The organism is Rhodococcus sp. 05-2254-2, from assembly GCF_002259095.1.
Lineage (GTDB): Bacteria > Actinomycetota > Actinomycetes > Mycobacteriales > Mycobacteriaceae > Rhodococcoides.
On sequence record NZ_NOZJ01000001.1, the window covers coordinates 339,695 to 451,567 of the forward strand.

Sequence of the window (111,873 nt, forward strand, 5' to 3'; positions counted from 1 at the left end):
TGGAACTTCGTAGCAGGCTACGAAGTTCCACTCACATGGGTGGTGGTCAGTTGAGGTCGGCGGCCCAGTCGTAGGTCTCCAGGAACGGGTCGGGTGCGATCGCCTCGGGCGACTCCCACACCGTGTAGATCAGTCCGTCGGCACGGATCTCACCGATGCGGGCGGTCTTGGAGATGTGGTGGTTGTCGCCGTCGATGACGACCTCGCCCTCGGGAGCGGCGAAGCTGACTCCGTCGGCCGCGGCCTGAACGTCTGCCACGGCAAAGGAATCGGCCTTCTCGACGGTGTTCTTCCACAGGTAGACCGAGGTGTACGCGGCTTCCATCGGGTCCGAGGTGGGCTTGTCGGCACCGTACTTCGCCTTGTAGTCGGCGACGAACTTGGTGTTCTCGGGGCTGTCGACGGTCTGGTAGTAGTTCCAGGCGGTCAGCTGGCCCTCGATGTTGGCCGCACCGATGCCGGCGACCTCTTCCTCGGCGATGGAGACCGAGATGACCGGCATGTCAGCAGCTTTGAGGCCGGCGTTGGTGTACTCGCGGAAGAACGCGACGTTCGAGTCGCCGTTGAGGGTGTTGAACACCGCGTCCGCGTCGGCCGAGCGAACCTTGTTCACGATGGTGGAGAAGTCCGTCGAGCCGAGCGGGGTGTAATCCTCGCCCTTGATCTCGATGTCGTTCGCGGCCGCGTAGGCCTTGATCTCACGGTTGGCGGTCTGCGGGAAGACGTAGTCGCTACCGACGAGGTACAGCGACTTCACACCCTGTTCCTTGAGGTAGTCCAGTGCCGGAATGATCTGCTGGTTGGTGGTGGCACCGGTGTAGAAGATGTTGTCCGACGCCTCGAGTCCCTCGTACTGCACGGGGTAGTAGAGGAGAGCGTCGTTGTCCTCGAACACGGGCAGCATCGCCTTGCGCGACGACGAGGTCCATCCACCGAAAACCGCTGCGACACAGTCGCTGCTGATGAGCTTCTCGGCCTTCTCGGCGAACACCGTCGGCTCGGACGCACCGTCCTCGGCGACGACCTCGATCTGCTTGCCGTTGACTCCGCCCGCTGCGTTGATCTGCTCGACGGCCAGTGCGATCGAATCACGCACCGTCACTTCGCTGATCGCCATGGTGCCGGACAGGGAGTTGAGCGAGCCGACCTTGATGGTGTCACCGGAGGTGTCGACACACGAGGTGGCAGAACCGCCGCCGCCGTCGGCAGAGGCGGTATCGCTCGCCTTGCTTCCGCAGGCGGTGGCAACGAGGCTCAATGCAGCCAGCGCTGCGGGAACGACCATGACGCGCTTGAAGGACATGCGCTTCGAGACAGCAGGCATCTACGGCCCTTTCGGAGGTTTTGTATACGGGGTTGTATTCGCGATTGCGAACAGTAAAGGGAAGTTATTGCGTCGGTATGTTCTGCGGTCACGAGTCTGTTTCCCGCGTTACGCGGACGTAAATGCCGCAGGATGACAACTCCTCTTGACATTTTATGACAAGCAGAGTTGACTTTCTGGCATGTCCGGAACGAACAACGTTCGCGCACATCGCAAACAGGCACGGATCACCCAGGCCGAACTCGGCAAAATCTGCGGGGTGAGCCGACAGAGCATCGTCTCCGTCGAGGGCGGCGACTATGCGCCGAGCGTCTACCTGGCACTGCGATTGGCCCGTGCACTCGATACGACGGTGGAAACACTGTTCGGAAACGAAGGAGAGGCAGAATCATGAGCGCATTCGTCAGAGCAGCCCGATTCGTCGGGGACCTCGACGACGAGTTCTACGCCGACGAACTCCAACGCGACATCTGGAACGAGGCCTCGGCCGTCGGATTCCAGTCACTGCTGTGGATCGGGCTGATCGCAGGCGCGATCCTGCCCTTCGCGGCAGGCGTGACCGGAGCGTGGGTGGCGTTGGGCATCTACGTCGCGCTGATTGTCGTGGCCTACGTGGTTATCGGATACGCACGCGCGCGGGGGATCGACATGTACACCGTGCAGGAGCTTCGGCGTGCCCGCATAGCCGTTGCCTCGGCGCTCTTCGTCCTCTGTGGAGGCGGAGCCGCAATTCGTCTGCTCGCTCGCTACGGTGACGGCAATCTCGGGTCGCTGTGGATCGGGGTGGCCGTCGGTGCGCCGCTCGGCTTCGCCGCGGCGGTCATTGGAGTCAAGGCGCATCAGCGTCGCCGGCGAGACGCCGAGCTCGCCGCCGAGAAGGCCGAACTACAGGGCTTCGAGGAAACGGACTGACTCTCGTGTCCTTGATCACTCGCGCCGAGTATTACATGGTGCAAGGATACGTAAAGATATCGTTTCGAACAGTCCGCTCGCAGATCGGAGGAGCGAGAGGTATGTTCTGACCGATGACATCGAGATTCCCTGGATGTTCGCGGCTGCGGGTGGGCTGGTCGGAGGCGGGTTCGTAACGCGGACGATTGCGCCCCCGATGTAAAGAGAGGCTCGGGGTCGAGGCCGATGACGACGTGTGAAACCAATCCGTCTTCCATCGCGCCACGAAGCACCAACGAGACCACGTCGGACGTCCACCTTCTGGTGGAGCACGCTAACAGGGAAGTCGAGGCCGTGCGCAGAGACAAGAGTTACCTCAGACTCGTCGGGTCGAGCACGCCGCAGCCCACCATCGAGGTTCTCGGCGGACCGAAAGCCATCACGGTCCATGTCGACAACGTCCTGCCGGGGCAGATGTGCGAGGTTCTGCACAACGGGATGCTGTCGTTGAGTCAGCGCGTGATCGTGGACGAGAACGCCACCAGCATCACCATCACCACGTTCAACCTCAAGCCGGGCGAATACAACGTCTCACTGCGTCTCGACGGACGGCTGGACTGCGTGACCGAATCGCTCACCGTCACCGTCGGCGAGGAGCTCGAGGTTCGTCGCAGCTCGTAGGACCCCACTTCTCACTGGAGATTCCTCGCCGCAGGCTGATGCTGGGTGATGCAGTGGATCCCGCCGCCTCGCTCGAACAGTGGCCTCGCGTCCACGGTCACCACATCCCGGCCCGGGTACGCGTCGCGCAGGATCGCGGCCGCTTCGGCGTCGGACGGGTCGTCGTAACTGCAGGCGATCACGCCGCCGTTGACGACCAGATGATTGATGTAGCTGTAGTCGACGAAACCGTCGGCATCACGCAGTGTCCGCGGAGCCGGCACCTCGACGATGTTCCAGTCCGCACCCGAGCCGTCGTGGGTGGCCCGCAAGGTATCGACGATCAGTGAACTGACCTCGTAGTCGGGGTGAGCCCGGTCGTGTTGCCGATGCACCAGCACTGTTCCCGGTGACGGAATGGCCGCGACGATGTCGACGTGTCCTCGGGTACCGAAACGCATGGAATCGCGCGTCAGTCCGCGCGGCAGCCAGATGACATGCTGCGCACCGATGGTTCGTGCCAGTTCCGCTTCGATGTCGGCTTTCGACAGCCCGGGGTTGCGCCCCGGATCGAGCTGTACGGTCTCGGTCACCAGCACGGTGCCTGTGCCGTCGACCGCGATGCCGCCGCCCTCGTTGACGATTGGCGACGTGATTCGCTGCACAGCAGCCTGATTCGCGACGAACTCGCCGATACGACTGTCCTTGTCCCACTGCGCCCAGTCCTGCGCACCCCAGCCGTTGAAGACCCAGTCGACGGCGGCGACCGAACCGTCCTGTGCATGAACGAATGTCGGACCGATGTCGCGCATCCAGGCGTCGTTCAACCGTGCTTCGACGATGTCGATATCGCGCGAGAGGTATGTCGATGCGACGGCGCGTTCGGCCGGATCGACGACGACGGTCACCGGCTCGAACGCGGCAACAGCGTGTGCTACGGCCGCCCATGTGGAGCGGGCCTCGTGCTTGGCCGCCGGGTCGTCTCCGAGGGAGTAGCCCTCGCACGGGAACGCCATCCACACCTTGTCCTGCGGAGCGGTTTCGGATGGCATCGTGAATGTCGTTGCATTGGTTGTCATTTGATCACCGGAGTCGCGGGATGTCCGTCACCGTAGGGGGCGTCGATGTTCACCGGCTCGGTGAGGCGGCCGTACGTGTCGGGTCTGCGTGTCAGTAGGAACGGAAAGAGCTCCAACCATTCTCGACGCTGATCGAGGTCGAGATCCGCGACGAGGACAGCCGATTCGTCTCGGGGTGCCTGAATCAGGACGCGACCGAACGGATCGGAGATGAACGACGAGCCGTAGAAGGTGATCGCGCCTTCGTTTCCGCAGCGGTTGGGTACCACCATGAACAGGCCGTTCGAGATGCCGTGGCCGACGATGACGTGTTGCCACAGCGGTTGGGTGTCGAAGGCCGGGAACGACGGCTCGGACCCGATGGCCGTCGGATACGCGAGAATCTCTGCGCCGCCGAGCGCGTAACTGCGCGCGACCTCGGGGAACCACTCGTCCCAGCACGTGGGTAGGCCCACTCTCGCTCCGCCGAGTTCCGCGGGGGAGTACACGGGATACGGGTCCTCGGCCGGACCGGCCCGGAAGTAGGTGTCCTCGTAATAGCCGGCCGAGATGGGGATGTGCAGCTTGCGGGTTCTCGCCAACAGTTCTCCCGTCGGCGAGACCATGATGGCGCTGTTGAACCCCAATCCGTCTGCGGCTTCGGACTTCTCGTACAGCGAGGCATGGACGACGATGCCGTTCGCGGCTGCGGCCTCGGCAGCGAGAGTGAACGTGGGCCCGGTCAGCAGATCCTCGGCTTCACTGCCCGGGTTGGCTCCGGCGCGGGTGTCGGCGGGGTAGCGCAACAGGGTGATCTCGGGCAGGAAGACGACCTTCGCTCCGAGGTCCGCGGCAGCGGCGATGGCGTCGAGCAGTTCGGCCTTCAAGCCTGCGGCATCGGGGTTCCAGCGATGCTGCACCAGTCCGACGCGGAGCGGCGCGCGATCGGTTGGGGTGGTGCGGGTCAGAGCCTCGGGAGCCGAGAGATTGGTGAGTGTCAGCATGCTGATCTCCTGTTAAAACGAATGTGATTCGTTAAGTATCGTGGATGTCTGCCTCGAACGCAACAGATACGGGAGAAATGCTGTGGGACGACCGTCGGCACCCCTGCTCGACCTCGATCGCATCACGACGGCGGCCCTGACTCTCGTCGAAGAGTCGGGTGGATTCACCATGCCTCAGCTGGCCAAGAGGCTGAAGGTCAGTCCGTCCTCGCTCTACAACCACGTGGCCGGACGTGACGAGATCATCGAGTTGCTGCGGGGCCGGGCGATGTCCGAGGTGGCGATGCCGGAGGTCGGTGTGCCGTGGCGTGAGGCGCTCGCCTGGATCGCACGCGGCTACCGAAACAGCTACGGACGCTACCCGCGGCTGATTCCACTGCTGACGGCTCAGGCCGTGAACAGCAGCGCTGCGTTCGGGATGTACAACACGCTGGCGCGGGTGCTGACTGACGCCGGCTTCGTGCCGGGCGACGTGCTCCGCATCATCACCGTGCTCGACAGTTACGTGTTGGGTTCGGCGTTGGATCTGGCAGCTCCCGAGGCACCGTGGCTCAGCAGTCGCGACGTGGAACCGGAACTGAGAGCTGCCCTGGACACCGCGGGAGATCTGCGAGAGCGATCCGAGGATGCCTTCGAATACGGACTCCGAGCGCTGCTGGCCGGATTCGATCCCACGCCTGCGGACATGCTCGACGGTTAGGTCTTCGGCAACACCTGCAGGTTCATCTTGACCTTGACGCAACGTCAATGCCGATCATCGAAGCATGAGTCGAATCCGTCTTGCCGTTCCTCTGTACATCGGTGGCGCTTCGTTGTCCCTTTTCGGCAACTCGGCGATCACGATCGTCCTACCCTGGTTGGTGCTGGCCACGACCGGAAGTCTCACGTCGGCAGGTCTGATCGCTGCGGCAGCGGGCATCGCTGCGGTGCCGGCAACATTCGCCGGTGGTCGCCTGATCGACCGATTCGGAGCACGCAACGTGGCCGTCGTCTCCGATCTCGGCAGCGCAACTGCGGTACTCGGCTTGATCGTGGTGAGTGCGACGGTGGGGTTGTCGGTGCCGTGGTTCGTGGTGCTGGGAGTTGCAGGCGCGGTCTTCGATGTTCCGGGGATGACGGCTCGTCAAGCGATGCTCGCCGACGTCGCGTCGATCTCGGGAACGTCGGTCACCACGGTGGCCGGGTTCTTTCAGACCGGGTTTTCACTGGCGTTCCTGGCCGGACCGGCTCTGGCGGGCCTGCTGTTGAGCGTGCTGGATCCGATCGAGGTCGTTGCCGTCACCGCAGCCTCGTCGGCGGCCGCTGCATTGCTGACTGCGATTGTTCCGGTCATGGGGCAGGCGTTCGCGACGGACTCCACGGGTTCTGGCAGTGCCCTGGACCTGATCCGTGCCACGCCCGCGCTGCGAGCAATGCTGATTTTCGCATTCCTGGCGAGCCTGGTCACCCCGCCGATGATCAGCCTGCTCCTGCCCGGTCACTTCAACGAGATCGGCGAACCCGGGCAGCTGGGCCTGGCGATGTCGGCGTTCGCGATCGGTGCGCTGGCGGGGTCGGCACTGTTCGCTGCGTTGGCCGCCCGATCTCGACGGGCCACCTTCGTGACGGGAATGGCCGCGATGACGGCAGGTATCTGGCTGTTCGCACAGTTGCAAGGGTTCTGGATCGTCGCAGCGGGGATGCTGGTCATGGGTCTCGGATCCGGGCTGTTCGGTCCGATCTGGAACGTCTACGTCGCCGAGCGTGTCCCCGCACACGTTCGGGGGCGCGTCCTCGGCTGGCTGAACATGGGCGGGCTCGTGGCGGGTCCGATGGGGTTGGGGCTGATGTCGGTGGTGCTCGTCGGCGGAGATCTCGGTCTCGGGGCTGTCGTCATGGGCGTCGGATGGACCGCTGTCGCCGCCTATGCGGTTCTGAGTCCGGGTGCACGTGAGCTGACCGAACCGCTGCCGCAGTCTGCCCGGGTGGACGATTGATCGGCCAGAATGGTTGCCATGCTGCGCATCGGTGAGCTGGCTTCCTATGTGGGAGTGACAACCCGAACCGTCCGGTTCTATCACCAGCAGGGTCTGTTGGACGAGCCGCAGCGCAATACATCGGGCTACCGCCTCTACGACGGGGAGGCCGTCCTGAGGCTGTCACGCGTCGTTGCTCTTGCCTCCGCCGGTGTGCCACTGGCGCGCGTTCACGAGCTACTCGACGCCTCGCAGGAATCACTCGACCTCGCCTTGGCCGAGATCGACGCCGACCTGAGCAACAGGATCGAACGTCTGGAGAAGGATCGCGACAGACTCCGGCTGTTGCGTGCCGGCGACGCGCTTGTCCTTCCAGATGTGATCGTCGGCCTGATCACGCACCTGCGCAAAGCGGGTATCGACCCCGACGTTGTCGATCACCATCGCGATGCCTGGGTGCTGACGTATGCCGTCTACCGGCCCAGGCTCGATCCCTGGCTGGAATCGGTAGGCGGCACCATGCTCAGGGACCCGGGCTATCTGGCACTCATGGTGCGCTCCTTTCGAGCAGCCGAGCTCGAACCCGAGGACCCACAGATCCAGCAGCTCGCGGACGACACGGTCGAGTGGATGGTGAACGCCTGGGACAGTGACGCCCTCGAGTGGTCGTTCGAGCGCGGTCTCGACGATCCGGCGGCCAACTCGCTGCTCGAGGCGCAGTGGGCCGATCGGCCCGCCTGGGTGCGCGTCACCGAGCTGATCGTGCAAGGGCTGCAGGAGCGCGGCATCGAGCACCCTCGACCCTGACGAGGGCCGAGGGGCGGTCAGTCTTCGACGATCAGCGACGGAGTATCACGGCGGAGAATGTTGCCCTTGAAGAATTCCGGCTTGCGCAGTGCAACCACTGCCATGACGACCATGCCGAGCACGATGATGCCGACGCCGATGAGGAACACCATGCCGATGCCGAACAGTGATGAGCCACTGCCGAATTCGGGGTCCCAAGCGTCGACCGAGGTCTGCACGAACACCACTGCCATGCCGACGCCACCGAGCAGCGGAGCCAAGAACTTGAAGAACACGTTGCGGGTGCTGGTGAACAGCTCTTCGCGGAAGTACCAGACACAGGCGAATGCGGTGATGCCGTAGTAGAAGCAGATCATCAGTCCGAGCGCGGCGATGGTGTCGGTGAGAACGTTGTCGCTCACCACCCGCATCACGGCGTAGAAGCCTGCGGACGCTCCGCCTGCCACCAGCGTCGCGAAGCCCGGGGTGCTGAATCTCGGTGTGATGGAGGCGAATCGCTTCGGTAGGGCCTGGTAGTGGCCCATCGCCAGCAACGTGCGGGCCGGCGAGATGAACGTGGCCTGCAGCGAGCTGGCGGAGCTGCTCAACACGGCCAGGGACAGCAGGATCGCGAACGGACCCATCACCGGCCCCGCGAGGGCGGCGAACACGTTGTCGGTGGTGTCGGGATTCTGCAGTCCGTTTCCGGTGTCACCTGTGCCGGCGAAGAGCAGGGTTGCCACTGCGGTGAGCAAGTACAGAACGATGATGAAGAACACCGTGACCAGCGCAGCGCGTCCGGGAATCTTTGCGCTGCCGGAGGTTTCCTCGTTGACGGTCAGGCAGACGTCCCAACCCCAGTACATGAAGATCGACAGTGACAGGCCGGCAGTGAACGCGGAGAAGCTCGGGATTCCGAACGGGTCGAACCAGTCCAGGCTGAACGAGATGTCCTCGGCCCCGTCGCCTGCACCGACCTTGACGAACGCGGCCACGATGAACCACGCCATGACCAAAAGCTGGAAGCCGAGCATCGTGTACTGGACACGCTTGGTCTCCTGCATGCCGCGATAGCAGAGCCACGCTGCCAATGCCATGAACACCAGGCACGTGACGATGTTGACGAGCTTGTTGCCGGTCAGGTCGGCCAGTGAGTCGTTGCTGGTGACCTGGGCGAGAAAGAGATAGAAGAAGTCGACGGCCACTCCCGCCAGGTTCGAGAGCACGATGATGGTGGCCGCGATCAGGCCCCATCCGCCCATCCAGCCGACGTACGGGCCGAAGGCCTTCGACGCCCACGTGAACGACGTGCCGCTGTCGGGCTCGGCCGCGTTGAGCTCTCGATAACCCAACGCCACCAACAACATCGGAATGAAGCCGACGATGAAGATCGCGGGCAGATGGACCCCGACCTCGGTGACCGTCGGCCCGAGCGAGGCGGTGAGCGCGTACGCGGGTGCAATGGTCGAGATGCCCAGGACCACACTTGCGAGCAACCCGAGCTGGCCGGCGGACAGGCCCTTGGACTCGACGTCCACTACCTTGTGCTCATTCATCGCCGGCCTCTCTCGGAACAACGATCATAGGAACGGGAACGACCCGGAGCATCTTGGCGGCAACCGATCCCAGGAAGAGACGGTGAGGCTGGGCGAGTCGAGACGACCCCACCATCAATACGTCGCCGTCGTGCCAGTCGAGCGAAGAAGCGGCCTTCTCGATGCCGGAGCCCTCCGCCACCTTCAACTGCACGTCCGATCCCGCGGGCAATTCCGCTTGCACGGTGCGCAGCACCTCCTCGGCCTTGGCGAGACCGCCCTGTCCCTGCGCCGATTGCTCGTCCGCGGAAACGAGGGAGAGCAGGCGCAACGGCAACTCTGCGGTGACGGACAGGTCGGTGGCTGCCTCGATGAGCTCCGCTGCCCCCGGACGATTTCCGATGGCGCAGGTGATCTCTCGAATGCGTTGCGGCGGAGAATGTCGATACCCCCGCGGAGCCAGCGCGAGCGGCACATGCGCCACGTGCAGCAGATCGCTGGTGACGGTGCCGATCGAATGGCGTCCGAGCAGACCGTCACCGGCCGCACCGACCACGATCATGTACGCGTCGAACTCTCGGACGGCGTCGAGCAGGCCCTGAGCGAAGGACTCGTCGAACAACAGGTGCGCGCGTGCCTGCACGTCCTCGGGTACGAGGGTGAGTGCCTCGTCGAGCCAGCCGGTGGCCCGATCGATCAGGATGTCGTCGTATCCGGCCTCGACCGGCGCTTTGGACGGCACCGGACGCTCCTGCGGCAGCACCAGACAGATGTCCAGCGACGCCTGCAGCGAACGCGCAAGCGTTGCCCCCAGGGCGATTCCGTCAGCGCCACTCGGTGTTGCCTGGTACCCCACGATCAGACGCATGGAAGGACCTTCCCTGAGGTTGGGCGAGCTAATGGCAGGTGCTACCGGGATCGGTGTGGCACGACTTCGGTTCCGACGGTGCGACGTCGAGCGAGGGGTTGCGATCGAAGAACCCGAACGGCTTGAGCCAGAACGAGACCGTGTCCGCGGGCATCACCGGCCAGTCCTCCGGCCGAGTGATGTGGTGGATGCCGAAGGTGTACCAGACGACGACATCGGTGTTCTCGATGCTGCGATCCTTCTCGGTCCACTCCGGGAGCCCGTGGTCTACGCCGCTCTGGTTGACGAACTCGCCGCTGGGCCAACGCTCGTCGGGTGAATTGGGTGTGACCCAGACGGTGTGACCGATCACCTGGGCACGTTGGAAGATCGGCGACGCGGGATCGAACATCGACGGGATCGCCGCTCCCGGAACCAACTTGTAGGCGGGCCGGGTGCCGAGGCCGTTGGTGACGTTGTCGTTGACGACCTTCCACGCCTTCTGGGTGTTCCAGTCGTAATCCTGCTTGCCCTCGGACTCGGTGGTCAGGGGAGTGTTGACCTGAGTCAGTGCGAGACCGTAAGGATTGTCCGGACCCATCGGAACGCGTTGCGTCTCACTGGCATAGACGGTGTTCTCGGTGCCGTCGATGTCCAGATCGAGTCGGGCCACCAGGAAGTGCTGGTGGTAGGGCGCGTAGGTCCGGTTGTCGACCAGCGTTCCCGACGGGTGCGTGCCGCCCTCGTCGAAGTGGGTGACCACCATGATGCCCGTCGCGCGAACCTCGCACTCGATGTTGCCGTCCTGATAGAACCGCCAGTAGACGAGGTACTCGTAATTCGCCACGGTGGCATGGAAGCTGACCGTGAGCCGACGCATCCGCCGCACCTCGGCTCCGGCGTCGTGATCGACGTGCTTCCACAGCACGGCGTTGTCTTCCTCGTGGATGCAGATCGCGTTGGTGATCGTGTACGGTTCACCCTTGCTGTTGTGCAGTACAGCGTCGAGATAGCGGATCTCGCCGAGGCAGTCGCAGCCCAGCTCGAGCGAGGTGGTCATGAAGCCGAGACCCCACTCGCCGATGTCGAATGCGGTGCGGCGGTAGTGATCCTCGGTGTGGTCGCGATAGGGAACGACCATCTCCGCGAACGACATTCGATTGGCGACGGACCGCACGTTCCCGTTGTCGTTGTAGCTGACGGCGTGCAGCGTCATGCCCTCGCGATAGTTGAAGCCGACTCGCAGCGACCAGTTCTGCCACGTCAACTTGTTGCCGTCGAGCTCGAACGACGGCCCGTCGGACTGAGTGATCTCGAGGGGCTTCAAGGGCGGGCGTGTGCTCGCGTTCCTGATTCGCTCCGGGATATGGCGAGGGACGTACTCGCCCATGATCTCCGGACGCTCGACGAGATAGGTGTCCTCGATCTCGAGCAGTTCCATCGTGTTCACGTCGATCACGCAGTGGAATCCGCCCACCGGTCCGGCGTAGGGATTGGCACCCTCGGCAGCCTTGACCCACGTGTCGGACCAGCCGAGGCGTCGACCCTTGTACTTCTCGGGCGTCACCGCCTCGCCGTAGGTCCAGGTGTCCATGAACACCAGATCCAGATCGGTGATGCCGCGATCGGCAAGGGCGGCAATCACATCGGGGTGGGCGCGGAGGGCCGCGTCGGCCTCCTCCCACTCGTCGACGGTGAAGTTGGGCTGCACATCCGGGATGTGCGTCCACGATTCGGTGGTGCGATCGTCCAACGACACGACGGCCTTGAAGGTCGTGTTCTCGGTGCGGTTCAACACCACCGAGACAGCTCGACGCGCAGGCACTGTTCCGTCTGCGTCGAACGCGGCGATCTCGGACTTCGCGGGTTCGATCATCTCGATCGAGGCGTAACGCCAACCGTCGCCGACGCCGTGATCGCGGCCGAGAACCTCGGCCACGGTGGTGAATTCGTCGCTGGACAGGGGATCGAGGGGATGAAAGGTCATCGAAGGGTCTCCGTCGAGCTCATGACGTGCTTGATGCGGGTGTAGTCCTCGACGCCGTACGCCGAGAGGTCCTTGCCGTAGCCGGAGTACTTGAATCCACCGTGCGGCATCTCCGCCACCAGCGGAATGTGGCAGTTGACCCAGACGGCACCGAAGTCCAGGGCCGCCGAGATGCGCAGTGTGCGTCCGTGATCGGAGGTCCAGACGCTCGATGCGAGCCCGAAATCGACGTCGTTGGCGAGCGCGATGGCCTCCGCCTCGTCGGTGAACCTCTGCACCGTGAGCACTGGGCCGAAGGTCTCCTCCTGCACGATGGGATCGGACTGTTGCACGCCGGTGATGATGGTGGGCTCGAAGAAGAAGCCCTTGTCGCCGATGCGCTTGCCGCCGGTGACGACGGTGGCATGAGCGCCGATGCCGTCGACCTTTGCGCTCACCTGACCGAAGTGGTTGACGTTGTTCAGTGGGCCGAGGAAGGTATCGGGGTCGTCGGGCAGGCCCACCTTCAGCGTCTTCGCCTTGGCGACAAGGGCATCGACGAGGGCGTCGTGTACCGACTCGTGCACCAGTACGCGGGTGACGGCGGTGCAATCCTGGCCGGCGTTGAAGAACGCGGCCTCGGCAATTCCGTCCGCGGCCTTGCTGATGTCGACATCGTCGAACACGATTGCCGGTGCCTTACCGCCCAATTCGAGGTGGGCCCGCTTGAGCTGCTTGGCGGCGGCCACGGCCACCGCGATGCCGGCGCGGACAGATCCGGTGATCGAGACCAGTCCTGGAGTCTTGTGTTCGACGATCGCGGCTCCGGTGCTGCCGTTGCCGAGAACGACGTTGAACACCCCGTCCGGAACAATGCCCTTGGACAGCTTCGCCAGTACCAACGTGCTCTCGGGGGTGGTGTCACTTGGCTTGAGCACGATGGTGTTTCCGGCGGCCAGCGCTGGACCGATCTTCCAGATCGCCATCATGAACGGGTAGTTCCACGGCGTCACCTGGCCGACGACACCGATCGGTTCGCGTCGAACATAGGAGGTGAAGCCGTCCATGTACTCGCCCGCCGACTTGCCCTCGAGCATCCGGGCCGCGCCTGCGAAGAATCGAATCTGATCGGCACCGACGGTGACTTCCTCGGCGGCGATGGTGGCCTTGGGCTGGCCGGTGTTGCGGCTCTGCGCCTCGACGATCTCGTCGCTGTGCGCTTCGATGGCGTCGGCCAGCTTCAGCAGCACCTTCTGCCGTTCGCCCGGCGTCGTCTTGCCCCAGGTCTCGAACGCGCTGGCAGCGGCCGACATCGCGGCCTCCACATCGGCGGCGTCGGACACGGGGGAGTGGGCGACAACCGACTCGTCCACCGGATTCACCACATCGAGCATCTCGGTGCCCGAGGGCGTCACGAATGCCCCGTCGATGTAGTTCTGCAGGACAGGCACCGTCATCACTGAACCCCTAGCGTCGACTGTTTCGGTTCTGCAAAGCCTGCACCTACGGACGAGACTTCGCCACCCGACAAGATGTCCAATACTTCCCTTCGAATCAGGACGAGATGTCGGTCTATCTCGCACGCGAGCGAGCTGCTCACCGGCTAGCCTGTTGCGGTGGCAGACACAGAGGTGGGGTACCGACAGATCGCCGACGACACCTGGGCATTCATGCGGCCGCCCGGAAGCTGGGGCCAGACGAATACCGGATTGATCGTGGGGCCGGGTTCTGCGTCGATGCTGATCGACACGGTGTGGGATGTGAACTGGGCAGGACGCGTCGTTGCCGACACCGCCGAGCTGGTGGCCGACGCGCCGATCACCGAAGTGCTCAACACCCACTCCGACGGTGATCACTGGTGGGGAAACGACACCGTCCCCCCCACGGCTCGCATCACCACCAGTGCCGCTTCACTGCACGCCATGAGGGAGGAAACACCTCCGAAAGGTGTGCAGGCGTTCGCCTCTCTCGGTGCGAAGATCGGCTGGTTGCCGGGACCGGTCGGTGCAATGGGCTCCTACATGAACCGGGTCCGCGGTGACGCCACCTTCCCCGGCGCTCTGCCGCGGCTGCCGGACCACACCTTCGAGACCACCGAGACCATCGATGTGGCAGGACGGTCCGTGCACCTGCGCTACCTGGGCCCGGCGCACACCGAAGGCGACCTCATCGCACACGTACCCGACGTCGGAGTGGTGTTCGCCGGCGACCTGTTGTTCATCGACGCCACCCCGGTGCTCTGGCACGGTCCACTGCAGAACTGGATCGACGCCCTCGACCACCTCCTCGAGCTCGATGCCGCCGTCTACGTCCCGGGCCACGGACCCCTGTGCGGCACCGCCGAAATTCGCGCCCTCCGCAACTACTGGACCTGGGTGTCCGAGGCCGGGCGCAGCTGCTTCGACGCTGGACTCGCGCCCACCGAAGCCGCCCAGAACCTGCTGAAATCAAGCGAATTCGGGCAGTATGCGCACTGGGACTCACCCGAACGACTCATCCTGAGCATGAGCACCCTCTACCGCCTGTGGCGAGGTGAGCCGCCTGCGCCACCCACGCTGACGCGTCGAGCACGGGCGTTCGCGGACGCGGGGAGGTACTTGCGAGAGCACTAGGTGTGCTCACCGCGAGTGCGGCTCCGGCGCACCGAACTGCTGTGTCAACGATGCCGCGTGGGCGAACAGTATGGTCGGATCCGGTTCGGCTGCAGAGGGTTCCAGTACGAGGGTGGTGGCACCGGCATCGATCCAGCGTTGCAGGTTGCTGGCCGCGGCATCGGAGCTTGCGGCAACGTAGACCACCACGTCGTGGTCGGGCCCACCGTCGATGTGCTCGATGGCCGTTCGCACCTGATCCGGTGACGTTTCGCTGGTGAGGATCGTTCCCACAGCGGTGCGGCCGCTCAGGGCGAGAGTCTTCGGCCCCGTCGCACCGACGAGCAGCAGCGGTGGTTGCAGCGGAGGCCAATTCAGCTGCACGTTGTCGAGTGAGACGTACCTGCCCTGCACGGTGACGCTCTCGCCCGCCAAGAGTGCGGTGAGCGCGGTCATCTGCTCGCTCAGCAACGTCAGCGGCGATTGCACACGCGCCCCGATCTGACCCATCCACGACTGCACACCGTGTCCGAGCCCGACGCGCAGCCGTCCTGGGTGGACCCGGGCGACGGTGGCGATCTCCATGGCGGTGGCCGCCACGTTCCGCATCGGAGTGGGTAGCACCCCGATGCCGACGTTCAGGCGTTCGGTGTTCGCGAGAACCAGTGCAGCGGTAGTCAGTCCGCCGGAGTAGAAGCAGTCTTCCCATATCCACACTTCGTCGATGCCTGCCCGGTCGGCTGCACGTGCCGCCTCGACGAGATCCTCCGGCGCAAGTTCGGGTCTGAGTACGACGCCGATTCGTGTCATTGCAGTCTTCCTTCTTCTCAGCGAACGAGGTAGGGGGACACGGAACTTCGGTGCTCGTCGATGTCGAGGTCCTTACCCAATGGCGGGAATGCGCGTTGCGGGCAGTTCGATCGCTCGCACACCCGACAGCCCGCTCCGATCGGCGTCGCCGCTGCCGAACCCTGTACGTCCAGACCGTCCGCGTACACCAGCCGTCCGGCGTGGCGCAGTTCGCAACCGAGGCCGATGGCGAAGGTCTTGCCGGGCTGACCGTATCGTGCGGCGCGTCGCTCCACGGTCCGCGCGATCCACAGGTAACTGCGGCCGTCGGGCATCTCGGCGATCTGCGTCATGATCTTGCCCGGATACGCGAACGTCTCGTACACATTCCACAGCGGGCATGTGCCGCCGCTGGACGAGAAGTGAAAACCTGTGGCGGACTGACGCTTCGACATGTTCCCGGCGCGGTCGACGCGCACGAACGAGAACGGCACACCCCGCAACTCGGGTCTCTGCAAGGTGGACAGGCGATGGCAGATGGTCTCGTAGCTGACCGAGAAGAAGGCCGAGAGCCGCTCGATGTCGTACCGGAAATCCTCGGCCACGTCATGGAACTGGTGATACGGCAACACCGTCGCGGCCGCGAAGTAGTTCGCGAAGCCCAGCACCGCCAACTTCTTCGACGACTCACTGGTGAAATTGCCTTCGTCGGCCATCTTCTGCAGCAGGTCCCCGCATTCGAGATACGCGAGTTCGGCGGCGTACTTGAACACCTTCTGCCCGCCGGAGAGATGCGGTGAAATCTCCAGTACTCGCGTCTGGGGATCGAATCGGTGCAGCACGTTCTCGCCGAGGTCGATCCGATTGACGATCTGCACGTCGTGGACCGTCCGCAGCCGCTTGGCGATCTCGCCACCGATATCAGCGCGATGGAACCGGATCCTCGAGGTCAGAGCCTCTGCCGCAGTGTCCAGTTCGTGCAGATAGTTCTGCCGCTGATAGAAGTAGTCGCGCACTTCCTCGTGCGGCTTGCTGATGGAACCGCTGCCACTGCCGTCCGAGAAACGCTCCTCGGTAGCGGCCAACAGCTGAGCCGTCGTATTGCGGTATCGGCGGTGCATGTTGACCATCGCCCGCGCCAGCTGCGGGTGTGAGCTGACCATCTGCGCGATCTCGTGCGCGTCGGCGTCGATCCCCATGTCCTGATCGAGCGCGACCTCACGGAGTTCGGCAACCAGTCTGGTGTCGTCCTCGGAGGAGAAGAACGACGTGTCGACGCCGAACACCTCGGAGATCCGCAGCAGCACCGGCACCGTCAGTGGACGCACGTCGTGCTCGATCTGGTTGAGATAGCTGGCCGAGATTCCCAGCTTCTGCGCCAGCGACACCTGACTCATGCTGCGTTCGCTGCGGAGCTGCCGAAGCCGCACGCCGACGAAGGTTTTGGACATATCGCCAGGCTACGCCTGCGAAGAATTGCCTTAACAGCATTGGCAATCGGCTGCTGAGTCACAATTCGGCGTTCATCGGGAACATTAGCCGAAGTAAAGGCGTATACCGGTATACGAGCTATTCACCACGCACCACGAGGAGCGGTCATGTCCAACCGTCAACGCACATCGGAAATTTTCAGGGACGTCGTCGTATTCGTCACCGGAGCCGTACTCGTCGCATCGACCGTCTGGCTTCCCGTCCAGGGCGACCAGGAAGTCACCGGAGCCATCCTGGTGCTCGGCATTCTCGCTGCATCGACCGCGCTGTGGGCCATCGGATCGTCGTCGAGGCAAAGCCACTGGACCCACGTCGGCCTCGGCCTGCTGCTCGCGGTCTCGCCCGCGCTGATGGTGTTCCCGTCCGGATTGCTGGCTGCTGACCTGTTCGCCATCGTCGGCGGACTCGTGATCGCCGCGATGGGTGCGCTCGGGGTGCTCTCGTCGCGTCGGACACCGACCACGTCGCGAGTGGTTGCGTCCAGTGACGAGCGCAGCGGCGTCCGGATCTGAGCCTTCTTTGCAACTGGTGCTCCACTCCCGGGGGGCGGACGCGATGAATGTCGTGCACGGCTCCGGGAGTGGAGCATTTTGTGCAGTCATCGCCTCGATTCCCGGCGTCGTCGGATCACCGACGCGATCTCGCCGGCGATGACGTCCGGTGCGGCCAGTACGTCGAATGCCGAGTACCGCAGCACCAGCCAGCGATCGAGCACCAGCGCGTTCTGCCTGCGCCGATCCTTGCTGAATATTCCAGCTGCACTGTGGAATTCGCGTCCGTCCACTTCGATGATCGTTCGGCTGCGACGGTCGACGAGGTCGCAGATGTACGGACCGACTGCCGCATTCATCTCCAGGTACAGCCCGATCCGGTGCAGCGCGCGTCCCAACGCCCGCTCCGGTTCCGAGGCGAACCTGGTCACTGCCAGCCGAACTTGGCGAGCCAACTCTGCGTTGCCGCGTCGACCCGGGAATCGTTCGAGCAGGCGGAGCAACGACGCGGGGTCGAGTCCGAACTTCAGGCGTTCGTCGATCAGCAACTCGGCCTCGGCGCGGGGGAGTACCGCCAGGCAATCGAGAATCGTCTGTGCGGGCGTGGTGCACGGCAGGGTCTCGACCTCGTCGACGAGCCTGGAATCGAGTGTCCGACGGTGCAGCCGAAGCCAGGGCGGTGGCCGCAACCTCGCGGAGCGAGGGACCGTGGCGTCGAGAGTGGTCGGTTCGGTCGTCCAGCCCCGTAGGTATGCGGCCGACCGGTGACTGAGCACGGCGTCCGGTCGCCACAGCGAAACGGCCCGACATCGATCCATCGTCGACGGTTCCCCGCGCATGTGGACCGTCGGCAGAACACGGGTGAAGCGTCGCGAGACGGTGCTGAGGTGGAGTCCGGAGGCCGGGAGCTGCTGAAAGGTGGCGGGGCCGGGAGTGGAGCCTGCGGAATGACCCTGGGGTGCGGGAGTGGAGCCTGCGTCGGGTGTCATGTTTGCAGCGTCGGGGATGGCGCAGATGTCCCCCGAAGCTCGACCTGGGGGAATGGAATGCCCTGTGGATAGCTGCGTGGCTGTGGATGAGTGCACGTTGCGCTCCACTCGGGGGCGTCGGCGGCGTCATTCCCGAGGCAAAGGCGTCGAGTGGAGCACCCCATGCATGTCCACATTTTGAGATCGGAGTACTGTGATGTCGGTCACAGCAGCGTTGGTTTCTGACTCGATTCAGACGGCTGCGCCAAACCGTACAAGCGTCCTGTATGAGTTTTTGTTCATTGCGTTCATCAACTGGGGTTTCATCGCTACTGGCGAGTAACCATGCCGTCCGATCCGAGAGGTTTGCGCCGACCAAAAATTCGCAACATTAGCAAGGTGCTCGGGAAAGCTAGCCAAGATTGGCACTAACAACTGGTAGACGCATGTTTTCGGTTGTGCCATTGTTTTGGAGTACACCAGAAGGGCCTGGCAACGATGTGAAGATTCGTCTCGAGGCAGGCCGAGAAGCAGAAGAGACTGGAGCTGAAGATGTCGACCACCGGCACCCCGAAGACCATCGCCGAGATCCAGCAGGATTGGGACACCAACCCCCGCTGGAAGGGCGTCACCCGTAACTTCACCGCACAGCAGGTCTCCGACCTCCAGGGCACCGTCGTCGAAGAAGCGACCCTCGCTCGCCGCGGCAGCGAGATCCTGTGGGACCTTGTCAACAACGAGGACTACATCAACTCGCTCGGTGCCCTCACCGGCAACCAGGCCGTGCAGCAGATTCGCGCCGGCCTCCAGGCGATCTACCTCTCCGGCTGGCAGGTCGCAGGCGACGCAAACCTCTCGGGCCACACCTACCCGGACCAGAGCCTCTACCCGGCCAACTCGGTCCCCTCGGTCGTCCGTCGCATCAACAATGCACTCCTGCGTGCCGACGAGATCGCCAAGATCGAAGGCGACACGTCCGTCAAGAACTGGGTCGCCCCGATCGTCGCCGACGCCGAAGCCGGCTTCGGTGGCGCACTGAACGCCTACGAGCTGCAGAAGGCCATGATCGTGGCCGGCGCCGCAGGCGTGCACTGGGAGGACCAGCTCGCATCGGAGAAGAAGTGCGGCCACCTCGGCGGCAAGGTTCTGATCCCCACCCAGCAGCACATCCGTACCCTGACCTCGGCACGCCTCGCGTCCGACGTCGCCGACGTCCCGTCGGTCATCATCGCCCGCACCGACGCCGAGGCAGCCACGCTGATCACCTCCGACGTCGACGAGCGTGACCGTGAGTTCCTCGACGGAACCCGCACCGCAGAAGGCTTCTTCGGCGTCAAGAACGGCATCGAGCCCTGCATCGCCCGTGCGAAGGCCTACGCCCCGTACGCAGACCTCATCTGGATGGAGACCGGCGTGCCGGACCTCGAGGTCGCCAAGAAGTTCTCCGAGTCGGTTCGCAGCGAATTCCCGGATCAGCTGCTCGCCTACAACTGCTCGCCTTCGTTCAACTGGAAGGCGCACCTGGACGACGCGACCATCGCCAAGTTCCAGAAGGAACTCGGAGCCATGGGCTTCAAGTTCCAGTTCATCACCCTCGCCGGCTTCCACTCGCTCAACTACGGCATGTTCGACCTGGCACACGGCTACGCCCGCGAAGGCATGACCGCGTTCGTCGACCTGCAGGAGCGCGAGTTCAAGGCTGCCGAAGAGCGCGGCTTCACCGCCATCAAGCACCAGCGTGAGGTCGGTGCCGGCTACTTCGACCGCATCGCCACCACCGTCGACCCCAACACCTCGACGGCAGCACTGAAGGGCTCCACCGAAGAAGGCCAGTTCCACTAGAGGTACCGCCTCTCCTCACCTTCAGCGCACTAGTCAGGCGGTCCGCAACTTCCGTTGCGGGCCGCCTGTTCTGTACAACGAAGGTCTTGGGTGTACCCGGCAAGAGTTACCCCCATCTCACGAGAGATGTTGTAGCGCAACGTTTGTTGAAGGAGTGTCACTGTGGCGGTCGAGAGGGTGGGGATCGTCGGAGCGGGGCAGATGGGGGCAGGAATAGCCGAGGTGTGTGCCCGCGCCCATGTCGACGTGTTGGTCCACGAACAGACCCGCGAACTGACCAGTGCCGGACGCACCCGCATCCTGAGGTCCCTCGACCGCGGAGTGAGCAGCGGCAAGATCACCGAACGCGAGCGAGAACACGCCGCGGCCAGGCTGCGATTCACCTCCGACCTCGCCGACTTCGGCGATCGCCAACTCGTTGTCGAAGCAGTACTCGAAGACGAGAAGATCAAAGCCGACATCTTCGCCGAGCTCGACTCGGTGGTGACCGACCCCGACGCCGTCATCGCCTCGAACACCTCCTCCATTCCCATCGTCAGCCTGGGAGCCGCGACGACGGCACCCGGCCGCGTCGTCGGTCTGCACTTCTTCAACCCGGTCCCGGTACTGCCACTCGTCGAACTCGTCACCACCGACCTGACCGCACCGGCAGTGGCCGACCGCGCCGAGCGCTTCGCAGGCGACGTTCTCGGTAAACAGGTCGTGCGCTCGGCCGATCGCTCGGGCTTCGTCGTCAACGCGTTGCTCGTGCCGTATCTGCTCTCTGCGATTCGCATGGTCGAATCCGGATTCGCCACCAAGGAAGACGTGGACAAGGCGACGGTGCTCGGTCTGGCGCACCCGATGGGGCCGCTCGCACTCGCCGATCTCGTGGGGCTCGACACGGTCAAAGCCATTGCCGACGCCATGTATTCGGAGTTCGGAGAACCTCTCTTCCTGGCACCCCCGCTGCTGCTGCACATGGTCGAATCGGGGCACGTGGGCAAGAAGGCCGGAGCCGGGTTCTACCGCTACGAGAACGGCCGGATCGCAAAGTAGACCCCGCAGCGGGCGGGTTGCCCCGCGACGGTCATCGGAGCGCTATTGTCGGTCTGCGAACGCAGTCACTTCGATCACAGGAGCGTGTCAGTGAGCAAGTCCACGAAGTCGAACGGTGTGGTTCCCAAGGCATTCGGGATCGGGTTGGCCGCGACCGGTGCCGCCCACTTCGTGGTGCCGGAGGCGTTCGAGGGAATCACCAAGCTCCCGTTCCCCAAGGACACTCGAACCTGGATCAGTCGCAACGGAGCCACCGAATTGGCCGTCGGCGCGGCTATCGCATACCCCGGGACGCGTAAGATCGGACTGGTCGGTCTGGGCGCATACGTACTGTGGCTCGGGGCCAATATCGCCAAGAACAGCTGACGTTACTGTTGCGAACGACTCGTTTAGAGCAGGAATAGCCTGGTCGAGGCGGTAGCTGCCTTGCGCTCGCACTGATGCGTAGGTAGCAATATAGATATGACTTCAGCTACCGCTTACCAGGCCACCGCTCCGGACGCCCCGCTCGAGAAGGCGACGATCGAGCGGCGCGCCGTCGGACCGAACGACATCCTCATCGACGTCAAGTTCGCGGGCATCTGCCACTCCGACATCCACACCGCCCGTAACGAGTGGGGCGGCACCACGTACCCCGTCGTTCCCGGGCACGAGATCGCAGGCATCGTGGCCGAGGTCGGCTCCGAGGTGACCACCCGCAAGGTGGGCGACCGCGTCGGCGTCGGCTGCTTCGTCGACTCCTGTGGCGAGTGCGAGGCGTGCAAGGACGGCGACGAGCAGTACTGCACCAAGGGCGTCGTACAGACCTACAACTCGGAGACCTACGAGGGCGAGTTCACCCACGGCGGCTACTCCACCCAGATCGTCGTGACGGAGAAGTTCGTCCTCGGCATCCCGGAAGGCGTCGAGCTCGATGTCGCCGCGCCTCTGCTGTGTGCAGGCATCACGCTGTACTCGCCGCTCAAGCACTGGGGAGCCGGCCCCGACAAGAAGGTCGCCATCATCGGTATGGGCGGCCTTGGACACATCGGCGTCAAGATCGCCCACGCCATGGGTGCCCACGTCACCGTCCTGAGCCAGACCGACGCCAAAGAGGCCGACGGCAAGGCCTACGGTGCCGACGAGTACTACGCAACCAAGGACACCACGGCGCTGAAGGATCTGCAGGGCAAGTTCGACCTGATCCTCAACACCGTCTCGGCGAACCTGCCCATGGGCAAGTACCTCGGACTGCTCGCCCGCAACGGCACCCTCGTCGAGCTCGGCGTTCCCGAGAAGCCGCTCGAGGTGCCCGCCTTCAACCTGCTGGCCAACCGTCGTTCGTTCGCAGGATCCATGGTCGGCGGCATCGCCGAGACCCAGGAAATGCTGGACTTCTGCGCCGAGCACCACATCGGTGCCGAGATCGAGGTCATCCCGGCCGAGAAGATCAACGAGGCCTACGACCGCGTCATCAAGTCCGACGTGCGCTACCGCTTCGTGATCGACGCAGCCACGCTGTAACTGTCACCTTGGACGAGTGAATGGTCCATCGACCTGCCCAGACGGGGGTCGATGGACCATTCACGTCTTCGAAGTGGGTTCAGCTCTCGGCCAGTCGCTTCTTCTCGTGCTCGACGTCGAAATCCGCAGCGGGCCAATCGAGGTCGAGCTTCTCCAACGTGTCGATCAGAATTTCCGTGACGGCCAAGCGGCTGTACCACTTGCGGTCGGCGGGGACGACGTACCAGGGCGCATGATCGAAGTCCGTGCGATCGAGAACCCGCTGATACGCCGCCCGGTACTGCGGTAGAAAACCACGCTCGGTGACGTCGCCCGGGTTGTACTTCCAGTGCTTCTCTGGTCGGTCGAGTCGCTCCTGCAGTCGCTTCTTCTGCTCGTCGGCCGAGACGAACAAGGCCACCTTGACCACGACGGTGTCCTCGTCGACCAATTCCTTCTCGAAGGCGTTGATCTCGTCGAACCGCTTCTCCCACACCTGCCGCGGCACCAGATCGTGAACCGCGACGACGAGAACGTCCTCGTAATGGGACCGGTCGAACACCCCGATCCGGCCGGCCCGCGGAAGTGCTTTGCGGATGCGCCACAGGTAGTGGTGCTGCTTCTCTTCCTGAGTCGGAACCCCGAACGAGGCGAGGTCGACGCCCTGCGGATCGACCATCCCGATGACGTGCTTGACCATGCCGCCCTTGCCCGCGGTGTCCATGCCCTGCAGCACCAGCAGAACCGACTTGGTTCCGCCCGCGCGACCGTGGGCATAGAGCTTCTCCTGCAGCGCTGCCAGCACTGCACCGCGCTGTTCGAGCACGTCGTTGCCGTGCGCCTTCGCGCCGTCGAAACCCGGAGTTGCCGTGAAGTCGATGTCCTCCACACGGGGAGAGGAACTGGCCCGCAGCACATCGACGGGAGAAAGAGTCCACAGTTTCGACTTGTCGGCCATAGCCGAGAAGACTACTTCTCTACCATGGGATTCATGGCCCCTACCATTGCAAAAGCAGAAACCGTGTCGCGTGAGCAACTGCTCGAATTCGTATCTCCGCGGCACCACCACACCCTGATCACCCGTAAGCGCGACGACGGTCTGCAGGTCTCCCCGGTCTCGGCCGGAGTGGACTCGGAAGGCCGCATCGTCATCGCCACGTACCCCGAGCGCGCGAAGGTGCACAACATCCGCCGCAATTCCGCCGTCACGGTGCTGGTGCACAGTGATGACTGGAACGGCGACTACGTCCAGGTCGACGGCACCGCCGAAATCATCGATCTTCCCGACGCCGTCGAGCCGCTGGTTGAGTACTTCCGCAGCATCGCCGGCGAGCACTCGGACTGGGACGAGTACCGCGCGGCGATGGTGAAGCAGGGAAAGTCGTTGATACGCATCGTGATCGACACCTGGGGCCCGATCGCCGCGGGTGGATTTCCCCCGGGAAGAGTGTGACAAGCCCGCCCGGGAGAGTGTGACAAGCCCACCAGGGAGGGTGTAACAAGCCCCCCGGGGAGGGTGTGATCTAGCCCTTCAGTGGTGCCGCGAACAGTGGCACCGCGTTTTCCAGTGCGTATCGGGTGCCTGCGACCGAGGCGGCCGAGAATGCGTTGGACAGGTCGGTGTCACCGAGGACCACGAGGCGTCCGTCCCGTGCCGACGGCAGGCCCTGGATCGACGGGTTGTCGGTGATCACCTCGGGTCCGGTGCCGATGGGGAACATGACGGTGAGGTCGGCGTCGAGTGCGGAGATGTTCTCCTCGGACAGTTCGATGCTGAACGCTCCGGGTTCGGCGCGGTCCTGGACGGCCGGAGTGTTGGTCAGGCCGAGTGATTCGAGGAAGTCGACGCGGGTGTCGCCGCGGACGTAGGCACCGACCTGTCCGCTGTAGAGAGTGCCGACGGCAACGGTCTTGTCGGCGAATTCGGGGTTGGCCGCGATGGTGTTGTCGAACAATGCCCTGGTGTCGTCGACGAGCTGCTTGCCCTCGTCGACCTTGCCCAGTGCCTGCGCGACGATCTCGGTCTGCCCGTCCCAGGTGGTGCCGTAGGCGACGTCGGTTCCCGGAGGTGCCGCGACGGTCGGTGCGATGTCGGACAGGTCGTCGTAGACGGCCTTGTCGTTGGTGCTGCGCGTCCACAGAATCAGGTCCGGTTCCAAAGCCGCCACCGATTCCATGTTCACGTCGAAGGTGCCGACGATCGTGGGGTCGGTGTCGTAGGACTCGTCGACCCATGGACCGAGGCCGTTGCCGCCGACGCCGAGCCAGTCACTGGCTCCGACGGGTTGTACACCGAGGGCGAGCGCAGTTTCGGCATCGGACCAACCGAGTGCGACCACTCGCTGCGGGTTCGCAGGGACTTCGACGTCACCGAACATGTCGGTGACGACGACACCGCCGACCTCGGAGGAATCGGCGCTGTCGCCGTCGCCGGCGTCGGAGCTGCATGCGGTCAGGGTGAGAGCGAGGGCCAGGACTGCCGCAGGCAGGGCCAAAGAACGAGAGATGCGCATAGGGCACGCTAACCTATCAAGCGCTGAAATGCTCCACGATCTTCGCGCAGAAGGCAGGCAGGTCGTCCGGGTTTCGGCTCGAGATCAGATTGCCGTCGACGACCACTTCCTCGTCGACGACCGTGCCACCGGCGTTGCGAATGTCGGTTCGGATGCTCGGGTAGGACGTCAATGTCCGGCCCTTCAGAACGTCGGCTTCGACGAGTGTCCAGGCCCCGTGGCAAATGACGCCGACGGGCTTGCGGGCTTGTACGAACGAGCGGACGAACTCCACGGCATCCGCGTCGACGCGAAGTTGATCGGGGTTGGTGGTTCCGCCGGGCAGGATCAGCGCGTCGAAGTCGTCGGCCGAGACGTCGGCGACGACGCTGTCGACGGTGAAGGTGTCTGCAGCATTGACGTCACCCTCCATGGCTTGGATGTCGCCGTGGTCGAGCGAGACCAATGTGACTGAGGCCCCGGCATTTTCGACTGCTTCGCGGGGCTGCACCAGCTCGACTTGCTCGACGCCGTCGGTGGCGAGAATCGCGATGCGGCGTCCGGTCAATGTTTCGGTGGTCATACCCTCTCGGATGTCCGACCGGGCCTGATCTCAAACTGACGAGCGATGGTACGAATGGAGACATGAGCGACTCACCCATCGAAACCCCGACCCAGGATCGCGTCGAACAGAATCTCCCGATCGCGGACGAGCCGGACGAGCCGAACGCAGATGATCTGCCCATCGAGGCCGACGCCCGCGACGTGCTGGATCAACGAGCAGAAGTGCCCGTGGACGACGACGGGTACGACGAGCGCTAAGGCGTGTTCGGCTCCTCGTCGACCAACGGATGCGGCTGTGACTTGAATTTTGCGGGGGAGCCGTCGGCCATCGCTACCCCGTGGATTCCGCCCCACATCATCATGCAGAGGTAATCGATCAGATCGTCTGCGGACATCGACTTGTTGGAGATCCACCAGTGCGTGGCCAACTGGACCGCGCCGACGATGGCGAAGGCCCACGGCACCGAACCACCGGAATCCATTTCGCGTTGCCGTAGGCGTTCACCGAGCACCGTGGAGAGCAACTCGGCGATCATCCGCTCGGACTCGGCGACGACATCGCGGTTGTTGCCGGCGTTGTTCGCCATGACGTAGAGGTAGACCTCGGGATCGGTGGCCACCGTCTCGACATAGGCGGTCACGACGATGCGGGTGAGCTCGTACTCGTCGAGTTCGTGGGCGATCGCCGAGTAGATGCGCGGAGCAAGCGTGGTCTCGACGTACCGAGACATGGTGGCGCTCGTCAGATCGTTCTTGTCGGTGAAATAGCGGTAGAGCACCGTCTTGGAGATACCGATCTCCGACGCGATCTCGTCCATCCCGATCTCGCGGCCGCGCAACCGGATCGCGGCCAACGTGCCGTCGACGAGCTCTTCGCGGCGGGCGATCTTGTGCTCACGCCACCGACGTTTTCGGCCGTCCGGCTTCTCGACCTTCGGCTTGTCCTCGCTCGGCTCGGACTCGTCCAGCTTTGCCTCCGTCGTATTTCTCGCCACAACCCCACCCTATGCGCCTTGTCCGACACCATTGCAGGCTGCGTCCGGTTGGTCTGCCGAGATTCTGGGCACAATGTCGGTTGTGCAGCTCATGAACTTCGACGACGAGACCAAGCGTCGCGACCTCCGCAAGATGAAAACAGTCGCGACGGGCTTTCTCGTCTTCGCGTCGATCGTCTACCTCTTCTGCCGGTGGCAGGAGTCGACGGGTGCAGGTGCCTGGGTCGGCTACGTTCGCGCTGCGTCGGAAGCGGGCATGGTCGGCGCACTCGCGGACTGGTTCGCGGTGACGGCACTTTTCAAGCACCCGCTCGGTATTCCGATCCCGCACACGGCTCTGATCAAGAAGAAGAAGGACCAGCTGGGCGCGAGCCTGAGCTCGTTCGTCGGTAGCAATTTCCTCGCTCCCGAGGTGGTGTCCGAGAAGGTCGCGTCGGCGCAGGTTCCGTTGCGGCTGGGTACCTGGCTCGCTCAGCCCGACAACGCCGAACGCGTCGCGGCCGAGGCGGCGACCGTGTTGCACGGCGTCGTCGACGTGCTCAACGACGAGGACATCACCGCCGTCATCGACAGCACCATCGTGCGGCGTCTCGCCGATCCGCAGTGGGGCCCGCCCATCGGCCGGATCCTCGACGAGTTGCTCCGCGAGAACCGTCAGCTGCCGTTGATCGACATGCTCGCCGAACGCGCCCACCAATGGGCGCTCGGCAGCCAGGAGATGATCGATCGCGTCGTGGCGCGAGATTCCCCGAACTGGTCGCCGAAGTTCGTCGACACGCTGCTGGGAGAGAAGGTCTACAAGGAACTCGTCGAGTTCACCTGGAAGATCAGGTCCAACCCCGAGCACGACGTGCGTCTGGCCGCCAACAAATTCTTGGTCGACTACGCCAACGATCTGCAACACGACCCGACGACCATCGAGAAGGCGGAGAAGCTCAAGGCGCAGATCATGGGCCGCGAGGAGATCACCGGGCTCGCGGCAGCGACCTGGAAGGTGGCCAAGCGGCTGATCACCGAGTCGGTCGACGATCCGACGAGCACGCTGCGCACCAAGATCAAGGAGAACACCGTCAACCTCGGCGTGCGGCTCCGCGACGACGAGGAGCTGCGCGGCAAGGTCGACGGTTGGCTGCTCGGCGGAGCGAGCTACATCGCCGCGAACTATGCCGACGAGATCACCACGATCATCGGTGACACCGTCGCTCGGTGGGACGCCGAGGAAGCGAGCAAGAAGATCGAACTGCAGGTCGGACGCGATCTGCAGTTCATTCGAATCAACGGAACCGTCGTCGGATCCATCGCCGGACTGGCCATCTACACGGTCTCGGATCTGATCTTCGGACACTAGTGCTAGCAGAGTGCTTGCAATAGTTAGCACCCTTCGGTACCGTCCAGTAGGACACCGAAAACAGGAGGCCGAGATGGCCGATGACGAGGGGGATCTGGTCGCCAAGGCGACCGAGGCGACGCAGGTCGTCGCCGAGGCGGGGGACCTTGTCGCCGCAGTCGTGACGACTGCAGCTCAGGACATCGGAAGCTACATCCGGTCGCAACGGGAAGCCGCGCAGGTATCGATGCGGCAACTCGCCAGCCGAGCCGGAGTGAGCAACCCCTACCTGAGCCAGATCGAACGCGGACTGCGCAACCCGTCCGCAGAAGTGCTAGCGCAGATAGCCAAGGGTCTGCGCGTCTCCTCGGAGGTGCTGTACGTCCGGGCCGGGATCTTGGAAGCGCGTCCCCACGGTCCGGTGCGCGAAGCTCTGCTCGGCGATGAGCACATCACCGAACGGCAGAAGCAAGTGCTGATCGAGATCTACGACTCGTTCTGTCGTGAGAACGAGTCGACGCAGGAGCCCGAACCCGACGAACAGGAGACACCCGATGTCTGATTCCAAGAACTTCGAGAACGTCAAGACCCCCATCTTCGCAGCCGTCGGTGCAGGCGACGCCGTCGTCCAGGCAGTAGCGGACGTCGTCGCTCAGGTGCGTTCACGCGCCGAGAGCCGCACCAGCGAGGTCAACGCCCGCATCGCCGACCTCTCCGAGGACGTCACCGAAGGCGTCGAGAGCCTGCGCGAGCGGCTGGCGAACCTGCCTGCAGAGCTTCCCGACGAGATCGCCGAACTGCGCGAGCGCTTCACCCCCGAAGAGCTCCGCAAGGTTGCCGAGGCATACCTCAAGGTGGCCTCCGACCTCTACACCTCGCTCGCCGAGCGCGGCGAAGAGACCGTCGAGCGCATCCGCCGCACCCCGGCCGTCGAAGAGAGCCTCGAGCGCGCCAACACCGCAGCCAACGACTTCGTCGACCTCACCGAGCAGGCCCTCGGAACCGTTGCCTCGCAGACCCGCGCGGTCGGCGAGCGCGCCGCTGCCCTGGCCGGCCTCGCGTCGGACAAGGTTCGTGAAGGCGCCGAGGAGATCTCCGAGGCCGCCGACGAGCTCGCCGAGAACATCGACGAAGCAGGCGACGAGGCCAAGGACAAGGCCGTCGAGGCTTCGGACAAGGTGAGCGGCGTGGCAGGCAAGGTCGAGGCCAAGACCCGCAGCAGCGCGAACTCGCCGATCAAGAAGACCCCGGCTCCGGCCAAGAAGACGGCTCCGGCACCGGCTGCCAAGAAGACCGCACCGGCTCCGGCCAAGAAGGCTCCGGCGAAGAAGACCACTCGCTAAAGCATTCGTAAAGAAAACGACCCCTGCGCCGCGCGGCGCAGGGGTCGTTTCTCGTACACTGGCGCACGTGAGCATCGCCGGCAGCTTCAGCTACTACATCCTGACCTTTCTCCAGATCCTCGGAGTGGTGGGCGCAGGATTCGCGATCTTCCACGCACTGCGCCAGCGCCCCGACGCCTTCCCGGCAGTGGACAAGCTGACGAAGACCAAATGGCTGGCCATTCTGTTCATCGGTCTACTGCTCATTCTCGTCTCGGGGGTGATCGGCTTCCTGGGCATCATCGGCGTCGTCGCCGTGTGCGTGTATCTCGTCGACGTCCGTCCCAAGGTCGACAGCATCCAGCGCGGACCCCGCTGGTAGGTAAGTCGCATCGACGCCCACTTCTGTGTGGGCGTACCCTCTACCGCACCCGCTCGGGGGGACACAGGTAGAGGGGAATGTCAGTGGTTTCACGCAAGGTAATCGAACGCGCGCTGCTCGGAATAGGCAGCGCGGCCGCGGCGGCCTCCGTCGGAGCTTTCGTCGTTCGGCGGCGTCGCCTGCACTCGTTCACCAAGACGACCGACGTGCAGCCCGACGAGTTGCTCGAGCGTCCCACGTTCGAGCCGCACATCACCGAGGTGGTCACCGACGACGGTGCGCACCTGCACGTCCGTAGCTACGGGGACGCCGATGCCGAACCGATCGTCTTCAGCCACGGGTGGACCTGCTCGGCCGATTACTGGTACCCACAGATCAATGCCCTTGCCGGCCGCTACCGCGTCGTCACCTACGACCAGCGCGGTCACGGTCGAAGCGACGTCGGGACGCGACCGTTGAGCCCCGACGTGCTGGCCGACGACCTCTCCGCGATCCTTTCCGCCACGGTGGCCGAGGACAACAAGGCCGTCATGGTGGGACACAGCATGGGCGGCATGTCCATCATGGCCTGGGCCGGCAACTATCCCGAACAGGTCGACCGACTCGTCAGCGCTGTGCTCCTCGCCAGCACCGCGACCGACTCCCTGATTCGCGAAACCACCGTCATCCCGCTGCCGCAACGCTTTCCACGGGTCCCCACCCCGGTGGGCAAAGCCGTGCTCAGCTCGGCACTTCCGCTGCGGCCGTCACCGGTGGTGCGCCAAGCCATCAAGTACATCTCGATGGCACCAGGAGCGACACCCGCCGAGGTGGCGTTCTGCGAGAAGATCGTCCTCGAATGCGCCCCGCGCACCCGCGGTATCTGGGGTGCAGCGCTCACCGACCTCGACATCCGCGAGGCCCTGGCGAACATGTCCGTCCCCACCAGCGTGCTCGTCGGATCTGCCGATCGCTTGACCCCACCGGTGCACGCCCGCAAACTCGCCCGCGCCCTGGACGATCACGATCACCTGAGCAGACTGATCGTGATTCCCGGCATCGGACACATGAGCTCCGTCGAGGCAATCGACGAATTCAACACCGAAGTGGTTCGGCTCCGGAATCTCTAGATTTCAGCTGAACACCACGGTCTTGCGGCCGTGCACCAGGACACGATCCTCCAGGTGCCACCGCAGACCGCGGGAGAGCACCAGCTTCTCGATGTCGCGGCCCTGACGCACCATGTCGACTACCTCGTCGGAATGATCGACGCGGATGACGTCCTGCTCGATGATCGGACCCGCGTCGAGCTCGGCCGTCACGTAGTGGCACGTCGCACCGATCAGTTTCACGCCCCGCGCGAATGCCTGGTGGTACGGACGAGCGCCGACGAACGACGGCAGGAAGCTGTGATGGATGTTGATGGCCCGGCCTGCCCAGTGCGCGCACAGCGACTCGGGGAGAACCTGCATGAACCGTGCCAGCACCACCGCGTGCGGGTCGTAGGAATCGACCAGCGACCGCACCTCTTCGAAGGCGGGACCGCGCTCGGCCGGATCCTTCGCGAACTCGACGTGATGGAACGGTGTGCCGTGTGCGGCGGCGATCGGCTCGAGTGACTTGTGGTTGCCGATCACCGCGGAGATCTGAGCGGGCAGTTCGCCGCCCGCGGCGCGGCCGAGGAGGTCGTGCAAGCAGTGCGCTTCCTTGCTGACGAGCAGGACCACGCGCTTGGGCTCACCCGAATCATGAAGTGTCCATTCGGTTTCCGGGCCGAGTTCGGCGGCCACCGCGGCGAAACGTGTGCGCAGCTCCTCGATGCTCATGTCCACGGACGACGCGCGTACGGCCTGCCGGGTGAAGAACCACCCGGTGTCGGGATCGGCGTGATAGGCGGCCTCGACGATCCATCCACCGACCTCGGCGAGGAAGGTCGAGATACGGGCGACGATGCCCGTCTTGTCGGGGCAACCGAGCGACAGAACGTAACGGCGATCCTCGGATACTGAAGAACTCATGACGCCGATTGTCTCAGGGCGTCCGCACCCCGGTTGCCACCAGTGTCCCGAGATCGATCGAATCGATTCCACGCTCGGTCAGCAGCGCGGAGAACTCGACACGGATCTGCGTCCGGGTCGCCTCGTCGAACGGTGTCAGTGCGCCCTGCATCGCGCTGCCCAGCACGAGATCCCACACGAACGACTCCGTCGCGGGAACGTGATTGGACAGCTCCACGACCTCGACATCGGTGGTGCCTGCCGCGGTGAGCCATGCGGACAGAAGGTCTACCGTCTCCATCCGCCGGATCGGGTGCTTGTCGTAACCGTCCTGCGCGAGTGGCCCGTCGTGCTCGCTCGGCGGTGAATGCGCGCCGATCACCTCGAAGTACGTGCCCGCGAACGCCTCGATCGCACCCTTGCGCCACACCGTCACCCCGACGCGACCGCCCGGACGAACCAGAGACACCAGACGAGCGAAATCCCCCTCGGGATCGGGCAGAAAGAAGATGCCGTACGAACAGGCCAACGCGTCGTAGCCGGCATCGGGAACCGTCGACGGCGGCTCCCACTCGGTGGCGTCGGCGAGGACGAAGTCGATGTTGCGCAGCGCACGGGCGGTGGCTTTCACCCGGCCCACCTCCAACAGGTCGTCGGCCAGATCGATGGCATGCACGAGACCGTCGGGGCCCACAGCCGCCGCCGCGGGAATCGCCGACGCCCCGGTGCCGGAACAGACGTCGAGAACCGCGTCCCCGGTGGCCAATTCGAGCGCGAAGGCGAGCGACTGCCCGGCCGGGCCCCACACCTGCGGCGTCAGGCCGTCGAACTCCCTGCTGGTGGCGTTGAAGGTGGCGGCGAGCGAGGCTGCGGTCATGACCGAAAATCGTAGACCGACAGGGTTACGAATGGCAGAGCTGTGAAAAGCTGGACCGCATGACACTCACCCGCGCCGCCCTCGCCGGAATGGTCGACCACACGCTGCTCAAGCCCGAAGCCACGCAGGCCGACGTGGCCGCCCTCATCGAGGAAGGTCGCGAACTCGGAGTGCTCGCGGTGTGCGTATCGCCCTCGATGCTGCCGATTCGCGCCGAGGGAATGCTCACCGCCGTCGTCGCGGGTTTCCCGTCGGGCAAGCACCATTCGTTGATCAAGGGATCCGAGGCCAGGCTCGCGGTGCAGCAAGGTGCCGACGAGGTCGACATGGTGATCGACGTCGGCGCGGCCATCGCGGGGGACTACAACGTGGTGCTGGCCGACATCGTCACCGTCCGTGAAGGGATCGCCGGAAGCGCCGTCCTGAAGGTGATCATCGAATCGGCAGCACTGTCCGACGAGGCGATCGTCGAGGTGTGCCGCGCGGCCGAGAAGGCCGGTGCCGACTTCGTCAAGACGTCCACCGGATTCCACCCGGCCGGCGGCGCGAGCGTCGAGGCCGTGCGATTGATGGCAGAGACCGTCGGCGGGCGACTGGGTGTCAAGGCCAGCGGCGGCATCCGCACCACGGACGCCGCCCTGGCCATGATCGAGGCGGGCGCAACACGATTGGGACTGTCGGGAACACGCGCGGTACTGGACGGTCTGGACTAGAGCGACTGCGTCGCATGTGCACGCTGCGCCTTCGGGTTGTTCCGCAGGCTCCACTCCTGCCTCGTAGCAGGCTACGAGTTTCCGCGCACGTGGGTTACGCGACGAGCGAGCAACCCTCGGGAGTCGGCTGGCTCTGATCCTGCTGGGTCACCGGAATCGTGTACTGCCCGCCTTCGAGGGTGAGCTCGATGCCGGAGTCGGTGACGGTCAGCGACGTCGGAGCCATGTCCAACGGGTAGGCCTGCAGGCTGTCGGTCAGCACGCCGACGACCGAGTCGACCAGATCGGTGGGAATGCCGAGGCCCAGGATCGACGCGTCGACGGTCTGGACGTCGACCCTGCCCTCCACGACCTCCGGCTTGACGGTCAGATTCGCCAGAGCGCCGACGGCGAAGTCGAGGGTGCCCGCCGATGCGTCCGAGGTGACGCCGGAGACGATCGCGCCGATGCCCTGGCTCTGCAGGGTGCGGGTGATGCCGTCGGTGGACCACGAGATGTCGGCACTCGAACTGCCGATGGTGCCGCCGGAGTCGGCGGTCTGCGTCAGATTCAGGTCACGTGCCTCGGCCTGGACGACCATGCCCTCGGCGGGTCCGAAGCGTGCGTCGTTGCTGTCGACGGTCACCGAGGAGACCTTCTTGTCGACCAGTGAGAGCAGGACCGGCTTCAAGCCGAGACCGACCTCGACCTGGCTGCCGAGCTCGGATTCGAGCTGACCGGCGAGGCAGGATTTGATCTGCTGACGCACGAACAACTCGCCACCGATGACGGCGACGAGGAGGACGACAACGACGGAGACTGCGATCAGCGGTGCTGTGCTGCGCCTGGCTGTGGATGACATTCCTGGCAGTCTTCCCGATGATTCTGAGCAAGCTCTGTGAAACTCGCCGAACCTGTGTAGCCGGTACCAAAGTTTGTGACCTGTAACACATTGTGACGTACTCTTGCGTCATGGGTACGACAGGACCGAGCGTGCACGAACTGCACTCGTTGGCCACTCGTCAGGACGGCTATTTCACCGCCGAGCAGGCCGGTGAGCTCGGCTTCGATTCTGCGATGGTGCGCGTCAATCTGGCCACGAACACGTGGACTCGCGTCGAGCGCAACCTGTTCCGACTCGGCCAGTGGCCGCACAGTGAACTCGAAGTGTTCGCCATGTGGTGCGCCTGGTTCGGCGGCGAGGCCGTGATCTCGCACCAGAGTGCGGCCGAGCTACACGGATTCGGGCACCTCCACCCGCAATTCGTGCACGTCTGCGCATTCGGCGACCTACGACTGACCGACACCAGGCTGGCAGTTCACCGTCTGCGGCTCGAGCCGCGGGACGTCGAATCGGCTGGCACGTTCAACCTCACCACCCCGGTGCGCACGGTGCTCGACCTCGCCGCAGGTGGCATCTCGCAGATCACCCTCGACGAGGTGGTGTGCGACGCCGTCGCGATCGGTCGCGTCGACCCGCACACGCTGTACACCGAGGCCGGAAACAGCACCGATCGAGTGGCCGAACGCGTCGAACTGGCACTGTCGGCCTGCACGTAGCCGCGAAATCGGGTGCAGTTGACCGCGCTCACCGCGGTCAACTGCACCCGATTCACGGTGCAGGTGCGACCGACGACCACGGGACCGTGAGCACGTTGTCTCGCATTCGTCGGCGGGGGAGTGTGATCGGAAGACCTTGTTCGGCAAGCACTTTCATGGCGGCGCGCCATCGAATTCGAGGCCCGAACGGTGCCAGCGGTGCCGACACCGACCACGCCCTGTCGGCTCGTCGAAGCAGATCGTGCACGAGCTCACCCTCGATGTTGCGATGAATCAACACCTTCGGTAGCCGCTCCGCGATGTCCGACGGCATCTCGACGTCGAACGGATCCCATGCCAGGGTCAGCGAGCGCGGCCCATCGGCGTCGAGCAACACCCAGGCGCAGCGCCGACCGAGCTCGTCGCAGGTGCCGTCGATCAGCAGGCCGCCCGGCGCCAGGCCCGACAGAATGCGTTGCCAGGCAGCAGGTACCGCGTCCTCGGGATACTGCCGCAGTACGTTGAACGCCCGCACCAGGTTGGGGCGCAATCCCGCCAGCTCGAAACCGCCGCGGGCGAATTCCACGCCGTCACTCCCCGGAACGACGCGTGCGGGGTCGATCTCCAGACCGGTGACTCGGAGATCGGGCCGAACGGTGCGCAGCCGTGCGGCCAGCTCGAGGGTCGTGTTCGGCATCGCCCCGTACCCGAGGTCGACGACCAACGGGTTCGGTGATTCGAGCAGAACGCGTCGAACATCGGGGTTGTGCATCAGCCACCGGTCGCTACGACGCAACCGATTGATGCCGGTGGTGCCGCGGGTGATGACGCCTTCGGGGGCAGGAGTGGAGCCTGCGGAACGACCCCTGTTCGGTTTGCTCAGGGCTAGGCGTTCTTTTCGAGCCAGTCGGCGGTTACTTCGCCTTCACCGCGCCACAGGTCGATGAGGTTGACGAGCATGAGCTGCTCGAGTTTGCCGCCGATGAACGGCAGGAAGACCTTGGCCTCGGAGGAGGTGCGCAGCGTCGAACCGCCGTTGGTGGGGAAGAGCGAGGTGGTGCCCTTCAGCGAGCCGGGTCCGGCCGGAATCGACGCGTCGTAGTGGCCCGCGGTGACTTCCTCGTAGGCGTCGAAGTGCACGTTGCGGGTGATGACCATGTCTTTCTTCATCACCGTCTGCGCGATGTCGGGCAATTCGGTGCGCGGGATGACGTGGTGCATCACGATGTCGATTCCGGCGTCGGACACCTCGAAGCTCTTCAGCTCGTTCTCCGAGTACTTACGCATCTCCTCGATGCGCGCATCCCAGTGATCGCGACTGGAGAGCGCTGCATAGACCTGCTGCGTCGAGTGGGTGAACCGGGCGGAGTAGTTCATTCGGCGAGCCATAGTGCGCCAGGCTAGCCGTTGCCCTGCGCGGCGATCCAGTTACCGGTGAAGTCCTGCTCGTTGTCGATGAGCGAGAGCACCTGCTCGCTGATCATCGCTTCGATCTTGCCGCCGAAGATCGGGACCTTGACCTCGGTGGTGCCGGCCAGCGCGATGGTCGTCGTCTCGCCGGTGGCGTCGAGCGTGGTGGTGCCGGTGATGCGGGCCGGTGCGCCTTCGACGGTCGCTCCGAAGGTGCCGGCGGCGTGGGTACCGTCGAACGGTCCCCAGCTCTCGGTGCGTTCGATGATGAGGTCGCCCTTCTTGAACGCAGTCACCGCGGCCGGCAACTCCTCTTCGGGGACGGCCTGGGTCATAACGACGTCGATGGTGCCGTCGCCGACGGTGATGCTCTTCACGCTGGCACTGGGGCCGCCGATCTGCTCGATGCGGTCCTTCCAGTACTGCTCGGACGTCAGTGCAGCGTGGACCTTGTCGGCGGAGGCGGGCACAGTCGAGCTGTGCTCAATGGGGCGAGGCATCCCCGCAGGTTACCGGGTGGGTCCGACGCTTGTGCGCGACCGGTAGCGTGAGAGTCCGTGCCTACTGCAATTTCGGAGCTCACCACCATTCGGGTGGGCGGCCCGGCCCGTGAATTCTGCGTCGCGACGACCGGCGACGAGCTGGTCTCCCTCGTGCGCGACGCGGATCGCGCGGAGACCGATGTGCTGGTCGTCGGCGGTGGATCCAATCTGGTCGTCGGCGACGAGGGGTTCGACGGCCGGGTGATTCGGGTGACCGGTTCGCGGCTGGAGATCGACGGCGAGATCGTGACGGTCGACGCCGGCGTCGAGTGGGATGCCGTCGTGCAGGCGACGATCGATGCGGGGCTGTCCGGCATGGAGGCGCTGTCGGGCATTCCAGGAACCACCGGCGCGACGCCCATCCAGAACGTGGGCGCGTACGGCGCGTCGACGTCGGAGTTGCTGCACGCCCTCACCGTCTACGACCGACAGACCCAGGAGACTTCGGTGTGGACGCCGGAGCAGTGCGGTTTCGGAACGCATCGATCGTCGGTGTTCAAGCGGTCCTCGCGGTACGTGATTCTGGACGTGAGCTTCGCGCTCAAGAAGACGACCGAGTCGCTTCCGGTGCGGTACGCGGCGTTGTCGGAGCGTCTCGACGTGCAGATCGGCGACGTCGTACCGGTGCCGGACGTACGCGCGGCCGTGCTGGCTCTGCGCGGTGAGCGGGGCATGGTGCTCGACGCCAGCGATCACGACACGTGGAGCGTCGGATCGTTCTTCCTCAACCCGGTACTGCCCGAGGTGCCCGAGGCCGCCGCGCACGCGCCCAGCTTCCCCGACCCCGCGGGAACCAAGATCCCGGCTGCCTGGCTGATCCAGAACGCGGGCTTTCCTCGCGGTTACGGCACCGAATTCGGGCGCGGCACTGCGGCGTTGTCGTCCAAGCACGTGCTGGCCGTCACCAACAGGGGTGGGGCCACCGCGTCGGACATCATGGCGCTGGCCGCGCACGTGCGAGACGGGGTGCAGGAGAAGTTCGGCGTCACGCTCACGCCCGAGTGTGACCTCGTCAACTGCGCGCTGGGTTAGGACCGGTCGAAACGGCGCATACGATGGAGCTTTGCAAGTGAAAGCTCGTAGGAGGTAAATCAGTGCAGGTCACCAGCGTGGGACATGCGGGATTCCATATTCGGACCGACGCCGGAAGCATCCTGTGCGATCCGTGGGTGAACCCGTCGTTCTACGCGTCGTGGTTCCCGTTTCCCGACAACTCGGGCCTGGACTGGGACGCTCTGGGTGATTGCGACTACCTCTACGTCTCGCACCTGCACAAGGACCACTTCGACCCGAAGAATCTGGCCGAGCACGTCAACAAGGACGCCACGGTTCTGCTGCCGGACTATCCGGTGCTCGATCTCAAGCACGAGCTCGAGAAGCTCGGGTTCCACAAGTTCTACGAGACGACGGACTCGGTCAAGCACACGATCTCCGGGCCCAAGGGCGATCTCGACATCATGATCATCGCGCTGCGTGCGCCCGCCGACGGTCCCATCGGCGACTCGGGTCTGGTCGTCTCGGACGGCAAGACCGTCGCGTTCAACATGAACGACGCGAGGCCGGTGGACCTGGACGTGATGACCGAGAACTTCGGTCCCGTTGACGTGCACATGCTGCAGTATTCGGGCGCGATCTGGTACCCGATGGTCTACGACATGGTCTCGCGCGCGAAGAAGAACTTCGGCATCCAGAAGCGTCAGCGTCAGATGGATCGGGCGCGCCAGTACATCGAACAGGTCGGCTCGACGTGGGTGATTCCGTCCGCGGGCCCGCCGTGCTTCCTCGACGACGAGCTGCGCTCGCTCAACGACGTCTACGGCGACCCGGCCAACGTGTTCCCGGACCAGATGGTGTTCCTCGAGCAGATGCGACTGCACGGGCACGACAAGGGCCTGCTGATGATGCCGGGCACTGCCGCAACCTTCGACGGTTCCGAATTGCTCTCGCACGAGCATCCGATCCCGACCGCCGAAGCCGAGGCCATCTTCACCACCGGCAAGGCCGACTACATCGAGGCCTACGCCCAGCGTCAGGCGTCGGTCATCGCTGCCGAGAAGGCAGCCTGGGCTCCGGCCGAGGGCGAGCCCCTGCTCGAACCGATGCGAGGCCTGTTCGAGCCGATCATGGCGCAGACCGATCTGATCTGCGACGGCATCGGCTACCCCGTCGGAATCACGATGGGTGACGAAACCGTCGTACTCGACTTTCCGAAACGGATTGTGCGCGAACCGATTTCGGACGAGAAGTTCCGCTACAGCTTCACCATCCCACCGGAGCTGGTACGTACCGCCATACGTGACCAGGAGCCGGACTGGGTCAACTCGATCTTCCTGTCCACCCGCTTCCGGGCCCGACGCGTCGGCGGCTACAACGAATTTCTCTACACGTTCTTCAAGTGCCTCACCGACGAGCGCATCGCCTACGCGGACGGTTGGTTCTCCGAGGCGCACGACGACACCGCCACGATCACGATGGGCGGCTACGAGATCCAACGCCGCTGCCCACACCTGAAGGCGGACCTGACGAAGTTCGGCATCGTCGAGGGAAAGAAGCTCACCTGCAATCTGCACGGATGGGATTGGAACCTCGAGACCGGCCGCTGCCTCACCTCGAAAGGCCACGAACTGCGCACGCGCAAACTCTGAGTTCATTCCGCAGGCTCCACTCCTGCACCTGTGATCCTGCCCCCGAAAATCGGGGTAGTTCGCAGACGCAGGTACGTTGGACAACGTGCATGAGCAGGTAGAACAGACAAAACGGACGCGCACGGTGTGGTTGATCGCCGTGCTCGTGGCCTTGGTGGCACTCGTGGCAGGCTGCACCGTCGGATCGGGCGATGGCAGCTCGGGTGCCGCGGCCCCGACCACCGAGGCAGCTCCCGTCGCCCAGGTCACCGAGAACCCGGTCGCAGGTGCCGTCGACGTCAGTCCCGTCGCGCCCATCTCGGTCTCGGTCGCCGACGGAACGCTCACCCAGGTGGCGTTGACCAACCCCGATGGCAAGGTCGTCCAGGGCGCGCTCTCGCCCGACAAGACCTCGTACGCCGTCACCGAGCCCCTGGGCTACGGCGTGCAGTACACGTGGTCCGGCACCGCACTGGGCAGCGACAACAAGACCGTCGACATCACCGGGGCCTTCACCACCGTCGAACCAGACAGCCGTACGTCGGTGAGCACCAACATCGGCGACGGCCAGGAAGTCGGCATCGCCGCGCCGATCATCCTGCAGTTCGACTCGGCGATCGCCGACAAGGCCGCCGTCGAGAAGGCATTGACGGTGACCACCAACCCGCCGACGCCCGGCGCGTGGGCCTGGTTCCCCGACGACAACGGCTCGCGCATCCACTGGCGTCCCACCGACTACTGGGCTCCCGGCACGACGGTCTCGGTGGACGCCAAGCTCTACGGCGTGAACTACGGCGACGGCGCGTACGGTGCCGACGACGTCACGCTGAACTTCAGCATCGGACGCAGCCAGGTGGTCATCGCCGACGCGACCAGCCACCGCATGCAGGTGGTCCGTGACGGCCAGACGATCATGGACATCCCCGTCAGCTACGGCGAGGGCAACGAGGATCGCAACGTCACCCGCAGCGGCATCCACGTCGTCACCGAGAAGCACGAGGACTTCCTGATGTCCAACCCGCCGTTCTACGAGAACGTTCGCGAACGCTGGGCGGTGCGCATCTCCAACAACGGTGAATTCATCCACGCCAATCCGCTGACCACCGGAGTGCAGGGCGCGTCGAACGTCACCAACGGGTGCATCAACCTCTCCGACGCCGATGCGCAGGAGTACTTCCAGACGGCGATGTACGGCGACCCCGTCGAGGTCACCGGAACTCGCATCGACCTCTCGGCCGCGGACGGCGACCTGTACGACTGGGCCATCGACTGGCCGACGTGGGAGTCGATGGGAGCGGCGTAGCCGCAGGTGAGCGAAAACTCGTAGCAGGGGTCGAGTTTCCGCTCACGTGCGGCGAAGCCGCTACGTGCGGGAGAAGCGCCCCGGACCGGCCTGGTCACGTGGCTTGATGATGATCTGGTCCAGGTTGACGTGCGAGGGACGCGAAGCCACGAAGCCGATGACCTCGGCGATATCGCTCGCCACCAACGGTGTGATGCCCTGGTAGACCGCGTCGGCCTTGGCTGCGTCGCCATCGAATCGGACGAGGGAGAACTCGGTCTCGACGGCACCCGGCGCGACCTCGGTCAACCGCACCGGCTTGCCCAGCAGTTCGCCGCGCAGCGTCCGGTGCAGCACTGCCTGAGCGTGTTTGGCCGAGGTGTAGCCCGAACCGTTGTCGTACGCCTCGAACGCGGCGACGGATGTGATGGTGACGATCAGGCCGTCACCGGAGTCGATCAGCTTGGGTAGCAACGACTTCGTCACCCGCAATGTACCGAGCACGTTGGTCTCCCACATCCAGCGCCAGTCGTCGAGATCGGCGTCGATCACGGGAGCCAAGCCCTTCGCGCCACCGGCGTTGTTGATCAGCACGTCGACGCGGGGAATGACCGCGGTGAACGCCGCGACCGAATCCTCGTCCGTCACATCGAGTTCCAGGGCGGTGCCACCGATCTCCGACGCCAACTCCTCGAGCCGGTCGAGGCGGCGGGCTCCGATCACGACGTGGAATCCGTCGGCGGCGAGTTGGCGGGCGGTGGCCGCGCCGATGCCGGAGCTCGCTCCGGTGACGACGGCGATTTGGGCATCGGGGGAAATGTGTTCTGACGAGGTCATGGCGAAATTCTATGCCCGGCGTACCCCGTGCTTTCCGATGCCCGATTGGACATCGGACGCGAGGGTGCTAATTTTGGACCCATGTCCGCCAGTGAGACCACCGCGATGCGGGTCACCTATGTGACCGCGTCCCTCGGTTCTCGCTTGCCGCTTCCTCGGGAACTGTGTTGTCCCGGCCAAGGAATCTGTCTCTAGCCTTTCGAGCTACGGGCAGTCGATTCGCGTGCCGTGGTCCCTTCGTGGCCGCCGCATTCACCCTTGACCTGCATCACTTCGCTCTTCCGTCGTTGTCCATTCACGGCGGAGGTCTGCCACTGAGGACTACAACGGATGTCCGTATCAACGCTGCATCATCACTCCGGCCCCACCTCCCTGCGGTCTCTGCCGAGGCCTCGATCGCGCGTGCAGCTCGTCGCACCCGATCTGCGGATCGCCGACAGCCCCGCCGCGTCGGTGCTTCGAGTCGCCTGCGTCGAAGGCCCCATCTCGCGCGAACGTGCCGCTCGCGCAACCGGTTCGAGTATCGCCACGGTCAACCGTCAGGTGTCGGCCCTGCTCGCCGTCGGGCTGCTTCGCGAGCGCGCAGACCTGACGGCACCCGGCGCGATCGGACGCCCGCGGGTGCCGTTCGAGGTCAACCACGAACCGTTCTCGACCATCGGCATCCACATCGGAGCCGTCGTCACCGGCATCACCGTCAGCGATCTCCGCGGACGCATCCTCGGTGCCGTCGAAATACCCACGCCCGCCGGCTCTTCCGAGGCAGCGCTGGCGTCCGTCACCCGCAGCGCAAGTGCCTTCGCCGGACGCTGGCACCGGCGCACCCCGCTGTGGGTCGGGGTGGCGATCGGTGGACGCGTCGATACGGCGAGCGGCACCGTCGACCACCCGCGATTGGGATGGGAGAACGGCCGAGTTGCCGGCATCATCGGCGGTGGCCTGGGGCTGCCGATCTCGGTCTCCGGCCACGTCGAGGCCATGGCGGCGTCGGAGCTGCTCCTGGCGCCGCGGCCGTCGGAGAGCGATGTGGCGCAGAGCAACAGCGGAACGTCGCTGTACTTCTACGCCCGCGAGACCGCAGGCATGGCGTTGACCATCGACGGCCGCGTGCACACCCCCACGAGTGGACCGGGCTCCATCGCGCACCTACCCACCGGGTCGTCGGCGCTGTGCGACTGCGGGAATCGCGGATGCCTCGAGGCCTCCATCAGCGATCGAGCGGTGGTCGCCGCTGCCGTGGACCGCAAAATTGTTGCACCGCAATCTCATTCGAGCGTAGCGGCGGTGTACCAGGCGGCGCGGGGCGGCTCGGAGGCGGCGCGAGAGCTGCTCGTCGAGCGGGCGCAGATTCTGGGCCGGACGGTGGCGCTGCTGCGCGACATGTTCAATCCGGACCGCGTCGTACTCGGAGGCCAGGCGTTCACCGCCTACCCGGCCGGAATTCCGCACGTGGGAAAGGCCTTCGCTGCCCATTCGACGTTGGAGCGCAGGGACATTCGGGTGACCGGCTTCGGTGACAAAGTGCAGGAGTATGCCGCGACCGTGGTCTCCCTCAGCGCCCTGTACTCCGATCCGCTCGCCTCGATGCGCAGAGCGGCGGCGTAGGTTCACCCACTATGAGCAAGCCCGATACGAGCACCCGTGCAGCAGGACCGATTCGTCAGGCCACCGGCATCGGCGGAGTCAACATCGTCTACCGCGTGAGCGGTGACCCAGCGGCGCGGCCACTGATCCTGCTGCACGGGTGGGCGCAGAGCTCGGCCTGCTGGGGCGAGGGACTGCTGGCCGACCTGGCGGAGCGCTATCGCGTTCTCGCGGTGGATCTACGCGGACACGGCTACTCCGACGCCCCGTCGGCCGGTTACGAAAACTCGAAGAACTGGGCGGGAGACGTGGCTGCCGTGCTGGCCGCCGAGAACATCACCGCCGACGCGGTGCTGCTGGGGTGGTCGTACGGCGGACTGGTGATCTGCGACTACCTCGCCGAACACGGCACGGGCGCGGTGGCGGGCATCGTGCTCGTCGGCGCGATCACCAGCATCGGCAGGGGAGAGGCAGGCGGCCGCGTCGGGACGGCGATGCGAGCGGCGATCCCCGGGGCGATGGCCGAGGAGCCTCGCGTCGCGATCAAGGCGCTCGGGAGTTTCGGGCACGCGCTGACCGGGCCAACGGGAGGCAAGGGCACCGAAGCGCAGGCGCTGTTCGGGCTGACACTGTCCACGAGGCCACGGGTTCGCGCCGCCCTGTTCGATCGAGCGGTCGGCCACGACGACCTGCTGCGCGGCCTCGACATCCCGGCGTTCGTGCTGCACGGAACCGAGGACACCGTCGTCGACGTCTCTGCCGGACGGCACGCTGAGGAGCTGATTCCCACGGCGGTGGCGTCGTACTGGGAGGGCGTCGACCACGGCCCGTTCGTAGCCGATCCGCAGCGATTCCTCACCGAGGTGAGCGAGTTCGTCGACGGTCTCGGTGTGAGGCAGGGCCAGCCGTGAGAAGGGGTAGTTATCGAGACGTAATGTGGAGGCGTGCACACTGAAGAAGTGACTGGACGCCAGCTGAACAGGGTCGCTGTGTTGTCCTTGCATACCTCCCCGCTGGCGCAGCCCGGAACGGGCGATGCGGGCGGCATGAACGTCTACGTGCTGCAGAGCGCTAAAGAGCTGGCCAAACGAGGTGTGGAGGTCGAGATCTTCACCCGCGCGACGGCGTCGACCGATGCTCCCGTCGTCGAGGCAGCTCCCGGTGTGCTGGTGCGCAACATCGTCGCGGGTCCGTTCGAGGGCCTGGACAAGCACGACCTGCCCACACAGCTGTGCGCGTTCGCAGCCGGGGTGCTGCGCGAGGAAGCGCGCCACGAACCCGGCTACTACGACCTGGTTCATTCGCACTACTGGCTCTCGGGGCAGGTCGGCTGGCTGGCGCGCGATCGCTGGGGAGTGCCCCTGGTCCACACCGCGCACACTCTCGCCGCGGTCAAGAACGCGTCTCTGGCGCAGGGCGACTCGCCCGAGCCCGCCGCGCGTCAGATCGGTGAGCAGCAAGTGGTGGCCGAGGCGGACCGGCTCATCGCCAACACCACCGAGGAAGCGAAGTCCCTCGTCGAGATCTACGGGGCGCAGCAGGGTTCGATCGACGTGGTTGCTCCGGGAGCCGATCTGGCGCAATACAATCCGGGGGACAAGCTGGCGGCGCGCGCCGAACTCGGGTTGAATCCCGACGAGTCGATCGTCGCATTCGTCGGACGCATCCAGCCGCTCAAGGCCCCCGACGTGCTGATCGCCGCGGCTGCCGAAGTGCTGCAGCGCAATCCGAGAACACCACTGCGCGTCCTCATCGTCGGCGGCCCGTCCGGCAGCGGACTGGATCGACCCGACAGCCTCATCGATCTGGCCGAGAACCTGGGGATAGCTGCCCGGGTGACGTTCATGCCGCCGCAACCGTCGGCGCGACTGGCCCAGATCTACCGCGCCGCGGACATCGTCGCCGTGCCGAGCTACAACGAATCGTTCGGCCTGGTCGCGATCGAAGCCCAGGCCTGCGGAACTCCTGTCCTGGCCGCCGACGTCGGCGGACTCGGCGTGGCGGTGCGGTCGGGCGAGACCGGACGCCTGGTGCAAGGCCACCGCACCGACGATTGGGCCGATGCGCTGTCGTCGATGCTGTCGGACCCAGTTGCGTTGGCCGACATGGCGACCGCAGCACCGCTGCACGCCCGCAACTTCTCGTGGGAGCACACCGCCGACGGACTCATCGAGAGCTACCGGCAGGCCAAGTTCCACTTCGACCGCGGCGAGGGGCCGAGCGAGTTCTCGCCGCGACGCGTCAGAGGATTGTCGAAACTACGCAGATCAGGAGCTGTGACTGCATGAGCGAGACTGCCGAACTGATCGACCGGGCACTGAAGGACCGCGAGCTGGACTACACCCGGCGCGGGGACGTGTTCACCGTCGAGCTGCCGGGGGAACGCAAGCTCAAGACAACGACGATGCTGACCGTCGGGCATCACGGGGTGCGCATCGAGGCGTTCGTCTGCCGCAAACCCGACGAGAACTTCGAGGGCGTCTACAGGTACCTGCTGCGACGCAACCGCCGCCTGTACGGGGTCCATTACACGATCGACAAGGTCGGCGACATCTACCTCGTCGGCCGAATCTCGTTGCACGCCGTCACCGGTGACGAACTCGATCGCATTCTCGGACAGACCCTCGAAGCCGCGGACGGCGACTTCAACGTGCTGCTCGAACTGGGATTCGCCGAGTCCATCAAACGCGAATGGGCGTGGCGCGTCTCGCGCGGCGAATCGTTGGCGAACCTCAAGGCATTCGAGCACCTGGTGGACGAGCGGGAAGCGTAACTCGCCGGAAATGGGACGGCGTTGCTGCCGGTAACGTCCGGTTCCTAGCCTAGGGCCATGACCAGGCCAGAGGACGCTCGCCCACCGGTGCTGCAGATGTTCGGCTACGGCCTGCAACACATTCTCTCGATGTTCGGCGGCGTCATCGCCGTTCCGATCATCGTCGGTGGAGCGGCCGGACTGTCCGGGACCGATCAGGCACTGTTGATCTCCTGCGCACTGTTCGTCAGTGGCGTGGCAACTGTGCTGCAAACGATCGGCATCCCGTTCTTCGGCTCGCAACTGCCGCTCGTGCAGGGCATTTCGTTCGCGTCGGTCTCGACGGTTCTGACGATCATCGGCAGCGCGGAGGACGGGCGAACCGGACTGCGCACGGTGCTCGGAGCCGTTCTGGTGGCCGCGCTGATCGGATTGGCCATCGCTCCGTTCTTCTCCAAGATCGTTCGCTTCTTCCCGCCGTTGGTGACCGGAAGCATCATCACCGTCATCGGACTGTCCCTGATGCCGGTGGCCGCGCGCTGGATCACCGGCCAGGAGATGGTGGGCGGAGCGCCGAACCCGAACTACCTGGACCCCGGCAACATCGGGCTGGCGATGTTCACCCTCCTCGCCGTGCTGGTGATGACCAAGATCCCCGGACTGTCGCGGCTGTCGATCCTGCTCGGACTCGTCGTCGGCACCATCGCGGCACTGATCGTCGGCAGGACCGACTTCGACGGCGTCGCCGACGCGTCCGTGGTGGCCGTCCCGACACCCTTCGCCTTCGGCTCGCCGATCTTCGCAATCGGCGCGATCGTGTCGATGACCATCGTCATCCTGGTGATCATGGTCGAGACCACCGCCGACATCCTCGCCGTCGGCGAAGTGGTCGGAACCGACGTCGACTCCAAGCGCGTCGGCGACGGCCTGCGCGCCGACATGGTCTCCTCTGCCGTCGCCCCGATCTTCAACACCTTCCCGGCCACGGCCTTCGCACAGAACGTCGGCCTGGTCGCGATGACCGGCATCAAGAGCCGCTTCGTCGTCGCGATGGGCGGTAGCGTGCTTGCGCTGCTGGGCCTTTCGCCGATTCTCGCGGCCGTCGTCGGGGTCGTCCCGTTGCCCGTGCTCGGCGGTGCCGGCATAGCGCTGTTCGGAACCGTCGCCGCCAGCGGTATCCGCACCCTCGGCAAGGTGAACTACGACAACAACTCCAACGTGGTCATCGTGGCGGTGACCTTGGCGTTCGGTCTCATACCTGTTGTCGCGAGCGACTTCTGGGACGAGTTCCCGGACTGGTTCGTCACGATCTTCCACTCCGGAATCAGTGCCGCCAGCATCGTCGCGGTGGTACTCAACGTATTCTTCAACGTGTTCAAGCCCGGTACTCCGCCGAACCCCTCGGTGGTGGCAGCGGGGCCGGCAGTGATGGTGCGTGAGGACGAAGCACGAATACTCCGTGAAGGCGGCAGCTTGCCCGACGATCTCTCTTCCGAGAAGGCCGTGCCCGACAAGACACCTGAGTGAAATCCTGCGCACCCTCGCCCGCGCGAGTAGCGTCCCGACCCAGACGAAGTACACCTAAATTGGAGGACATCTTGTCATTCGTTACCCGCACGAGTACGCGGAAGGCAGCACTCGGCGGCGTTGCGTCGCTCGGTGCCATCGCCCTGATCGCAGGCTGTGGATCTGCCCCCGAAGACGAAGGATCGGGCGGAAGCGCATCGAGTGACTTCCTGCCCTGCATGGTCTCCGACAGTGGCGGATTCGACGACAAGTCGTTCAACCAGCTCGGGTTCGAGGGCCTGACCGAAGCCTCCGAGGAGCTCGGCGTCGAGCCGCGCACCGTCGAGTCCGCGTCGCCCACCGACTACGGCCCCAACATCAACAACCTCGTCGATCAGGGCTGCAACCTCATCGTCACCGTCGGATTCGATCTGGCCGACGCCACCAAGGTCGCCGCCGAGGCCAACTCCGACATCGACTTCGCGATCATCGACGACTCCACCATCGATCTGCCGAACGTCAAGCCGCTGACCTACGACGCGTCGCAGTCCGCATTCCTCGCCGGCTACGCGGCCGCCAGCTACAGCACAACCGGAGTGGTCGGTACGTTCGGTGGCTCCCAGCTGCCGACCGTCACCATCTTCATGGACGGTTTCGCCGACGGCGTGAACTACTTCAACGAGCAGAAGGGCGAGGCAGTCCGCGTCATCGGCTGGGACGTGCCCTCGCAGAACGGCTCGTTCACCGGCGGATTCACCGCCAACGAGGTCGCCAAGAACACCGCCCAGGGTCTGATCGACCAGAACGCCGACGTCATCTTCCCGGTCGGTGGACCCATCTATCAGAGTGCGGCACAGGCCATTCGGGACTCCTCGCGTCCGGTCGCCCTCATCGGCGCCGACGCCGACGTCTTCGAATCCGACCCGTCGGTCGGCGACCTGCTGCTCACCTCGGTGACCAAGGGCCTCAAGACCAGCGTCGACGAGGTCGTCGCCAACTCCGGTGCCGATGCATTCGACAACACCCCGTACGTGGGCACGCTCGAGAACGACGGAGTCGGTATCGCACCGTTCCACGATTTCGAGTCCGAGGTCGACCCCGCACTGCAGGGCGAGCTGGACACGATCAAGGCCGGCATCATCGACGGATCCATCACCGTCGAGTCTCCCTCGGCACCCAAGTAGTTCATGAAGCTCGAACTTCGCGGTATCACCAAACGATTCGGCTCGTTGGTTGCCAACGACCACATCGATCTGAGTGTCGAATCCGGCGAGATCCACTGCCTGCTCGGCGAGAACGGTGCGGGCAAGTCCACGTTGATGAACGTGCTCAGCGGCCTGTATCGCGCCGAGGAGGGCCAGATCCTGCTCGACGACGTCGAGCAGAACTTCGCCGGACCGGGCGAGGCCATGACTGCCGGGATCGGCATGGTGCATCAGCACTTCATGCTGATTCCGGTGTTCACCGTTGCCGAGAACATCGTGCTCGGCAACGAAACCACCTCGCTCGGTGGACGACTCGACCTCGTGGCAGCGCGGAAGCTGGTGCGGGAGATATCCGCGAGGTTCGGCTTCGACCTCGACCCCGATGCTCTCGTCGACGACCTCCCCGTCGGCGTGCAGCAGCGGGTCGAGATCGTCAAGGCACTCTCTCGTGAGGCCAGGGTGCTCGTGTTCGACGAGCCGACGGCCGTCCTGACGCCGCAGGAGACCGACGATCTGATGCGGATCATGCGGGAACTCGCGGCGTCGGGCACCACGATCGTCTTCATCACCCACAAGCTGCGCGAAGTACGCGAAGTAGCCGACAAGATCACCGTCATCCGGCTCGGCAAGGTCGTCGGAGAAGCAAAGCCCACCGCCAGCAACACCGAGCTCGCTGCACTGATGGTGGGACGCGATGTGCAGCTGACCGTCTCGAAGGATCCGGCCACGCCGGGGGACGCGGCACTGGTCATCGAGAACCTGTCGGTGTTCGACGCCCAGGGCAACAAGACCGTCGACGACGTCAGCCTCGAAGTCGCGGCGGGGGAGATCCTGGCCATCGCCGGCGTGCAGGGCAATGGCCAGACCGAATTCGTCGAAGCCCTACTCGGGTTGCAGGACAACGTATCCGGCAAGATCAGCCTCGACGGCAAATCGCTCGTCGGGTCGACGGTGCAGGACGTGCTCGACGCAGGCGTCGGCTTCGTGCCGGAGGATCGGACCGTCGACGGGTTGGTGGGTGAATTCTCCATCGCGGAGAACCTGATGCTCGATCGCTCCAACAGCATGCCGTTCGTGCGGCGCGGCGCGGTGCAGCGCGAGTACCTCGAGACGTTCGCGTCGGAGAAGCTCAGCGAATTCGACGTGCGCGCACCGGGAATCGGCACCGCCGTCGGACGCCTGTCCGGTGGCAATCAGCAGAAGGTGGTGCTCGCGCGAGAGCTGAGCCGAGACCTGCGTCTGTTCGTCGCAGCGCAGCCCACTCGCGGAATCGACGTGGGATCCATCGAATTCGTACACAAGCGCATCGTCGCCACCCGGGATTCGGGGATCCCGGTCATCGTGGTGTCGAGCGAACTGGACGAGGTCGCCGCACTGGCCGACCGCATCGCCGTCATGTATCGAGGAGCAATCGTGGGAATCGTCCCCGGGGATACGTCCCGCGAAACACTCGGCTTGATGATGGGCGGTGAACGTGGTGAGTGAGGCCGAACAGCCCCCCAAATCCCAGGAACCGTCGAAGTCGCATGTGGTGCTTCGGCAGATCTTCACCGGCAGTGCGATCATCTCGGTTCTCGCGGTACTCCTGGCGCTGATCGTGGGTGCGGTGCTCATCGCCGCCACCAACTCCGGCGTCCAGGAATCGGCCGGGTACTTCTTCTCCCGTCCCTCGGACATGCTGACGGCGATCTGGGATTCTGTTTCCGGGGCGTACTCGTCGCTGTTCCAGGGTTCGGTCTACAACTTCCGTCGACCCGGATTCGAGAACGGCATCCGGCCACTGATGGAGACGCTGACCTTCGCCACCCCGCTGATCGTCGCCGGACTCGGTGTGGCCCTTGCCTTCCGCGTCGGCATGTTCAACATCGGTGGTCGAGGCCAGATGCTCATCGCCGCGGCGTGCGCCGGCTGGGTCGGGTTCGGCGTGAACCTGCCTGCCGGGTTGCACCTGTTGGTCGCCGTTCTCGCCGGTGTTCTCGGCGGCGCGGTGTGGGGCGGCATCGCCGGATTCCTCAAGGCGCGCACCGGCGCTCACGAGGTGATCGTCACCATCATGCTCAACTACATCGCCTTCTATCTCGTCGCGTACCTCCTGCGCACTCCTGGCGCTCTGCAGGCCCCGGGATCGAACAACCCCAAGACCGCGCCCATCGCGTCGACGGCGGTGTTCCCGAAGCTCTTCGGCGATCGCTACAGCCTGCACCTCGGTTTCGTGCTGGTGATCTTCGTGACGATCGCGGTGTGGTGGCTGCTCGAGCGATCGAGCCTCGGATTCCGTTTCCGCGCCGTCGGCGAGAACCCGCACGCGTCCCGCGTTGCCGGCATGAACGTCAACCGGATCTACCTGTACGCCATGATCATGTCGGGTGCGCTCGTCGGTCTGGCCGGAGTGTCGCAGGTACTGGGCACCGTCACCACCGGCTTCAGCGCCGACATCGACGCAGGCATCGGATTCGACGCCATTACCGTCGCACTGCTCGGCAGATCGAAACCGTGGGGCGTGTTCGTCGCGGGAATCCTGTTCGGCGCGTTCAAGGCCGGCGGATTCGCGATGCAGGCAGGCGAGGGCATCCCCATCGACATCGTGCTCGTCGTGCAGTCCGTGATCGTGCTGTTCATCGCCGCACCGCCGCTCGTGCGAGCGGTGTTCCGATTGCCGAAACCAGGAGAAGAGAAACTCGCGAAAGCCGAGACCGCGAAGGTGGGTGCACTGTGACCACCTCGACCGACACCGCCGCTGAAGCGGTACTCGGCCGGAGCTGGAAGGTCCCGTCGATCCTCGGACTCGTGACGCTGCTGGCCCTGCTGCTGTTCGTCGTCCGAAAGGGCTCGGGAACAAGCACATTCGCACTGGCGTCGGAGGACGACTTCTTCGCACTGCCGGCAGTGGGCGTGCCGTCGTACGGCACCGGTCTCGTCGTGGTCGTGCTGCTCGCTGTCATCACCGCGTACGCGGCGTTCCTCGCCTCGCAGTACCGCTCGACGCCACTGTGGCTGCTGGCAGTGTTCGCGGTGCTGTTCGTCTTCGGTTTCCTCGCCTGGGCAGCGGATGGCGAGACCATCCCGGTTCCCGGATTGCTCATCGGCGCAGTCGCTTTGAGCACGCCACTGATCTTCGGTGCCATGGGCGGCGTCATCTCCGAGCGAGTCGGCGTCATCAACATCGCCATCGAAGGTCAGCTTCTCGCAGGTGCTTTCGTCAGCGCCGTCGTCGCGTCGATCACCGGTTCGACCTATGTGGCTCTGCTCGCCGCTCTGATCGCCGGAGCGCTGACCGCGTCGTTGCTGGCAGTGTTCTCCATCCGCTACTTCGTCAACCAGGTCATCGTGGGTGTAGTGCTCAACGTGCTGGTCGTCGGGTTGACCAGCTTCCTGTACTCGGTGGTGCTGACCAAGAACGCCGAGACGCTCAACTCGCCACCACGGTTCGGGCGCATCGACATTCCGGTGCTCTCGCAGATTCCGATTCTCGGACCGGTGCTGTTTCGGCAGACACTCATCGTGTACCTGATGTACATCGCCGTCGCGCTCGTGTTCTTCGGCCTGTTCCACACCAAGTGGGGACTGCGACTGCGCGCCGTCGGCGAGCATCCCCAAGCCGCCGACACCGTCGGAATCAACGTCGCACGCACCCGGTTCTGGAACGTCTGCCTCGCCGGTGCCATCGCCGGACTCGGTGGTGCGTACTTCACTCTCGGCTCCGTCGGCGCTTTCGGCAAGGAGATGACAGCCGGTGCCGGCTACATCGCTCTCGCCGCCGTGATCTTCGGCCGCTGGGATCCGGTACGCGCGACGCTGGCCGCACTGCTCTTCGGATTCGCGTCCAACCTGCAGAACGTACTGGGCATCATCGGCTCGCCCGTGCCCAGCGAATTCATGCTGATGCTGCCCTACGTGGTGACCATCTTCGCCGTCGCAGGCCTGGTGGGCCATGTTCGCGGGCCGGCCGCGGCAGGCAAACCGTATGCGTCGCGAAGTTAGCGCCCGCACTACCTGACTCGGCGGTAGGGTCGCTGTCCGTTGTGACCGCTTTCACTGTAGGGTTCGGTCATTGTTGCCGCAGTTTTTCGAAGGAGAGCCATGAGCTTCCGTAGTCCCTTTCCCGATGTCGAGATTCCCGACCTCAGCGTCTACGACTTCCTGTTCGGATCGATCGCCGAGTCCGACCTCGACAAGCCTGCACTGATCGACGGAACCTCGGGTGACGTCACCACGTACAAGTCGCTGATCGGTCAGATCGACGCCATCGCGGGTGCTTTGGCCGCACGTGGACTCGAAGTCGGCGACGTCGTCGGACTCCACTCGCCGAACGTGCCCGCGTTCGCGTCGGTGCTGCACGGCATCCTGCGCGCAGGCGGAACCGCAACGACCATCAACGCGCTGTACACGGCCGAGGACATCGCCAAGCAGCTCACGGGCTCCGGCGCGAAATTCCTGTTCACCGTGTCCCCGCTGTACCCGCAGGCCAAGGCTGCCGCGGAGAAGGTCGGCCTCGACGCCGATCACGTCATCGTGCTCGACGGCGCAGAGGGCCACCCGAACCTGCGCGACCTGCTCACCCAGGGCGCACCTGCCCCCGAGGTCTCGTTCGATCCAGCGACACACGTCGCGGTGCTGCCGTACTCATCCGGTACGACGGGTGTGCCGAAGGGCGTCATCCTCACCCACCGCAACCTCGTCGCGAACGTGGCGCAGATGGAACCGCGCGTGGGTATCGACAGCAACGACGCGATCCTGGCGCTGCTGCCGTTCTTCCACATCTACGGCCTGACGGTGCTGCTCAACATCGCCCTCAAGCTGCGTGCACACCTGGTGACGATGCCGAAGTTCGACCTCGTCGAATTCCTCCGGATCATCCAGGATCAGAAGCTGACGTACCTGTTCATCGCACCGCCGGTGGCCGTCGCGCTCGCCAAGCACCCGATGATCGATCAGTACGACCTCTCCAGCGTGCACACCATCTTCTCCGGTGCGGCACCGCTGGACGAGGAGCTCGGCAAGGCCGTCGCGAAGCGTCTGAACACGCGGGTGCGTCAGGGCTACGGCATGAGCGAGCTCAGCCCCGTCAGCCACGCCATCCCGTTCGATCGCGACGACATGCCGCTCAGCTCGGTGGGTCAGCCGCTGGCGAACACCGAGAACAAGCTCGTCGACCCGGGCACGCTCGAGGAGATCGAGCTGCCGGCAGAGGGATTGAGCAAGCCCGGTGAGCTGTGGGTCAAGGGACCGAACGTGATGGTCGGGTACCTCAACAACCCCACCGCCACCGCCGAAACCCTCGACTCCGACGGTTACCTGCACACCGGCGACATCGCCGTCGTCGATCCCGAGGGCGTCGTCTACATCGTCGACCGCCTCAAGGAACTGATCAAGTACAAGGGCTACCAGGTGCCCCCGGCCGAGCTCGAGGCTCTGCTGCTGACACACGAGGAGATCGCCGACGCCGCCGTCATCGGTGTGCTCGACGACGAGGGCGAAGAAATCCCCAAGGCATTCGTCGTCCGCCAGCAGGGTGCCACCATCGACGAAGAGGGCATCATCGCCTTCGTCGCCGAACGCGTGTCGCCGCACAAGAAGGTACGACGCGTCGAGTTCATCGACATCGTCCCGAAGTCCGCGGCCGGCAAGATTCTGCGCAAGGACCTGCGCGCCGCGGAGGCCGGAAAGTAAGACTCCGATTCACATCGACACCCCGTCCCACACTCAGTGGGGCGGGGTGTTGTTCGTGTGCGGTCGATGGGGGACCTCACACCCTTTTTGTGGACCGCGCGGCCATTCTCCGAGGCGAGTAGGGGCGCGCGGTTGGCAGTAGGGGTGTGAGGTTGTGGTGGAACCAGGTGGGTGTTCGCTGCGTCCAAGGGGTGGGTGGGTTCGACGAAGGGGAGCGGTGTGAGCGTGACGCGGTGGTGGGTGGCAGGTCTGGTGGGGGTTTTGGCGTCGGTCGCTGGATGTGGCGGGGCGACGGAGGGTGCGCCGATTGCAGAGTCGTCGACGAGCTCGGTGGTTGCGACACCGGTGGCGGACGAGCCGTGGGATCCCTGCACCATTCCGGACAGTGCCGTCGAGGCAGCGGGGTTGGATGTGGAGAGCAAGAGTACGAATCTGTTCGGAGACGCGCCGCTGTCCACCGAATGGAAGACGTGTATCTGGACGGACCCTGATCCTGGGTCGTGGTATTTCCTGGGAGTGTTCTCCGGCTTCCATACATTGAACGATCTGCAAAGCAACGACCGCTTCGGCCAGTTCACGAAAGTCGATGAACTGGGCGGATATGAGTTCCTGCGCGCAGACCGACCTTCTGGTCGCAGTTGCGGATTCGCCCTCGAAGTTGAACAGGGACTGGTGTACTTCGTTCTCGACACAATGGGTTCCGAAGAGCCACAGGGCGACCCATGTGTGGAGATCATGCGGATCGCAGGCTCATTGCACTCGTCGCTGCCTCCGGCAGCAAGTTGACCGAAGGAGGCTTGAGTGGGAACCAACGTCGACAGTCTTGCGGCGTCGATGCAGCAGTGGCGCAACCTGTCCGAGCAGGCGGCCGCGGGGGCGCTCGACATTCCTGAGGGCGTGGCGTTCGCGTGCGACCAGGCGTGCGTCGAATACCTCAGGCACCTGAATGGCATGTTGCAAAAGACCGAGTTTCTCGTCGATGTCGAAGCTTTCGGCACACTTCCGTCAGCTCAGCAGTTGGGTCGCAAGTTCAAGCGACTTGCCGACGGGGAAGAAAGGTCGGCGGCTGTGGCGATCCGGCAACACATCGAGGTCATTCAATTGATGCGGTCGGTGTTTCGTCGCTATTTCGTCGCGACCGAAGAAGTCGATCGGAGTGTGGGAGCTCGCATCGGCGATATCGGGTCGGGCGTGGGGGAGTGAGCCCGCAACCTCACACCCTTTCTGCACACCTCACACCCCTGCTATTGCCTGAACCCCGGCGCGCGGTCGGCACAAAGGGTGTGAGGTCCCGCAATCCCCGCGGCCAAGCGTCGAACATTGTCTGAAATGTCCGTAATATCAACCCTCGCAACATAATCGAGACAACATTCGCGAATCGGATGACTTAGTCTGCGATCGTGAATCTCTCCGCTGCCCGTCTGGTGCCGATGCGACCGCGCGATCCGAAGGAACCGCATCGCTCCGCGAGCCCGCTCGAGTTGTTCTTCGACCTGGTGTTCGTGGTGGCCGTCAGCATTGCAGCGGTTCAACTCCATCACGATCTCACCGAGAATCACATCGCCGACGGCCTGCTCGGCTATGCACTCGTGTTCTTCGCGATCTGGTGGGCGTGGATGAACTTCACGTGGTTCGCCACATCCTTCGACACCGACGACTGGCTGTATCGCGTGCTCACCGTCGTGCAGATGGCCGGCGTTCTGACACTGGCCGCCGGGATCGAGCCGTCGGTCGTCGACGAGAATTTCACGATCGTGGTCATCGGGTACGTGGTGATGCGCGTGGCGATGGTGACCCAATGGCTGCGGGCATCGCGAAACCCCGAACATCGACAGACCGCGCTGACCTACGCGATAGGTATTGCGGGAGTTCAGGTTCTGTGGATTGCCTGGGTGCTGCTGCTCGACGGTACCGCCGCGATCATCGGCTTCGTCGTGCTCGCAGGGGTCGAGATGTCGGTACCGATCATCGCCGAGCGCAAGGGCGCAACACCCTGGCATCCGCATCACATCACCGAGCGCTACGGACTGTTCACGCTGATCCTGCTCGGCGAATCTCTGCTCGCGTCCGCCAACGCCATCATCGAAGCGCTGCACGACGAAACCGCGCTGGCGCCGCTGATCTCGATCTCCATCCTCACCGTCGTCGTCACCGCGAGCCTGTGGTGGATCTACTTCTGGCCCCCGCATCACCGTGCGATCGGCAGACTCGGCAACTCGCTGTTCTACGGCTACGCCCACTACTTCATCTTCGCGGCCGCGGGCGCGTTCTCGGCCGGCATCGAGGTCGAGATCGATGTACTGACCGAACACAGCAAGCTCGGCGACGTCGCCGCGTCGTTCACCGTCACGATCCCGATCGCGGTGTTCGTACTCGGTGTCTGGCTGATCGCGATCCGCGCCAATGCCGACCGGCTGGTCAACATCGTGGTGCCCGCTGGTGCCGTGCTCGTGTTGTTCGACCCCGTCATCCCCATCCCGATCACCCTCACCGCCGTCGTGATGATCGTCGTCGTCGCGGTCCTGGTCGCACGCGGGCCAAGAGACGTGGAGCATGAGAAACTGACCGCATGAGTATCGGAACCTTGATTCTGCTTCGTCACGGCGAGAGCGAATGGAATGCGTCCAACCAGTTCACCGGCTGGGTCGACGTGCGACTGACCGAGAAGGGTGAGGCCGAGGGCAAGCGTGCCGGCCAACTCCTCGCCGAGGCAGGCATCCTGCCTGACCTGCTGTACACCTCGCTGCTGCGTCGCGCGATCAGCACCGCCAATCTCGCACTCGACGCCGCCGATCGGCACTGGATTCCCGTCGTCCGCGACTGGCGTCTGAACGAGCGGCACTACGGCGCACTGCAGGGCTTGAACAAGGCCGAGACCAAGGACAAGTACGGCAACGAGCAGTTCATGCTGTGGCGTCGTAGCTACGACACCCCGCCGCCGCCCATCGAGATCGGCAGCGAGCACAGCCAGGACGCCGATCCGCGCTACGCGGACCTGGACAGTGTTCCGCTGACCGAATGCCTCGCAGACGTCGTCGAGCGTCTGATCCCGTACTTCGAGGAGACGATCGTCGCCGATCTGAAGGCCGGCAAGAACGTGCTCGTCGCCGCGCACGGCAACTCGCTGCGTGCTCTCGTGAAGTACCTCGACGAGATCTCCGACGCGGACATCGCCGAGCTCAACATCCCCACCGGCATTCCGCTGAAGTACGACCTCACCGAGGTCGACGGCAAGCTGAAGCCCACCAACCCGGGCGGCACCTACCTCGACCCCGAAGCAGCGGCCGCAGGTGCAGCTGCCGTGGCAAACCAGGGCGGCAAGTAACTCGACCGCGCTCGAACCGACGTTTTGTCGTAACTGCAGGTGAACGATCGAAGAACACTGCCGACGGGGACTATGACGACCAGGGAAATGCCTGCACCCTGCGTATGTGAGCTGTCCATCGAACGTACGATTCCGGTGTGAGTGTTGCATCGGCCGTACTACTGGCGATCGCCGCGGCCTTCGTGGGATACCTCGTCGGCGGTGTTCTGATCCCGTACCTCAACACTCGACACTCGGAGCGCCGCCGAGCCACGTCCGGCTTGACGATGTCGCAGGTACTGGACCTGATCGTCCTCGCATCGGAGAGCGGCATCGCCGTCGTCGACCAATTTCACGACGTCGTGCTGTTCAACCCGCGTGCCGAGGAGTTGGGGCTGGTGCGTAACCGGCTGATCGACGATCGGGCGTGGGACGCCGTCCTCAAGGTCCTCGCCGACGGCAACCCCGTCGAAGTGGACCTCAGCTCGAAGAACCCCAGAACCGGCCGAGACAAGATCGCCGTCCGCTGCGTCGCCCGGTTGCTCAGCAAGGAAGACAAGCGGTTCGTGGTGCTGTTCGCCGACGACGATTCCGAGCAGGTCCGGATGGAGGCGACGCGTCGGGACTTCGTTGCCAACGTCAGCCACGAACTGAAAACCCCCGTCGGCGCGATGAGCCTGCTGGCCGAGGCGCTGCTCGAATCCGCAGATGACCCCGACTCGGTGAGGCACTTCGGCGGCAAGGTCGTCGCCGAATCCAAACGGCTCGGCAACATGGTGACCGAACTGATCGCACTGTCCCGCCTGCAAGGTGCCGAGAAGCTACCAGACCTCGAGGTCGTCGACGTCGACACCGTCGTCAACGAGGCGATGGATCGATCCAAGCTCGCCGCCGAGAACGCCGGCATCTCCGTCACCACCGACCACCCGAGCGGCCTCGAAGTTCTCGGCGATCAAGCGCTGCTGGTGACGGCCCTGGCCAACCTCATCCAGAACGCCATCGCCTACTCCTCGGACGGTGCGCCGGTCTCGGTGAGCCGCGCCCTACGCGGAGACAACGTCGCGTTCGCCGTCACCGACCGCGGCATCGGCATCGCCAAGGAAGACCAGGAACGCGTCTTCGAGAGATTCTTCCGCGTCGACAAAGCTCGGTCGCGGGCAACCGGTGGCACAGGCCTGGGCCTGGCCATCGCCAAACACGTCGCAGCCAACCACAACGGCAGCATCTCGCTGTGGAGCAAGCTGGGCACCGGATCCACCTTCACCCTCCAGATCCCTGCGTACTTCGAAGAAGAAGACGACGCTTCGGTTACAGAAAGAGAGAATCAGTGACCAACGTTCTGATCGTGGAAGACGAAGAGTCGTTGGCCGATCCATTGGCCTTCCTGCTCCGCAAGGAAGGTTTCGAGGCCACGGTCGTCGGAGACGGACCGTCGGCGCTCGCGGAATTCGATCGCGCAGGAGCAGACATCGTGTTGCTCGACCTCATGCTCCCCGGCATGAGCGGAACCGACGTGTGCAAGCAATTGCGTTCGCGCTCAGGCGTTCCCGTGATCATGGTGACCGCACGTGACAGTGAGATCGACAAGGTCGTCGGCCTCGAACTCGGTGCCGACGACTACGTGACCAAGCCGTACTCGGCACGCGAACTCATCGCCCGCATCCGCGCAGTTCTGCGGCGCGGCTCCGACGCCGAGGTCGACGGCGGAGTCGATACCGGGGTGCTCGAAGCCGGACCGGTGCGCATGGACGTCGAACGCCACGTGGTGATGGTCGGATCCGAGCAGATCACGTTGCCGCTCAAGGAATTCGATCTGCTCGAGTACCTGCTGCGCAACTCCGGTCGAGTACTGACCCGCGGACAGTTGATCGACCGCGTGTGGGGAGCCGACTACGTGGGCGACACCAAGACCCTCGACGTGCACGTCAAGCGACTGCGCTCGAAGATCGAAGCGGACCCGGCCAAGCCGGAACATCTCGTCACCGTGCGCGGACTGGGCTACAAACTCGAGGGATAGAGCCTGCGGCATGTGAGCGGAAACTCGTAGTGGGCTACGAGGTTTCGCTCACGTGCGGCGCAGCCGCTCTATCGACGCTGCGCCTCACGGGTGGCCGGATGCACCGCGATCAGACCAAGACCGCGGCGGCGCTTGCACAGCGATGCCAGTTCGTCGTACGCCGCCTTGCCGAGCAGCTCGGTCAATTCCGGCTTGTAGGACTCGAACACCTGCTTCGATCCGACGTGCGCATCGGGCGAGCCCGAGCAGTACCAGTCCAGATCGAGACCGCCTTCGCCCCAGCCGCGTCGGTCGTACTCACCGATGGTGGTCTTGAGAATCTCGGAGCCGTCCGGCCGCGTCACCCAGTCCTGGGTGCGCCTGATCGGCAACTGCCAGCACACATCGGGCTTGACCTCGAGCGGCTCGATGCCCTTGCGCAGCGCCATCGAATGCAGCGCGCACCCGATTCCGCCCTCGAACCCGGGACGGTTCTGGAAGATGCAGGCACCCTTGTAGCGCCGCGTCCGCAGCGACTGCTCGTCGTCGAGATCGTCGTATTCGACGTACCCCTTCTTGCCGAGACCCTTGTCCATGAGCTGCCAATCCTGCGGAGTGAGCAACTTCACGGACTCGTCGAGCTTGCGCTTGTCGTCCTCGTCGGACAGGAACGCGCCGTGGGAGCAGCAACCGTCGTCGGGTCGGCCCGCGACGGTTCCCTGACATGCCGGAGTCCCGAACACGCAGGTCCAGTTGGACAACAACCACGTCAGATCCGCAGCGATGAGATGTTCCGAATTGTCGGGGTCGGGAAACTCGACCCATTCTCGCGGGAAATCCATCTCGACCTCTGCAGCGAACGACTGCTGCTCACGACCTGCTGTCACAAACGACGACGGTAGACCCAGTACCGTGGGCATGTGCGAATAGGGGTGCTCGACGCCGGTACGGACGCGGCTCGAGGCGACTCGTAGCGTTCGTAACGCGGATCGTCGTGGCCGACCGTGCAGAATTGGAAGGTGTCAGCGCCGACAGGTCGCCACCACTGGTGGCCGGGGCTCTGGTAGCGGAGGCGAGCATGCGGGCATCGACAACGAAGTCACCCGAGATATGCCCGTGGGCGCTGAAGGAAGGTTTGATGTTGAGGAAGCTGGACCCCGAAACCGACGGCGATCCGGTGGTGAGCTCGAGATGAGCGACACCAACCCGGAGGACACCGGACAGATCTCGGTTGCCGAGCTGCTGGCTCGAAACGGTCAGAAGACGAACCTGAGCGCAGGCGGTCGCCGTCGCCGCGGCGTCAAGGGCGGCATCTCCGTCGCCGAGCTGACCGGTGAGATCCCCGTCGTTCGCGACGAGCCCGGCAACCGCAGCGCCGTGGTGGTCGAAACCCCGGCTCCCGACGCGTCCGGGCCCGAGACGCCCGAGACCCCCGACGTCGCCCCGGCCGCGCCGCAGAGCAGCGATGCGCCCGAGGACGACGCACCCGCCGCCGGCTCCTCCCGGCCGCAACCGGCCCGGCCGCAGACCACTCGCCCCACCCCGTTCCAACCGGCAGGCAAGCGCGAGAAGCAGCAGCCCGAGCCGGAACTGCTGTCCGGCTCCACCACGGTTGCCGGTGACCTGCTCAACCGCTCGCACGACGACACCGAACGGTCCAAGCGCCCGGCTGTGTCCACGGTGCCTGCGTCGGATCGGCTTCCGTACGGATCCACCCCGGCCGAGCAGGGCCGGGCCCGCAAGCCTGTGGGATTCCGAGCCTCGCGGCAGGTCGAGGTGGTCGAGCCGAACACCGACGTCGCTCCGCGAGCAGCGCTCGTCGACGTCGACGACGTGGCCAAGACCGCGGTGTCCCCGCGCATCCGACGCACCGACGACAAAGAAGCCGGGTCTGCCGACAAGGACATCTCGATCGACGAGCCGACGGAGGTCCAGGCGGCCGCCGCCACCGAGACCGTCGATCTCGTGAAGCCGGAGATCGACGACGAACCGAAGACCGCGACCGACGTCGAGGCCGACACCGAAACCGCGTCGGACGCGGAGGCCGACAGCGCGACTGCCGCCTCGCGCACCGACCGCCGGGCAGCGGCGGTCAAGGGCAAGGGCGGTGCCGTCCGGCAATGGCTGGTGCTGATCGGTCAGGCAGTGGTGTCGATCGCCGTCGGCGCGCTGCTGTTCAAGGGCTTCGAGCAACTGTGGGACGTGTTGCCGTGGGTCGCTCTGGTGCTGTCGGTGCTGGTCATCGTCGGACTCGTCGCGGTGGTGAGGATTCTGCGACGCACCGACGATCTGATCTCGATCGTCATCGCGATCGCCGTCGGTGTATTCGTCACGCTCGGTCCGCTCGCCTTCCAGCTCAGTACCGGCTGAGTCGGCACACCGATGGGCGCGAAGCGAATTCAGGTAGGACTGTCCACGGCGTCGGTCTACCCGCAGAACACCGAGGCGGCGTTCCGGTATGCGGCAGAGCTCGGGTACGACGGCATCGAGCTGATGGTGTGGGCCGAGTCCGTCAGCCAGGACGTCGACGCGGTGGCCGCGCTCTCGCGGGAGTACTCGATGCCGGTGCAGGCCATCCATGCGCCGTGTCTGCTGATCTCGCAGCGAGTGTGGGGATCCGATCCGGTTGCCAAACTCGCCCGCTCGGTCGAGGCGGCCGAGAAGCTGGACTCGGCGACGGTCGTGGTGCACCCACCGTTCCGGTGGCAACGCAAGTACAGCGACGGCTTTGCCGATCAGGTCGCCGAACTCGAATCGAACTCGCACGTGGTGGTCGCCGTGGAGAACATGTTCCCCATGCGCGCCGATCGCTTCTTCGGGCGCAAGGAGAAATCCGCACAGCGACTCGAACGACGCGGTGGTCCGGGGGCCGCACTGTCGGCGTTCTCGCCGTCCTACGACCCGACCGACGTCGGCCACGGGCACTACACCCTCGACCTCTCGCACACGGCCACCGCGGGCTCGGACGCGCTCGAGATGCTCGACCGGATGGGCGAGGGCATCGCGCACCTGCATCTGGCCGACGGCCGGGGCGCATCGGTGGACGAGCACCTCATCCCCGGCCACGGCAGTCAACCGTGCGTGGAGGTGTGCACCGAACTGGTGCGCCGCGGCTTCGAGGGACAGGCAGTGATCGAGATCAACACACAGAACGCGCGCACGGTCCCCGAGCGTTCCTCGATGCTCGGGCAAGCACTGCAGTTCGCCCGCGCACACCTGTCCTGAGGCCGCCGGTAAGTTGTCGGAAATGAGTTCCGCCAGCCCCTTCACCGCCGCCACCACCCTGACCGCGCTCGAGGTCGCCGCCGACACCGCGTCGTTCGCGGGCGCGATCGACTCCACCTGGACCATCGGTCCGAAGGTGCACGGCGGTGTGATGCTCGCCGTTTGCGCGGCAGCAGCGCGCAAGCACATCGTCACGACCGACCCGGAGCAGGCCGAGATCCAGCCGCTCGCGGTGAGCGTCAGCTACCTGGCCGCTCCCGATCCCGGCGAGGTCGCGCTGACGACGGTGGTACGCAAGCGCGGCCGTCAGGTCTCGCACGTCGACGTCGAACTCACCCAGGCCGGACGCGTTGCCGTGCGGGCGGTGGTGACCCTCGGTCGTCCCGATTCCGAGGAACCCCACCACGAGACGCCGACGTCGCTGGCGTCGATGGCAGCCGAACCGCCGGCGGAGACCCTCGCGGTGGCGGGCGATCATCCGATGGCGTCGATCGTGCACGTCGCCAAGGGCTGCGAGATGCGGATCGACGCGTCGTCGGCGTCGTTCCTGACCGGCCAGCAGGGCGAGGCGGAGATTCGACTGTGGGTGCGTCCCTTCGCGGGCGACGAGGCCGACCTCGACACCGCAGTGCTGTTCGCACTGATGACCGGAGACATCTCGGCTCCGGTGACCATGAACCGCGGAATGTTCGGTTGGGCTCCGACCGTGCAGTTGACGACCTACCTGCGACGCCGTCCGGCACCGGGGTGGCTGCGGGTGGCGGCGACCAGCACCGTCATCGGCAGCACCTGGTTCGAGGAGGACCACGTGGTGCTGGATTCGACCGGTGCCGTCGTGGTGCAGAGCAGACAGTTGGCGATGGTGCCGCGCTCGAACTGACATGGCAGGCTTGGTCGTATGACGAGAATTGCAGTGATCGGCGGCGGACGGATCGGTGAGGCGTTGATTGCGGGACTCCTCGAGTCCGGCCACGCAGTGCGCGATCTGGTGGTCGCCGAGAAGTCCGAGGCCCGCGCCAAGGAGATCGCCAAGGAATTCGGAGTACTGACCACCACCGTCGGCGACGCATCCGAGGGAGCCGATGTGATCGTGCTGGCGGTCAAGCCGGCCGACGTCGAAGCGGCACTGACCGAGATCACGAAGATCGAACTCGACGGCGATCGCGAACAACTCATCGTCTCGCTGGCCGCAGGAGTCCCTACCGCCAAGTTCGAGCCCAAGCTCCCCGCCGGCTTCCCGGTCGTTCGGGTCATGCCCAACACCCCGATGCTGGTGGGGGAGGGCGTCAGCGTGTTGGCACCGGGCAAGTACGCCCGCGCGGAGCACCTCGAACTCGTGCGCTCGATCCTCTCGGCCGTCGGCAAGGTGGTCGTGGTCAAGGAGAACCAGCTCGACGCCGTGACGGCCGTGTCCGGCTCCGGTCCGGCCTATTTCTTCCTCGTGGCCGAGGCCATGATCGACGCCGGAGTGGGCCTGGGATTGAGCCGCGACGTGGCGTCGGCGCTCGTGGTTCAGACGATGGTGGGGTCCGGGGCGATGCTCGATCGCTCCGACGAGAGCGCGAGCGAGCTTCGATATGCGGTGACTTCTCCGGGCGGAACGACCGCCGCAGCAGTGCGTGAATTGGAGAGAAAGGGCGTCCGAGCAGCGTTTTTCGATGCCCTCGGTGCCGCAAATGCCCGATCCATTGAGATGGGCATCACAGCAGAATAAAAAATCTTTTCCCCACTCCCGTCGCAGTAACCCCATCTGTCCCTATAGGCTCGGGGACAGCACGTGCGTGTCTGTTCGGCAGGAGGGGAAGCCTGCCGCATGAGACGTGCCGGAGGTATGTGGATTGATGGCGTCTATAAACAAGCCGTCCAAGGGTTCGTCCCCGGACGGTCAACCGGCCCTGGCCGGAACGCAGTTCCTCACGGTCGCCGAAGTGGCGACGCTGATGAGGGTTTCGAAAATGACCGTGTACCGGCTGGTGCACGGCGGAGAATTGCCCGCTGTACGAGTGGGTCGGTCTTTTCGTGTGCACGCCAAGGCGGTCCACGACTATCTCGAGACCTCGTACTTCGACGCAGGCTAGTAGTGCACGTGGGGCCGGTTTCGTAAGTCCTGGTTCACACCGGTAGGGTTGGCGCTCGTCGTGCCAGCCAGCCGGTGTGCAGCCGTGGGCGAGTACGTGGCCCCAGCGCCAGCTCGGTGACCAAGGCTTTTGGCTCGAAGCCCTCAGGGCTTGGTTGTCAGGTAGGCGTACGCAAACGGCGTGCGCGAAAACGCTAGAGAAGAACGTGAGGACACCCGCATGGGTTCAGTGATCAAGAAGCGTCGCAAGCGCATGTCGAAGAAGAAGCACCGCAAGTTGCTTCGTCGTACCCGCGTGCAGCGCAGGAAACTCGGCAAATAAGCCTGCCGTCATCTGCTTCATGGGGAAGCCCGTCACCATCGGTGGCGGGCTTCTTCCGTTCGAAGAACGGGCTTTGCTTCTCACCCGCGCCGAGCCCGGTCGATCCAGTAGGCTTTGCAGCGGAACCGACGTTGGGGGTGCGCAGTGAGTCCGAGCGATCGTGGATCGTCTGCGCCCCGAGTGGTCCTCGTGACCGGAGCGAGCCGATTCCTCGGCGGCTACCTCGTCACCAGACTGGCCCAGAATCCGAACATCGAGCGCGTCATCGCCGTCGATGCGGTCTCGCCGAGCAAGGATCTGTTGCGCCGCATGGGACGCGCGGAATTCGTCCGCGCCGACATTCGTAATCCGTTGATCGGCAAAGTGATTCGCAATGCCGGCGTCGACACCGTCGTGCACGCCGCCACCGTCGCCAAACCCCCGAAATCCGGCGGCCGCGCCACGATGAAAGACCTCAACGTCATCGGCGCGATGCAGCTGTTCGCGGTCTGCCAGAAGTCACCGACCGTCGAGAGGGTGGTACTGCGTTCGTCGTCCTCGGTGTACGGCTGCAGCGCGAAGGACCCGGTGAAATTCACCGAGGAGATGAGTGCTCGACGCCCCCCGAGCGGTGGGTACGCGCGGGACTCGATCGACATCGAGGGATACGTTCGCGGTCTCGGGCGTCGACGGCCGGACATCGCGGTGTCGATCCTGCGCATGGCGCCGCTGATCGGTCCACGACTGAACGGCACCATCTCGCGCTACATGACCTCGCCGCTGATTCCCAGCATCGTCGGTCGCGACGCACGCATGCAGTTGCTGCACGAGGAAGACGCTCTGGCTGCGCTCGAGCGCGCGACTCTCGGTGGGTCGGCGGGCACGTTCAACATCGGAGCCGACGGCACGATCATGCTGTCCCAGGCGATTCGCCGAGCCGGCCGCGTTCAGGTGCCGGTGCCGTTTCCGCTGTTCAAGAGCGTCGGCCGCGCACTGATGGGCGGCATGATGCGCGAGTTCACCACCGAGCAACTCGACTACTTCCACTTCGGCTGCGGACTGGACACCACCCGCATGCGGTCCGTCCTTGGCTTCGAGCCGCGGTGGACTACGGTTCAGGCATTCGACGACTTCGTCCGAGGCGCAGCGCTGCGGCCTGTCATCAGAACCGAATGGGTGGACAGCGTCGAAGATCGACTGGTCTCGGCCGTAGAGACAGGCGCGTCCACGGCGCGGGCACTGGCGGCACTGCGTAGTTCGGGAGCGGTGCGTAGTTCGGGAGGGGACAGGTGAGCGAAGTGGCCAAAGTGATTCCGTTGCACGGCGGCACGTCCGGCCGCTCGGCGCGAGCGGCTGCGGGCTCGCGTGAACGGCACCCCTCCGCCTACGCCGATCCTCGCGAGCCGACGCCGTTGTCGGCCCCAGCTCCTGCCGACGCGTCGGCAGTGACGCACTCACTCCCCACTCCGTTGCTGTCGATGATCGACGACACCAAGTCCACGATCGTCGACCAGATCTCCTCGGTCGCCGAGTTCGTTCGCAGGCGGCTGGCCGGTGACTACAGTGTCGACGAGTTCGGTTACGACCCGCACTTCGCCGACGCGGTCTGGCTTCCGTTGCTGCGGCCGTTGTTCGACAAGTGGTTCCGCGTCGAGGTCAAGGGCATCGAGAACATTCCGTCCGACGGCGGCGCGCTCGTCGTCGCCAACCATGCGGGCGTCGTGCCCGTCGATGCGCTGATGGCGTCGGTCGCCGTACGCGATCACCACCCGGCGCACCGCCCTCTGCGAATGTTGGCCGCCGACATGGCATTCGAGATGCCCGGCGTCGGCACGATCGCGCGCAAGGCCGGGCACACGCTCGCGTGCAACCCCGACGCCGAACGACTGCTGCGTACCGGCGAGGTCGCCGCCGTGTTCCCGGAAGGGTTCAAGGGCATCGGCAAACCGTTCAGCGAGCGCTACAAGTTGCAGCGATTCGGTCGCGGCGGATTCGTCTCGGCTGCTCTGCGGACGGGTGTGCCGATCATCCCGTGCTCCATCGTCGGCTCGGAAGAGATCTACCCCAAGATCGGCGACATCGCACCATTGGCCCGGTTGATGGGCGTCCCCTACTTTCCGGTGACGCCGTTCTTCCCGCACCTCGGCCCGCTGGGTCTGATCCCGTTGCCGTCCAAGTGGTACATCGAATTCGGCAAGCCGATCCCCACCGACGGGTACGACTCCACCGCATTCGAGGATCCGATGGTGCTGTTCGAGTTGACCGACCACGTGCGCGAAACCATTCAGCACACGCTCTATCGACTGCTTGCCAAGAGGCGCAACGTCTTCCTGGGTTAGACGCTCGGGTTATCGTGTGGCAGTGCATATTCGCGACACTTCCGCTGCCGATCTACCCGAGATTCTCGACATCCACAACGATGCGGTCGCCAACACCACCGCCATCTGGGACGAAGAACAGGTCGATCTCGCCGATCGCACAGCCTGGTTCGAGGGCAGGATCGCCGCGGGATACCCGGTACTCACCGCGGAGGTCGACGGCCGGGTGGCCGGGTACGCGTCGTACGGGCAGTGGCGGGTCAAGAGCGGCTACCGACACTCGGTGGAACACTCGGTGTACATCCATCGAGATTTCTACCGTCGCGGGCTGGCCAGTGCGCTACTGAGCGAGTTGATCGAGCGAGCGAAAGCGAGCGACATTCACGTGTTGGTGGGGTTCATCGAGTCCGAGAACACCACGTCGATCGCTCTGCACGAGAAGTTCGGGTTCGCCACCGTCGGACAGATGCCGCAGGTGGGCGTCAAGTTCGGTCGGTGGTTGGACCTGACGCTGATGCAGCTCACTCTCTGATCACCCGCGGTCGGACGATCAGGCCTTGCGTCGGCCGATCACCGCAGCCAGCCCGCCGCCCACCGCGCCCAACGCCAACGCCGTGGGCACACCGATCTTGGCGGCCTTGCGTCCGGTGCGGTAGTCGCGGATCTCCCAACCCCGGTTCTTGGCCAGCTCACGCAGATCGGTATCGGGGTTGATCGCCACGGCGGTGCCGACCAGCGAGAGCATCGGCACGTCGTTGTGGCTGTCCGAATACGCGGTGCAGCGCTTGAGATTGAGACCCTCACGCACCGCCAGCGAGCGCACCGCGTGCGCCTTGCCGATGCCGTGCAGGATGTCGCCGACGAGACGGCCGGTGAACACTCCGTCCTTGCTTTCGGCGACGGTTCCGAGCGCGCCGGTCAGGCCGAGACGCTTGGCGATGATCTGGGCCAGTTCGAGGGGAGTGGCCGTCACCAGCCAGACCTGCTGACCGGCGTCGAGGTGCATCTGCGCCAGAGCCCGGGTGCCGGCCCAGATCTTGTCGGCGATCATCTCGTCGTAGATCTCCTCGCCGAGCCTGGTCAGCTCCGAGGTGGGACGGCCGGTGATGAACGAGAGCGCCTTCTCCCGTCCGCTGGCCACATCCTCGCTGTTCTCCTTGCCGCTGACCCTGAATTTGACCTGCTGCCAAGCGAATTGGGCCAGATCGCCGCTGGTGAAGTATTTCCGGGCGGCCAACCCGCGAGCGAAGTGAATGATCGACGCGCCCTGCACCATCGTGTTGTCCACGTCGAAGAAGGCCGCAGCAGTCAGATCCCGGGGAACGGCCCCCTCGGACTCGATCTGCAACGCCAGCGCGGCATCGGCACTGGCCTGGCCTGCAACGTTGGCGCGAACCTCGGCATCGCTCGGACCGAACGGATTGCGGATTCTGCGGATGCGGCGCTTGAACTGCTTGTCCTCGCGCGGATCGTTCGTATCGACCATGTCGATATCGGGCGTGTTCTCGATCGGCAGGTCTGTTCCCCCGTCACTCACTTCTGTCCACCTCCCAGTCGAGTCGCTCGCCGCAAGCCTAGTCGGGGTTGTCCGGACGACAGGCGAAGGGCAGCACTCGACCCCTGTCGGTCGGCCCCACGTGAGACCGGGGACTGTGACCTTCGTCTCCGTTACGGCCGTGTCACAGTGGAGGCATGCAGACGACCCCCACCGGCGTGGCTCTTCTCACCCGTGCAGGCTGCCATTCCTGCACTCACGCGCTCGAGGTCCTGAACGAGGTGTGCCGCGAATTCGACGTGGCAGTGACCGTCGTCGACGTCGACGAGGCGGCAGCGGAATCGCCTGACCTGCGTGCGGAGTACGGGGATCGCGTGCCCGTGGTGCTGCTCGACGGCATCGAACACAGTTACTGGGAGGTAGACGTGCCGCGGTTGCGGGCCGATCTGACCCGGGCAGGGCACCCTAAGAACGCGTGATTGCTCTCGCGTGTGCAGGTGAGGGCCGGTGTGCGCAACTTTGTTCATTCGTTCACAAGCAGTTACCGTGGTGTGAACAGCGTCCGTGAAATAGACACGAACGCAGGATCAGCGTGAAGATCGGCCGTCGTTGCCGTTCGGACGAGGAGCCCCAGACGTGACCGAAGAGCGCCCGTCGCCCAGCGGCGTAGAGCGGGTCATCCCTCAGGCTACGGTCACCCGTCTGGCGACGTACCTGCGGGTCCTCTCGATCCTCGCAGACGAGGGCGTTCTGATCGTCTCCAGTGAAGAACTGGCCACCGCAGCAGGCGTCGGATCGGCGAAACTGCGCAAGGACCTCTCCTTCCTCGGCCCCAACGGCGTCCGCGGGGTCGGCTACGACGTGGCCCGCCTGCGCGCCAAGATCGACAGCGCACTCGGACTCGACCGCGGCCACCGCGTCGTCCTCGCCGGAGTCGGCAACCTCGGGCAGGCGCTGGCCGGCTACGGCGGATTCGCTCGACGCGGCTTCACGATGGTCGGCCTCTTCGACAGCGACCCGGCGCGAGTGGGCACCGACGTCGACGGACTCACCGTCCGGCACGTCGACGAACTCGTCGTCGCCTGCCGCGAACTCGAAGCGACCATCGGCGTCATCGCCACCCCCGACGAGGCCGTGCGCAGCGTCGCCGAGAAGCTCGTCTCCGGTGGCGTCGAATGCATCCTGAGCTTCTCACCCATGGTTCTCGACGTCCCCGAGCACGTCGAGGTGCGACGCGTCGACCTGGCCGTGGAGATGCAGGTGCTCTCCTTCAACAGCTCCCGCAACGTCTCCGGACCTGCCGATATCGCCGGTCCGGCCATCGTCACCGCGCCCCGACCGCAGCCGGTCTCGCCGCCCCCGCTCACGTCCACGGCACGTCTCGGCCGCAGTCACGGCCCGCGCATCGCCGGCAACCCAAGCCCAGTCAACAGTTCGACAAGAAACGGATCGGTGATTGCACCGTGAGTGTCCTTCTCGTCGGGATTTCGCACCGTAGCGCTCCCGTCGCAGTCCTCGAGCGTGTCGCCATCACGGACACCGATCGCCCGAAACTGACCGACAAGTTGATGGCCAGCGGAAGCATTTCCGAGGTCATGGTGGTATCCACGTGCAATCGCGTCGAGATCTACGCCGTCGTGGACGCGTTCCACGGCGCGCTGACCGCCGTCGGCGAAGTTCTCGGTGAGCACTCCGGTCTCGAGGTCGCGGACCTCACCAAGCACGCCTACGTCCGCTACAGCGAGGCCGCCGTCGAGCACCTCTTCGCCGTGGCCAGTGGCCTCGACTCGATGGTCATCGGCGAGCAGCAGATCCTCGGCCAGATCCGCTCGGCGTACGCCGCCTCGGACGGGCAGCAGGCATCGGGCCGGGTGATGCACGAACTGGCTCAGCAGGCCCTGCGCGTGGGCAAGCGAGTACACAGCGAAACCGGAATCGACGCCGCCGGAGCCTCGGTGGTCTCGGTCGCCCTCGACCGCGCCGCGAACCTGTTCGGCGGTTCCCTCGCCGGCCGCAAGGCCGTCGTCCTCGGAGCCGGAGCGATGGGCGGGCTCGCCGTCGCTCACCTCGGGCGCGCGGGCATCGGCCAGCTGACAGTCGTCAACCGCACCCGCGAGCGAGCCGACCACCTCGCCGAGAACGCCGTGTCCAACGGCATCACGGCAACCTCGGTCGCGCTCGAGAACCTGGCCGACGCAGTCGCCGAGGCCGACATCCTCCTCACCTGTACCGGAGCGGTGGGGGCCGTGGTCTCCATCGCCGACGCCCACCTCGCTCTCGCCCGCCGCGGCTCCGATCGACCGTTGGTGATCTGCGACCTCGGTCTGCCGCGCGACGTCGACGCCGCGGTGTCGGGTCTGCCGGGCATCACCGTCTTCGACATGGAGTCCCTGCAGCGTGATCCTGCTGCCGGTGCCGCGGCGAACGACGCGTCCGCGGCTCGCGAGATCGTCTCGAGCGAACTCTCGGGATACCTTGCCGGACAACGACTTGCCGAGGTCACCCCCACTGTCACGGCACTGCGTCAGCGTGCCGCCGAGGTGGTCGAGGGAGAGCTGCTGCGGCTGGAATCGCGGCTGCCCGGACTCGACTCGCCGCAGCGCGACGAGGTGGCCCGCACCGTGCGCCGCGTCGTCGACAAGCTGCTGCATTCGCCCACCGTGCGGGTCAAGCAACTCGCCAGCACGCCGGGCGGGGATTCCTACGCCGCTGCGCTGCGTGAGTTGTTCGAGCTGAGCCCCGGCTCGGTCGACGCGGTTGCCATGCCGATGGAGATCGGCTCGCTGGAGCTGGTCGACGATTTCACCGCCAGCCGTACCGATCTGCGCTCGGACTCCTACCCCAGCGATGCCACCGGTCAGGAGCGTGCCGAATGACCGGCATCGTCAAGATCGGCACTCGCGGAAGCCTTCTCGCGACCACCCAGGCCGACACCGTTCGGGTGGCCCTCGCGGCAGCCGGAGTCGAGGCGGAACTGGTGATCGTCAAGACCGCGGGCGACCTCTCTGCTGCGCCCGTACAGACGATCGGCGTCGGTGTCTTCACCGCGGCGCTGCGTGAGGCGCTGGCCGACGGCACTGTCGACATCGCCGTGCACTCGTACAAGGATCTACCGACTGCGGCCGACGACCGGTTCACCATCGCCGCCATTCCCGCTCGCGAGGACCCGCGCGACGCCCTGGTCGCCCGGGACGGACTGGTACTCGGTGAACTGCCCGCCGACGCGAAGGTCGGCACGTCCGCGCCACGCCGGATCGCTCAACTGCGTGCTCTCGGACAGGGATTGAACGTTCTGCCGTTGCGCGGCAACCTCGACACCAGGATCGGCAAGGTCGCGTCGGGTGAGCTCGACGCCGTCATCGTCGCCCGCGCCGGCCTGTCCCGTATCGGCAGGTTGGATGTCGTCACCGAAGCGCTCGACCCGGTGCAGTTGCTCCCGGCACCCGCCCAGGGCGCGTTGGCAGTCGAATGTCGCGTCGAGGACACCGATCTCGTGACCGCGATCGCCACCCTCGACGACGCACACTCACGCGCCGCGGTGGCGGCCGAACGCGGACTGCTCGCCGAACTCGAAGCCGGCTGCACCGCTCCGGTCGGCGCGATCGCAGAGGTAGTCGAATCCATCGACGAGGACGGCCGCATCTTCGACGAACTGTCGTTGCGGGGCTGCGTCGCCGCCATCGACGGCAGCGACACCATCCGCGCGTCGATCGTCGGATCACCCGACCGAGCCGAGGCGCTGGGCCGAGAACTGGCCCGCGAACTGCTCGATCTCGGTGCGCGCGAACTCGTTTCAGTCACCGAACCAGCACAGGCCGGTTCTCAGGTACAGGGTGGATCTCATGTCTAGGGCCATAACGGCACCCGTCCGCGGACGCGCCAAACGCAAGGCGACTCGTCCGGTGGTGCGAAGAGAGTCGATCGCCACCGCTCGACTGATTCCGAAACGGGGCACCGCAACCCCGATAGAACTGCAGTACCCACACAAGACAGCACTGGAGAACAACCGATGAGCCCAGTCCGCAAGAACACCAACGGACGGATCCTGTTCGTGGGATCCGGGCCGGGTGACCCGGCTCTGCTCACGGTCCGGGCACGGGAAGTGCTCGGAGCGGCCGAGCTCGCGTTCACCGACCCCGACGTCGACAAGGGTGTCACCGCCCTCGTCGGTGCCGACGTTCCGCGTGACCCGGAGACGGGTGAGAACGGTGTCGAGGTTCGTCCGGCACTCGGCGAACCGGCCGAGGTCGCCAAAACCCTTCTCGCCGAGGCCAAGAACGGCCACGACGTGGTTCGCCTGGTCTCCGGTGATCCGCTCACCACCGACTCGGTGATCGCCGAGGTCAGCGCCGTCGCTCGCACGCACGTGCCGTTCGAGGTGCTCCCCGGCCTGCCGTCGGGATCGGCCGTCCCCAGCTACGCAGGCATGGCACTCGGCTCGGGTCACACCGAGGCCGACGTCCGCGGCGAGGTCGACTGGGCAGCACTCGCAGCTGCTCCTGGCCCGCTCGTGCTGCACGCCACGTCGGGTCACCTGGCCGAAACCGCCAGTGCCCTCGTCGAACACGGCCTCGCGCCGCAGACGCCCGCGGCCATCACCGTCCGCGGCACCACCCGTCAGCAGCGCACCGTCGAGGCCACCCTCGCCACCCTCAACGACGCCGGATCCGAGCTCGTCGGATCGCTCGTCGTCACCGTGGGCAAGGTCGTCTCCGGCCGAAACAAGATGTCCTGGTGGGAATCTCGCGCACTCTACGGCTGGACCGTACTGGTTCCGCGTACCAAGGATCAGGCCGGGGAGATGAGCGACCGACTCGTCACCCACGGAGCCATCCCCATCGAGGTCCCGACCATCGCCGTCGAGCCCCCGCGCAGCCCGGCCCAGATGGAACGCTCCGTCAAGGGCCTGGTCGACGGCCGCTACCAGTGGGTCGTCTTCACCTCCACCAACGCCGTGCGCGCCGTGTGGGAGAAGTTCGAGGAGTTCGGTCTGGACGCTCGCGCGTTCTCCGGCGTCAAGATCGCCTGTGTCGGTGAGGCAACCGCGGCGAAGGTGCGCTCGTTCGGCATCAACCCCGAACTGGTGCCCTCCGGTGAGCAGAGCTCGCTCGGACTGCTCGAGGACTTCCCGCCGTACGACGAGGTCTTCGACCCGGTCAACCGAGTTCTGTTGCCCCGCGCCGACATCGCCACCGAGACTCTCGCCGAGGGCCTGCGCGAACGGGGCTGGGAGATCGACGACGTCACCGCGTACCGCACCGTCCGGGCAGCACCGCCCCCCGCCGAGACCCGCGAGATGATCAAGACCGGCGGCTTCGACGCAGTGTGCTTCACGTCGAGTTCCACCGTCCGGAACCTGGTCGGCATCGCCGGAAAGCCACACGCCCGCACGCTCGTTGCGTGCATCGGACCCAAGACCGCCGAGACGGCCGTCGAATTCGGTCTGCGCGTGGACGTGCAGCCCGAGTCGGCTCAGGTCGGACCGTTGGTCGAGGCACTCGCCGAGCACGCGGCTCGCCTGCGCGCCGAGGGTGCGTTGCCCCCGCCGCGAAAGAAGTCACGTCGGCGCTAGGTCCCACCAGAAGAGCCGAATAGCACCCGGTCCGTAAGGAGTTCGCTTGTTCCCCACCGACCGTCCCCGACGCCTGCGCCGTACCCCGGCACTGCGTCGACTCGTGGCCGAGACCTCGCTCGAGCCACGGCATCTGGTGCTGCCGATGTTCGTGGCCGACGGCATCAGTGAGCCTCGGGCGATCAGCTCGATGCCCGGGGTCTATCAGCACACGCTGGATTCGCTGAGCGCTGCAGCCGAAGAGGCCGTCGCGGCCGGCGTCGGTGGCGTCATGCTGTTCGGGGTGCCGAGGCCCGAGGACAAGGACGAGACCGGCTCGGGTGCAACCGACCCGGACGGGATTCTCAATCGGGGTCTGGCGCGGCTGAAGGCCGACCTCGGGGATTCGACCGTCATCATGGCCGATACCTGCCTGGACGAGTTCACCTCCCACGGGCACTGCGGAGTCCTGGGGGAGAACGGTTCGATCGACAACGACGCCACCCTGCTGCGGTACGTCGACATGGCCGTCGCGCAGGCGGAGTCCGGTGCGCACCTGCTCGGACCCAGCGGAATGATGGACGGGCAGGTCGGTGCCATCCGCGCCGGACTCGACGCAGCCGGACACGTCGAGGTCGGTCAGCTGGCGTACTCGGCGAAGTACGCCTCGGCGTTCTACGGGCCGTTCCGCGAAGCCGTCGGCTCGTCGCTGCAGGGCGATCGCCGCACGTACCAGCAGGACGCGGCCAACCGTCGTGAGGCCACCCACGAAGTAGAGCTCGATCTCGCCGAGGGTGCCGACATGGTGATGGTCAAGCCGGCCATGTCGTATCTCGATATTCTTCGCGACGTTGCCGAGATGTCACCGGTTCCGGTTGCGGCGTACCAGATCTCCGGGGAATATGCCATGATCACCGCCGCCGCTCAGAACGGCTGGATCGACCGCGACGCAGCGGTACTGGAATCGCTCGTCGGCATCCGGCGCGCCGGTGCCGATGTCGTACTTACCTATTGGGCTACCGAAGTGGCGGGCTGGTTGTGAACGAATATCCTCCGAACAACAACCCGGACGGCAACCCCGACAGCAACACCCCGGGTAACCCACCGCCGCAGCCGGATTGGCAGCGCTGGGAGATGGAGCACGGGTTCCCGCAGCCAGGACCGGAGCTGGAGCCGACCCCGCGTCCGGCCCCCGTCGACGTCGAGACCGCTCGCCACCTGTGGTGGGGAGTGGCGCTGATCGGAGCGCTCTCGGCACTGTTCTCGGTGTGGACGCTGTTCGGGGCGCGCGAGGAATTTGCGCAGTCCTTGCTCGACGACCTCGCAGCGCAGGACGCGGCCGCCGACATGACGGTGGAGTCCACGCAGTCGATGGTGACGGTGATGCTCGTCGTCACGGTGTTCGTCGTACTGGGATTCGGGGCCTTGTTCCTGTTCTGGGTGAAGCGAATGCGAGCGGGCAAGATGTGGGCGCGCATGCTGCTCACCGTCATCGGATCGTTCACCGTGTTCACCACGATCCTGGAACTGTTCTCCATCGCGTCGAGCGCGGGCGCGATGAACATCGTGATGAGTGTGCTCGGTATCGGCCAGGGAGTGCTGGCCGCCGGGGCGATCTACCTGATGCACCGTCGGGAATCCAACGAATACTTCGTCGCCGCTTCGGGACAGCGGTAGTTTTCAGAACTCGATAGTTTCGGGCGTGTTCGCGGCTCCCACCCCGCTGTGTGACTAGCATCACTCTCGATATCTTCTCGAGTGATCGGACCCGACATGGCAGAAAACATCCCTGCAGCAGCGAGCATGACGCAGCCGACCGCAGTACCGGCTGCCGATCGCGAGCCCTGTCCCGCCGAGAGCGGTCGCCCCGGCTGGGCCCTGTTGGGGCTGCTGCTCGCCGTCTCGGCCGCCATCGCAATCATGGCGCTGGGAATCTCTGCAGGCTGAGCGCGTCGCGTCGGCGAGAATCTCTGCCGGCCGGACTCACAGCTCGCCGACGGTGGCAGGATGTCTGGCGTGAGCGCAGACACCGACGCACCGATCGCCCGGCCCCGAGTTGTTTCCGCCGCCTACTGGCTGTGGTTGGCCTCGGCAGTGCTGCTGATCGTCGTATGCATGATCGCCCTGACGCTCCCCGCCGACCAGATCCGTGCGTCGTTCACCACCGGCGGTGCGACGGACGAGCAGATCGACTCCTTCCTGACGGTGTTCCGCGGACTCGGGGTCATCTTCGGAGTGGTCGGCTTGGCCGTCGGTCTGATGTCGGGCCCCGTCCGCGCCGGAGACCGCAGGTTCCGACGCGCCCTGGTGGCACTGTCGGGAGCCGTGGCGCTGCTGCTGACGTTCGCCGCGCTGGTGTTTCCGTTCGTGCTGCTGGTGATCACCGTTGCGCTGGTGGTCGCAGCCGTTCTGGTCTACCGGCCGTCGGCGCGGGAGTGGTTCGTCCGTGAGCAGTGAGATGAACAGCGAGATGAACAGTGACATGAACAGCGAGACTCCCATCGAAGATCCCGTGCTCTTCCACGAGCCCGGTGGTCGGTGGCGCATGCTGGCGTGGGGGCCGGTGTTCTGCCTCGTGGTACTCGCAGTCGAACTCGCATCCGGCCCGGTGATCCACTGGTTCGCACTCGCGCTGTTCTCGCTGATCCTCGTCGGTCTCACGTACGTCCAGCTGCGCGCCGCGCGGATGCACGTGAGCGTCGAGCTCACCACGCGTCGCCTCAGGCAGGGAACCGAGACCGTCGATCTGGACGAGATCGACGACATCCTGCCGCCGGCGGAGTACGCCGACGGTGACTACGAGCCGAAGAAGTGGGAGACCGCGCGGGTACTCGGGGAGCTGTCGGGTGTGCCGCGCAAGCGTCACGGCATCGGGCTGCGGCTGGTGGGCGGTGGGCTGGTGCAGGCCTGGGCGAAGGACGACGACGGGCTGCGTGCAGCTCTGGAAACGGCGAAGCGGGAGTACCTGTGAGGAAGTCCCTCGGGTGGGCGGAGCTGGGGCTGGCTCTGCTCGCGGTGATCGGAGCTGTGGCGTGCTGGAATGCGGGCGTGCGCACCACCGAGTTTCCCGCGGTTGCCGACGTGTCCCCGGCATATTCGGGGACGTTCTACTCGGGGTCCTGGATCGCGCTGGCCGCTCTGGTCGTCACGGTGGCCGCACTGTTGATGGTCGACGGCGTCCGTCGGGTCCTCTCGGGACGTGCACCCCATACCGGGTAGGGGTATGGTGGGCGTTATGAGCAGCTACAGCGCCGAGCAGGACGATCTGCTGAAGCGATTGCGCCGAATCGAGGGCCAAGTGGCCGGCATTTCGCGAATGGTCGCAGACGACCGCTATTGCATCGATGTCCTCACCCAGGTGTCTGCGGTGACCAAGGCGCTGCAGTCGGTCTCGTTGAAGCTGCTCGACGCCCACCTCGCAGGATGCGTCGTGGAGGCCGCGAAACACGGCGGACCCGAGGCGGACGCGAAAGTGAAAGAGGCCTCGGAGGCCATCGCGCGCCTGGTTCGTTCCTGACGGAAGAGGGGAAATTCAGATGCAGACGACGTATTCGGTCGAGGGCATGACGTGCGGGCATTGCGCCGCGTCGGTGAGAGAAGAAGTATCGGAGATCGCAGGAGTCACCGGCGTCGACGTCGATGTGGATTCCGGGGCAGTCGTGGTGAGCAGCGATTCGGCGCTCGATGACGCGACGGTGGACGCAGCGGTCGTCGAAGCCGGGTATCGACTGGTGTCCTGACTCGACTGCGATCCGTCGGTGGTTCGGAAATCGCGAAAACGGTGATACCGGAGAAATGGGACTTACCGAACATCGTCAGGAGAGCTCGTGAAGAAACCGGTCACCGGCGCAGCGGTCATCGCCATGAGTGTGGCCCTGGTAGCGGCCTGCTCGACGGACACCGCCGAACAGGGCAGTAGTGCAGAGCCAACCGAGTCGTCCGCGACCTCGCAGGGCTCCGATTCCGACTCTGCTCCCTCCCCGGCCGCGCCTGCCGGGCCGCTGCCGAACCTGTCGGTCACCACCGTGCTCGACGGCCTCGACAAGCCTTGGGACGTGGTGGTTGCTCCCGATGGCACGGTGCTGACCGGAGAGCGCTCCGGTCGGTTCGTCATCCGCGACTCCGCAGGAGTCCAGCGTGAACTGAACGCGGACCTCGGTGATCTCTACGCCGCCGGTGAGACCGGGCTCATGGGTATCGCACTGGCGGTGGATTTCGAGTCCTCTCGAACCGTGTTCACCTGCCAGGGGCGCGAGGGTAGCGGCGAGAACAGCATTGCCGTCGTGTCGTGGACCGTCGATCCGCAGTGGACTGCCCTGACGAGAACCGGCACTGTCGTCGACGACATTCCGGTCGCCGACGGCGGGCGGCACGGAGGCTGCCGAATCTTGGCCCACCCCGACGGCACTCTGTACATCGGCACCGGCGACAACGCGAACCCGACTTTTCCTCAGGATCGGAACTCGCTGGGCGGCAAGGTGTTACACGTCAACGCCGATGGCACCGCCGCAGCCGACGCGCCGGATCGCATCTTCACTCTCGGTCACCGCAATGTGCAGGGACTGGCGATCCGTCCCGGCACCGATCAGATCTTCGAGGTCGAGCAGGGGACGAGCCGGGACGACGAGCTGAACCTGTTGGTGCCGGGCGGAAACTACGGCTACAGCCCCGATCGACGCCCGTCGGTCTACGACGAATCGGTCCCCATGACCGATCCCGATCGGGTTCCCGGTGCCCTGCCTGCAGTGTGGAGTTCGGGTGATCCGACCATCGCCACCCCCGACGTCACGTTCACCGACGGTGAGCAGTGGGGCTCCTGGAACGGTGCCGCGGTGATCTCGAGTCAGCAGGGGCAGAAGCTCGTCTTCCTGGCCTTGTCGGAGGACGGAACCGAGTACGTCGCCGAGGCGGAGGCACTGGACGGCACCTACGGCAGGTTGCGTTCGCTCACCCCCTTCGGAAGCGACGGCGGCTTCCTGCTCACCACCGACAACGGATCCGACGATCAGGTTCTGCTCGTCACGCCCGAGGTCGGCTGAACCACGGGCAACGAATTGCGTCGTGAGTCGGCGAGCATCCCCTCGACTGTGTTTAAAATCATGTGATATCGGTCATATCGGACCGGTCGCGGATCGTCGTCAGGAGTGTGGATGAACAAGCTGGTGTCCAGTTCCGGAGTACTCGCCGCCAGCGTCTTCCTGACGCTCGCGGCTACGACCACCGCGACGGCACAGGCCGATCCGCTACCCGGCCTGACGGTCACCACGGTGATCGACGGACTCGCGAAGCCGTGGGACGCGGTGGTCGCGCCCGACGGAACGGTGCTGACCGGGGAGCGCTCCGGCCGGTTCGTGATCCGCGCCGTCGACGGGACCATCCGCGAGCTCGCCGCCGATCTCGACGACCTCTACGCGTCCGGCGAGACGGGCCTCATGGGCATCGCCCTCGCGACGGATTTCGCCGCGTCCAGAACCATCTACACCTGCCAGGGTGTACAGAGCTCCGCAGGCGGAACCGGTAGCGCCGGAACAGGAAGTGCCGGCGGCGGCAGCGACAACCACATCGCCGTCCTGTCGTGGACCGTCGATCCGGAGTGGACCGCACTGACGCGCACCGGCACCCTCGTCGACGACATTCCCGTCGCCGACGGCGGTCGCCACGGCGGCTGCAGAATTCTGGCCCACCCCGACGGCACCCTGTACGTCGGCACCGGAGACACGGCGTCGCCGACGGTTCCGCAGGATCGGAACTCGTTGGGCGGCAAGGTTCTACATATCAACGCCGACGGTTCTCCGGCCGCGGGATCACCGGATCGCATCTTCACTCTGGGGCATCGAAACGTGCAGGGCTTGGCGATTCGTCCCGGCACGGATCAGATCTACGAGGTGGAGCAGGGCACCTCCCGAGACGACGAGCTGAACCTGCTGGTGCCCGGCGGCAACTACGGATACCGCCCCGATCGACTTCCGTTCATCTACGACGAGTCGGTACCGATGACCGATCCCACCCGCGTGCCCGGAGCACTCGCCGCGGTGTGGAGCTCGGGTAGCCCCGCCATCGCCACGCCCGGGCTGACCTTCGCGGACGGCGCGAGTTGGGGTTCCTGGAACGGGGCCGCAGTGATATCGAGTCAGCAGGAAGAGAAGCTCGTGTTTCTCAAGCTGTCCGAGGACGGCACAGAATTCGTCGACGAGGCCGACGCCCTGGTGGGTACCTACGGACGACTGCGCTCACTCACCAGCTTCGGCGGCGCCGGCGCATTCCTGCTGACCACCGACAACGGATCGGACGACAAAGTTCTGCTCGTCACCCCCGCTGCCGACTGATGTGCGGCCCCGAGGTCGTCGAGACGGTCAACCGCAGAATCGGACGTAGGGCACTGTTCGGGTCGTTGGGGGCCGCCGCGTTGACCGTTGCTACGGCCGGAGCGGTGCGCGCCGAACCCGTTGTGGCGTCGGCAATTCCAGCGGGCCGACTCGTGGACCTGACCCACACCCTGAGCCCGGCGTTCCCGGTGTGGCCGGGGAGCGAACCGTTCTCGATGCGGCCGGTCGCCGCCTACGAGCTGGGCGGGTTCCTGGTGAACAAGCTCTCGTACTGGGAGCACACGGGCACGCACATCGACGCCCCGGCACACCGCGTTCGCGGCGGCGCGACGGCCGACATCCTGCCCCTCGAAGATCTGATCGCCCCGCTCGTCGTACTGGACATCTCGGCCAGGTCCGCATCGGATCCAGAAGCTGTGGTGACGACCGAGGACATCGCGCAGTGGGAGCGCGAGCACGGTCGAATACCCGATCGCGCATTGGTGGCGATGCACAGCCGATGGCAGAACAGGCTTGCCGAGCGTGCTGCCCCCGGCTTCGGCGCAGACGCGGCACAGATGCTGGTCCGCGAGCGCAACGTCGTCGGGATCGGCGTCGACACGCTCAGCCTCGACCGCATGAACGACCGCGAATACCCGGCTCACACAGCAGTTCTCGGGGCAGGCCGATACGGAGTCGAGGCACTGGCGAATCTGGACGCGGTGCCCCCGGCAGGGGCGACGGTCGTTGTCGGCGCACCGAAGCACGCGGGCGCGACCGGCGGTCCCTGCCGGGTCTTCGCGATAGTTCCCGGCTGACCCGGGTTTCCGGCTGAACCCCGGCTACGCGTCAGTGCGCGTGGCTGGGGTTCGCGGCCGGCTCTTCCTCGGTTCCCGCCCCTGGCTCTCCGAGCATCGCGGCACCGACCAACGCGTCGGGAACCCCGAAGCCGTCGACGAGCAGTTCGGCGTGCGGACGCAGCGTCCGGCACCGCTCGTTGATGGCACGGGTGACGGCCTTGGATCGCTCGGTCGACAGGTAGCGGTGCTCGATGAACCAGGCCTTGTCCGCCTCGATGACCGACAGCGCGTACAGGTCGCAGACCTCGTCGAGCAGTTCCTTGGTGGTGGCGTCCTCGCAGGATTCGATGCCGGCGATGAACGCCTCGAAGATGATCCGATCGATGTGCGCACTCGCGGCATGCAGCACGTGATCCTGCACCGCGTTGAACGCCTCGAAAGGAGTGGTCTCCTTGGACTTGGACTGCAACCGGCGCGCGACGGTCGAGAGCAGGTACTCCTCACGATCTTCGAACATCTTGACCTGGGTGCCGCGGTTGAACAGCGAGCCCTCTTCCTCGTTGTCCTGACGGCGGTCGAGGATGGTCTGCATGATCGCCTGAGCCGCAGTGCGTTTGACGACGCGGTCGCCCACCATGTCGGCGGCGAACTTGACCCATTCGACCGGGCTCATGGACTTGACGTCGTCGGCGTACGCGGTGAGCAGTTCCTTGGCCACCAGCTGCGTCAGCACATGGTTGTCGCCCTCGAACGTGGTGAACACATCGGTGTCGGCCTTGAGTGAGATCAACCGGTTCTCGGCGAGATAGCCTGCGCCGCCACAGGCTTCGCGGGCTTCCTGGATCGCGGCGGTCGCATGCCAGGTGTTCGCGGCCTTGAGGCCTGCTGCCCTGGACTCGAGCTCGCGCTGCTCCTCGGCGTCGGGGTTGTCCGCGGTCTGCAGCTCGTGCATCTTCGACACGAGCTCGTTCTGCGCGAACTGCAGGGCGTAGGACTTGGCGATGAGCGGGAACAGTCGACGCTGATGCACCAGGTAGTCCATGATCAGGACCTCTTGGTCGGAATCGGGTGCGGAGAACTGCCTGCGCTGCAACGCGTATCGCGTCGCGATGTCGAGAGCGACGCGGGCCGCAGCAGCGGCACTGCCACCGACTGTGACGCGACCGCGGATCAACGTACCGAGCATCGTGAAGAACCGTCGAGACTTGTTCTCGATGGGGGAGGAGTACGTACCGTCGTCGGACACATCGGCGTACTTGTTGAGCAGGTTGTCTCGCGGGATGCGGACGTGATCGAACATCAGGCGGCCGTTGTCGACGCCGGGGAGACCGCCCTTGTACTGACAGTCCGAGGTGGTGACACCGGGCAGGTCGTCACCGTTCTCGTCGCGGAGCGGAACGAAGAAGCAGTGCACACCGTGGCTCTCGGGCTCCTCGCCCGGGCCTGCAGTGATGAGCTGAGCGAACACCGCGGCGACGGTCGCGGTCTCGGCGGCACCGCCGATGTAGTCCTTGCGCGAGGACGGCGTCGGCGAGTTGATGACGAACTCGTCCGTCTTCGGGTCGTACGTGGCCGTGGTCTCGAGGGACTGCACGTCGCTGCCGTGTCCGGTCTCCGTCATGGCGAAGCAGCCGAGCAGATCGAGACTGATGATCTTGGGGACGTAGGCCTCGTGGTGGCGTTCGGTGCCGAGATTCTCGATGGCACCGCCGAACAGCCCCCACTGGACGCCGGCCTTGACCATCAGGGAGAGATCGCTCATCGCGAGCATTTCGATCATCGTCACCGCGGCACCGACATCTCCGGTGCCGCCGTGCTCCTTCTTGAAGCCGTTGTCGGCTGCACCGGCAGCGGCGAGCAACTTCATCTGTTCCATTGCCTTGGTGCGGGCGATGACGGTGTTCGGCGTGTAATGCGGACGGAACTCGTCGCGTGCAAGTTGCTGACGCGCCTGGTTCTTCACATCTCGCCAGCGGCCGTCCAGAGTGTTCCGAAGGTGATCCGTTGTGGTTGCCATACTCGACGGTAACCTTTTGCGGCCGCCTGTGAAGGCCGGAAAGTCAGACCGGCCAGACGAATTCTCGCAACACGGCCCGGCAGCTGCGCCAGAAGCCCTTTTTCGCGTACGGACCGTCGTGGAACAACGACGCGCAGTTGTCCTCCATGGCCCGGTTCACCAGGGGACTGAAGTCGGTGAACTCGCCGACCAGGAACTCCTTGAAGCCCTCCGGCCACGCGTGCTGGGCTGGTTCGTGTTGTGCCTCCACGACCGCGAGTGTAATGCAGCGGTAACACCGATGTTACAAATCCCACTCACTTCATCAACGCGAACGCCTGCTGCGCGACGAGGAACGCGTAGCTGGACGGAATCAGATCGATCGCGCCGTCAGCCCGGAACTGCTCGGTCACGATCCAGTCCTGGCCGGCCGCGTCCGTGGCGAGGAATGCGCCGGCCAGATCACCGGGAGCGCTGCCGCCCTTGAAGCCCGAGTACGGCCACAGCGCCGCGTCGAGCTGCACGCCCGGGGTGATCGCGAGAATGCGGCGGTTCTCCTCCGCTCCCGGGCCGTTGGCCAGATACCCCATGGCAGCGCAGACGTCCTGCGCATTGGCGAACCATTCGACACCGTCCGCCGACGCCGGATTGTCGAGGAAGTTCTCGAAGTCGATTTCGAGCGGCCTCGCGTCCGCCCGTTCGAGCAGCTCTGCCCGGGTGGCGGGGTCGGCCCCGGACCACTCTTCCCGCATGTCTGGATCGCCGAATCCGATGACGAAGAACTGCCGGGTGTCCATCATCGGCGTCATGACGGACGGGTCGTGATGACCCATGACGCCGAGTTGGCGTTCGACCCGGTCGCGGCCGAGGCGTTGCATCAGCAGGTCGGTTGCGGTGTTGTCGGACAACGAGATCATCTTCTCGGCCGCCTCCCGAACCGACACCTTCGTGCCGTCGGGCAGATTCTGCAGTTCACCCGACGGCGCACTCTTGGTGGCATCACGAACGGTGAGCTGGTCTTCCCAGCGGATGTTGCCTGCGTCGATCTCGTCGGTGAGCGCGCCGAGAACGTACAGCTTGAACACCGATCCGAGGGGAAGCACCGAGTCCGCGTTGACGGAGTAGATCGATTCGCAGTCGCCGCCGTTGAGTCGAGACGCGCTGTAGGAATAGTTCGGGGCGACCTTCGACAGTGCCGCGTCGAGATCGTCGAACGACGAGATCGTGGGGGTGTCCGGCCGGGCCAGGAAGCCGTCGAGCTTGCCGTCGGTGCCGATCGACGTCGTGATCGTGGCCGGGATGCCCGCGGTGGTGAAGTGCAGGACACCGGAGTTGGGACCGGCCTCGAAGCTCGTGGCCACGTTCGGTGCGCCTGCCCGCAACTGTTCGAGTGGGGTGGCGAGCCCACCCAGCGGTGCGACGGCCTCGGCCAGCTCGGGGCCGGTGACTGCCTCGACCTCGGCGGGGTCGGGTGCGTCCTCGGCGTTGATCCACCGCAGGATGCGTTCGTTGACTGCGCCCACGGGAGTGGAGGTGTCGACGGCGAAGTCCGGAGCGGTCGTGGTGGGCACGGGCGCAGCGGACGTGCCCCCGCAGGCGGAGAGCGCCAGAGTGGCGGCAACGACCACTCCCACGAGTCTCGTCACGGTGCGCGTCGTCATGCTGCGATGCTAATGGATTCGGACATTTCGCCACCCGTCCAGTCTCGGTACGGCCGGACGGGCGCTGTGGCAATGTGCTCTGGCGTGCTGACTTCCGAAGACGTCCGTCGAATCGACTCCGACCATCTCTGGCACCCCTACAGCCGGTTCCCGGCGGATGCGACGCCGCTGCTGGTCGACAGCGCGTCGGGAGTGCGACTGACGTTGGCCGACGGCAGGCAACTCGTCGACGGCATGAGCTCGTGGTGGGCGGCGGTGCACGGCTACCGGCATCCGGTGCTCGACGCCGCCGCGCACGATCAGCTGGGTCGAATGAGCCACGTCATGTTCGGCGGACTGACACATGCTCCGGCGGCCAGGTTGGCCGAGCTGCTGGTCGACATCACCCCCGCGGGGCTCGAGAAGGTGTTCCTCGCAGATTCCGGATCGGTCTCGGTGGAGGTCGCGGTGAAGATGGCGCTGCAGTACTGGCGCGGACGCGGCGAGAACGGACGCACTCGGCTGATGACCTGGCGCGGCGGATACCACGGAGACACGTTCGCGCCGATGAGCGTGTGCGACCCGGACGGCGGCATGCACACGCTGTGGACCGATGTGCTCGCGAAGCAGGTGTTCGCTCCGGCTCCGCCCGCGGAGTTCGACGCCGGCTACGTCGCCGAATTCGAGCGGGTACTCGCCGAGCACGCGCACGAACTGGCGGCGATCATCGTCGAGCCGATCGTGCAGGGCGCAGGCGGAATGCGGTTCCACGACTCGCGCTATGTGCTGGAACTGCGCCGATTGGCCGACGAGTACGGCGTACTACTGATCTTCGACGAGATCGCGACCGGATTCGGTCGAACCGGGGAGTTGTTCGCTGCCGACCACGCGGGTGTCGCACCGGACATCATGTGCGTCGGCAAGGCACTGACCGGTGGATATCTGACCTTGGCGGCGACGTTGTGCACCACCGAAGTGGCCGAAACCGTCTCGGGCGGCGAGGCCGGGGGTCTGATGCACGGGCCGACGTTCATGGGTAATCCACTGGCGTGTGCGATCGCGGTGGCGTCGGTAAAACTGTTGCTCTCGCGCGACTGGCGCGCCGAGGTCGCACGTCTGGCGTCGGGGTTGGCCGACGGCCTCGCGCCGGCCCGGTCCTTGCCGGGAGTCGCCGATGTTCGCGTTCTCGGCGGCATCGGCGTCGTCGAGATGCGCAGTCCGGTGGACATGGTTCGAGCCACGGCAGCGGCCGTCGACGCGGGTGTGTGGCTGCGTCCGTTCGGCCGTCTGGTGTACGCGATGCCGCCGTACATCTGCACCGAGGAGGACGTGGCGGCCATTGCAGGCGCGATGCTGGCGGTGGCCCGAAGCCATACTTGAACAGCGTTCAAGTATGGTCGCTGCCATGACCGCTCTGGAGTGGCTCGACGCCACCGCGCACGCCCGACGCGAGGCCGGACTCGAGCGCGTCGTGATCCCCCGCACGGCCGAGGAGGCGATCCTCGACCTGGCTTCGAACGACTACCTCGGCCTGTCCAGGCATCCGGCCGTCATCGACGGAGCCTGCGCTGCTGTGCGCCGGTGGGGCGGCGGATCCACCGGATCGCGGCTGGTCACCGGCACGACGACGGCGCACGAGCGACTCGAGGAGAACCTCGCCGATTTTTTCGGAGCCGAGGCCGGACTGGTGTTCTCCTCCGGCTACACCGCCAACCTCGGGATCGTGACAGCACTGGCGGGCCGCGACGCGTTGGTGATCTCCGACGCCGCGTCGCACGCCTCGCTCATCGATGCCTGTCGCCTGTCTCGGGCGCGCGTGGCCGTCGCTCGGCACTGCGATACCGGCCATGTCGACGAGCTGTTGCGGGAGCGTCCCGAACAGCGGGCCCTGGTGGTGACCGACTCGGTGTTCAGTGCCGACGGTGATCTCGCGCCACTGGCCGAGCTGTATGCGGTGTGTCGGAGGCGAAACGCGGTGCTCGTCGTCGACGAAGCGCACGGGTTGGGCGTACGCGGCGCCGGTGGCCGGGGAGCCGTCCACGAAGCAGGACTCGCCGGAGCGCCCGACCTGGTGATCACCGCAACGCTGTCCAAGGCCCTCGGATCGCAGGGCGGAGTGGTTCTCGGGCCGGCAGCGGTGCGCACTCAGGTGCTGCACAGTGCGCGCACGTTCGTGTTCGACACGGGCCTCGCGCCCGCCTCCGTGGGCGCGGCAGCGGCCGCGTTGACCGTCCTGCGCGGCGAACCCGAACGGGTGCACTCGATCGGTGTGCGAGCAACGCAACTGGCCGCCGCAGCGGGCGTCGAAGCGACGAAGTCGGCGGTGGTCCCGGTGGTTCTGGGCGACGCGCAACGTGCGGTGCAGGCGGCCGCGGACTGCCTCGAGCTCGGCGTCCGCGTCGGATGCTTCCGGCCACCGTCGGTTCCGGCCGACGGGTCTCGACTCCGACTGACCGCGCGCGCCGATCTCACCGACGCCGATGTCGACCGTGCCGCGTCGGTCCTCGCGGCTGTGTTGAATGCGGCGGTATCGAATGCGGCGGTGCTGTCGTGACGGTTCTGCTCGTGACCGGAACGTCGACCGGCGTCGGCAAGACCGTGGTGACCGCGGGTATCGCGGGTGCCGCGCGCGCAGGCGGATGGACGGTGGCGGTGTGCAAACCGGCGCAGACCGGCGTCGGAGGTGACTACCCGGACGAAGCCGATATCGATGTGGTGCACCGGCTTTCGGGAATTCGGGGAGTGGAGCTGGCGCGATACCCCGAGCCACTGGCTCCGGACGTTGCGGCGCGCCGATCGGGTCGGCCGATGCTCGAACTCGACGCTGTGGTCGACACTGTGCGCACGCTGGACGCGGCCCACGACCTCGTGCTTGTCGAAGGTGCGGGTGGAGTGGCGGTGCGTCTGGGTGCAGGAGGGTTCACCGTGCTCGACATCGCCGGGGCCGTGTCTGCGCCGATCGTCGTCGTGGCCGGTGCAGAGCTGGGAACGCTCAACCACAGCGCGCTGACCACTGCCGCGGCGCGGGCGGTCGGGGTCGACTGCGCAGGGCTGGTGATCGGATCGTGGCCCGCCGAGCCGAGCCTTGCCGCGCGGGTCAACCGCGACGAGTTGCCCCTCGTGACGGGGGTCGGGCTGATCGCGCGCATCCCGGAAGGAGCCGGCCGACTCGCAGCGCAGGCCTTCGAAGCCCTGGCCGTGGGTGCCTTCGGCGAGTTTACCGAGTCGTTACTCGGGTACCCGCCGTAGAGAATCTGCCGTCTCGGCATTCGAAAACAGACGGGAAATAGACACCATGAACACCACCGTATGGATCATCGTTGCAGTAGTAGTCGTTCTGTTGGTCATTGCCATCGCCGTGGTCGTTGCCCGTAAGGGCAAGGAACGTAAGAGATTGGAAGCGAACGAGATTCGCGAAAAGGCTGCCGATCAATCCTCCGTCGTCGAGGAGCGTGAACTGATGGCGCGCGAAAGCGAAGCCAAGGCACGCCGCGCGCAGGCAGAGGCCGACGTCAAAGCAGCCGAGGCGGAGAAGCTCGCACAGCAGGCGCAGTCTCATCAAGGAGTTGCGGCGTCGTCACGCGACGAGATGGAATCGCAGTTCGAACGTGCGAATCGAATCGACCCGGACGTGAAGAACGGCAAGAACATGACAGGCGATCGGAACGTCACAGGTGACCGGAACATCGCCCATGACCGCACTGTGGCAGATGACCGCACTGTGGCACATGACCGGACCGTGGCGGATGACCGGACTGTAGCGCATGACCGGACCGTGGCAGACGACCGGAACATTGTCGGTGACAGGAACGTCGTCGGTGACCCGAATGTGGCGGACGACCGGAACATCGCCGGCGATCGGAACGTGATGGGCGATCCGGATGTGCCCCCGACGGCACCCCGGCACGAGCGGAACTAGTCGGTCGAGTTGTGCGGTAGTTCGAGCTCGACGACATCGTGCTCGCCCAGGTTCGGACGCTCGTTGGTGATCTTCGCCTTGGCGTAGGCCAGCAGGTTCGACACCTTCGAGCCGGGCGTGGACCAGTACTCGGCTCCCTCGGCGGCCACGTGGATCAGAGCGACCTCGCGCGAATCGGGGTTCTTCTCGAACCATGCGGCCGCCCGGGTGTTCCACAGCTCCTCGGCCTTGGTGGTGTTCTCGACCACCGCGGCCGTACCGGACAGCGACACCCAGCCTTCACCGGACTGGAACGAGACGTTGACCGTCGGGTTCGCCGCGATGTCGCCCACCTTCCGGGAATCGGTGGCGGCGAAGAACCACAGGTCGCCGTCGAACTCCGCTTCCTGAAGCGCCATCGGGCGCGAGATGAGGTGGCCGTCCCGGCCGACGGTGGTGAACATGCAGAGCCCGGCTTCGGACATCAATTGAGCGACTTTCGTGACGCCGTCCCCGGGGTTGTCGGCGCTTGTTCTCTCGGTGTTCGTCATCGAAACCAACTACCCGGTGTGTAGCTCGCTCAACCGTTAAGGTGACAAAACGGACACGAGTACCGGGAGGCTGCGCATGGGAAAGAACCTCGACAAGAACAATCGGCCGGACCTGCGCGTGAGCAACGACGAACGTGAGGCCGTCGTGACCACCCTCGGTCTGGCGATGAGCGAGGGCCGCTTGACGTTGGTCGAGTACGAACAAAGGCTCGACGCGGTGTGGGCGTCGACGACTCGCGGTGATCTGGACGAGGTCGTGCGCGACTTGCCGGCCCCCGAGAAATCGACGGCAACGGATGTCGCTCGTACGACGAGCGAGTGGCGGGAGTATCTGGACGAGTGGCGCTGGTGGCTCGGTGGTGCCGTCGTCATGAACGGAATCTGGGCCGTTCAATGGATCTCCGACGGCGAACCGACCTCCTACTGGCCCCTGTGGCCCCTCGGTATCTGGGGCATCATCCTGGTCGCGATGGTGTTCATGCCCGAGGAGAAGAAAACCGACGACTGAGGCCGGCGTCGACCGCATTATTACGCCCTGTAGTTGGTGATTTCGCCGAACCTGGGACACTGGAAGACGTGACTGTTTCTCCCGGCGACGACGCCCCCGTATCGGCCCAACTCTTCGCCCGCGCGAGCGAGGTCATTCCCGGCGGCGTCAACTCGCCGGTACGCGCCTTCGCGTCGGTCGGCGGAACGCCCCGCTTCATCACGCAGGCCAGCGGATACACGATGACCGACGCCGACGGAAAGTCGTACGTCGACCTCATTTCGTCCTGGGGTCCGATGATCCACGGACACGCCCACCCGGCCATCGTCGAGGCCGTCCAGAAGGCAGCCGCGACCGGCCTGTCGTTCGGTGCGCCCACGCTCCGCGAAATCGAACTGGCCGAGGAAATCGTGCGTCGCGTCGGCCCCGTCGACCAGGTTCGCCTTGTGAATTCGGGCACAGAGGCCACCATGAGCGCGGTGCGCCTGGCCCGCGGCTTCACCGGCCGCACCAAGATCGTCAAGTTCTCCGGCTGCTACCACGGCCACGTCGACGCCCTCCTGGCCGACGCCGGCTCGGGACTGGCCACCTTCGGGCTGCCGACCTCCCCGGGAGTCACCGGCGCACAGGCGTCGGACACCATCGTCGTTCCCTACAACGACCTCGCCGCCGTCACCGCGGCCTTCGAGGCCAACCCCGGCCAGATCGCGTGCATCATCACCGAGGCAGCTGCAGGCAACATGGGAGCAATCCCGCCGGTCACCGGCTTCAACGAGGGACTGCGCCACCTCGCGACCGAGCACGGCGCACTGCTGATCATGGACGAGGTGATGACGGGATTCCGCGTCAGTGCCTCCGGTTGGTACGGCATCGACGGAGTTGCCGGTGACCTCTACACCTTCGGCAAAGTCATGTCGGGCGGATTGCCTGCCGCCGCATTCGGCGGTCGAGCAGACGTGATGGCCTACCTCGCGCCCGCCGGACCGGTGTACCAGGCAGGGACGCTCAGCGGTAACCCCGTCGCCGTCGCGGCCGGTCTGACGAGTCTGCAACTGGCCGACTCGGCCGTCTACGAGAAGCTGCAGACCAACTCGCAGCGACTCGGAACACTGCTCGGCGACGCTCTCACCGCCGAAGGCGTCACCCATCACGTCCAGTTCGCGGGCACTATGGTGAGTGTGTTCTTCGCCGATGGACCCGTCACCGATTACGCGCAGGCCAAGGCCGCGCAGACGTGGCGATACCCGGCGTTCTTCCACGCCTTCCTCTCCCGCGGTGTGTACCCGCCGCCGAGCGCCTTCGAGGCCTGGTTCGTCTCGGCTGCCCTCGACGATCGAGCCTTCGAGATCATCGCCGACGCAGCCCCCGCCGCCGCGAAAGCAGCGGCCGCCGCCACCGCTCCTCAGTGACGTCTGCACCGAACTGATTGCCCACCCGACTAGCGAGAAACAGGACCCCGACGTGACCGAGGCCCCCGCAACACATCCGCACTCGACGACGCGCACCATCGTGCACGTCCTCCGGCACGGCGAGGTTCACAACCCCAAGGGCATCCTCTACGGGCGGTTGCCGGGCTTCAAGCTGTCGGTGACGGGCCAGGCTCAGGCCAGGTCGGTCGCGGACGCGCTCGCCGGCCACGACATCACCCACGTCGTGGCATCGCCGTTGCTGCGCGCGCAGGAAACCGCCGGACCCATTGCCGCAGCGCACGGCCTGACCATCGCCGAGGACGAGAACCTCATCGAAGCAGGCAACGAGTTCGAGGGACTGCGCGTGGCCGTGGGCGACGGTGCACTGCGTAGGCCCCGGCACTGGTGGAAGCTGCGCGACCCGTTCACCCCGTCCTGGGGCGAGCCGTACCTGCAGATCGCACACCGCATGCTCGCCGCAGTCAATGCGGCGCGCGTCGAAGCCGTAGGGCACGAAGCCGTCTGCGTCAGCCACCAACTCCCGGTGTGGACACTGCGCCGCTTCCTGCAGGGCGATCGGCTCTGGCACGACCCGCGCAACCGTCAGTGCGGGCTCGCGTCGCTCACCTCGTTGGTCTACGAGGGGGACCAGCTGGTCGACCTCGTCTACTCCGAGCCCGCGGGGGCATCCGACCCAAGGATTTCCGGTGCGTAGGTTTCTGCTGGGTGTGGCCGCAGCGGCCCTCGTCGCGGGATGCTCCACCGGCACCGACGCGGTGGCGCAGGGCGGAACCTTCCAGTTCGTCTCACCGGGCGGACAGACCGACATCTTCTACGAGCCCGACGAGCGCGGCACCATCGGCGAGTTGTCCGGGCCCGACCTGATGACCGAGGGCAAGACGACCTCCCTGTCGGACTACGACGGTGACGTCGTCGTCCTCAACGTCTGGGGCCAGTGGTGCGGACCGTGCCGCGGTGAAGCCGACGACCTCGAAGACGTCTACGAGGCCACCAAGCCCTTGGGCGTCGAATTCCTCGGGATCAACGTGCGCGACGAGTCGCAGACCGCCGCGCAGGACTTCGTCGTCAGCAACAACGTCAGCTACGCCTCGATCTACGATCCGCCCATGCGCACCCTCACTGCGCTCGGCGGCGTCCCCACCTCCGTCATCCCGACGACCGTCGTGCTCGACCGGCAGCATCGCGTCGCGGCAGTGTTCCTGCGCGAACTGCTCGCCGATGACCTACGGCCCGTCGTCGAACGCGTCGCAGCCGAGGAGCCAGTGCAGCCGTGACCGAGACGATGTACCTCGCCGGGATAGGCGCGAGTTTCCAGGAAGCTGCGGCCTCCGGGCCGCTCATCCTGGCCCTCGGAGCCTGCGTCCTGGCCGGGCTCGTCTCGTTCGCGTCGCCGTGCGTGGTACCCCTGGTGCCCGGATACCTCTCGTACCTCGCCGGAGTCGTCGGAGCCGACGCCCCTGCCGTCAGCGCCGACGAGGCAGCCGTGAAGACGAAGGTGCGCAGCGGGCGGTTGCGCGTGGCCGGAGCGGCGGGTCTGTTCGTCCTCGGATTCACGGTGGTGTTCGTTCTCGCCACCGCATCGGTGTTCGGAGCGATCTCCGTCCTGGCGATCAACCGCGAACTGCTCATGCGGATCGGCGGCGTCGTCACCATCGCCATGGGCCTGGTGTTCGTCGGACTGATTCCCGCGCTGCAGCGCGACGTGCGCTTCGAGCCGAAGCAGATCGGCTCACTGGCCGGAGCGCCGCTGCTCGGGGGCGTGTTCGCGCTCGGATGGACCCCGTGCCTCGGACCGACGCTCGCGGGCGTCATCTCACTCGCCGCAGGGACAGACGGCACGACGGCAGCGCGGGGCGTCGTTCTGATCGTGGCGTACTGCCTCGGTCTCGGCTTACCGTTCGTGATCCTCGCGTTCGGTTCGGTCAGCGCGCTGCGTGGCGTCGGCTGGCTACGTACACATGCACGACAGATACAGGTGTTCGGCGGAATCATGTTGATAGCGGTAGGAATTGCACTGGTCACCGGTGCCTGGGATCAATTCGTCGGCTGGGTGCGCGACGCCTTCGTCTCCGATGTGGTGTTGCCGATATGACCACCGACATCGAAGAGCGCACCGAGGCATCGCCGCCGCGCAAGCAATCCGCGCTGGGCAGGGGAGCGGCGCTGGTCCGCAACACCTGGCGCGGCCTGACCAGCATGCGAACCGCGCTGGTGCTGCTGTTCCTGCTGGCCTTCGCCGCGGTACCCGGTGCCCTGGTGCCGCAGCGCAGCCTCAACGCCGGCAAAGTCGACGAGTACATCGCCGACCGCCCGACCCTCGGCCCGATCATGGACAAGCTCGAACTGTTCGACGTGTTCGGCAGCTTCTGGTTCACGGCGATCTACGCGCTGCTGTTCATCTCGCTGATCGGCTGCATCCTGCCGCGCTGCATCGAGCACGCGAAGCAATTGCGCACCAAACCCGTTCGTGCGCCCCGCAACCTCTCCCGACTGCCGCACCACAGCCGCTACGACGTGGACGGAACGCCGGAGGAGATCGCAGCGCAGGTACGCACCCAGTTGCGCGGTTGGCGCGTCGCCCAACGAACCGAGGACGGCGGAGCCGTGACGCTGTCGGCGGAGAAGGGCTACGTCCGTGAACTCGGAAACCTCGTCTTCCACTTGTCTCTCGTCGGACTGCTCGCCGCGATCGCCATGGGCAAGCTGCTCGGGTACGAGGGCAACCGCATCGTCATCGCCGACGACGGCCCAGGCTTCTGCACCTCGACCCCGGCCAACTACGACTCGTTCCGCGCAGGCAACCTCGTCGACGGCACCGACCTCGAACCACTGTGCGTGCGCGTCAAGGACTTCAGAGCCGACTACCTCGACACCGGCCAGGCCGAGATGTTCACCTCCAACATCGAATACCAGGCAGGCCAGGACCTCACGAACAACGTCTGGCGCGACGACCAACTGCAGGTCAACCACCCGTTGCGCGTCGCAGGAGACCGCGTCTACCTCCAGGGCCACGGCTACGCACCCACCTTCACCGTGACATTCCCGAACGGCGAAACCCGCACCGACACCATCCAATGGCAACCGACGGACGCCACGACCTTCCTCTCCAGCGGAGTGCTCCGTGTCGACCCGCCTGGCGGCTTGTATACCGATCCCCTGGACCGGCGAAAGAACCAGATCGCCATCGAAGGACTGTTCGCGCCGACGGCGTCGTTCCACGGCAGCCTGCTGTCGTCGAGCTTCCCCGCCATGAACGACCCCGCCGTCGCCATCGACATCTACAAGGGCGACACCGGCCTCGACACCGGACTGCCGCAGTCGATCTTCTCGCTCGATCAGGAAATGATCGCCCAGGGCAGGCTCGTGAAGCAGGACCGCGTCAACCTGATGCCAGGAGAATCGGCGACGCTCAGCGACGGAACGGTCGTCACCTTCGACGGCGCGAAAGAATTCGTCAACCTTCAGGTCTCACACGACCCGGCCCAGACCTGGGTGCTCGTCTTCGCACTCACGATGATGGGCGGACTGCTCGTCTCACTGGTGATCAAGCGTCGCAGAATCTGGGTCCGACTCACCGCCGACGCCCAAGCACGACGTACTGTAGTAGACCTCGGCGGACTTGCACGCACCGATCAGGCGGGGTGGGGCGAAGAGTTCGACCGCCTGTGCACCCGCCTGCTCGGCGACACCTCGAAACAGGAGAACTGACCGATGCCGATCAACGAGACCCTCTCGCAGTACAGCGACTGGTCCTTCGAATCAGCGTTCACCATCTACGTGCTCGCATTCGTCCTGCTCATCGCCCAGTACGCCTCCGCCAAGGCCACGGCCGCTCAGGCGAAGGAACTCGTCGGTGCCGGCGCGCCGGTGGCCCAGTCGCGACCGGGACTGGTTGTCGAAGCCCCGAAGCGACCGCTGTCCGAGCGACTCGCAGGCATGGGCTTCGCCCTGCTCGCCCCGGCTCTCGCGCTGCACATCGCCTCGGTGGTGCTCCGCGGGTTCGCCACCCACCGCTTCCCGCTCGGCAACATGTACGAGTTCGTCACCATGGCCACCGCAGCCGCCGCCCTCACCTCCGTGATCGTGCTGCGCAAGAAGACCATGCGCCCGATGCTCGTGTTCGTTCTCGCACCGATCATCGTGCTGATGTTCTTCGCCGCCACCAAGCTCTACGCCGACGCCGCACCCGTCGTCCCCGCGCTGCGCTCCTACTGGCTGCCCATCCACGTCACCATCGTCAGCGTCGGCAGCGGCATCCTCCTGGTCTCCGGCGTCGCCTCCCTGCTGTTCCTGCTGCGCATCAAGCAGCCCATCGGCCAGGAAAGCGTTGGGTTCTGGGGCAAATTCGCATCCAAGCTGCCCGACGCCCAGGCCCTCGACCGACTCGCCTACAAGACGACCATCGTCGCTTTCCCGCTCTTCGGAGCCGGCGTCATCCTCGGTGCAATCTGGGCCGAAGCCGCATGGGGCCGCTTCTGGGGCTGGGACCCCAAAGAGACGATGTCGTTCATCACCTGGATCATCTACGCCGCCTACCTGCACGCCCGCGCCACCTCCGGATGGCGCAACACCCGCGCCGCCTGGATCAACATCGCCGGATTCACCGCCATGCTCTTCAACCTCTTCATCATCAACATGGTGGTCTCGGGACTGCACAGCTACGCAGGACTGAACTAGTCCTCGCCCGCTGGCAGCCTCCGCGCGGGACTGTCAGCTGGTAGCGTCCGATCCGGCTCGATGGGGGACACATCCGAGCTCGGATCTTCGATGTGGGACGCGAACTGGGGGGAATCGGTCATGGCCGATCGGCACGAGAACAACTGGCAACCCGTCCGGCCATTGGACGACGACGTGCCCGAAGAAGACGTAGCTCGCCCCACGGAATCCGAGCCGGTCGTTGGCGTAGGGGCGGCGGAGGCCACACCCGCACCGCCGCGGGAGCCCTTCAGATCGACCCCCATCACGATGCCGCCCGAAAGCATCGACAATCAGCCCGTGCCGCAGCCCGAGGCCGCCCACACATCGCCGCCGCTTCCCGGGTCGCGGGACGGTGAAGCCCACGGTGACGCAGGTGGTGAGGCGGCGTCGGTCGCGGTGCCACCTGCCGGGGTCGACAAGACCGTCGTCGCACCACCGAGGCCCGTGGAACCGCCGACGACGGCTGTGGCACCGACTGTGAAACTGACTCCTACACATGCGCCGCCCGTCGCATCAGGGCCGCCGATGCCGCAGAATCCGGTGCCGCAGAACCAAGGTGGGCCACAGAACTATTGGGCCCCGCAGAATCAAGCCGGGCCGCAGAACTATTGGGTTCCGCAGAACCAGGGCGGCCCGCATGGTCAGTGGCCGTCGGAGGGTCACTGGAATCCCCAGAGTCAGTGGAACGGTCAGAATCAATGGGGGCCTCAGCCCGGCCAGTGGCCTGGGCCGCCGCATCAAAATCAGCAGCATCAAAATCAGCTGTATCGGAATCAGCCTCAGCAGGTTCGGCAAGGCCCGGGTGACGCGTTGATCGCCACCCCGGGAGCGGCACCGACCGTCGGCCCGAGTCGGTCGGATGAGCAGCCGGTGCCCTCGCTCGATCTCGGTAGTTCGTTGCTCGTCCGATCGGGGAATGCGCCGCCGGTGGCAGGGTGGCGTCGGGCGTTGTATCTGATGTCGCGTGGTCGCCTGAATGTGGGCAACAGTGCCGCTCAGCAGCGACGCCTGGTTCTGACCGCGGAGGTGGATCGGCCTCTCGTCGGGTGCCATCGCGTCGCGGTGCTGTCGCTGAAAGGGGGCGTGGGCAAGACCACGACGACGGCCACACTCGGCTCGACGTTCGCCGAGATCAGGGGTGATCGGGTGATCGCCATCGACGCCAACCCCGATCGGGGAACGCTGGGGCAGAAGGTGCCGGCCGAGACGACCGCCACCGTCCGTAATCTGTTGCGCGACATCGAGTCTCTGGACCGTTACAGCGACGTCAGGGCTTACACGTCGCAGAACGTGCATCGACTGGAGGTGTTGGCGTCCGATTCGGATCCGGCAGCTTCGGAGGCATTCAGCGGTGAGGATTACGATCGCGCCGTGTCGCTGTTGGAGAAGTTCTACAGCATCGTCATCACGGACTGCGGCACCGGTCTGATGCACTCGGCGATGGAGAGCATTCTCGAGGGAGCCGACACGCTGGTGGTGGTCAGCTCGGGCTCGGTGGACGGCGTGCGGAGCGCGTCGGCGACGTTGGATTGGCTCGATGCGCACGGCTACCGCGAATTGGTCGCCACATCGGTCGCCGTGGTCAACGGCGTTCGGCCGAGAGCTGGAAAAGTGGACCTGCACAAAGTTGTCGAGCATTTCGAGCAGCGGTGCGCGCGAGTGCGAACTATTCCGTTCGACCCACATCTCGAGGAGGGGGCGGAAATCGAACTGGATCGTCTTCGTGGGCGCACGCGGAAGGCACTGTTGGAAGTCGCGGCGGCGGTAGCGGCAGGTTTCCCCGACGCGCCCACCGCTGCCCACCGCAACTGAGAGCTACCGAACCCTATTCGCTGGGTTCGGTGCCTGCCTCGGTCCCGTCTTTCCCTCCGCGGCGAGCTTCACGGTTGATTCGCCACAGAAAATCGGGATCGTCATCGGGTCCGACAGTGCGGGTGGGTGGAGCCTGTGTGCTGGGTCCGAATGCCTTCCAGAACAGCACGATGACTGCCACCAAGCCGATCAACGCCAATAGATAGATCACGACGCACCTCCTACTACGAGGGTAGCCGCGATGCAACACCCTCCGCACCCGTCGAGCGTCGAAGATTCCTGAGAATGTTCGATGAGTTCGAGCGGGTGCGGAGATCTAAGGTTTTTCGTACGTCAGGACGTCCGAATCAGTGGTGCGCGCCGGCTTCCGTGGTCAGAGAGGTCAGTAATTGCATGACCTCGGTCTCGCGGAATCGACGGTGCCCGCCCGGAGTGCGGAGCGATCCGAGGCGACCGGCGTGTGCCCAGCGTGTCACTGTCTTGGGGTCGACGTGAAAAAGCGCGGCTACCTGACCCGGCGTGAGAAGTGAGTCCTGAGCCTTGTGAAATGTGGGTGCGCTCATCTGTCGTGTCCTCCTACGATTCGGTTCGGTGCATATGCGTCGAACCGGAGATATCGGTCTGCTGCGTTCGAACCCCATGGTTGCACTCGAACCCCTAGGTACTCGACTGATACAAGGTTGGTAAAGGGGAGGTAATGGACAAATCGGTCACGCCGGGGGTGGGTCGGAGTGCTTGCCGAGCCCGGTAACCTGGGACCCGTGAGTGACGCGACGAACGCCGACAGCAGCGAACCTACCAGCGGAAACGGCGCGAAAGGTAGGTCGGCGAAGAAGTCTCTCGCCGTGAACCTGGGTGTCTACACCTTCGCGCGCCTGGCGCTCGTCATCGTGATCGGCGCACTCATCGTCGGCATCGGTTTACTCTTCGGCGTCGAGGTTCCGGTACTCGTCGCCGCGATTTTCGCCGTGCTGATCTCGCTACCTCTGTCACTGCTCCTGTTCAAGAACATGCGCATCCGCGTCAACGAGTCCATCGCGGCAGTCGACGAGGACAGGCGCACCGCGCGTGCGGATCTGCAGTCGAAGCTGCGCGGTGAAGACGGCAAGAAATGACCAGGACGGTCGATCACTCGGGGTCACGGGCATGGGTCGACAATGCGGTCCGGTTGATCGAGGCCGATTCCCAGCGCAGCGCCGACACACACCTGCTGCGATACCCCCTTCCCGCGGCCTGGGGAATCTCGCTATACCTCAAGGACGAATCGACGCACATCACCGGCAGCCTGAAGCATCGACTGGCTCGGTCGCTCTTTCTGTACGCAATCTGCAACGGATGGGTCACCGAACGCACCACGGTGATCGAAGCCTCGTCGGGCTCCACTGCCGTCAGTGAGGCCTATTTCGCCGGACTGCTCGGACTGCAATTCGTCGCGGTGATGCCTCGGAGCACCAGCCCGGCCAAGATCGCACTCATCGAGTCCCACGGCGGGAGATGTCATTTCGTCGATCAGCCCGGCGAGATGTACACCGAAGCGCATCGTCTCGCGGCCGAGCCGGACAGCCACTACATGGACCAGTTCACGCACGCCGAACGAGCCACCGACTGGCGCGGAAACAACAACATCGCCGAGTCGATCTTCGACCAACTTCGGCTGGAGGAATGCCCCATTCCAGACTGGGTGGTCGTCGGTGCGGGGACCGGGGGGACCAGCGCCACCATTGGCCGCTACATCAGATATCGCAGGCATGCAACGCAATTGGCGGTGGTGGACCCCGAGAATTCGGCGTTCATCGGCGGCTACGAGTCCGGAGACGCGGGCTACGAGACAGGGCTGCCCTCCCGCATCGAGGGAATCGGCAGACCGCGCGTCGAGCCCTCGTTCGTCGGCCAGGTGATCGATCGAATGATCGCAGTGCCCGACGCCGCCTCCGTGGCCGCCGCACGGTTCACCTCGGACGCACTCGGCAAACGAGTGGGCGGATCGACAGGCACCAACATCTGGGGTGCCTTCGGATTGATCGCGGAAATGATCGCAGCAGGCCGCAGCGGGAGCGTGGTGACACTGCTGTGCGACGGCGGAGACAGGTACACGCAGACCTACTTCGACGACGCCTGGGTTTCGAGCCAGGGTATGGATCTCGACGAACCGACCGCGGCCCTCGAAAAGTTCGTTCTTACCGGGGTGTTCTGAGGAGATCTACTTGCTCACCGCCATCGACGCCGCGGCAGTTGCAGCGGCGACGGTGACGACCGCCGGCCAGGCACCGATCTTCTTGGCCAGCGGGTGCGAGGCACCGAACGCGACGAGATAGGTCCCGAGCAGCGCACCGGCGCGGGTCGAGCCCGAGGACTTCTGCCACCGGGTCGTGCACGCCACACCCGCAGCGGCCAGTACGGCTCCGCCGAGTTGACGGTTGTGCGACTGCCGGGCGACGGCGAAGCCGCCGAGCAATCCACCGGCAGCGAGTGCGGACGTGGCGATCGAGCGTCGAGTGTCGTTGGTGGCCATGATCATCACCCTAGCCGCGCCTGCACCCGCAGACTCCTCGCCAGATGGTCTCGTTGCTCGATCACCAAGCGCCGCAGGGCGGCCGGTGCCCACTCGTGCTCGGCCAGCCAGCTGTCCGCGGCTACCGTCGACGATTGCTGCGGAAACAGTCGGACGACGATGCGCCGTGCGATTTCGATGCTGCGCGAGGTCCACAACGACGCGATGGATTCGAAGTACCGGTCGTGATAACCCTGCGTCAGGTCCGGCCGGTGCCCGGCCCCGAAGCCGGTGATGAAGGCGTCGAGAACATCGTTGGACGCATCGTCGCGCTCGGTGATGGCAGCCCACGCCCTTGCCTTGACCTCTGCGTCGGGGAGCGCCGTCGACGCCGCCGTGTGTGAGGTGCGTCCGGACGACGTGTTGTCGGAGGCCAGCTCTGCATCGAGCTCGGCCGAGGTCGCGTTTCCGGTCGCGGCCAGGGCCAGCCAGAACGACCAGCGCTGGTCGGGATCCAGGCGCAGACCTGGCACGGTCGCCGTGCCGTCGAGAAGTGCGCGTAGGTCGGCTGCGCGGGAGCCGTCGAGTTGGGCCGCGGCCGCGGTGGCTCGCGCCCACACCAACTGGGTATCGCTCCCTGGCTCACTCGTATGCAGCTGCGTCCACGACGCCTCCAGCCACTGCCGAGTGGGTTCGCGCCGTCTGTCCTCCGGGAGGTAATGCTCGAGGGCGTACGCCACATTGGCCGTGACTGCGGACAACAGACCGATCTTGGGCTCATTCGGTGCGAATCTGGTTGCGATGTCGATGTATTCGAGTGCAGACAGCTCGGCGTCGCGGGTGGAGTTCCACAACGCCGACCACACCAGGCCCCGGGCGAGAGGGTCGACGATGCGATCGAGGTGGTCTCGCACAGTGGTAGTGGAGCGCTCGTCGAATCGGATCTTGGCGTATGTCAGGTCGTCGTCGTTGAGCAGCACCAGCGCGGCCTCGGGAAGGTCGACCGGCGTTCGTGCCTCGGCGATGTCGAGTTCTCGTCGGTGGGTTCTCGTCAGATGTCCGGCCTCGTCGAGGTCGTAGAGCCCGACGGCAATTCGGTGGGGCCGCGGGTTCGTCTGTTCGACGGCATCGCCGGTGTAGCTGAGCGTGGAGACGCCGGTGGTCTGCAGCCATGCTGCAGCCCAGGTGTCGAGGTCGCGTCCGCTGGCGGTCGACATCTCGCTCAGCAGGTCCGTCAGCGTCGTGTTTCCGAAGGCGTGCGTGCGAAAGTAGTTGCGGGAGGCGGCGAAGAAGGCATCTGCGCCCACGAACGCCCCGAGCTGCTTGAGGACGCTCGCCCCCTTGGCGTAGGTGATGCCGTCGAAGTTGAGCTTCGCGGCCTCGAGGTCGGTGATGTCGGCGACGATCGGGTGGGTGGTCGGAAGTTGGTCCTGCAGGTACGCCCACGCTTTTCGTCGGTTGGCGAAGCTGACCCAGGCGTCGGTGAATCGGGTCGCTTCGGCCGATGCGTATGCACCCATGAAGTCGGCAAAGGATTCCTTGAGCCACAGGTCGTCCCACCACTGCATCGTCACGAGGTCGCCGAACCACATATGCGCCATCTCGTGCAGGATCGTGTTCGCGCGGGCCTCGTACTGGGCTTCGGTTGCCGCAGAACGGAATACGTACGACTCGGTGAACGTGACGAGGCCGGGATTCTCCATCGCGCCGAGGTTGTACTCGGGGACGAAGATCTGGTCGTACTTTCCGAAGGGATACGGGTAGTCGAACTTGTCGTGAAAGAAGTCCAGGCCTCGTTTCGTGATGTCGAAGATGTCCTCGGCATCGAAGTACTCGGCGAGAGACGCCCGGCAATAGGCACCGAGGGGGACGGTGAGTTCGCCTCGCGTCCAGGATGATCGGACGCGGTGATACGGACCGGCCGCAACTGCGGTGATGTAGGTCGAGATCGGCAGGGTCGGCGCGAAGGTGGTGACCGTGTCTGTCGTGACACCCTCGCGGTTCGACAGTACGGTCCACGTCGGCGGAGCCGTGACAGTCAGAGTGAAAGGGGCTTTGAGGTCCGGTTGCTCGAAGTTCGCGAACACTCGGCGTGCATCGGCCGGTTCGTACTGCGTGTAGAGATAGACGTTGTCGTCGACGGGATCGACGAACCGATGCAGTCCTTCACCCGACCGGCTGTATCGTCCGCGCGCGCAAATCCGCACGATGTTGTGCTCGGTGAGCCCGACCAGTTGAATCCGCGAGCCGTCGTAGTCGACCGGCGTGTCGATACCGTTGACGGTCACTTGGTCTACTGCCGCACCGATGAAGTCCACCCAGGTCGCAGCCGTGGTCGCGTCGAATTCGATGGTCGTCACGGTCTCGAAGGTGTCGAGGTCCGCGTCCTCTGCGCGCAGGAGATCGAGGTGAACGCGATACTTCACCCCGTCGATGTGGCGCGATCGCCTGCGAGTTTCGGTCCGGGTCAGATTCGCGGTGCTCACCGAACCAACCCTAGGCGATCGGTTTTCACAGGGTCGGCGCGGTGAAGTAGTGGTTTCCGAGAGGGTCCACGATATGCAGGACTCCTTCCGGGAGTAATTCGGTGCGCCAGAGCTTTCGCGTTTTGAGGTTGTGGTGGAGCCGGCAGCGCGGGCCGATGTTCGTCCGGATCGTCCATCCTCCTCGTTCCGGATTCTGCCGATCGAATTCGACGATGTGGTCGAGGTCGCACCGTTCCGAAGGCACGTTGCAGCCAGGATGCAGGCAGTACGGATGTTCGGCGCGAACCTGCGCGGCAAGGGCTCTGCTCGGCGCATAGGTCAGTGCCCCCGGCGGCGGAATCGTCATGCCTCCGTGGCCGTCGGGGTGTAGGGCGTGGACGCCGCGCGGGTTGTTCTCGACGATGGCACGCCAGCGTTCGATCAACGTCCCTCCGCCCGGTCTCGATCGAGTCGCTGTATCGGGTGGCGGTACGTCGGGTCTTGGTGCGTCGGGTGCTGGTGAGACGGGTGGTGGTGTGTCGGGTGGCAGCGGGCCCGTCAGTGCCCTGCCCAGTGGCTCCCTCGTCGGGTGCTCGGACCCCGGCCGTGCGGAACCCGAACCCTCGGTGGCTGTTTCACCGGTGGCGTCGGCATTCGCATCCGAACGGTCGGGCATTGCTGCCACCGGCTCACCGTGTTCGGGAGTTTCGGCATCCGCGACGTCACCCCGAGAGGTCAGGCACGTCGAGCACCCGCACAGCAGTGTCTCGCCGCGCATCAGCGCGGTCTGTGCGTCGCCCCGTCGTTGATCGTCCGAACGTGGATCCTCGGGGTGCAAACGGGAGACTTCGGCGTCGATACGCGAAAGCTGTTCGTCGGCTTCGCCATCGGTCATCACCGTGGTGAGGCTCGACAGCCCTCGTGCCCGTCGCCGAACCCGGACGCGCTTCTCGGTTCGCGCGGCACGTGTGCGTACCGCGCGGTCCCACTCGGCATCGGCCTCGACGAGCAGTCGGTCGATCTCGCGACCCAGGGGGCCCGGTGCCATCTCTCCGGCAGCTTTGAGAACCTCGGCTTCGATGGCGACTACTGTCTCCGGACGCGCATGAAGCAGATGGTCGTGGATCGTTTTGACTCGCTCTTTGTCGAGCGATCCGTTGATGAAACTGTTCCGTACGAGGGGACGTAGCTGACGCCACATCTGAAGCTTGTTGTGAATGGCGGCGAAGGTGGACGACGTTGCCGCGGCCAGCTCGCAGATCGCCGAGCTGTAGAGATCCTTCTCGGTCACTCCTGTGTCCCACGGCGAGGCGCATGCCGTTCGGCCGCGAACGTAGTGGTCCATGAGCGCCAGTTCCGATGCGGCAGCGGCGTTTATCGTCCGGCGCGCACCGAGGACGTCGGCGAGTGCAGAGTGATCGTCCGCCATCCACGTCGACTCACGTAGCCCCATGTCACCCCCCAGCGACGAAGGGCCGAACACGTATTCGACCCGTTGCCGAGAAGTGTAGAACCGGGCACCGACAAGTTTTGGTGCCGATGCAGGACGGTGTGTCTTCGCAGTGACGAACCCGTCGAGCAGCTACGCCGCTACGCTCGTCATCACGTGCAGGGCAAGCCCGGAGGCGGCGCAATGAATACCTTTCAGAAGTCGGCAGCAGCGTTCAACAAGGTTTTTGTGGTCGTCATGAAGGCACCGGTGCTCGACAGGGTTCTCGGACGGTCGATGGGGATTCTGACCTATACCGGCCGCAAGTCCGGCAAGGAGTTCTCACTGCCGGTGGCCTTCAAGCGAACAGGCAATCACGTGAAAGTTGTCGTGGCCGTGCCGGACAGGAAGAATTGGTGGCGAAATTTCGAGAACGACGGCGGACGGGTCGATGTCGACCTCGGCGGCGTCCATCATGCCGGCCTTGCCGTGGCGACTCGCGACGATCGTGGGCGAGTAACTGTCGACATCGACTTGGAGCGCTGAGTACGTCGTAGCCGTCGGGCGCTGACGAACCCTACGATGGCGCCATGAACTTTTTGATTCGGCTCGTGATCAATGCCGTTGCAATCTGGGTTGCCAAGGAATTCGTGGATGGCATCACTGTCACCAGCTCGGGGCGCGGCGATGGGTGGGACATCGTGGTCCTGCTCGGTATCGCGGCCGTGTTGACGGTCGTCAATGCGTTCATCAAACCGCTGGTGCAGCTCATGTCGCTGCCGCTGCTGATTCTGACGCTCGGGTTGTTCACTCTTGTGATCAACGCGTTGATGCTGTTGTTGACGGGTTGGTTGTCGTCGCAGACCGGCTACGGCCTCGAGATCGTCGGGTTCGCCGCGGCGTTCTGGGGCGCGATCATCATCTCGATCGTGAACTTTCTGCTGGGCGCGTTCGTTCCCGACAAGCGCTAGGCGAAGGCCAACGCCACGCCGGTGCTCGCTCCCCACACGAGCATCGCCAGGCCCGAATCGCGCAGTGCCGGAATCAGTTCGAATCCGTGAGCGCCCTTGCGTACCGGGGAGTTGGCACGTGCGGCGAAAGGCAGCGCGAGCAGGCCGACCAGTGCCCATGGAGTGCGGGCGATCAGTGCCACCGTCATCGCGAACGGCACCACCAGTAGCGCGAGATGCAGGTAGCGAGTGCGCATGTCACCCAATCGCACTGCCAGCGTGAGCTTTCCGGATTCGGTATCGGTGGGGATGTCGCGAAGGTTGTTGGCGACGAGTACTGCGCTGGAGAACGATCCGACTGCCACTGCAGCCAACACGCCTGCCCAATCGATCTGCTCGGCTTGTACGAACTGGGTGCCGAGTACGGCGACGAGACCGAAGAACACGAACACGGCTATCTCGCCGAAACCGCTGTATCCGTACGGCTTCGAGCCGCCGGTGTAGTACCAGGCACCGGCGATGCAGACGAGTCCGACGATGACCAGCCACCAGGCGCTGGTCGCTGCCAGAACCAATCCGGCCACGGCACCCACTGTGAAGCAACCGATGGCGGCCTTCTTGACGGCACCGGCGGACGCGGCCTTCGAGCCGACCAGTCTCAGTGGCCCGACTCGGTCGTCGTCGGTGCCCCGAATTCCGTCGGAGTAATCGTTGGCGAAGTTCACGCCCACGATCAGCGCCAACGAGACGACCAACGCCAGCAGCGCCTTCCACCACACTCCTCCGTCCAGCGACGCGGCCGCGCCAGTGCCGACGAGGACGGGGGCGATCGCATTCGGGAGTGTGCGCGGTCGCGCACCTTCGATCCATTGCGCTGTGGTGGCCATGAGCGACGATCTTTCCGTATCTGTCCGACGGGTGAGAACGCGGCCGGTCAGAACGGCAGGCGTGGCAATACCGGCAACGGGATGACGGGCATCTGGACACCGGGAATCTGTGGCAGGGGCACCGTGGGTGCGGGCGGAGGTGCCGGCGGGTAGTAGTGCGGCTGCTGGTACTGCACGTAGGGCGCGGAATTTGCGGCGGCCGGCGCCGGTGCGGTGGTTGTCGGTGGGGGAGGAGGGATGTCGGGAAGCGGTGCCGGCGTGGTCGTCGTCGTGCTGGTGCTCGACGGTCTGGTGGATTGCGACACTGATTCACCGACGCTCGACGGGGTGCTCAGCGGTTGACCCTCGTCGCTGGATCCGAGAGCCGTGAACAGTCCGATGGCGGCAATGACGCCGGCGATCGGAAGTGCGATCATGCCGAGTCGCGCCAGGGCTGGACGGTGCGAGACGAGGGGCGGCACGTGGGTGGCGTCGACGTGGGCGGCGTGTACCGCGGCACCGCCGGCGACGACGAGCTCGGGCCGGTCCGGGACGATGACCGGTAGCTGCAGGAAGCGTTCGAGGGTGGCGCGGACCAGCGGAATGTTGGACGTTCCGCCGATCGCGACGACGGCGTCGGGGTAGAACTCGGCCTCGCGGCCGAGTCGGCGCACTGTCTCGGCGGCCTGCTCGGTGGAGCGCGCGATGGACAACTCGAAGATGTGCCGCTCGAGGAGGATGTGCTCGCCGTCGGGGGTGCTGGTGGTCAGGTGCGAGGACAGCGCTTCCTTTATCCCGCGGCAGAAGGCCGTCAGCGCACTGTCCTCGTCCGGAGATTGGGGCGGACGCACTATGCCGAGTCCGAGTATGTGTTCTCGGACCACCGCGTCGAAGGAGGCACCGCTCATGGCGGTGGTCCGCGCGGAACCGTAGGAGCGGCCGGATTCGACGTCCACGATGTCGACGTCGACACCGGTCTCGCCCGCGTCGAACAGCGCGATGGTCCGGTGGTGGGAGGGGAGCCCTGGGCGCAGGTACTCCATGGCCGCGCCGGTCTTGTCGATGAGGTGGACGTCGGAGACGTACTCCTCGGCCAGTGCGGCGGCGATCTGGGTGCGTTCCTCGGAGGTGCGATAGGCGACGCCGAGAGATTGGGGCGCGTCCGGACTGTCGACGATGCCGCGGACGACGCGCGCGACGTCGGATGCCGTGGGGGAGAACTGCCAGTCGTCGAACGGGGTGCCGTCGGTCCATGCACCGTCTTCGGTGGTCCGCGCCGTGCGAATGCCGCACGTGCCCAGGGACACACCCACTGACGAACGCATCGCTTCTCCGGCCTCTCCATTTCGATGACGGTGTTCTGGTCTGAAGAACTCGCCCTCATGACAGGCGACGTGGACACTGTACCGTCTCGCGGTTTGGTTAGAGGCTGGAAACAATCCGATGGTCAGCTCTATGGAGTTGCATCATCGATCTACGATCTGGTTGCCGTCGCGCTTGCGTCCGCTGTTCGGCCAGTTCAGAGCGGGAGTGAGGTCTCCGTGAGGCCGACGCCGCCCGTGCCGCGCAGCTTTCGGAACCATTCGGTACCGAAGGTGGAGGCGAGGTCCTCGACGGACATCTGCAGAAACGGTCCGAAGTCACCGACCTGTGTTTCGTGGGCCTCCATTGCACCCCGCTTCGCGTCCATGACGCTGGAGACGTCGACCACCGTCGTGATCTCGGTTTCCGGCAGACCGAACGTGTCCATGTCCGGCGGTGATGCCTCCTCGCCCCAGTGCGGATTGGCCTCCATCAGTCGGCGCATGTGGTCGCGGTTGGTGGTGGTTTCGTAGACGAATCGAGTGTCGGCGATCTCGGTGGCGCGCTTGCCGACGACGTGAACCTGGATGTGGTCGGGGTGCCCGTAACCACCGTTCGGGTCGTAGATCGTCACGACGTCCGCCTGCTCTTCGAGCAGTACCTCGGCCAATCGCTGTGCTGCGGTGTCGACGTCGACGTTGCAGAAGGCGTCCGGGTTCGCATTCTCCGGAGTACCGGCCATTCCGGAGTCGGCGTAGTGCAGCCGCACGACGCGGGAGACTCCGAGAACGGCTGCCGAACGATCCAGCTCGACGCGTCTGCGCTCGGCCAGTGTCTCACCGGCGGTGAGGATGCCGTCTGGAAACTCACCGAGGGCACCGTCGGTCGCGGTGACCAGGACGACGCGGTGGCCGGCATCGGCGGCGAGCCGCATGACTCCGCCGGTGCCGAATACTTCGTCGTCGGGATGTGCGTGGAAGCAGACCAGAACACTCATGCGGTGAATGCTTGCATGTCGAAGAGGGTGCAGCCCAGTCGGCGGGCAAATACGATCTGCGGATGACCACACAGCGGTCGGCCGTGATTCGTTCGTATTGGCAGGACTCACGAGCGGATCGGTACTGCCGTGCACTGCATCCCGTCGGGATCTTCTTCGCTCTGGTGTTCTTCGCGCTGTCGATGACTCCGTCGCTGCTGCCCAGGGTCTGGTATCTGCAGGCGGTGGCCACCGGAATCAGCGTCGCGATCGGATACGGCGTGGGCTGCCTGATCGCGTGGGTGGTTCGAATCTGCGGAGTGTCACCCGACTGGTCGGAGCAGTGGCGTCGACGCGGGTGGTGGGCGCTGGCCGTGGCCGCGGTGGTGGTGATCCCGCTGTTCCTGATCCTGGGATCGTGGTGGCAGCAGATCGTCCGCAAGCTCGTCGGTATGGAGGATCCCGGGAGGCCGCTGTACATCGCGGTGCTGGTGGTCTCGCTGGTGGTTGCCGTGGGAGTGCTCGCCTTGGGTCGTCTGCTGCGGCGAGCCACCCGTGCGTTGACGCGATGGGGCAAGCAGTACGTGCCGAGGCCGGTCGCGAGGATCGCGAGCGTGATCGTCGTAGCCCTGCTGGTGGTGTTCGCCGTCAACGGCGCGCTGATTCGCGGCATCGTGGCGGTCGCGGAGAGATCGGCCTCCACTGCGGACCGCGGCAACCACGAGGGCGTCGAGAAGCCCACCGCGGCCGAACTGTCGGGTTCGGACGCCTCGAACGAGGAGTGGGATTCCCTGGGGCAGGAGGGTCGACGCTTCGTCGTGTCCGGGGTATCGCCGGACGAGATCAGTGAGTTCACCGGAAGGCCTGCGGTGCAACCGATCCGTGCCTACGCGGGCGTGGAGTCCGCGGACACCGTCGAAGGCGTCGCCCAGCGGGTGGTGGCAGAGCTCGAACGTACCGGCGCATTCTCTCGCGCTGTGCTCGGTGTCGCGACGACCACCGGGCGCGGGTGGGTGAACGAGAACGTCGCTCGCCCTCTGGAATACCTGTACGACGGTAACTCGGCGATCGCGTCGATGCAGTACTCCTTCCTGCCGAGCCCGATGGCATTTCTGGCCGACCGCCAGACTCCCCAGGATGCCGGACGGGCCCTTTTCGAGGCGGTGTACGAGGTGTGGAGCGAACTCCCCGAGGATTCGCGACCGAAGCTGGTGTTGTTCGGCGAGAGCCTCGGTGCCTACGGCGGACAGGATGCGTTCAGCGGCGCGCAGGACATGATCGCGCGCATCGACGGTGCCCTGTGGGTCGGCAACCCGAACTTCACCCCGCAGTGGGCCCGCATCACCGGTGGGCGCGACGCCGAATCCCGCGAGATCCTGCCTGTCATCGACGGCGGCGAGCACGTTCGTTTCGCCAGCTCGTCCGGTGACCTCGACATCGGCGGGCAATGGGAAGAGCCCCGAATCGTGTACTGGCAGCACGCATCCGACCCCATCGTGTGGTGGTCGCCGGATCTGATCCTGAACCGGCCCGACTGGCTACGAGAACCCCGCGGCGCGGACGTCGATCCCGGAGTGCAGTGGTTCCCGTTCGTGACCTTCTGGCAGTTGACGTTCGATCAGGTCTTCTCCACGAACGTCGACGACGGCCACGGCCACAGCTACGGAGCCGACGCGGTGAACATGTGGGCTGACATCCTCGAGCCTGCCAACTGGTCCGACGCGGACGTCGAGCGGTTGTACGAGAAATTGGCGGGCTGAGGCGTCGGCTGCTCAGTCGTTCGCCCACCCACCACCGGCGCAAATGCGCGCGCGTTTGCCGAACGCGCGCAGGTTCGCTATCTGTTGCCCGACGACTTCGCGGGGCACCTGACGAACGCGCGCGCGTTCGTGCGTGAGGTATTCGTGCGTGAGGCGTTCGTGCGTGAGACAGTGCAGCAATGCCGCCTGCCTCTGCCGGTCGATCCAGCGCTGACAAAGATCTGTCGACAGTTCTCGCGCTGGAACGAGAGCTGCAGACTGCGGAGTGTCGACGCGATCGCGAGAGGCTTGCCCTCCTGCTCGCCGACGACTTCACCGAAGTCGGAGCCTCGGGAACGGTGTGGGACAAGTCGTCGATACTCGACTTGCTCGGCAGCGAAAGCTCCGTCGAGATCGAGGTGATCGAACCGATCGGGCGGGTGATCGGTGCAGATTGTGTTCTGCTGCAGTGGGTTTCGAGAACACCCGATGCGCGAGCTCGCAGAACCTCGCTGTGGCGACGCACGAACACCGGTTGGGAGTTGGTGCACCATCAAGGCACGCCGCTCGAGTGACCATTCCTGCGCAAATGCGCGCGCGTTTGCTGAATGCGCGCAGTGTCGCCACCTGTCCGCTGACCAGTCCGCGCGCACCTGACAAACGCGCGCGCATTTGCGCTCAATCCGGAACCGCTGCGCTCAACCCGGAACCGCTGCGCACGATCCGAACCGCTGCGCTCAATCCGGAACCGCAGTGCTCAACTCGAGACCGCTGCGCTCGGGCGAAATCCCTAGTCGCTCAGCGTTTTTCGAGCACCGTTCGCAGTTTCGCCCGATTCAGTTTTCCCGGCCCTCGTGTTGGCAGTGAGTCGAGGAGGAACAATTCTCGGGGTGCCGCAGTGATGTCCAGTGAAGCGGCGACGTGGGAGCGCAAGTCCGCCAATGTCACCGGGGCGCGGGCCACTACCGCGACCACCACTTTCTGGCCCAGGCGCTCGTCGGGCAGTCCCACGACGGCGCATTCGAGCACCGCGGGGTGGGTGGCCAGCGCAGCCTCGACGACCTGCGGCACGACGGTCAAACCGCCGGTCGAGATTGCCTCGTCGAGTCGCCCCGAGATGCTCAGCACTCCGTCGACGATGGTTCCGGCGTCGTCGGTGCGGAACCATCCCGGTTCGGCGAAGGCCGGGTGGTCGGGCAGTCCGCGGTATCCCGAGGCCAAGGTTTTTCCACCCAACACGACCCTGCCGTCGTCGATGCGAACCACCGTGTTGCGCAGTGCAACTCCGTCGTACACGCAGCCGCCGGCTGTTTCGCTCATTCCGTAGGTCCGCACCGATCGGATTCCCGCGTCGTGTGCCTTCTGTCGCAACGGAACCGGTGTTGCCGCCCCGCCCAACAACACAGCATCGAGCGAGGCCAACGCAGCCACGGCCTCGGGGATCTCGAATGCCTTCACCAACTGCCCTGGAACCA

121 protein-coding genes (1 of these 121 running past the window's edge) are annotated in these 111,873 nt (G+C 65.3%); 85 read left to right on the forward strand and 36 right to left on the reverse strand.

What is annotated here, in order from left to right; translation table 11 throughout:
- Window positions 1-46: 46 nt before the first annotated feature.
- Window positions 47-1,324: an urea ABC transporter substrate-binding protein gene (urtA, locus tag CH283_RS01730; protein ID WP_094641034.1), complete on the reverse strand. Its 1,278-nt coding sequence runs from the start codon at window positions 1,322-1,324 to the stop codon at window positions 47-49.
- 181 nt (window positions 1,325-1,505) lie between these two features.
- Here urtA and CH283_RS01735 point away from each other — a divergent pair, with 181 nt between their 5' ends.
- The 3 genes from CH283_RS01735 (at window position 1,506) to CH283_RS01745 (ending at window position 2,896) form a co-directional block, all read left to right on the forward strand.
- On the forward strand, window positions 1,506-1,718 hold the full coding sequence (locus tag CH283_RS01735; protein WP_068046235.1) for a helix-turn-helix transcriptional regulator: 213 nt from the start codon (window positions 1,506-1,508) through the stop codon (window positions 1,716-1,718).
- On the forward strand, window positions 1,715-2,236 hold the full coding sequence (locus CH283_RS01740) for a hypothetical protein (protein WP_094641035.1): 522 nt from the start codon (window positions 1,715-1,717) through the stop codon (window positions 2,234-2,236). The genes CH283_RS01735 and CH283_RS01740 overlap by 4 nt, the downstream gene beginning before the upstream one ends.
- A gap of 225 nt (window positions 2,237-2,461) precedes the next feature.
- Entirely contained in the window at window positions 2,462-2,896 is a 435-nt protein-coding gene (locus CH283_RS01745) for a hypothetical protein (protein ID WP_094641036.1), read from the forward strand.
- Window positions 2,897-2,907: 11 nt separating this feature from the next.
- Here CH283_RS01745 and CH283_RS01750 read toward each other — a convergent pair whose 3' ends face one another.
- Window positions 2,908-3,954 (reverse strand): agmatine deiminase family protein, encoded by a 1,047-nt coding sequence (locus CH283_RS01750; protein WP_176460412.1) that lies wholly within the window; start codon window positions 3,952-3,954, stop codon window positions 2,908-2,910.
- Window positions 3,951-4,937, reverse strand: coding sequence for a nitrilase-related carbon-nitrogen hydrolase (locus CH283_RS01755; RefSeq protein ID WP_094641037.1), 987 nt, complete (start codon window positions 4,935-4,937; stop codon window positions 3,951-3,953). The genes CH283_RS01750 and CH283_RS01755 overlap by 4 nt, the downstream gene beginning before the upstream one ends.
- Before the next feature lie 82 nt (window positions 4,938-5,019).
- Between CH283_RS01755 and CH283_RS01760 the strand changes: the two genes are divergently transcribed.
- The 3 genes from CH283_RS01760 (at window position 5,020) to CH283_RS01770 (ending at window position 7,699) form a co-directional block, all read left to right on the forward strand.
- Window positions 5,020-5,637 (forward strand): TetR/AcrR family transcriptional regulator C-terminal domain-containing protein, encoded by a 618-nt coding sequence (locus CH283_RS01760; protein ID WP_068046221.1) that lies wholly within the window; start codon window positions 5,020-5,022, stop codon window positions 5,635-5,637.
- Between the two features lie 64 nt (window positions 5,638-5,701).
- The gene (locus CH283_RS01765; protein ID WP_094641038.1) at window positions 5,702-6,913 is read left to right on the forward strand and encodes an MFS transporter; all 1,212 of its coding nucleotides are present in this window, start codon (window positions 5,702-5,704) and stop codon (window positions 6,911-6,913) included.
- 18 nt (window positions 6,914-6,931) lie between these two features.
- Window positions 6,932-7,699, forward strand: a complete 768-nt coding sequence (locus tag CH283_RS01770) for a MerR family transcriptional regulator (RefSeq protein ID WP_176460411.1) — start codon at window positions 6,932-6,934, stop codon at window positions 7,697-7,699.
- 17 nt (window positions 7,700-7,716) lie between these two features.
- Here the strand turns inward: CH283_RS01770 and CH283_RS01775 are convergent, their stop codons facing one another.
- From CH283_RS01775 to CH283_RS01790, 4 genes are read right to left on the reverse strand one after another with little or no spacing between them, the layout of a single operon-like run.
- On the reverse strand, window positions 7,717-9,234 hold the full coding sequence (locus CH283_RS01775) for an APC family permease (protein ID WP_068046212.1): 1,518 nt from the start codon (window positions 9,232-9,234) through the stop codon (window positions 7,717-7,719).
- On the reverse strand, window positions 9,227-10,081 hold the full coding sequence (locus tag CH283_RS01780) for a universal stress protein (RefSeq protein ID WP_068046209.1): 855 nt from the start codon (window positions 10,079-10,081) through the stop codon (window positions 9,227-9,229). The genes CH283_RS01775 and CH283_RS01780 overlap by 8 nt, the downstream gene beginning before the upstream one ends.
- Before the next feature lie 28 nt (window positions 10,082-10,109).
- Window positions 10,110-12,047 (reverse strand): primary-amine oxidase, encoded by a 1,938-nt coding sequence (locus CH283_RS01785; protein ID WP_094641040.1) that lies wholly within the window; start codon window positions 12,045-12,047, stop codon window positions 10,110-10,112.
- Window positions 12,044-13,483 carry a gamma-aminobutyraldehyde dehydrogenase gene (locus tag CH283_RS01790; RefSeq protein ID WP_094641041.1) on the reverse strand — a complete coding sequence of 480 codons (1,440 nt, stop codon included), beginning with the start codon at window positions 13,481-13,483 and terminating at the stop codon, window positions 12,044-12,046. Before CH283_RS01790 ends, CH283_RS01785 begins: the two co-directional genes overlap by 4 nt.
- A gap of 159 nt (window positions 13,484-13,642) precedes the next feature.
- On the opposite strand from CH283_RS01790, the gene CH283_RS01795 reads away from it, so the two are divergent.
- On the forward strand, window positions 13,643-14,638 hold the full coding sequence (locus tag CH283_RS01795) for an MBL fold metallo-hydrolase (RefSeq protein ID WP_255183044.1): 996 nt from the start codon (window positions 13,643-13,645) through the stop codon (window positions 14,636-14,638).
- Window positions 14,639-14,644: 6 nt separating this feature from the next.
- Here the strand turns inward: CH283_RS01795 and CH283_RS01800 are convergent, their stop codons facing one another.
- Both CH283_RS01800 and ramB read right to left on the reverse strand, forming a co-directional pair.
- A complete protein-coding gene (locus tag CH283_RS01800; RefSeq protein ID WP_094641042.1) occupies window positions 14,645-15,427 on the reverse strand; it encodes an LLM class flavin-dependent oxidoreductase in 783 nt (260 codons plus the stop codon).
- A gap of 17 nt (window positions 15,428-15,444) precedes the next feature.
- Complete coding sequence (ramB, locus tag CH283_RS01805; RefSeq protein ID WP_068046182.1) at window positions 15,445-16,857, reverse strand: acetate metabolism transcriptional regulator RamB; 1,413 nt, start codon at window positions 16,855-16,857, stop codon at window positions 15,445-15,447.
- Between the two features lie 147 nt (window positions 16,858-17,004).
- On the opposite strand from ramB, the gene CH283_RS01810 reads away from it, so the two are divergent.
- On the forward strand, window positions 17,005-17,409 hold the full coding sequence (locus tag CH283_RS01810) for an SPW repeat domain-containing protein (RefSeq protein ID WP_094641043.1): 405 nt from the start codon (window positions 17,005-17,007) through the stop codon (window positions 17,407-17,409).
- 86 nt (window positions 17,410-17,495) lie between these two features.
- On the opposite strand, the gene CH283_RS01815 is transcribed toward CH283_RS01810, so the two are convergent.
- Entirely contained in the window at window positions 17,496-18,377 is an 882-nt protein-coding gene (locus CH283_RS01815) for a DUF559 domain-containing protein (protein ID WP_094641044.1), read from the reverse strand.
- Window positions 18,378-18,908: 531 nt separating this feature from the next.
- Between CH283_RS01815 and aceA the strand changes: the two genes are divergently transcribed.
- From aceA to CH283_RS01835, 4 genes are all read left to right on the forward strand, one after another.
- The gene (gene aceA / locus CH283_RS01820) at window positions 18,909-20,198 is read left to right on the forward strand and encodes an isocitrate lyase (protein ID WP_037186862.1); all 1,290 of its coding nucleotides are present in this window, start codon (window positions 18,909-18,911) and stop codon (window positions 20,196-20,198) included.
- Window positions 20,199-20,360: 162 nt separating this feature from the next.
- Window positions 20,361-21,236, forward strand: a complete 876-nt coding sequence (locus tag CH283_RS01825; RefSeq protein WP_094641045.1) for a 3-hydroxybutyryl-CoA dehydrogenase — start codon at window positions 20,361-20,363, stop codon at window positions 21,234-21,236.
- Window positions 21,237-21,326: 90 nt separating this feature from the next.
- The gene (locus CH283_RS01830; RefSeq protein WP_094641046.1) at window positions 21,327-21,602 is read left to right on the forward strand and encodes a hypothetical protein; all 276 of its coding nucleotides are present in this window, start codon (window positions 21,327-21,329) and stop codon (window positions 21,600-21,602) included.
- Window positions 21,603-21,698: 96 nt separating this feature from the next.
- Window positions 21,699-22,739 (forward strand): NAD(P)-dependent alcohol dehydrogenase, encoded by a 1,041-nt coding sequence (locus CH283_RS01835; RefSeq protein WP_068046175.1) that lies wholly within the window; start codon window positions 21,699-21,701, stop codon window positions 22,737-22,739.
- 79 nt (window positions 22,740-22,818) lie between these two features.
- Here the strand turns inward: CH283_RS01835 and CH283_RS01840 are convergent, their stop codons facing one another.
- Complete coding sequence (locus CH283_RS01840; protein WP_094641047.1) at window positions 22,819-23,676, reverse strand: PPK2 family polyphosphate kinase; 858 nt, start codon at window positions 23,674-23,676, stop codon at window positions 22,819-22,821.
- A 33-nt stretch (window positions 23,677-23,709) separates the two neighbouring features.
- Between CH283_RS01840 and CH283_RS01845 the strand changes: the two genes are divergently transcribed.
- Window positions 23,710-24,171 carry a PPOX class F420-dependent oxidoreductase gene (locus tag CH283_RS01845; RefSeq protein ID WP_068046196.1) on the forward strand — a complete coding sequence of 154 codons (462 nt, stop codon included), beginning with the start codon at window positions 23,710-23,712 and terminating at the stop codon, window positions 24,169-24,171.
- 70 nt (window positions 24,172-24,241) lie between these two features.
- On the opposite strand, the gene CH283_RS01850 is transcribed toward CH283_RS01845, so the two are convergent.
- Both CH283_RS01850 and CH283_RS01855 read right to left on the reverse strand, forming a co-directional pair.
- Window positions 24,242-25,231, reverse strand: a complete 990-nt coding sequence (locus CH283_RS01850) for an iron-siderophore ABC transporter substrate-binding protein (protein ID WP_068046169.1) — start codon at window positions 25,229-25,231, stop codon at window positions 24,242-24,244.
- A 16-nt stretch (window positions 25,232-25,247) separates the two neighbouring features.
- Complete coding sequence (locus CH283_RS01855) at window positions 25,248-25,793, reverse strand: type 1 glutamine amidotransferase domain-containing protein (RefSeq protein ID WP_176460410.1); 546 nt, start codon at window positions 25,791-25,793, stop codon at window positions 25,248-25,250.
- 62 nt (window positions 25,794-25,855) lie between these two features.
- Here CH283_RS01855 and CH283_RS28160 point away from each other — a divergent pair, with 62 nt between their 5' ends.
- Window positions 25,856-26,032: a hypothetical protein gene (locus CH283_RS28160; protein WP_176460409.1), complete on the forward strand. Its 177-nt coding sequence runs from the start codon at window positions 25,856-25,858 to the stop codon at window positions 26,030-26,032.
- Here CH283_RS28160 and CH283_RS01860 read toward each other — a convergent pair.
- Window positions 26,029-26,769, reverse strand: a complete 741-nt coding sequence (locus CH283_RS01860) for a TetR/AcrR family transcriptional regulator (protein ID WP_068046163.1) — start codon at window positions 26,767-26,769, stop codon at window positions 26,029-26,031. The genes CH283_RS28160 and CH283_RS01860 overlap by 4 nt on opposite strands.
- Window positions 26,770-26,842: 73 nt before the next feature.
- On the opposite strand from CH283_RS01860, the gene CH283_RS01865 reads away from it, so the two are divergent.
- The 5 genes from CH283_RS01865 (at window position 26,843) to CH283_RS01885 (ending at window position 30,909) form a co-directional block, all read left to right on the forward strand.
- On the forward strand, window positions 26,843-28,117 hold the full coding sequence (locus CH283_RS01865) for a DUF445 domain-containing protein (RefSeq protein WP_068046160.1): 1,275 nt from the start codon (window positions 26,843-26,845) through the stop codon (window positions 28,115-28,117).
- Window positions 28,118-28,190: 73 nt separating this feature from the next.
- Entirely contained in the window at window positions 28,191-28,658 is a 468-nt protein-coding gene (locus CH283_RS01870) for a helix-turn-helix domain-containing protein (RefSeq protein ID WP_052047273.1), read from the forward strand.
- On the forward strand, window positions 28,651-29,439 hold the full coding sequence (locus CH283_RS01875; RefSeq protein ID WP_094641048.1) for a heparin-binding hemagglutinin: 789 nt from the start codon (window positions 28,651-28,653) through the stop codon (window positions 29,437-29,439). The genes CH283_RS01870 and CH283_RS01875 overlap by 8 nt, the downstream gene beginning before the upstream one ends.
- Before the next feature lie 67 nt (window positions 29,440-29,506).
- The gene (locus CH283_RS01880) at window positions 29,507-29,800 is read left to right on the forward strand and encodes a DUF2516 family protein (RefSeq protein ID WP_068046153.1); all 294 of its coding nucleotides are present in this window, start codon (window positions 29,507-29,509) and stop codon (window positions 29,798-29,800) included.
- A 77-nt stretch (window positions 29,801-29,877) separates the two neighbouring features.
- The gene (locus tag CH283_RS01885) at window positions 29,878-30,909 is read left to right on the forward strand and encodes an alpha/beta fold hydrolase (RefSeq protein ID WP_068046150.1); all 1,032 of its coding nucleotides are present in this window, start codon (window positions 29,878-29,880) and stop codon (window positions 30,907-30,909) included.
- Window positions 30,910-30,912: 3 nt separating this feature from the next.
- On the opposite strand, the gene purU is transcribed toward CH283_RS01885, so the two are convergent.
- Window positions 30,913-31,797: a formyltetrahydrofolate deformylase gene (purU, locus tag CH283_RS01890; RefSeq protein WP_094641049.1), complete on the reverse strand. Its 885-nt coding sequence runs from the start codon at window positions 31,795-31,797 to the stop codon at window positions 30,913-30,915.
- Between the two features lie 13 nt (window positions 31,798-31,810).
- The gene (locus CH283_RS01895; protein WP_094641050.1) at window positions 31,811-32,653 is read right to left on the reverse strand and encodes a class I SAM-dependent methyltransferase; all 843 of its coding nucleotides are present in this window, start codon (window positions 32,651-32,653) and stop codon (window positions 31,811-31,813) included.
- A 59-nt stretch (window positions 32,654-32,712) separates the two neighbouring features.
- On the opposite strand from CH283_RS01895, the gene deoC reads away from it, so the two are divergent.
- Window positions 32,713-33,366, forward strand: a complete 654-nt coding sequence (gene deoC / locus CH283_RS01900) for a deoxyribose-phosphate aldolase (protein ID WP_373557654.1) — start codon at window positions 32,713-32,715, stop codon at window positions 33,364-33,366.
- 94 nt (window positions 33,367-33,460) lie between these two features.
- Here deoC and CH283_RS01905 read toward each other — a convergent pair whose 3' ends face one another.
- Window positions 33,461-34,207 (reverse strand): LmeA family phospholipid-binding protein, encoded by a 747-nt coding sequence (locus CH283_RS01905; RefSeq protein WP_176460408.1) that lies wholly within the window; start codon window positions 34,205-34,207, stop codon window positions 33,461-33,463.
- Between the two features lie 110 nt (window positions 34,208-34,317).
- On the opposite strand from CH283_RS01905, the gene CH283_RS01910 reads away from it, so the two are divergent.
- On the forward strand, window positions 34,318-34,905 hold the full coding sequence (locus CH283_RS01910) for a type IV toxin-antitoxin system AbiEi family antitoxin domain-containing protein (protein ID WP_068046134.1): 588 nt from the start codon (window positions 34,318-34,320) through the stop codon (window positions 34,903-34,905).
- Between the two features lie 52 nt (window positions 34,906-34,957).
- Here CH283_RS01910 and CH283_RS01915 read toward each other — a convergent pair whose 3' ends face one another.
- From CH283_RS01915 to CH283_RS01925, 3 genes are all read right to left on the reverse strand, one after another.
- Complete coding sequence (locus CH283_RS01915; protein ID WP_255183045.1) at window positions 34,958-35,656, reverse strand: class I SAM-dependent methyltransferase; 699 nt, start codon at window positions 35,654-35,656, stop codon at window positions 34,958-34,960.
- Between the two features lie 113 nt (window positions 35,657-35,769).
- Complete coding sequence (locus tag CH283_RS01920) at window positions 35,770-36,273, reverse strand: DUF2505 domain-containing protein (protein ID WP_032380350.1); 504 nt, start codon at window positions 36,271-36,273, stop codon at window positions 35,770-35,772.
- A gap of 11 nt (window positions 36,274-36,284) precedes the next feature.
- Window positions 36,285-36,794: a DUF2505 domain-containing protein gene (locus tag CH283_RS01925; protein WP_068046123.1), complete on the reverse strand. Its 510-nt coding sequence runs from the start codon at window positions 36,792-36,794 to the stop codon at window positions 36,285-36,287.
- Between the two features lie 57 nt (window positions 36,795-36,851).
- On the opposite strand from CH283_RS01925, the gene CH283_RS01930 reads away from it, so the two are divergent.
- The 3 genes from CH283_RS01930 (at window position 36,852) to CH283_RS01940 (ending at window position 40,763) form a co-directional block, all read left to right on the forward strand.
- Complete coding sequence (locus CH283_RS01930; RefSeq protein WP_094641053.1) at window positions 36,852-37,868, forward strand: UDP-N-acetylmuramate dehydrogenase; 1,017 nt, start codon at window positions 36,852-36,854, stop codon at window positions 37,866-37,868.
- Window positions 37,869-37,930: 62 nt separating this feature from the next.
- The gene (locus CH283_RS01935; RefSeq protein ID WP_094641054.1) at window positions 37,931-39,481 is read left to right on the forward strand and encodes an MBL fold metallo-hydrolase; all 1,551 of its coding nucleotides are present in this window, start codon (window positions 37,931-37,933) and stop codon (window positions 39,479-39,481) included.
- 85 nt (window positions 39,482-39,566) lie between these two features.
- Window positions 39,567-40,763 carry a L,D-transpeptidase gene (locus CH283_RS01940; RefSeq protein ID WP_176460407.1) on the forward strand — a complete coding sequence of 399 codons (1,197 nt, stop codon included), beginning with the start codon at window positions 39,567-39,569 and terminating at the stop codon, window positions 40,761-40,763.
- Between the two features lie 60 nt (window positions 40,764-40,823).
- On the opposite strand, the gene CH283_RS01945 is transcribed toward CH283_RS01940, so the two are convergent.
- Window positions 40,824-41,579, reverse strand: coding sequence for an SDR family NAD(P)-dependent oxidoreductase (locus CH283_RS01945; RefSeq protein ID WP_094641056.1), 756 nt, complete (start codon window positions 41,577-41,579; stop codon window positions 40,824-40,826).
- Window positions 41,580-41,909: 330 nt separating this feature from the next.
- On the opposite strand from CH283_RS01945, the gene CH283_RS01950 reads away from it, so the two are divergent.
- The 16 genes from CH283_RS01950 (at window position 41,910) to CH283_RS02025 (ending at window position 59,617) form a co-directional block, all read left to right on the forward strand.
- Window positions 41,910-43,184: an ROK family protein gene (locus tag CH283_RS01950; RefSeq protein ID WP_176460406.1), complete on the forward strand. Its 1,275-nt coding sequence runs from the start codon at window positions 41,910-41,912 to the stop codon at window positions 43,182-43,184.
- Window positions 43,185-43,195: 11 nt separating this feature from the next.
- A complete protein-coding gene (locus CH283_RS01955; RefSeq protein ID WP_373557655.1) occupies window positions 43,196-44,074 on the forward strand; it encodes an alpha/beta fold hydrolase in 879 nt (292 codons plus the stop codon).
- A gap of 48 nt (window positions 44,075-44,122) precedes the next feature.
- Window positions 44,123-45,451 (forward strand): D-inositol-3-phosphate glycosyltransferase, encoded by a 1,329-nt coding sequence (gene mshA / locus CH283_RS01960; protein WP_176460405.1) that lies wholly within the window; start codon window positions 44,123-44,125, stop codon window positions 45,449-45,451.
- Complete coding sequence (locus CH283_RS01965; RefSeq protein WP_068046105.1) at window positions 45,448-45,936, forward strand: YbjN domain-containing protein; 489 nt, start codon at window positions 45,448-45,450, stop codon at window positions 45,934-45,936. The genes mshA and CH283_RS01965 overlap by 4 nt, the downstream gene beginning before the upstream one ends.
- 57 nt (window positions 45,937-45,993) lie before the next feature.
- Window positions 45,994-47,442, forward strand: a complete 1,449-nt coding sequence (locus CH283_RS01970; RefSeq protein ID WP_094641057.1) for a nucleobase:cation symporter-2 family protein — start codon at window positions 45,994-45,996, stop codon at window positions 47,440-47,442.
- Between the two features lie 71 nt (window positions 47,443-47,513).
- Complete coding sequence (locus tag CH283_RS01975; protein ID WP_231893693.1) at window positions 47,514-48,605, forward strand: BMP family lipoprotein; 1,092 nt, start codon at window positions 47,514-47,516, stop codon at window positions 48,603-48,605.
- Window positions 48,606-48,608: 3 nt separating this feature from the next.
- Window positions 48,609-50,111, forward strand: a complete 1,503-nt coding sequence (locus CH283_RS01980) for an ABC transporter ATP-binding protein (RefSeq protein WP_094641058.1) — start codon at window positions 48,609-48,611, stop codon at window positions 50,109-50,111.
- A complete protein-coding gene (locus tag CH283_RS01985) occupies window positions 50,095-51,342 on the forward strand; it encodes an ABC transporter permease (protein ID WP_255183046.1) in 1,248 nt (415 codons plus the stop codon). Before CH283_RS01980 ends, CH283_RS01985 begins: the two co-directional genes overlap by 17 nt.
- Window positions 51,339-52,607, forward strand: a complete 1,269-nt coding sequence (locus CH283_RS01990) for an ABC transporter permease (protein WP_094641059.1) — start codon at window positions 51,339-51,341, stop codon at window positions 52,605-52,607. Before CH283_RS01985 ends, CH283_RS01990 begins: the two co-directional genes overlap by 4 nt.
- A gap of 99 nt (window positions 52,608-52,706) precedes the next feature.
- Complete coding sequence (locus tag CH283_RS01995; RefSeq protein ID WP_068046514.1) at window positions 52,707-54,296, forward strand: AMP-binding protein; 1,590 nt, start codon at window positions 52,707-52,709, stop codon at window positions 54,294-54,296.
- A gap of 219 nt (window positions 54,297-54,515) precedes the next feature.
- On the forward strand, window positions 54,516-55,082 hold the full coding sequence (locus CH283_RS02000; RefSeq protein WP_255183047.1) for a DUF3558 domain-containing protein: 567 nt from the start codon (window positions 54,516-54,518) through the stop codon (window positions 55,080-55,082).
- Window positions 55,083-55,130: 48 nt separating this feature from the next.
- Window positions 55,131-55,499 (forward strand): hypothetical protein, encoded by a 369-nt coding sequence (locus CH283_RS02005; RefSeq protein ID WP_094641464.1) that lies wholly within the window; start codon window positions 55,131-55,133, stop codon window positions 55,497-55,499.
- Between the two features lie 227 nt (window positions 55,500-55,726).
- Window positions 55,727-56,869, forward strand: a complete 1,143-nt coding sequence (locus CH283_RS02010; protein ID WP_094641466.1) for a low temperature requirement protein A — start codon at window positions 55,727-55,729, stop codon at window positions 56,867-56,869.
- Window positions 56,866-57,621, forward strand: a complete 756-nt coding sequence (locus CH283_RS02015; RefSeq protein ID WP_068046501.1) for a phosphoglyceromutase — start codon at window positions 56,866-56,868, stop codon at window positions 57,619-57,621. Before CH283_RS02010 ends, CH283_RS02015 begins: the two co-directional genes overlap by 4 nt.
- Window positions 57,622-57,758: 137 nt before the next feature.
- On the forward strand, window positions 57,759-58,931 hold the full coding sequence (locus CH283_RS02020; protein WP_094641061.1) for a sensor histidine kinase: 1,173 nt from the start codon (window positions 57,759-57,761) through the stop codon (window positions 58,929-58,931).
- Window positions 58,928-59,617, forward strand: coding sequence for a response regulator transcription factor (locus CH283_RS02025; protein ID WP_032380369.1), 690 nt, complete (start codon window positions 58,928-58,930; stop codon window positions 59,615-59,617). The genes CH283_RS02020 and CH283_RS02025 overlap by 4 nt, the downstream gene beginning before the upstream one ends.
- Window positions 59,618-59,685: 68 nt before the next feature.
- Here the strand turns inward: CH283_RS02025 and CH283_RS02030 are convergent, their stop codons facing one another.
- Window positions 59,686-60,438: a hypothetical protein gene (locus CH283_RS02030; RefSeq protein ID WP_176460433.1), complete on the reverse strand. Its 753-nt coding sequence runs from the start codon at window positions 60,436-60,438 to the stop codon at window positions 59,686-59,688.
- Window positions 60,439-60,476: 38 nt separating this feature from the next.
- On the opposite strand from CH283_RS02030, the gene CH283_RS02035 reads away from it, so the two are divergent.
- From CH283_RS02035 to CH283_RS02080, 10 genes are all read left to right on the forward strand, one after another.
- Window positions 60,477-60,791 (forward strand): Ppx/GppA phosphatase family protein, encoded by a 315-nt coding sequence (locus CH283_RS02035; RefSeq protein WP_373454855.1) that lies wholly within the window; start codon window positions 60,477-60,479, stop codon window positions 60,789-60,791.
- Window positions 60,788-61,966 carry a hypothetical protein gene (locus tag CH283_RS02040; RefSeq protein ID WP_094641062.1) on the forward strand — a complete coding sequence of 393 codons (1,179 nt, stop codon included), beginning with the start codon at window positions 60,788-60,790 and terminating at the stop codon, window positions 61,964-61,966. The genes CH283_RS02035 and CH283_RS02040 overlap by 4 nt, the downstream gene beginning before the upstream one ends.
- 12 nt (window positions 61,967-61,978) lie before the next feature.
- Window positions 61,979-62,821 (forward strand): sugar phosphate isomerase/epimerase family protein, encoded by an 843-nt coding sequence (locus CH283_RS02045; RefSeq protein WP_094641063.1) that lies wholly within the window; start codon window positions 61,979-61,981, stop codon window positions 62,819-62,821.
- Between the two features lie 22 nt (window positions 62,822-62,843).
- Window positions 62,844-63,701, forward strand: a complete 858-nt coding sequence (locus tag CH283_RS02050; protein ID WP_094641064.1) for a thioesterase family protein — start codon at window positions 62,844-62,846, stop codon at window positions 63,699-63,701.
- Window positions 63,702-63,719: 18 nt separating this feature from the next.
- On the forward strand, window positions 63,720-64,535 hold the full coding sequence (proC, locus tag CH283_RS02055; protein WP_068282380.1) for a pyrroline-5-carboxylate reductase: 816 nt from the start codon (window positions 63,720-63,722) through the stop codon (window positions 64,533-64,535).
- A gap of 127 nt (window positions 64,536-64,662) precedes the next feature.
- On the forward strand, window positions 64,663-64,899 hold the full coding sequence (locus tag CH283_RS02060) for a helix-turn-helix domain-containing protein (RefSeq protein WP_008713658.1): 237 nt from the start codon (window positions 64,663-64,665) through the stop codon (window positions 64,897-64,899).
- A 219-nt stretch (window positions 64,900-65,118) separates the two neighbouring features.
- Entirely contained in the window at window positions 65,119-65,220 is a 102-nt protein-coding gene (locus CH283_RS02065; protein ID WP_003402602.1) for a 30S ribosomal protein bS22, read from the forward strand.
- A gap of 144 nt (window positions 65,221-65,364) precedes the next feature.
- Window positions 65,365-66,492 (forward strand): NAD-dependent epimerase/dehydratase family protein, encoded by a 1,128-nt coding sequence (locus CH283_RS02070; protein WP_255183048.1) that lies wholly within the window; start codon window positions 65,365-65,367, stop codon window positions 66,490-66,492.
- Window positions 66,489-67,538 carry a lysophospholipid acyltransferase family protein gene (locus CH283_RS02075; protein WP_094641066.1) on the forward strand — a complete coding sequence of 350 codons (1,050 nt, stop codon included), beginning with the start codon at window positions 66,489-66,491 and terminating at the stop codon, window positions 67,536-67,538. The genes CH283_RS02070 and CH283_RS02075 overlap by 4 nt, the downstream gene beginning before the upstream one ends.
- A gap of 22 nt (window positions 67,539-67,560) precedes the next feature.
- A complete protein-coding gene (locus tag CH283_RS02080; protein WP_094641470.1) occupies window positions 67,561-68,049 on the forward strand; it encodes a GNAT family N-acetyltransferase in 489 nt (162 codons plus the stop codon).
- Window positions 68,050-68,067: 18 nt separating this feature from the next.
- On the opposite strand, the gene CH283_RS02085 is transcribed toward CH283_RS02080, so the two are convergent.
- A complete protein-coding gene (locus CH283_RS02085) occupies window positions 68,068-69,003 on the reverse strand; it encodes an HAD family hydrolase (RefSeq protein WP_068046474.1) in 936 nt (311 codons plus the stop codon).
- Window positions 69,004-69,209: 206 nt separating this feature from the next.
- Here CH283_RS02085 and CH283_RS02090 point away from each other — a divergent pair, with 206 nt between their 5' ends.
- From CH283_RS02090 to CH283_RS02165, 17 genes are all read left to right on the forward strand, one after another.
- Entirely contained in the window at window positions 69,210-69,491 is a 282-nt protein-coding gene (locus CH283_RS02090) for a glutaredoxin family protein (protein ID WP_094641068.1), read from the forward strand.
- A gap of 157 nt (window positions 69,492-69,648) precedes the next feature.
- The gene (locus CH283_RS02095) at window positions 69,649-70,479 is read left to right on the forward strand and encodes a redox-sensing transcriptional repressor Rex (protein ID WP_094641069.1); all 831 of its coding nucleotides are present in this window, start codon (window positions 69,649-69,651) and stop codon (window positions 70,477-70,479) included.
- Window positions 70,476-71,888 carry a glutamyl-tRNA reductase gene (locus CH283_RS02100; RefSeq protein WP_094641070.1) on the forward strand — a complete coding sequence of 471 codons (1,413 nt, stop codon included), beginning with the start codon at window positions 70,476-70,478 and terminating at the stop codon, window positions 71,886-71,888. The genes CH283_RS02095 and CH283_RS02100 overlap by 4 nt, the downstream gene beginning before the upstream one ends.
- Window positions 71,885-72,862 (forward strand): hydroxymethylbilane synthase, encoded by a 978-nt coding sequence (gene hemC, locus CH283_RS02105; RefSeq protein ID WP_094641071.1) that lies wholly within the window; start codon window positions 71,885-71,887, stop codon window positions 72,860-72,862. Before CH283_RS02100 ends, hemC begins: the two co-directional genes overlap by 4 nt.
- Complete coding sequence (locus tag CH283_RS28165) at window positions 72,855-73,025, forward strand: hypothetical protein (protein ID WP_156516050.1); 171 nt, start codon at window positions 72,855-72,857, stop codon at window positions 73,023-73,025. The genes hemC and CH283_RS28165 overlap by 8 nt, the downstream gene beginning before the upstream one ends.
- Window positions 73,022-74,584 carry a uroporphyrinogen-III synthase gene (locus CH283_RS02110; protein WP_068046447.1) on the forward strand — a complete coding sequence of 521 codons (1,563 nt, stop codon included), beginning with the start codon at window positions 73,022-73,024 and terminating at the stop codon, window positions 74,582-74,584. Before CH283_RS28165 ends, CH283_RS02110 begins: the two co-directional genes overlap by 4 nt.
- Window positions 74,585-74,630: 46 nt before the next feature.
- Entirely contained in the window at window positions 74,631-75,605 is a 975-nt protein-coding gene (gene hemB / locus CH283_RS02115) for a porphobilinogen synthase (RefSeq protein ID WP_094641072.1), read from the forward strand.
- A complete protein-coding gene (locus CH283_RS02120) occupies window positions 75,602-76,240 on the forward strand; it encodes a hypothetical protein (RefSeq protein WP_094641073.1) in 639 nt (212 codons plus the stop codon). The genes hemB and CH283_RS02120 overlap by 4 nt, the downstream gene beginning before the upstream one ends.
- Before the next feature lie 96 nt (window positions 76,241-76,336).
- Window positions 76,337-76,510 (forward strand): hypothetical protein, encoded by a 174-nt coding sequence (locus CH283_RS28170; protein WP_176460379.1) that lies wholly within the window; start codon window positions 76,337-76,339, stop codon window positions 76,508-76,510.
- A 69-nt stretch (window positions 76,511-76,579) separates the two neighbouring features.
- Window positions 76,580-77,020 (forward strand): hypothetical protein, encoded by a 441-nt coding sequence (locus CH283_RS02130; protein WP_082898607.1) that lies wholly within the window; start codon window positions 76,580-76,582, stop codon window positions 77,018-77,020.
- 25 nt (window positions 77,021-77,045) lie between these two features.
- On the forward strand, window positions 77,046-77,534 hold the full coding sequence (locus CH283_RS02135; RefSeq protein ID WP_094641472.1) for a hypothetical protein: 489 nt from the start codon (window positions 77,046-77,048) through the stop codon (window positions 77,532-77,534).
- Window positions 77,531-77,782 carry a hypothetical protein gene (locus tag CH283_RS02140; RefSeq protein ID WP_068046434.1) on the forward strand — a complete coding sequence of 84 codons (252 nt, stop codon included), beginning with the start codon at window positions 77,531-77,533 and terminating at the stop codon, window positions 77,780-77,782. Before CH283_RS02135 ends, CH283_RS02140 begins: the two co-directional genes overlap by 4 nt.
- A 16-nt stretch (window positions 77,783-77,798) precedes the next feature.
- The gene (locus CH283_RS02145; RefSeq protein WP_032393890.1) at window positions 77,799-78,080 is read left to right on the forward strand and encodes a metal-sensitive transcriptional regulator; all 282 of its coding nucleotides are present in this window, start codon (window positions 77,799-77,801) and stop codon (window positions 78,078-78,080) included.
- Window positions 78,081-78,099: 19 nt separating this feature from the next.
- Window positions 78,100-78,303 (forward strand): heavy-metal-associated domain-containing protein, encoded by a 204-nt coding sequence (locus tag CH283_RS02150; protein WP_068046431.1) that lies wholly within the window; start codon window positions 78,100-78,102, stop codon window positions 78,301-78,303.
- 87 nt (window positions 78,304-78,390) lie between these two features.
- The gene (locus CH283_RS02155) at window positions 78,391-79,602 is read left to right on the forward strand and encodes a PQQ-dependent sugar dehydrogenase (RefSeq protein WP_255183049.1); all 1,212 of its coding nucleotides are present in this window, start codon (window positions 78,391-78,393) and stop codon (window positions 79,600-79,602) included.
- A gap of 111 nt (window positions 79,603-79,713) precedes the next feature.
- Window positions 79,714-80,889 carry a PQQ-dependent sugar dehydrogenase gene (locus CH283_RS02160; RefSeq protein WP_094641075.1) on the forward strand — a complete coding sequence of 392 codons (1,176 nt, stop codon included), beginning with the start codon at window positions 79,714-79,716 and terminating at the stop codon, window positions 80,887-80,889.
- Complete coding sequence (locus tag CH283_RS02165; RefSeq protein WP_094641076.1) at window positions 80,889-81,686, forward strand: cyclase family protein; 798 nt, start codon at window positions 80,889-80,891, stop codon at window positions 81,684-81,686. Before CH283_RS02160 ends, CH283_RS02165 begins: the two co-directional genes overlap by 1 nt.
- 31 nt (window positions 81,687-81,717) lie before the next feature.
- On the opposite strand, the gene CH283_RS02170 is transcribed toward CH283_RS02165, so the two are convergent.
- The 3 genes from CH283_RS02170 to CH283_RS02180 are packed head-to-tail and all read right to left on the reverse strand — an operon-like array spanning window position 81,718 to window position 85,325.
- Window positions 81,718-83,685 (reverse strand): acyl-CoA dehydrogenase family protein, encoded by a 1,968-nt coding sequence (locus CH283_RS02170; RefSeq protein ID WP_094641077.1) that lies wholly within the window; start codon window positions 83,683-83,685, stop codon window positions 81,718-81,720.
- A gap of 43 nt (window positions 83,686-83,728) precedes the next feature.
- Entirely contained in the window at window positions 83,729-83,935 is a 207-nt protein-coding gene (locus tag CH283_RS02175) for an inositol 2-dehydrogenase (RefSeq protein ID WP_094641078.1), read from the reverse strand.
- Window positions 83,936-83,981: 46 nt separating this feature from the next.
- Window positions 83,982-85,325, reverse strand: a complete 1,344-nt coding sequence (locus tag CH283_RS02180) for a serine hydrolase (RefSeq protein WP_094641079.1) — start codon at window positions 85,323-85,325, stop codon at window positions 83,982-83,984.
- Between the two features lie 72 nt (window positions 85,326-85,397).
- Between CH283_RS02180 and CH283_RS02185 the strand changes: the two genes are divergently transcribed.
- The 4 genes from CH283_RS02185 to CH283_RS02200 are packed head-to-tail and all read left to right on the forward strand — an operon-like array spanning window position 85,398 to window position 89,223.
- Complete coding sequence (locus CH283_RS02185; protein WP_094641080.1) at window positions 85,398-86,684, forward strand: adenosylmethionine--8-amino-7-oxononanoate transaminase; 1,287 nt, start codon at window positions 85,398-85,400, stop codon at window positions 86,682-86,684.
- A 25-nt stretch (window positions 86,685-86,709) separates the two neighbouring features.
- On the forward strand, window positions 86,710-87,858 hold the full coding sequence (locus tag CH283_RS02190) for an 8-amino-7-oxononanoate synthase (RefSeq protein ID WP_094641478.1): 1,149 nt from the start codon (window positions 86,710-86,712) through the stop codon (window positions 87,856-87,858).
- On the forward strand, window positions 87,855-88,553 hold the full coding sequence (gene bioD, locus CH283_RS02195) for a dethiobiotin synthase (RefSeq protein ID WP_094641081.1): 699 nt from the start codon (window positions 87,855-87,857) through the stop codon (window positions 88,551-88,553). Before CH283_RS02190 ends, bioD begins: the two co-directional genes overlap by 4 nt.
- 46 nt (window positions 88,554-88,599) lie before the next feature.
- A complete protein-coding gene (locus CH283_RS02200) occupies window positions 88,600-89,223 on the forward strand; it encodes a hypothetical protein (RefSeq protein WP_094641082.1) in 624 nt (207 codons plus the stop codon).
- On the opposite strand, the gene CH283_RS02205 is transcribed toward CH283_RS02200, so the two are convergent.
- Window positions 89,220-89,753, reverse strand: a complete 534-nt coding sequence (locus CH283_RS02205) for a pyridoxamine 5'-phosphate oxidase family protein (RefSeq protein WP_068046380.1) — start codon at window positions 89,751-89,753, stop codon at window positions 89,220-89,222. The two genes, CH283_RS02200 and CH283_RS02205, sit on opposite strands and share 4 nt — an antisense overlap.
- A gap of 76 nt (window positions 89,754-89,829) precedes the next feature.
- Here CH283_RS02205 and CH283_RS02210 point away from each other — a divergent pair, with 76 nt between their 5' ends.
- The 8 genes from CH283_RS02210 to CH283_RS28615 all read left to right on the forward strand — a co-directional run bounded on the left by CH283_RS02210 (window position 89,830) and on the right by CH283_RS28615 (window position 98,180).
- Window positions 89,830-90,261, forward strand: coding sequence for a DUF1707 SHOCT-like domain-containing protein (locus CH283_RS02210; protein WP_068046377.1), 432 nt, complete (start codon window positions 89,830-89,832; stop codon window positions 90,259-90,261).
- 68 nt (window positions 90,262-90,329) lie between these two features.
- Complete coding sequence (gene hemL, locus CH283_RS02215; RefSeq protein ID WP_094641083.1) at window positions 90,330-91,649, forward strand: glutamate-1-semialdehyde 2,1-aminomutase; 1,320 nt, start codon at window positions 90,330-90,332, stop codon at window positions 91,647-91,649.
- A 52-nt stretch (window positions 91,650-91,701) separates the two neighbouring features.
- A complete protein-coding gene (locus tag CH283_RS02220) occupies window positions 91,702-92,364 on the forward strand; it encodes a histidine phosphatase family protein (RefSeq protein WP_068046369.1) in 663 nt (220 codons plus the stop codon).
- Window positions 92,357-92,944, forward strand: a complete 588-nt coding sequence (locus tag CH283_RS02225) for a TlpA disulfide reductase family protein (RefSeq protein ID WP_068046366.1) — start codon at window positions 92,357-92,359, stop codon at window positions 92,942-92,944. Before CH283_RS02220 ends, CH283_RS02225 begins: the two co-directional genes overlap by 8 nt.
- Window positions 92,945-92,952: 8 nt before the next feature.
- Complete coding sequence (locus CH283_RS02230; protein ID WP_037188672.1) at window positions 92,953-93,762, forward strand: cytochrome c biogenesis CcdA family protein; 810 nt, start codon at window positions 92,953-92,955, stop codon at window positions 93,760-93,762.
- The gene (gene resB, locus CH283_RS02235) at window positions 93,759-95,378 is read left to right on the forward strand and encodes a cytochrome c biogenesis protein ResB (protein ID WP_068046363.1); all 1,620 of its coding nucleotides are present in this window, start codon (window positions 93,759-93,761) and stop codon (window positions 95,376-95,378) included. The genes CH283_RS02230 and resB overlap by 4 nt, the downstream gene beginning before the upstream one ends.
- 3 nt (window positions 95,379-95,381) lie before the next feature.
- Window positions 95,382-96,347: a c-type cytochrome biogenesis protein CcsB gene (gene ccsB / locus CH283_RS02240; protein WP_094641084.1), complete on the forward strand. Its 966-nt coding sequence runs from the start codon at window positions 95,382-95,384 to the stop codon at window positions 96,345-96,347.
- Window positions 96,348-96,893: 546 nt separating this feature from the next.
- Window positions 96,894-98,180, forward strand: coding sequence for a MinD/ParA family ATP-binding protein (locus CH283_RS28615; protein ID WP_094641480.1), 1,287 nt, complete (start codon window positions 96,894-96,896; stop codon window positions 98,178-98,180).
- Between the two features lie 13 nt (window positions 98,181-98,193).
- Here the strand turns inward: CH283_RS28615 and CH283_RS02250 are convergent, their stop codons facing one another.
- The gene (locus tag CH283_RS02250) at window positions 98,194-98,391 is read right to left on the reverse strand and encodes a hypothetical protein (RefSeq protein WP_032393904.1); all 198 of its coding nucleotides are present in this window, start codon (window positions 98,389-98,391) and stop codon (window positions 98,194-98,196) included.
- A 136-nt stretch (window positions 98,392-98,527) separates the two neighbouring features.
- A complete protein-coding gene (locus CH283_RS02255) occupies window positions 98,528-98,743 on the reverse strand; it encodes a BldC family transcriptional regulator (RefSeq protein WP_037187021.1) in 216 nt (71 codons plus the stop codon).
- A 198-nt stretch (window positions 98,744-98,941) separates the two neighbouring features.
- Here CH283_RS02255 and CH283_RS02260 point away from each other — a divergent pair, with 198 nt between their 5' ends.
- Window positions 98,942-99,295 (forward strand): DUF4229 domain-containing protein, encoded by a 354-nt coding sequence (locus CH283_RS02260; protein WP_082899469.1) that lies wholly within the window; start codon window positions 98,942-98,944, stop codon window positions 99,293-99,295.
- The gene (locus CH283_RS02265; protein ID WP_094641086.1) at window positions 99,292-100,374 is read left to right on the forward strand and encodes a PLP-dependent cysteine synthase family protein; all 1,083 of its coding nucleotides are present in this window, start codon (window positions 99,292-99,294) and stop codon (window positions 100,372-100,374) included. The genes CH283_RS02260 and CH283_RS02265 overlap by 4 nt, the downstream gene beginning before the upstream one ends.
- A 6-nt stretch (window positions 100,375-100,380) precedes the next feature.
- Here CH283_RS02265 and CH283_RS02270 read toward each other — a convergent pair whose 3' ends face one another.
- The 3 genes from CH283_RS02270 to CH283_RS02280 are packed head-to-tail and all read right to left on the reverse strand — an operon-like array spanning window position 100,381 to window position 104,589.
- Entirely contained in the window at window positions 100,381-100,692 is a 312-nt protein-coding gene (locus tag CH283_RS02270) for a hypothetical protein (protein WP_094641482.1), read from the reverse strand.
- A gap of 5 nt (window positions 100,693-100,697) precedes the next feature.
- Window positions 100,698-103,157, reverse strand: a complete 2,460-nt coding sequence (gene pepN, locus CH283_RS02275; protein ID WP_094641087.1) for an aminopeptidase N — start codon at window positions 103,155-103,157, stop codon at window positions 100,698-100,700.
- Window positions 103,158-103,182: 25 nt separating this feature from the next.
- Window positions 103,183-104,589: an HNH endonuclease signature motif containing protein gene (locus tag CH283_RS02280; protein ID WP_094641088.1), complete on the reverse strand. Its 1,407-nt coding sequence runs from the start codon at window positions 104,587-104,589 to the stop codon at window positions 103,183-103,185.
- A 180-nt stretch (window positions 104,590-104,769) separates the two neighbouring features.
- On the opposite strand from CH283_RS02280, the gene CH283_RS02285 reads away from it, so the two are divergent.
- Together CH283_RS02285 and CH283_RS02290 are read left to right on the forward strand one after the other, a co-directional pair.
- Window positions 104,770-105,111 carry a nitroreductase/quinone reductase family protein gene (locus CH283_RS02285; protein WP_094641484.1) on the forward strand — a complete coding sequence of 114 codons (342 nt, stop codon included), beginning with the start codon at window positions 104,770-104,772 and terminating at the stop codon, window positions 105,109-105,111.
- Between the two features lie 44 nt (window positions 105,112-105,155).
- On the forward strand, window positions 105,156-105,536 hold the full coding sequence (locus tag CH283_RS02290) for a phage holin family protein (RefSeq protein ID WP_037187032.1): 381 nt from the start codon (window positions 105,156-105,158) through the stop codon (window positions 105,534-105,536).
- On the opposite strand, the gene CH283_RS02295 is transcribed toward CH283_RS02290, so the two are convergent.
- The 3 genes from CH283_RS02295 to CH283_RS02305 form a co-directional block, all read right to left on the reverse strand.
- Complete coding sequence (locus tag CH283_RS02295) at window positions 105,533-106,402, reverse strand: 1,4-dihydroxy-2-naphthoate polyprenyltransferase (RefSeq protein WP_094641089.1); 870 nt, start codon at window positions 106,400-106,402, stop codon at window positions 105,533-105,535. The two genes, CH283_RS02290 and CH283_RS02295, sit on opposite strands and share 4 nt — an antisense overlap.
- A gap of 47 nt (window positions 106,403-106,449) precedes the next feature.
- Window positions 106,450-107,706, reverse strand: coding sequence for an Hsp70 family protein (locus CH283_RS02300; protein ID WP_094648568.1), 1,257 nt, complete (start codon window positions 107,704-107,706; stop codon window positions 106,450-106,452).
- 194 nt (window positions 107,707-107,900) lie between these two features.
- Window positions 107,901-108,680 (reverse strand): PIG-L family deacetylase, encoded by a 780-nt coding sequence (locus CH283_RS02305; RefSeq protein ID WP_094641091.1) that lies wholly within the window; start codon window positions 108,678-108,680, stop codon window positions 107,901-107,903.
- 62 nt (window positions 108,681-108,742) lie between these two features.
- On the opposite strand from CH283_RS02305, the gene CH283_RS02310 reads away from it, so the two are divergent.
- Both CH283_RS02310 and CH283_RS02315 read left to right on the forward strand, forming a co-directional pair.
- On the forward strand, window positions 108,743-110,419 hold the full coding sequence (locus CH283_RS02310) for an alpha/beta hydrolase (RefSeq protein WP_176460401.1): 1,677 nt from the start codon (window positions 108,743-108,745) through the stop codon (window positions 110,417-110,419).
- A 179-nt stretch (window positions 110,420-110,598) separates the two neighbouring features.
- Window positions 110,599-110,973 carry a nuclear transport factor 2 family protein gene (locus tag CH283_RS02315; protein WP_094641092.1) on the forward strand — a complete coding sequence of 125 codons (375 nt, stop codon included), beginning with the start codon at window positions 110,599-110,601 and terminating at the stop codon, window positions 110,971-110,973.
- 223 nt (window positions 110,974-111,196) lie between these two features.
- On the opposite strand, the gene menE is transcribed toward CH283_RS02315, so the two are convergent.
- Window positions 111,197-111,873: the 3' portion of an o-succinylbenzoate--CoA ligase gene (gene menE / locus CH283_RS02320; RefSeq protein ID WP_217901087.1), read on the reverse strand. The gene runs 412 nt beyond the window's last position; only the last 677 of its 1,089 coding nucleotides appear in the window; its start codon lies off the right edge, out of view; it ends in the stop codon at window positions 111,197-111,199.

Bases quoted from the DNA above. Each gene is read 5' to 3' on its own strand.
- CH283_RS01840 (WP_094641047.1), bottom strand. From the start codon at position 23,676: ATGGCCGACAAGTCGAAACTGTGGACTCTTTCTCCCGTCGATGTGCTG.
- CH283_RS01995 (WP_068046514.1), top strand. From the start codon at position 52,707: ATGAGCTTCCGTAGTCCCTTTCCCGATGTCGAGATTCCCGACCTCAGC.
- CH283_RS02295 (WP_094641089.1), bottom strand. From the start codon at position 106,402: ATGGCCACCACAGCGCAATGGATCGAAGGTGCGCGACCGCGCACACTC.
- CH283_RS01740 (WP_094641035.1), top strand. From the start codon at position 1,715: ATGAGCGCATTCGTCAGAGCAGCCCGATTCGTCGGGGACCTCGACGAC.
- CH283_RS01915 (WP_255183045.1), bottom strand. From the start codon at position 35,656: ATGCACAACCCCGATGTTCGACGCGTTCTGCTCGAATCACCGAACCCG.
- CH283_RS01775 (WP_068046212.1), bottom strand. From the start codon at position 9,234: ATGAATGAGCACAAGGTAGTGGACGTCGAGTCCAAGGGCCTGTCCGCC.
- CH283_RS01810 (WP_094641043.1), top strand. From the start codon at position 17,005: ATGTCCAACCGTCAACGCACATCGGAAATTTTCAGGGACGTCGTCGTA.
- CH283_RS02110 (WP_068046447.1), top strand. From the start codon at position 73,022: ATGAGCCCAGTCCGCAAGAACACCAACGGACGGATCCTGTTCGTGGGA.
- CH283_RS02160 (WP_094641075.1), top strand. From the start codon at position 79,714: ATGAACAAGCTGGTGTCCAGTTCCGGAGTACTCGCCGCCAGCGTCTTC.
- CH283_RS01850 (WP_068046169.1), bottom strand. From the start codon at position 25,231: ATGCGCATCTCTCGTTCTTTGGCCCTGCCTGCGGCAGTCCTGGCCCTC.
- CH283_RS02265 (WP_094641086.1), top strand. From the start codon at position 99,292: ATGACCAGGACGGTCGATCACTCGGGGTCACGGGCATGGGTCGACAAT.
- CH283_RS01945 (WP_094641056.1), bottom strand. From the start codon at position 41,579: ATGACCTCGTCAGAACACATTTCCCCCGATGCCCAAATCGCCGTCGTC.
- CH283_RS02165 (WP_094641076.1), top strand. From the start codon at position 80,889: ATGTGCGGCCCCGAGGTCGTCGAGACGGTCAACCGCAGAATCGGACGT.
- ccsB (WP_094641084.1), top strand. From the start codon at position 95,382: ATGCCGATCAACGAGACCCTCTCGCAGTACAGCGACTGGTCCTTCGAA.
- CH283_RS02005 (WP_094641464.1), top strand. From the start codon at position 55,131: ATGCAGCAGTGGCGCAACCTGTCCGAGCAGGCGGCCGCGGGGGCGCTC.
- CH283_RS02280 (WP_094641088.1), bottom strand. From the start codon at position 104,589: ATGGGGCTACGTGAGTCGACGTGGATGGCGGACGATCACTCTGCACTC.
- CH283_RS02090 (WP_094641068.1), top strand. From the start codon at position 69,210: ATGCAGACGACCCCCACCGGCGTGGCTCTTCTCACCCGTGCAGGCTGC.
- CH283_RS02285 (WP_094641484.1), top strand. From the start codon at position 104,770: ATGAATACCTTTCAGAAGTCGGCAGCAGCGTTCAACAAGGTTTTTGTG.
- CH283_RS01870 (WP_052047273.1), top strand. From the start codon at position 28,191: ATGGCCGATGACGAGGGGGATCTGGTCGCCAAGGCGACCGAGGCGACG.
- CH283_RS01965 (WP_068046105.1), top strand. From the start codon at position 45,448: ATGAGCGAGACTGCCGAACTGATCGACCGGGCACTGAAGGACCGCGAG.
- CH283_RS02230 (WP_037188672.1), top strand. From the start codon at position 92,953: ATGTACCTCGCCGGGATAGGCGCGAGTTTCCAGGAAGCTGCGGCCTCC.
- CH283_RS01905 (WP_176460408.1), bottom strand. From the start codon at position 34,207: ATGTCATCCACAGCCAGGCGCAGCACAGCACCGCTGATCGCAGTCTCC.
- CH283_RS01800 (WP_094641042.1), bottom strand. From the start codon at position 15,427: ATGACACGAATCGGCGTCGTACTCAGACCCGAACTTGCGCCGGAGGAT.
- CH283_RS02190 (WP_094641478.1), top strand. From the start codon at position 86,710: ATGACCGCTCTGGAGTGGCTCGACGCCACCGCGCACGCCCGACGCGAG.
- CH283_RS01885 (WP_068046150.1), top strand. From the start codon at position 29,878: ATGTCAGTGGTTTCACGCAAGGTAATCGAACGCGCGCTGCTCGGAATA.
- CH283_RS28615 (WP_094641480.1), top strand. From the start codon at position 96,894: ATGCCGCAGAATCCGGTGCCGCAGAACCAAGGTGGGCCACAGAACTAT.
- CH283_RS02045 (WP_094641063.1), top strand. From the start codon at position 61,979: ATGGGCGCGAAGCGAATTCAGGTAGGACTGTCCACGGCGTCGGTCTAC.
- CH283_RS28170 (WP_176460379.1), top strand. From the start codon at position 76,337: ATGGCAGAAAACATCCCTGCAGCAGCGAGCATGACGCAGCCGACCGCA.
- CH283_RS01790 (WP_094641041.1), bottom strand. From the start codon at position 13,483: ATGACGGTGCCTGTCCTGCAGAACTACATCGACGGGGCATTCGTGACG.
- CH283_RS01735 (WP_068046235.1), top strand. From the start codon at position 1,506: ATGTCCGGAACGAACAACGTTCGCGCACATCGCAAACAGGCACGGATC.
- CH283_RS01865 (WP_068046160.1), top strand. From the start codon at position 26,843: ATGTCGGTTGTGCAGCTCATGAACTTCGACGACGAGACCAAGCGTCGC.
- CH283_RS28165 (WP_156516050.1), top strand. From the start codon at position 72,855: ATGTCTAGGGCCATAACGGCACCCGTCCGCGGACGCGCCAAACGCAAG.
- CH283_RS01745 (WP_094641036.1), top strand. From the start codon at position 2,462: ATGACGACGTGTGAAACCAATCCGTCTTCCATCGCGCCACGAAGCACC.
- CH283_RS02270 (WP_094641482.1), bottom strand. From the start codon at position 100,692: ATGGCCACCAACGACACTCGACGCTCGATCGCCACGTCCGCACTCGCT.
- CH283_RS02300 (WP_094648568.1), bottom strand. From the start codon at position 107,706: ATGCGTTCGTCAGTGGGTGTGTCCCTGGGCACGTGCGGCATTCGCACG.
- CH283_RS02135 (WP_094641472.1), top strand. From the start codon at position 77,046: ATGAACAGCGAGACTCCCATCGAAGATCCCGTGCTCTTCCACGAGCCC.
- CH283_RS01910 (WP_068046134.1), top strand. From the start codon at position 34,318: ATGGGTACGACAGGACCGAGCGTGCACGAACTGCACTCGTTGGCCACT.
- CH283_RS01765 (WP_094641038.1), top strand. From the start codon at position 5,702: ATGAGTCGAATCCGTCTTGCCGTTCCTCTGTACATCGGTGGCGCTTCG.
- CH283_RS01770 (WP_176460411.1), top strand. From the start codon at position 6,932: ATGCTGCGCATCGGTGAGCTGGCTTCCTATGTGGGAGTGACAACCCGA.
- CH283_RS01980 (WP_094641058.1), top strand. From the start codon at position 48,609: ATGAAGCTCGAACTTCGCGGTATCACCAAACGATTCGGCTCGTTGGTT.
- deoC (WP_373557654.1), top strand. From the start codon at position 32,713: ATGACACTCACCCGCGCCGCCCTCGCCGGAATGGTCGACCACACGCTG.
- CH283_RS02060 (WP_008713658.1), top strand. From the start codon at position 64,663: ATGGCGTCTATAAACAAGCCGTCCAAGGGTTCGTCCCCGGACGGTCAA.
- CH283_RS02040 (WP_094641062.1), top strand. From the start codon at position 60,788: ATGAGCGACACCAACCCGGAGGACACCGGACAGATCTCGGTTGCCGAG.
- CH283_RS01835 (WP_068046175.1), top strand. From the start codon at position 21,699: ATGACTTCAGCTACCGCTTACCAGGCCACCGCTCCGGACGCCCCGCTC.
- CH283_RS01855 (WP_176460410.1), bottom strand. From the start codon at position 25,793: ATGACCACCGAAACATTGACCGGACGCCGCATCGCGATTCTCGCCACC.
- aceA (WP_037186862.1), top strand. From the start codon at position 18,909: ATGTCGACCACCGGCACCCCGAAGACCATCGCCGAGATCCAGCAGGAT.
- CH283_RS01920 (WP_032380350.1), bottom strand. From the start codon at position 36,273: ATGGCTCGCCGAATGAACTACTCCGCCCGGTTCACCCACTCGACGCAG.
- CH283_RS01845 (WP_068046196.1), top strand. From the start codon at position 23,710: ATGGCCCCTACCATTGCAAAAGCAGAAACCGTGTCGCGTGAGCAACTG.
- CH283_RS02305 (WP_094641091.1), bottom strand. From the start codon at position 108,680: ATGAGTGTTCTGGTCTGCTTCCACGCACATCCCGACGACGAAGTATTC.
- CH283_RS01970 (WP_094641057.1), top strand. From the start codon at position 45,994: ATGACCAGGCCAGAGGACGCTCGCCCACCGGTGCTGCAGATGTTCGGC.
- proC (WP_068282380.1), top strand. From the start codon at position 63,720: ATGACGAGAATTGCAGTGATCGGCGGCGGACGGATCGGTGAGGCGTTG.
- CH283_RS01950 (WP_176460406.1), top strand. From the start codon at position 41,910: ATGTCCGTATCAACGCTGCATCATCACTCCGGCCCCACCTCCCTGCGG.
- urtA (WP_094641034.1), bottom strand. From the start codon at position 1,324: ATGCCTGCTGTCTCGAAGCGCATGTCCTTCAAGCGCGTCATGGTCGTT.
- CH283_RS02145 (WP_032393890.1), top strand. From the start codon at position 77,799: ATGAGCAGCTACAGCGCCGAGCAGGACGATCTGCTGAAGCGATTGCGC.
- CH283_RS01785 (WP_094641040.1), bottom strand. From the start codon at position 12,047: ATGACCTTTCATCCCCTCGATCCCCTGTCCAGCGACGAATTCACCACC.
- CH283_RS02065 (WP_003402602.1), top strand. From the start codon at position 65,119: ATGGGTTCAGTGATCAAGAAGCGTCGCAAGCGCATGTCGAAGAAGAAG.
- ramB (WP_068046182.1), bottom strand. From the start codon at position 16,857: ATGTCCAAAACCTTCGTCGGCGTGCGGCTTCGGCAGCTCCGCAGCGAA.
- CH283_RS02170 (WP_094641077.1), bottom strand. From the start codon at position 83,685: ATGGCAACCACAACGGATCACCTTCGGAACACTCTGGACGGCCGCTGG.
- CH283_RS02150 (WP_068046431.1), top strand. From the start codon at position 78,100: ATGCAGACGACGTATTCGGTCGAGGGCATGACGTGCGGGCATTGCGCC.
- CH283_RS01780 (WP_068046209.1), bottom strand. From the start codon at position 10,081: ATGCGTCTGATCGTGGGGTACCAGGCAACACCGAGTGGCGCTGACGGA.
- CH283_RS02050 (WP_094641064.1), top strand. From the start codon at position 62,844: ATGAGTTCCGCCAGCCCCTTCACCGCCGCCACCACCCTGACCGCGCTC.
- CH283_RS02085 (WP_068046474.1), bottom strand. From the start codon at position 69,003: ATGGTCGATACGAACGATCCGCGCGAGGACAAGCAGTTCAAGCGCCGC.
- CH283_RS02010 (WP_094641466.1), top strand. From the start codon at position 55,727: ATGCGACCGCGCGATCCGAAGGAACCGCATCGCTCCGCGAGCCCGCTC.
- CH283_RS01815 (WP_094641044.1), bottom strand. From the start codon at position 18,377: ATGACACCCGACGCAGGCTCCACTCCCGCACCCCAGGGTCATTCCGCA.
- CH283_RS02310 (WP_176460401.1), top strand. From the start codon at position 108,743: ATGACCACACAGCGGTCGGCCGTGATTCGTTCGTATTGGCAGGACTCA.
- CH283_RS01750 (WP_176460412.1), bottom strand. From the start codon at position 3,954: ATGACAACCAATGCAACGACATTCACGATGCCATCCGAAACCGCTCCG.
- CH283_RS02205 (WP_068046380.1), bottom strand. From the start codon at position 89,753: ATGACGAACACCGAGAGAACAAGCGCCGACAACCCCGGGGACGGCGTC.
- CH283_RS02185 (WP_094641080.1), top strand. From the start codon at position 85,398: ATGTGCTCTGGCGTGCTGACTTCCGAAGACGTCCGTCGAATCGACTCC.
- CH283_RS02030 (WP_176460433.1), bottom strand. From the start codon at position 60,438: ATGGATTTCCCGCGAGAATGGGTCGAGTTTCCCGACCCCGACAATTCG.
- CH283_RS02200 (WP_094641082.1), top strand. From the start codon at position 88,600: ATGAACACCACCGTATGGATCATCGTTGCAGTAGTAGTCGTTCTGTTG.
- CH283_RS28160 (WP_176460409.1), top strand. From the start codon at position 25,856: ATGAGCGACTCACCCATCGAAACCCCGACCCAGGATCGCGTCGAACAG.
- CH283_RS02210 (WP_068046377.1), top strand. From the start codon at position 89,830: ATGGGAAAGAACCTCGACAAGAACAATCGGCCGGACCTGCGCGTGAGC.
- CH283_RS02015 (WP_068046501.1), top strand. From the start codon at position 56,866: ATGAGTATCGGAACCTTGATTCTGCTTCGTCACGGCGAGAGCGAATGG.
- CH283_RS01755 (WP_094641037.1), bottom strand. From the start codon at position 4,937: ATGCTGACACTCACCAATCTCTCGGCTCCCGAGGCTCTGACCCGCACC.
- CH283_RS01875 (WP_094641048.1), top strand. From the start codon at position 28,651: ATGTCTGATTCCAAGAACTTCGAGAACGTCAAGACCCCCATCTTCGCA.
- purU (WP_094641049.1), bottom strand. From the start codon at position 31,797: ATGAGTTCTTCAGTATCCGAGGATCGCCGTTACGTTCTGTCGCTCGGT.
- CH283_RS02290 (WP_037187032.1), top strand. From the start codon at position 105,156: ATGAACTTTTTGATTCGGCTCGTGATCAATGCCGTTGCAATCTGGGTT.
- CH283_RS02315 (WP_094641092.1), top strand. From the start codon at position 110,599: ATGCCGCCTGCCTCTGCCGGTCGATCCAGCGCTGACAAAGATCTGTCG.
- CH283_RS01955 (WP_373557655.1), top strand. From the start codon at position 43,196: ATGAGCAAGCCCGATACGAGCACCCGTGCAGCAGGACCGATTCGTCAG.
- resB (WP_068046363.1), top strand. From the start codon at position 93,759: ATGACCACCGACATCGAAGAGCGCACCGAGGCATCGCCGCCGCGCAAG.
- hemC (WP_094641071.1), top strand. From the start codon at position 71,885: ATGACCGGCATCGTCAAGATCGGCACTCGCGGAAGCCTTCTCGCGACC.
- CH283_RS02255 (WP_037187021.1), bottom strand. From the start codon at position 98,743: ATGAGCGCACCCACATTTCACAAGGCTCAGGACTCACTTCTCACGCCG.
- CH283_RS02180 (WP_094641079.1), bottom strand. From the start codon at position 85,325: ATGACGACGCGCACCGTGACGAGACTCGTGGGAGTGGTCGTTGCCGCC.
- CH283_RS01925 (WP_068046123.1), bottom strand. From the start codon at position 36,794: ATGCCTCGCCCCATTGAGCACAGCTCGACTGTGCCCGCCTCCGCCGAC.
- CH283_RS01895 (WP_094641050.1), bottom strand. From the start codon at position 32,653: ATGACCGCAGCCTCGCTCGCCGCCACCTTCAACGCCACCAGCAGGGAG.